Origin of the sequence: Echinicola vietnamensis DSM 17526 (genome assembly GCF_000325705.1) — a bacterium.
Lineage (GTDB): Bacteria > Bacteroidota > Bacteroidia > Cytophagales > Cyclobacteriaceae > Echinicola > Echinicola vietnamensis.
Genome location: NC_019904.1, coordinates 1,394,270 through 1,509,612, shown reverse-complemented (window position 1 = coordinate 1,509,612; position 115,343 = coordinate 1,394,270). Strand labels below are relative to the sequence as shown.

Annotated in this window: 91 protein-coding genes (2 of these 91 running past the window's edge); 57 read left to right on the top strand and 34 right to left on the bottom strand. The window is 46.1% G+C overall.

What is annotated here, in order from left to right:
• Both ECHVI_RS06385 and ECHVI_RS06380 read left to right on the top strand, forming a co-directional pair.
• Positions 1 to 918, top strand: the 3' portion of a protein-coding gene (locus tag ECHVI_RS06385) for a S9 family peptidase (RefSeq protein ID WP_015265145.1). Its footprint begins 1,515 nt before the window's first position; 918 of the gene's 2,433 nt are visible here — the last part of the coding sequence; the start codon falls outside the window, past its left edge; its stop codon occupies positions 916 to 918.
• Between the two features lie 177 nt (positions 919 to 1,095).
• Positions 1,096 to 3,897 (top strand): YCF48-related protein, encoded by a 2,802-nt coding sequence (locus ECHVI_RS06380; protein ID WP_015265144.1) that lies wholly within the window; start codon positions 1,096 to 1,098, stop codon positions 3,895 to 3,897.
• 773 nt (positions 3,898 to 4,670) lie between these two features.
• Here ECHVI_RS06380 and pafA read toward each other — a convergent pair.
• On the bottom strand, positions 4,671 to 6,293 hold the full coding sequence (gene pafA / locus ECHVI_RS06370; protein WP_015265142.1) for an alkaline phosphatase PafA: 1,623 nt from the start codon (positions 6,291 to 6,293) through the stop codon (positions 4,671 to 4,673).
• A 215-nt stretch (positions 6,294 to 6,508) separates the two neighbouring features.
• Here pafA and ECHVI_RS06365 point away from each other — a divergent pair, with 215 nt between their 5' ends.
• Complete coding sequence (locus ECHVI_RS06365; RefSeq protein ID WP_015265141.1) at positions 6,509 to 8,113, top strand: aminopeptidase P N-terminal domain-containing protein; 1,605 nt, start codon at positions 6,509 to 6,511, stop codon at positions 8,111 to 8,113.
• A 254-nt stretch (positions 8,114 to 8,367) separates the two neighbouring features.
• Here the strand turns inward: ECHVI_RS06365 and ECHVI_RS06360 are convergent, their stop codons facing one another.
• The 3 genes from ECHVI_RS06360 to ECHVI_RS06345 all read right to left on the bottom strand — a co-directional run bounded on the left by ECHVI_RS06360 (position 8,368) and on the right by ECHVI_RS06345 (position 10,574).
• Positions 8,368 to 8,970, bottom strand: a complete 603-nt coding sequence (locus ECHVI_RS06360; protein ID WP_015265140.1) for a hypothetical protein — start codon at positions 8,968 to 8,970, stop codon at positions 8,368 to 8,370.
• 1 nt (position 8,971) lies between these two features.
• Positions 8,972 to 9,475, bottom strand: coding sequence for an RNA polymerase sigma factor (locus tag ECHVI_RS06355; RefSeq protein WP_041739547.1), 504 nt, complete (start codon positions 9,473 to 9,475; stop codon positions 8,972 to 8,974).
• A gap of 505 nt (positions 9,476 to 9,980) precedes the next feature.
• Positions 9,981 to 10,574: a carboxypeptidase-like regulatory domain-containing protein gene (locus ECHVI_RS06345; RefSeq protein ID WP_157501256.1), complete on the bottom strand. Its 594-nt coding sequence runs from the start codon at positions 10,572 to 10,574 to the stop codon at positions 9,981 to 9,983.
• A gap of 188 nt (positions 10,575 to 10,762) precedes the next feature.
• Here ECHVI_RS06345 and ECHVI_RS06340 point away from each other — a divergent pair, with 188 nt between their 5' ends.
• From ECHVI_RS06340 to ECHVI_RS06325, 4 genes are all read left to right on the top strand, one after another.
• Positions 10,763 to 11,143: an ArsR/SmtB family transcription factor gene (locus ECHVI_RS06340; protein ID WP_015265137.1), complete on the top strand. Its 381-nt coding sequence runs from the start codon at positions 10,763 to 10,765 to the stop codon at positions 11,141 to 11,143.
• Between the two features lie 13 nt (positions 11,144 to 11,156).
• Positions 11,157 to 11,852: a YjjG family noncanonical pyrimidine nucleotidase gene (locus ECHVI_RS06335; protein ID WP_015265136.1), complete on the top strand. Its 696-nt coding sequence runs from the start codon at positions 11,157 to 11,159 to the stop codon at positions 11,850 to 11,852.
• A gap of 85 nt (positions 11,853 to 11,937) precedes the next feature.
• Positions 11,938 to 13,569, top strand: a complete 1,632-nt coding sequence (gene pruA, locus ECHVI_RS06330) for an L-glutamate gamma-semialdehyde dehydrogenase (protein ID WP_015265135.1) — start codon at positions 11,938 to 11,940, stop codon at positions 13,567 to 13,569.
• 260 nt (positions 13,570 to 13,829) lie between these two features.
• Entirely contained in the window at positions 13,830 to 14,843 is a 1,014-nt protein-coding gene (locus tag ECHVI_RS06325) for a DUF4221 family protein (protein ID WP_041738365.1), read from the top strand.
• 299 nt (positions 14,844 to 15,142) lie between these two features.
• On the opposite strand, the gene ECHVI_RS06320 is transcribed toward ECHVI_RS06325, so the two are convergent.
• From ECHVI_RS06320 to ECHVI_RS06300, 5 genes are all read right to left on the bottom strand, one after another.
• Positions 15,143 to 15,826, bottom strand: coding sequence for a porin family protein (locus tag ECHVI_RS06320; protein ID WP_015265133.1), 684 nt, complete (start codon positions 15,824 to 15,826; stop codon positions 15,143 to 15,145).
• A 71-nt stretch (positions 15,827 to 15,897) separates the two neighbouring features.
• A complete protein-coding gene (locus ECHVI_RS06315; protein WP_015265132.1) occupies positions 15,898 to 16,101 on the bottom strand; it encodes a hypothetical protein in 204 nt (67 codons plus the stop codon).
• A 78-nt stretch (positions 16,102 to 16,179) separates the two neighbouring features.
• A complete protein-coding gene (gene gltX / locus ECHVI_RS06310) occupies positions 16,180 to 17,721 on the bottom strand; it encodes a glutamate--tRNA ligase (RefSeq protein WP_015265131.1) in 1,542 nt (513 codons plus the stop codon).
• A 652-nt stretch (positions 17,722 to 18,373) separates the two neighbouring features.
• The gene (lysA, locus tag ECHVI_RS06305) at positions 18,374 to 19,606 is read right to left on the bottom strand and encodes a diaminopimelate decarboxylase (RefSeq protein WP_015265130.1); all 1,233 of its coding nucleotides are present in this window, start codon (positions 19,604 to 19,606) and stop codon (positions 18,374 to 18,376) included.
• Positions 19,607 to 19,721: 115 nt separating this feature from the next.
• Positions 19,722 to 20,357: a hypothetical protein gene (locus ECHVI_RS06300; RefSeq protein WP_157501253.1), complete on the bottom strand. Its 636-nt coding sequence runs from the start codon at positions 20,355 to 20,357 to the stop codon at positions 19,722 to 19,724.
• Between the two features lie 207 nt (positions 20,358 to 20,564).
• On the opposite strand from ECHVI_RS06300, the gene ECHVI_RS06295 reads away from it, so the two are divergent.
• The gene (locus ECHVI_RS06295; protein WP_157501250.1) at positions 20,565 to 22,265 is read left to right on the top strand and encodes a sensor histidine kinase; all 1,701 of its coding nucleotides are present in this window, start codon (positions 20,565 to 20,567) and stop codon (positions 22,263 to 22,265) included.
• On the top strand, positions 22,262 to 22,963 hold the full coding sequence (locus ECHVI_RS06290; protein WP_015265127.1) for a response regulator transcription factor: 702 nt from the start codon (positions 22,262 to 22,264) through the stop codon (positions 22,961 to 22,963). The genes ECHVI_RS06295 and ECHVI_RS06290 overlap by 4 nt, the downstream gene beginning before the upstream one ends.
• A gap of 189 nt (positions 22,964 to 23,152) precedes the next feature.
• On the opposite strand, the gene ECHVI_RS06285 is transcribed toward ECHVI_RS06290, so the two are convergent.
• Positions 23,153 to 25,861, bottom strand: a complete 2,709-nt coding sequence (locus tag ECHVI_RS06285; RefSeq protein WP_015265126.1) for a non-ribosomal peptide synthetase — start codon at positions 25,859 to 25,861, stop codon at positions 23,153 to 23,155.
• Positions 25,862 to 26,269: 408 nt separating this feature from the next.
• Here ECHVI_RS06285 and ECHVI_RS06280 point away from each other — a divergent pair, with 408 nt between their 5' ends.
• The 11 genes from ECHVI_RS06280 (at position 26,270) to ECHVI_RS06230 (ending at position 42,155) form a co-directional block, all read left to right on the top strand.
• Positions 26,270 to 27,307, top strand: coding sequence for a FecR family protein (locus tag ECHVI_RS06280; RefSeq protein WP_015265125.1), 1,038 nt, complete (start codon positions 26,270 to 26,272; stop codon positions 27,305 to 27,307).
• Positions 27,308 to 27,359: 52 nt separating this feature from the next.
• Positions 27,360 to 30,734 carry a SusC/RagA family TonB-linked outer membrane protein gene (locus ECHVI_RS06275; protein ID WP_015265124.1) on the top strand — a complete coding sequence of 1,125 codons (3,375 nt, stop codon included), beginning with the start codon at positions 27,360 to 27,362 and terminating at the stop codon, positions 30,732 to 30,734.
• Between the two features lie 4 nt (positions 30,735 to 30,738).
• Complete coding sequence (locus tag ECHVI_RS06270; RefSeq protein ID WP_015265123.1) at positions 30,739 to 32,364, top strand: RagB/SusD family nutrient uptake outer membrane protein; 1,626 nt, start codon at positions 30,739 to 30,741, stop codon at positions 32,362 to 32,364.
• Between the two features lie 431 nt (positions 32,365 to 32,795).
• A complete protein-coding gene (locus ECHVI_RS06265) occupies positions 32,796 to 34,187 on the top strand; it encodes an L-fucose/L-arabinose isomerase family protein (RefSeq protein WP_245553437.1) in 1,392 nt (463 codons plus the stop codon).
• 102 nt (positions 34,188 to 34,289) lie between these two features.
• Positions 34,290 to 35,132 (top strand): transketolase, encoded by an 843-nt coding sequence (locus ECHVI_RS06260; RefSeq protein ID WP_015265121.1) that lies wholly within the window; start codon positions 34,290 to 34,292, stop codon positions 35,130 to 35,132.
• Positions 35,129 to 36,088 carry a transketolase family protein gene (locus ECHVI_RS06255; protein WP_015265120.1) on the top strand — a complete coding sequence of 320 codons (960 nt, stop codon included), beginning with the start codon at positions 35,129 to 35,131 and terminating at the stop codon, positions 36,086 to 36,088. The genes ECHVI_RS06260 and ECHVI_RS06255 overlap by 4 nt, the downstream gene beginning before the upstream one ends.
• A 61-nt stretch (positions 36,089 to 36,149) precedes the next feature.
• The gene (locus ECHVI_RS06250) at positions 36,150 to 37,100 is read left to right on the top strand and encodes a D-ribose ABC transporter substrate-binding protein (protein ID WP_015265119.1); all 951 of its coding nucleotides are present in this window, start codon (positions 36,150 to 36,152) and stop codon (positions 37,098 to 37,100) included.
• 154 nt (positions 37,101 to 37,254) lie between these two features.
• On the top strand, positions 37,255 to 37,920 hold the full coding sequence (locus ECHVI_RS06245) for a DUF2291 domain-containing protein (RefSeq protein WP_015265118.1): 666 nt from the start codon (positions 37,255 to 37,257) through the stop codon (positions 37,918 to 37,920).
• Positions 37,907 to 39,415, top strand: coding sequence for a sugar ABC transporter ATP-binding protein (locus ECHVI_RS06240; protein ID WP_015265117.1), 1,509 nt, complete (start codon positions 37,907 to 37,909; stop codon positions 39,413 to 39,415). Before ECHVI_RS06245 ends, ECHVI_RS06240 begins: the two co-directional genes overlap by 14 nt.
• A 174-nt stretch (positions 39,416 to 39,589) precedes the next feature.
• Complete coding sequence (locus tag ECHVI_RS06235) at positions 39,590 to 40,567, top strand: ABC transporter permease (RefSeq protein ID WP_041738361.1); 978 nt, start codon at positions 39,590 to 39,592, stop codon at positions 40,565 to 40,567.
• An 85-nt stretch (positions 40,568 to 40,652) separates the two neighbouring features.
• Positions 40,653 to 42,155 (top strand): FGGY family carbohydrate kinase, encoded by a 1,503-nt coding sequence (locus tag ECHVI_RS06230; protein ID WP_015265114.1) that lies wholly within the window; start codon positions 40,653 to 40,655, stop codon positions 42,153 to 42,155.
• A 7-nt stretch (positions 42,156 to 42,162) separates the two neighbouring features.
• On the opposite strand, the gene ECHVI_RS06225 is transcribed toward ECHVI_RS06230, so the two are convergent.
• Complete coding sequence (locus ECHVI_RS06225; RefSeq protein ID WP_015265113.1) at positions 42,163 to 43,335, bottom strand: S41 family peptidase; 1,173 nt, start codon at positions 43,333 to 43,335, stop codon at positions 42,163 to 42,165.
• A gap of 108 nt (positions 43,336 to 43,443) precedes the next feature.
• Here ECHVI_RS06225 and ECHVI_RS06220 point away from each other — a divergent pair, with 108 nt between their 5' ends.
• The 5 genes from ECHVI_RS06220 (at position 43,444) to ECHVI_RS06200 (ending at position 50,070) form a co-directional block, all read left to right on the top strand.
• Positions 43,444 to 43,947 (top strand): GNAT family N-acetyltransferase, encoded by a 504-nt coding sequence (locus ECHVI_RS06220; RefSeq protein ID WP_015265112.1) that lies wholly within the window; start codon positions 43,444 to 43,446, stop codon positions 43,945 to 43,947.
• Positions 43,948 to 44,197: 250 nt separating this feature from the next.
• Positions 44,198 to 45,124, top strand: a complete 927-nt coding sequence (locus tag ECHVI_RS06215) for a dihydrodipicolinate synthase family protein (protein ID WP_015265111.1) — start codon at positions 44,198 to 44,200, stop codon at positions 45,122 to 45,124.
• A 38-nt stretch (positions 45,125 to 45,162) separates the two neighbouring features.
• Positions 45,163 to 46,656 (top strand): sodium:solute symporter family protein, encoded by a 1,494-nt coding sequence (locus ECHVI_RS06210; RefSeq protein ID WP_015265110.1) that lies wholly within the window; start codon positions 45,163 to 45,165, stop codon positions 46,654 to 46,656.
• A gap of 41 nt (positions 46,657 to 46,697) precedes the next feature.
• Positions 46,698 to 48,410 (top strand): L-fucose isomerase, encoded by a 1,713-nt coding sequence (locus ECHVI_RS06205; protein WP_015265109.1) that lies wholly within the window; start codon positions 46,698 to 46,700, stop codon positions 48,408 to 48,410.
• A gap of 274 nt (positions 48,411 to 48,684) precedes the next feature.
• Positions 48,685 to 50,070 carry a DUF4403 family protein gene (locus tag ECHVI_RS06200; RefSeq protein WP_015265108.1) on the top strand — a complete coding sequence of 462 codons (1,386 nt, stop codon included), beginning with the start codon at positions 48,685 to 48,687 and terminating at the stop codon, positions 50,068 to 50,070.
• A 3-nt stretch (positions 50,071 to 50,073) separates the two neighbouring features.
• Here ECHVI_RS06200 and ECHVI_RS06195 read toward each other — a convergent pair whose 3' ends face one another.
• The 7 genes from ECHVI_RS06195 to ECHVI_RS06165 form a co-directional block, all read right to left on the bottom strand.
• Complete coding sequence (locus ECHVI_RS06195; RefSeq protein ID WP_015265107.1) at positions 50,074 to 50,358, bottom strand: DUF2442 domain-containing protein; 285 nt, start codon at positions 50,356 to 50,358, stop codon at positions 50,074 to 50,076.
• On the bottom strand, positions 50,355 to 50,660 hold the full coding sequence (locus ECHVI_RS06190) for a DUF4160 domain-containing protein (protein ID WP_041738359.1): 306 nt from the start codon (positions 50,658 to 50,660) through the stop codon (positions 50,355 to 50,357). Before ECHVI_RS06190 ends, ECHVI_RS06195 begins: the two co-directional genes overlap by 4 nt.
• Before the next feature lie 46 nt (positions 50,661 to 50,706).
• Complete coding sequence (locus tag ECHVI_RS06185) at positions 50,707 to 51,348, bottom strand: 3'-5' exonuclease (protein ID WP_015265105.1); 642 nt, start codon at positions 51,346 to 51,348, stop codon at positions 50,707 to 50,709.
• A gap of 29 nt (positions 51,349 to 51,377) precedes the next feature.
• Positions 51,378 to 53,324 carry a DUF294 nucleotidyltransferase-like domain-containing protein gene (locus ECHVI_RS06180; RefSeq protein ID WP_015265104.1) on the bottom strand — a complete coding sequence of 649 codons (1,947 nt, stop codon included), beginning with the start codon at positions 53,322 to 53,324 and terminating at the stop codon, positions 51,378 to 51,380.
• Between the two features lie 302 nt (positions 53,325 to 53,626).
• Positions 53,627 to 55,525: an acetate--CoA ligase gene (gene acs, locus ECHVI_RS06175; RefSeq protein ID WP_015265103.1), complete on the bottom strand. Its 1,899-nt coding sequence runs from the start codon at positions 55,523 to 55,525 to the stop codon at positions 53,627 to 53,629.
• Positions 55,526 to 55,997: 472 nt separating this feature from the next.
• The gene (locus ECHVI_RS06170) at positions 55,998 to 57,701 is read right to left on the bottom strand and encodes a sodium:solute symporter family protein (protein ID WP_015265102.1); all 1,704 of its coding nucleotides are present in this window, start codon (positions 57,699 to 57,701) and stop codon (positions 55,998 to 56,000) included.
• Between the two features lie 36 nt (positions 57,702 to 57,737).
• Positions 57,738 to 57,995, bottom strand: coding sequence for a DUF4212 domain-containing protein (locus tag ECHVI_RS06165; RefSeq protein ID WP_015265101.1), 258 nt, complete (start codon positions 57,993 to 57,995; stop codon positions 57,738 to 57,740).
• A 248-nt stretch (positions 57,996 to 58,243) separates the two neighbouring features.
• Here ECHVI_RS06165 and ECHVI_RS24290 point away from each other — a divergent pair, with 248 nt between their 5' ends.
• The 7 genes from ECHVI_RS24290 to ECHVI_RS06130 all read left to right on the top strand — a co-directional run bounded on the left by ECHVI_RS24290 (position 58,244) and on the right by ECHVI_RS06130 (position 65,543).
• Positions 58,244 to 58,540 carry a BPTI/Kunitz domain-containing protein gene (locus ECHVI_RS24290; protein WP_083891957.1) on the top strand — a complete coding sequence of 99 codons (297 nt, stop codon included), beginning with the start codon at positions 58,244 to 58,246 and terminating at the stop codon, positions 58,538 to 58,540.
• 1,302 nt (positions 58,541 to 59,842) lie between these two features.
• Positions 59,843 to 60,526 (top strand): endonuclease III, encoded by a 684-nt coding sequence (nth, locus tag ECHVI_RS06155; protein ID WP_015265098.1) that lies wholly within the window; start codon positions 59,843 to 59,845, stop codon positions 60,524 to 60,526.
• A gap of 2 nt (positions 60,527 to 60,528) precedes the next feature.
• Positions 60,529 to 62,325, top strand: coding sequence for an asparagine synthase (glutamine-hydrolyzing) (gene asnB / locus ECHVI_RS06150; protein WP_015265097.1), 1,797 nt, complete (start codon positions 60,529 to 60,531; stop codon positions 62,323 to 62,325).
• Positions 62,322 to 63,509, top strand: coding sequence for a glycosyltransferase family 4 protein (locus tag ECHVI_RS06145; RefSeq protein WP_015265096.1), 1,188 nt, complete (start codon positions 62,322 to 62,324; stop codon positions 63,507 to 63,509). Before asnB ends, ECHVI_RS06145 begins: the two co-directional genes overlap by 4 nt.
• Positions 63,510 to 63,670: 161 nt before the next feature.
• Positions 63,671 to 64,471, top strand: coding sequence for a hypothetical protein (locus ECHVI_RS06140; RefSeq protein WP_015265095.1), 801 nt, complete (start codon positions 63,671 to 63,673; stop codon positions 64,469 to 64,471).
• A gap of 119 nt (positions 64,472 to 64,590) precedes the next feature.
• Complete coding sequence (gene msrB, locus ECHVI_RS06135; RefSeq protein ID WP_015265094.1) at positions 64,591 to 65,034, top strand: peptide-methionine (R)-S-oxide reductase MsrB; 444 nt, start codon at positions 64,591 to 64,593, stop codon at positions 65,032 to 65,034.
• 23 nt (positions 65,035 to 65,057) lie between these two features.
• Positions 65,058 to 65,543 carry a peptide-methionine (S)-S-oxide reductase gene (locus tag ECHVI_RS06130; RefSeq protein ID WP_015265093.1) on the top strand — a complete coding sequence of 162 codons (486 nt, stop codon included), beginning with the start codon at positions 65,058 to 65,060 and terminating at the stop codon, positions 65,541 to 65,543.
• 72 nt (positions 65,544 to 65,615) lie between these two features.
• Here ECHVI_RS06130 and ECHVI_RS06125 read toward each other — a convergent pair whose 3' ends face one another.
• The 3 genes from ECHVI_RS06125 to ECHVI_RS06115 form a co-directional block, all read right to left on the bottom strand.
• On the bottom strand, positions 65,616 to 66,266 hold the full coding sequence (locus ECHVI_RS06125) for a TetR/AcrR family transcriptional regulator (RefSeq protein ID WP_015265092.1): 651 nt from the start codon (positions 66,264 to 66,266) through the stop codon (positions 65,616 to 65,618).
• 473 nt (positions 66,267 to 66,739) lie between these two features.
• Positions 66,740 to 67,639, bottom strand: a complete 900-nt coding sequence (locus ECHVI_RS06120; RefSeq protein ID WP_015265091.1) for a MerR family transcriptional regulator — start codon at positions 67,637 to 67,639, stop codon at positions 66,740 to 66,742.
• Positions 67,636 to 68,082 carry a sterol desaturase family protein gene (locus ECHVI_RS06115; protein ID WP_015265090.1) on the bottom strand — a complete coding sequence of 149 codons (447 nt, stop codon included), beginning with the start codon at positions 68,080 to 68,082 and terminating at the stop codon, positions 67,636 to 67,638. The genes ECHVI_RS06120 and ECHVI_RS06115 overlap by 4 nt, the downstream gene beginning before the upstream one ends.
• A 182-nt stretch (positions 68,083 to 68,264) precedes the next feature.
• Between ECHVI_RS06115 and ECHVI_RS06110 the strand changes: the two genes are divergently transcribed.
• Positions 68,265 to 68,567 carry a DUF4286 family protein gene (locus ECHVI_RS06110; RefSeq protein WP_041739532.1) on the top strand — a complete coding sequence of 101 codons (303 nt, stop codon included), beginning with the start codon at positions 68,265 to 68,267 and terminating at the stop codon, positions 68,565 to 68,567.
• A 106-nt stretch (positions 68,568 to 68,673) separates the two neighbouring features.
• On the opposite strand, the gene ECHVI_RS06105 is transcribed toward ECHVI_RS06110, so the two are convergent.
• Positions 68,674 to 69,153 carry a GNAT family N-acetyltransferase gene (locus ECHVI_RS06105; RefSeq protein WP_015265088.1) on the bottom strand — a complete coding sequence of 160 codons (480 nt, stop codon included), beginning with the start codon at positions 69,151 to 69,153 and terminating at the stop codon, positions 68,674 to 68,676.
• A gap of 164 nt (positions 69,154 to 69,317) precedes the next feature.
• On the opposite strand from ECHVI_RS06105, the gene ECHVI_RS06100 reads away from it, so the two are divergent.
• Positions 69,318 to 70,088 (top strand): type III pantothenate kinase, encoded by a 771-nt coding sequence (locus ECHVI_RS06100; RefSeq protein WP_015265087.1) that lies wholly within the window; start codon positions 69,318 to 69,320, stop codon positions 70,086 to 70,088.
• A gap of 522 nt (positions 70,089 to 70,610) precedes the next feature.
• Here the strand turns inward: ECHVI_RS06100 and ECHVI_RS06095 are convergent.
• The 3 genes from ECHVI_RS06095 to ECHVI_RS06085 form a co-directional block, all read right to left on the bottom strand.
• Positions 70,611 to 72,182 carry an Rne/Rng family ribonuclease gene (locus tag ECHVI_RS06095; protein ID WP_015265086.1) on the bottom strand — a complete coding sequence of 524 codons (1,572 nt, stop codon included), beginning with the start codon at positions 72,180 to 72,182 and terminating at the stop codon, positions 70,611 to 70,613.
• A 182-nt stretch (positions 72,183 to 72,364) separates the two neighbouring features.
• Entirely contained in the window at positions 72,365 to 73,183 is an 819-nt protein-coding gene (locus ECHVI_RS06090) for a tetratricopeptide repeat protein (RefSeq protein WP_015265085.1), read from the bottom strand.
• 21 nt (positions 73,184 to 73,204) lie between these two features.
• Positions 73,205 to 73,513, bottom strand: coding sequence for an HU family DNA-binding protein (locus ECHVI_RS06085; protein WP_015265084.1), 309 nt, complete (start codon positions 73,511 to 73,513; stop codon positions 73,205 to 73,207).
• Between the two features lie 158 nt (positions 73,514 to 73,671).
• Between ECHVI_RS06085 and mutY the strand changes: the two genes are divergently transcribed.
• From mutY to ECHVI_RS06060, 5 genes are all read left to right on the top strand, one after another.
• Positions 73,672 to 74,745, top strand: a complete 1,074-nt coding sequence (gene mutY / locus ECHVI_RS06080) for an A/G-specific adenine glycosylase (RefSeq protein ID WP_015265083.1) — start codon at positions 73,672 to 73,674, stop codon at positions 74,743 to 74,745.
• A gap of 107 nt (positions 74,746 to 74,852) precedes the next feature.
• Positions 74,853 to 75,326 (top strand): single-stranded DNA-binding protein, encoded by a 474-nt coding sequence (locus ECHVI_RS06075; RefSeq protein ID WP_015265082.1) that lies wholly within the window; start codon positions 74,853 to 74,855, stop codon positions 75,324 to 75,326.
• A 66-nt stretch (positions 75,327 to 75,392) separates the two neighbouring features.
• Positions 75,393 to 76,742: a gliding motility-associated protein GldE gene (gldE, locus tag ECHVI_RS06070; RefSeq protein ID WP_015265081.1), complete on the top strand. Its 1,350-nt coding sequence runs from the start codon at positions 75,393 to 75,395 to the stop codon at positions 76,740 to 76,742.
• Positions 76,743 to 77,230: 488 nt separating this feature from the next.
• Entirely contained in the window at positions 77,231 to 81,730 is a 4,500-nt protein-coding gene (gene gltB, locus ECHVI_RS06065; RefSeq protein WP_015265079.1) for a glutamate synthase large subunit, read from the top strand.
• 1 nt (position 81,731) lies between these two features.
• The gene (locus tag ECHVI_RS06060) at positions 81,732 to 83,213 is read left to right on the top strand and encodes a glutamate synthase subunit beta (RefSeq protein ID WP_015265078.1); all 1,482 of its coding nucleotides are present in this window, start codon (positions 81,732 to 81,734) and stop codon (positions 83,211 to 83,213) included.
• A gap of 577 nt (positions 83,214 to 83,790) precedes the next feature.
• On the opposite strand, the gene ECHVI_RS06050 is transcribed toward ECHVI_RS06060, so the two are convergent.
• The gene (locus ECHVI_RS06050; RefSeq protein ID WP_015265077.1) at positions 83,791 to 84,396 is read right to left on the bottom strand and encodes a TIGR04282 family arsenosugar biosynthesis glycosyltransferase; all 606 of its coding nucleotides are present in this window, start codon (positions 84,394 to 84,396) and stop codon (positions 83,791 to 83,793) included.
• 662 nt (positions 84,397 to 85,058) lie between these two features.
• On the opposite strand from ECHVI_RS06050, the gene ECHVI_RS06045 reads away from it, so the two are divergent.
• Positions 85,059 to 85,505 carry a gamma-glutamylcyclotransferase family protein gene (locus ECHVI_RS06045; RefSeq protein ID WP_015265076.1) on the top strand — a complete coding sequence of 149 codons (447 nt, stop codon included), beginning with the start codon at positions 85,059 to 85,061 and terminating at the stop codon, positions 85,503 to 85,505.
• A 256-nt stretch (positions 85,506 to 85,761) separates the two neighbouring features.
• Here ECHVI_RS06045 and ECHVI_RS06040 read toward each other — a convergent pair whose 3' ends face one another.
• Entirely contained in the window at positions 85,762 to 87,102 is a 1,341-nt protein-coding gene (locus ECHVI_RS06040) for an NAD(P)/FAD-dependent oxidoreductase (RefSeq protein WP_015265075.1), read from the bottom strand.
• 497 nt (positions 87,103 to 87,599) lie between these two features.
• On the opposite strand from ECHVI_RS06040, the gene ECHVI_RS06035 reads away from it, so the two are divergent.
• The 4 genes from ECHVI_RS06035 (at position 87,600) to ECHVI_RS06020 (ending at position 89,601) form a co-directional block, all read left to right on the top strand.
• A complete protein-coding gene (locus ECHVI_RS06035; RefSeq protein ID WP_015265074.1) occupies positions 87,600 to 88,307 on the top strand; it encodes a YebC/PmpR family DNA-binding transcriptional regulator in 708 nt (235 codons plus the stop codon).
• 60 nt (positions 88,308 to 88,367) lie between these two features.
• Positions 88,368 to 88,952, top strand: coding sequence for an inosine/xanthosine triphosphatase (gene yjjX / locus ECHVI_RS06030; protein WP_015265073.1), 585 nt, complete (start codon positions 88,368 to 88,370; stop codon positions 88,950 to 88,952).
• Positions 88,953 to 89,048: 96 nt separating this feature from the next.
• On the top strand, positions 89,049 to 89,363 hold the full coding sequence (locus ECHVI_RS06025; protein WP_015265072.1) for a thioredoxin family protein: 315 nt from the start codon (positions 89,049 to 89,051) through the stop codon (positions 89,361 to 89,363).
• Entirely contained in the window at positions 89,344 to 89,601 is a 258-nt protein-coding gene (locus ECHVI_RS06020) for a DUF6952 family protein (protein ID WP_015265071.1), read from the top strand. The genes ECHVI_RS06025 and ECHVI_RS06020 overlap by 20 nt, the downstream gene beginning before the upstream one ends.
• A 48-nt stretch (positions 89,602 to 89,649) precedes the next feature.
• Here ECHVI_RS06020 and ECHVI_RS06015 read toward each other — a convergent pair whose 3' ends face one another.
• Positions 89,650 to 90,255: a nitroreductase family protein gene (locus ECHVI_RS06015; RefSeq protein WP_015265070.1), complete on the bottom strand. Its 606-nt coding sequence runs from the start codon at positions 90,253 to 90,255 to the stop codon at positions 89,650 to 89,652.
• Between the two features lie 245 nt (positions 90,256 to 90,500).
• Between ECHVI_RS06015 and ECHVI_RS06010 the strand changes: the two genes are divergently transcribed.
• The 6 genes from ECHVI_RS06010 to ECHVI_RS05985 all read left to right on the top strand — a co-directional run bounded on the left by ECHVI_RS06010 (position 90,501) and on the right by ECHVI_RS05985 (position 99,529).
• The gene (locus ECHVI_RS06010; protein WP_041739530.1) at positions 90,501 to 90,938 is read left to right on the top strand and encodes a VOC family protein; all 438 of its coding nucleotides are present in this window, start codon (positions 90,501 to 90,503) and stop codon (positions 90,936 to 90,938) included.
• A gap of 130 nt (positions 90,939 to 91,068) precedes the next feature.
• The gene (locus tag ECHVI_RS22910) at positions 91,069 to 92,394 is read left to right on the top strand and encodes a MutS-related protein (protein WP_015265068.1); all 1,326 of its coding nucleotides are present in this window, start codon (positions 91,069 to 91,071) and stop codon (positions 92,392 to 92,394) included.
• A 55-nt stretch (positions 92,395 to 92,449) separates the two neighbouring features.
• Positions 92,450 to 92,836: a TfoX/Sxy family protein gene (locus ECHVI_RS06000; RefSeq protein WP_015265067.1), complete on the top strand. Its 387-nt coding sequence runs from the start codon at positions 92,450 to 92,452 to the stop codon at positions 92,834 to 92,836.
• A 22-nt stretch (positions 92,837 to 92,858) separates the two neighbouring features.
• Positions 92,859 to 94,025: an MFS transporter gene (locus ECHVI_RS05995; protein ID WP_015265066.1), complete on the top strand. Its 1,167-nt coding sequence runs from the start codon at positions 92,859 to 92,861 to the stop codon at positions 94,023 to 94,025.
• A gap of 600 nt (positions 94,026 to 94,625) precedes the next feature.
• A complete protein-coding gene (locus ECHVI_RS05990; RefSeq protein WP_015265065.1) occupies positions 94,626 to 97,802 on the top strand; it encodes a SusC/RagA family TonB-linked outer membrane protein in 3,177 nt (1,058 codons plus the stop codon).
• A gap of 20 nt (positions 97,803 to 97,822) precedes the next feature.
• Complete coding sequence (locus ECHVI_RS05985; RefSeq protein WP_015265064.1) at positions 97,823 to 99,529, top strand: SusD/RagB family nutrient-binding outer membrane lipoprotein; 1,707 nt, start codon at positions 97,823 to 97,825, stop codon at positions 99,527 to 99,529.
• A gap of 482 nt (positions 99,530 to 100,011) precedes the next feature.
• Here the strand turns inward: ECHVI_RS05985 and ECHVI_RS05980 are convergent, their stop codons facing one another.
• Positions 100,012 to 101,103, bottom strand: coding sequence for a phosphotransferase enzyme family protein (locus ECHVI_RS05980; protein ID WP_015265063.1), 1,092 nt, complete (start codon positions 101,101 to 101,103; stop codon positions 100,012 to 100,014).
• A 358-nt stretch (positions 101,104 to 101,461) separates the two neighbouring features.
• Here ECHVI_RS05980 and ECHVI_RS05975 point away from each other — a divergent pair, with 358 nt between their 5' ends.
• Entirely contained in the window at positions 101,462 to 103,243 is a 1,782-nt protein-coding gene (locus ECHVI_RS05975) for a sodium:solute symporter family protein (RefSeq protein ID WP_015265061.1), read from the top strand.
• Between the two features lie 251 nt (positions 103,244 to 103,494).
• Here ECHVI_RS05975 and ECHVI_RS05970 read toward each other — a convergent pair whose 3' ends face one another.
• Positions 103,495 to 105,117: a glycoside hydrolase family 10-like protein gene (locus ECHVI_RS05970; protein ID WP_015265060.1), complete on the bottom strand. Its 1,623-nt coding sequence runs from the start codon at positions 105,115 to 105,117 to the stop codon at positions 103,495 to 103,497.
• Positions 105,118 to 105,171: 54 nt separating this feature from the next.
• Complete coding sequence (gene gldD, locus ECHVI_RS05965; RefSeq protein ID WP_015265059.1) at positions 105,172 to 105,750, bottom strand: gliding motility lipoprotein GldD; 579 nt, start codon at positions 105,748 to 105,750, stop codon at positions 105,172 to 105,174.
• 171 nt (positions 105,751 to 105,921) lie between these two features.
• Here gldD and ECHVI_RS05960 point away from each other — a divergent pair, with 171 nt between their 5' ends.
• The 6 genes from ECHVI_RS05960 (at position 105,922) to ECHVI_RS05935 (ending at position 112,298) form a co-directional block, all read left to right on the top strand.
• Positions 105,922 to 106,446, top strand: a complete 525-nt coding sequence (locus ECHVI_RS05960; protein WP_041739521.1) for a DinB family protein — start codon at positions 105,922 to 105,924, stop codon at positions 106,444 to 106,446.
• A 247-nt stretch (positions 106,447 to 106,693) separates the two neighbouring features.
• Positions 106,694 to 107,698, top strand: coding sequence for a glycoside hydrolase family 43 protein (locus tag ECHVI_RS05955; protein WP_015265057.1), 1,005 nt, complete (start codon positions 106,694 to 106,696; stop codon positions 107,696 to 107,698).
• Between the two features lie 333 nt (positions 107,699 to 108,031).
• Positions 108,032 to 109,054 carry a pyruvate dehydrogenase (acetyl-transferring) E1 component subunit alpha gene (gene pdhA, locus ECHVI_RS05950; RefSeq protein ID WP_015265056.1) on the top strand — a complete coding sequence of 341 codons (1,023 nt, stop codon included), beginning with the start codon at positions 108,032 to 108,034 and terminating at the stop codon, positions 109,052 to 109,054.
• Positions 109,055 to 109,642: 588 nt separating this feature from the next.
• A complete protein-coding gene (locus tag ECHVI_RS05945) occupies positions 109,643 to 110,362 on the top strand; it encodes a tetratricopeptide repeat protein (RefSeq protein WP_015265055.1) in 720 nt (239 codons plus the stop codon).
• A gap of 98 nt (positions 110,363 to 110,460) precedes the next feature.
• Positions 110,461 to 110,937: a 6,7-dimethyl-8-ribityllumazine synthase gene (ribH, locus tag ECHVI_RS05940; protein ID WP_015265054.1), complete on the top strand. Its 477-nt coding sequence runs from the start codon at positions 110,461 to 110,463 to the stop codon at positions 110,935 to 110,937.
• Positions 110,938 to 110,978: 41 nt separating this feature from the next.
• Entirely contained in the window at positions 110,979 to 112,298 is a 1,320-nt protein-coding gene (locus ECHVI_RS05935; protein ID WP_015265053.1) for an aspartate kinase, read from the top strand.
• Positions 112,299 to 113,188: 890 nt separating this feature from the next.
• On the opposite strand, the gene ECHVI_RS05930 is transcribed toward ECHVI_RS05935, so the two are convergent.
• The 3 genes in view from ECHVI_RS05930 to uvrB are tightly spaced (at most 12 nt apart) and all read right to left on the bottom strand, a layout consistent with a single transcriptional unit that may run on beyond the window.
• Positions 113,189 to 113,827: an AlbA family DNA-binding domain-containing protein gene (locus tag ECHVI_RS05930; protein WP_015265052.1), complete on the bottom strand. Its 639-nt coding sequence runs from the start codon at positions 113,825 to 113,827 to the stop codon at positions 113,189 to 113,191.
• A 12-nt stretch (positions 113,828 to 113,839) separates the two neighbouring features.
• Positions 113,840 to 114,277 carry a hypothetical protein gene (locus ECHVI_RS05925; protein WP_015265051.1) on the bottom strand — a complete coding sequence of 146 codons (438 nt, stop codon included), beginning with the start codon at positions 114,275 to 114,277 and terminating at the stop codon, positions 113,840 to 113,842.
• On the bottom strand, positions 114,277 to 115,343 hold the 3' portion of the coding sequence (gene uvrB / locus ECHVI_RS05920; protein WP_015265050.1) for an excinuclease ABC subunit UvrB. Its footprint extends 970 nt past the window's final position; the window shows 1,067 of its 2,037 coding nt (coding positions 971-2,037); its start codon lies off the right edge, out of view; it ends in the stop codon at positions 114,277 to 114,279. Before uvrB ends, ECHVI_RS05925 begins: the two co-directional genes overlap by 1 nt.

The window sequence follows — 115,343 nt, the reverse complement described above, 5'->3', positions numbered from 1 at the left end:
ATTACCCGCAAGCAAAGCACTGACATCCAACCAAACTATTGGCTCGTCAACACCAAAAAGCGCATCGCACCGATCCAACTGACCCATTTTGAGGATCCTTATCCTTCCCTAAGAGGAATACAAAAGGAATTGGTAACCTACACCAGAAACGACGGACTTAACTTATCGGCCACGATTTATACTCCTGCCGGATACGATCCAGCAGCAGATGGTCCTTTGCCCGTACTGATGTGGGCCTATCCCCGGGAATACAAATCCAAGGAAGTGGCTGCTCAGGTGCGCGGATCCAAATATGAATTTACCAGGCTGTACTGGGGCACACCGCTCTACTGGATCACCCAGGGCTATGCCATCATGGACAGAACAGAAATGCCCATCGTAGGAGAAGGCAACCAAGAACCCAATGATTTCTTTATTGAACAGTTAGTGGCCAACGCAGAAGCAGCCATCGATTATATCGTGGACAGAGGCATCGGTGACCGGGACCGAATAGCGGTAGGTGGCCACTCTTATGGTGCCTTTATGACGGCCAACCTCCTTTCGCACAGTGATCTTTTCGCGGCTGGAATTGCCCGAAGTGGTGCATACAACCGTACGTTGACACCATTTGGCTTCCAATATGAGCAGCGCACCTATTGGGAGGCTCCAGACGTTTATTTCAACATGTCCCCCTTTATGCATGCGAATAAAGTAAAGACACCTATCCTGCTGATCCACGGTGAAGCAGACAACAATTCCGGCACTTTCCCCATCCAATCAGAACGGTATTACAATGCCCTGAAAGGACACGGTGCCACAGCCCGACTGGTGTTTTTGCCCAATGAAAGCCATGGCTATGCAGCAGAAGAATCCATCATGCACACCTTGTACGAAATGAACGAGTGGCTGGAAAAATGGGTGAAGAATAAAGGAAAGTAACCCCTTACAAAATATTTTGCAGGACTAGCAAAGCATCATCAAAAATCCCACATATCGGTATATGTGGGATTTTTTTGTAATTTATGGGTAGAGAATACCGAATTAACACCAAACCTTCTCTTGTAAAACCTAATTTACCGCTATTTTTGTAAGTACCAACATGGCTTTCCACACGATATGAAGAACCCTTTACTCCTCGTCATTTTCTGCTTATCATTGGTCCAGACCGCTTTTTCCCAAAGTTGGCAAAGGATCACGGACCGTGGCAATGCACTTACGGACATCCACTGGGTCAATGACGACCTGGCCTTCGCTTCAGGGAACCAAATCATGCTCAAAACCACTGATGGTGGTGAGGGCTGGACGGAATTGGCCATGCCCATCGCAGCCGATCTACTTGCTGTGGATTTCCATGACCACCAAATTGGGGCGATGGCCGGCAAAAACGGCACCCTCTTGCAGACCAAAGATGGTGGCCAATCTTGGAACATAATCAACCTCAACACCACCTCGGACATCCTAACGGTAAACTACCGCTCCAGTGAGGAAATCTGGATTTCCGGAACCTCTGGAACGCTAAAATACTCTTCCAATGGAGGAGAAACATGGACTTCTGTAGAGCTGGGAACCACTGCGGCGATCAACACACTCGTATTTACCAGCGGAGACCAAGGCTTTCTCGCCACCTCCTCAGGAGCCATCTACAAAACGACTAATAATGGCCAAAGCTGGCAGCAGCTTACCTCTTCGGTCAGTACCGCGCTAAACGATCTCTACTTTACCAACGACACCACGGGCTATGCGGTAGGGGATGAAGGGACCATCCTGAAGACCGTTGACTCGGGCAATCACTGGGCTTTCATCCAGAGTGGTACCAATTACGACTATAAAAGGGTAGCGTTTCATAGAGACCGCCCTGACATTGGGATCATCGTCGGAGAAGAAGGCACGGTGCTATACACCAATAATGCCGGGCTGACCTTCCTCGTCCGAAATAGCCGCACCACGGAGGACATTCACGGCATCGACTACAAACAAAGCACCAATACCGTAGTAGCTGTTGCCGATGGAGGGACCATCTTACGATCTACCAACGCTGGCAGCTCTTGGATTTCCTTGCTTTCCGGTCATCCCTCGGATTTTTTGGCCACGGATTTTGTAAACGACAGCCGCGGTTACATCGCTGGCAAAGAAGCCGTCATCTTTCGCACCACCAACGGCGGCGATTCCTTTAACGACTATTCCCGGCCATTGAACATTGATTTTCACGCAATTGCTTTTCAATCCCCGGCTTTCGGATACGTAGTAGGTGATGACGGTACCATGCTGAACACCACCAATTCCGGAGGATCATGGACAGCGCTGAATCCTAAAACCGAGCTCGACCTTTATGGTCTTTATTTTGCTGATGCGGACACCGGATACATTGTCGGAGAAAGCGGATACCTCGCCAGTACCGTAAACCGCGGTGTAAACTGGTCCACTATCCATGCAGGCGACAAAGGATACGATTATCATGATATTGATTTCTTTGAAAGTGGCCCCGGGATCATCATCGGGGAAGGTGGCCATGTGCTGAAAAGCAATAGTAACGGAGATTGGCAGGAAATCTCCATTGGAACTTCCGATGACCTGCATGGCATGTTTATGATCGATGAATCCGCGGCGATCATCGTGGGTGATAACGGCCAGGCATTCTTTACCCAAAACCAATTCGAAAGCTGGGAACCCCTGAACACCAACACTGCCCAGAACCTTCGTGATGTAGCCTTTTTGGATAGCTTGACAGGCTTCATTGTGGGAGACAAAGGCCTGATCCTCCAAACTACCGACCGGGGAAAAAACTGGACTGAGGTGGACACTGAAACCTACCAGGACTTCAAAGCCATAAGCTTTGGCGATGTCAATACAGGCTATGCCGTTGGTGAATTTGGAATGATCTATCAATACAGCTGTGAAGTCCCTACCGCCACGGGCACCATCATTGGCCAAGACAATATTTGCTTAAGCCAACAAATATATCGGTTGGAATATGAAAGTACTGATGACCTGACCTTCGAATGGAGGGTGGATGGCGGTACCATCATTGAAGGCCAGGGATCAGACAGGATTGTGGTGCAGTGGGAAACACCTGGCAGGAATGCCGTTTTGGTAAAGAGCCAAAATATCTGCGGGGATGGCCCCACCGAGGGCCTTGAAGTCACCGTCTCCACCATTCCTGAAAAGGTGCCGCAAATCATCGGAAATGGCGTGGCCTGTCTGGAAACGGTCAGCCAATATGAAGTGGATTCCATTCCGGGAATGGAATACATCTGGACGGCCAGTGGAGGCATCATCCAGTCGGGACAAGGCACAGCACACGCGGCCATCACTTGGGAAGCTGAAGGACAGCAGCAGCTAAAGGTAATGCCTCGAAATGCCTGTGGGGAAAGCACGGCTACCACCAAAGCCATCACCATCACACGTGCCCCGTCCCAACCCGATCCCATCATAGGCCTGGCCGAAGTAGGGCTGGAAGTACAATCATATGAAGTTTCTGAAGTGGAAGGGGTCAATTACCAATGGTCCACAGAAGGAGGAACCATCCTTTCTGGCCAAGGCACGCATGCCGTGACTGTCAGCTGGGAAAAAGAAGGCGATTTCCTGCTGGAAGTCACCCCAAGCAACCACTGCCATGAGGGCATTCCCCAAGCACTAAATGTCAACGTAAACCTCATCACAGACCTCGAAAAAGAAGCGGAAAAAGCACAGGTAAAAATCTATCCAAATCCATCCAGTGGAGATATCCACATCAACATAAAAGGGGTAGGTTCAATCAGGGAAATCAGAATAGTGGACCCAATGGGCAAATATTTACGAAAAATCACCCCTCATGGTGATATGTTTGATTTTGATATCGAAAATTTACCAGTAGGCCTATGGCTAATTGAAGTGGAAAGCACCGCCGGAAAGTCAGTGGATAAAGTGTGGATAAAGTAATTTATTTTTGGTTGTTTTTTTAATAGAATCAAAAAAACGGATCAAGCCGAAAAGTTGAGGGCATTTTACAACATAATGAAAATTGGCAGTTCCCCCAGGGCAAACACTTTTAAACTATTTGTAAAGAGATGTCAGCCTGAATTAAAGAACTTCAAGGGGCTAAAAGCGATTTTCCTGATGGTTATAAACATTTAGTACTAATTTCGTGTAAAGGAGCTATCATCCGTGCCGCTGGCACTCCTTCGGGAGGTTGAAGAGCGCTTAAGTTCCTGCAGATGAATCTGCAGGTTACAAAATTTATCGTGCCGCTGGCACTTTGCCCCGATTTGTACCTGGGAAACCGCGGTAGCCTATGGTGCCGAATGGCGGAATAGGCTGAAAGAATGATTTGTTGATTTGGATCGTACAAGCCGTCGCAGCTATCTGCTCATTTATAATGGTTGGCTTGGTTGAGGTTAAACCCTAAATATGCGCTAGCAACTGGCCTTCCTGCCTAATCCACCTTTGGCGGAGGGGCATATAGAAGGTGCAGGTTGTCACCTGCACCAAAAATGATTACACACAAAAGGGTAAGTTCCGTAGGAACGGCAGATATAAATGCAAATAGGAACATTTGTTTTAAGGCGTTTGCCCTGTGGAGGAAGTCCATCGTTTTAACGCTGTGAAATTCTATTTCATAAGACCATGTCAAAATTAGTCCCCCCAGAAATATTGCTTGATCCAAAAAAAAACCCAGCTGATCAGCTTGGGGTTTTGAGTTTTCCGAGAATCGCTCACTCGGTAATTTCTTGGATAGGCTGGCCGGTAGCGCCATTGGGTATGCGTATATCCAGTAACATGGAAACCGTCGGGGCAATATCCGTAATGGTGCAATAGCGGGTACTGAATCCGGGCTTGACATTCCATCCATAAAACAGGACCGGCACATGGGTATCATAAATATAACCTGTCCCATGCGTGGTACCCCTAGAGGAATTGGTCAGCCAAGATGGCTCTAGAATCAATAAGACATCTCCAGAAGCTTTATGGTTAAAGCCCATCTGTAGGAGATGCTTGCGTCCCTGGGTATATTCCAGTCGCTTCATATCCGAAGCAGTATAGGCTTCTTTGACGCCATCAAACCGAAGCATAAATTCTGCTATTTCCTCCTGAACATCGTCCAAATTCATTTCCTTCTCAGCAATAAGATCTCTGTTAAGGAAAATCTGGTCATTGGAGGTGTTAAGAATCCAATCGCCCTCGCCATAGTGCTGTCTTGTAAATCCTTTCAATTGCGTAAGCGCAAACCGGGAATTAAAACTGCCTGTAGGCACATTAATGCTTTCCATATAATTAACCACCTCGGCCACGGCATGATCAGCGGTCAAGAACACCAAGTACTCTCCTTTACCATACTCTTTATCCAAATATTCAAAAAACTTCTCCAACCCTTGGTCGAGTCTCAGGTAAGTATCCTCAAGCTCCATGGAAGAGGGGCCAAATCGGTGTCCTACATAATCAGTAGAAGAAAAGCTCACAGCCAAAAAATCAGTCTCATCACCTTTGCCCAACTCTTCTCCTTCCAAGGTAGCATAGGCCATATCCAAGGTCAGGTCATTACCATATGGTGTACTGGCGATCAGGCCAATTCCTCCATTTTTCTCCATCAGTGCTTCAAGATCATAAGGAAATTCAGGCGTTTCCATTCCCGTAAAAGGAACCTCAAAGTCGTTGTTATCCGCTACACTTTGGATATAGGAATTGCTTTTATAAAGGGGCTTCCATGTATTGGAGAGGTATTTCTTTGCTAAATTTTTCCTGTTGAATTTCCGTAGCCAATCGGGTACTTCGTCTTTGTAATAGGTGGAGGTCATAAACTCCCCTGTCTCCTTATCAAACCAATAGGCATCACCCAAATGTCCCGCGGGTAATGCTGCGCCGCGATCTTTGATCGCGATGCCTACCACCCTGGAACGCTGATTGGTCGAAAGCCTCAATTCATCTGTAATGGTCGTCGTCAGCAAATTTCGGGGTGAAATCCCTCCGCTCCCTGGGCTTCCTCCTATATTGGTGACGGTGCTGTCTTCTGCGCAGTAAATCATTTTCCCCAAATCCCTCACATACCAGTTGTTGCTGATGATGCCATGGGTCGCCGGGGTAGTTCCGGTATATACCGAGGAGTGGCCAGGGCCAGTGTACGTTGGGATATAATTATAATGAGCATTTTTCATCATAAACCCATCGTTCATCAGGCGCTTAAAACCGCCATCTGTAAATCGATCATTGAATTTATGCAAATATTCGTAACGCATCTGGTCCACCACAATCCCCACCACCAACTTTGGTTTTTTGGATTCCTGTGCAAAACCAGCCAGTGCAGTTAAGACGGCCAAGCCGGTAAGAAAAATCTTTTTCATAGATAACACTTCTTTTGATGATAAGTAACGAACAAATTTAACGATTATACCCTTATTTCACGTAAACTTTTAGTGAAGTCTCTTGGCCACTTCTGAAGATAGACAAAAGGTTTATTTAGTACAGGAATGGTACTTTCAAAAACGAAACATGGGCTTCGTGTAAAATCAATGGTGAATTACAAGGTGCTTTTTTATATTGGAGAAATTTTACTATTATGAAAACACCAATATTCCTACTGACATTCTTGTTTGCCGTGATGGCATTTTCCCCTTCCTTTTCCCAATCTTATTTTGACGATGGACTGGATCAAGAATTTCACCGAGAAAGAAGGGCTGCCCTGAGGGAGCTATTGCCTGCAAACTCCGTAGCAATCATCTTCACCAACCCCGTTAAAAACCGATCAAATGACGTTGATTTTATTTACCATCCCAATACCGACTTCTTTTACCTGACAGGATACCGGGAACCCAACGCTGCCCTGGTGATTTTTAGCGAAGCGCAAGAAATAGCAGGTGAAATGACCGACGAGATCATCTATGTGCAGCCCCGCGATGAAAATGCAGAGATGTGGAACGGTAAGCGACTGGGAATAGCCGGCGTACAGGACAAACTCGGCTTCGAAGCGGTTTACCTAAACGAGGATTTCGGAACCAATCCAACCGTAAAATTTGACCAATTTGATAAAATCCTCACCTTCAGCCTTTCTGAGGACATCGAAGAAAGCAGTGCAAACAAAGCCATGCTTGAAATGCGCGAGCAGTTCAAAACAGCGACGGCCTACCCCGAAGAAATGTCTGCCGTTACCAGTAAGATATATGAACTTATCCGTGCCACGGATCAAGAGAATTCAGCGAATGTCGCACAGGTCATTGGCAGGTATCGTAAATATTACCCTGAAGTGGAAAACGACGAAGTCCTCATGGAATTTGCCAATGCTGATACGCCTGAAAAAAGGATGGCCGTGGCCCAAAAGATTCCTTTCCAAAAGCTGAACATCGCTGCATTGCCGGAGATGATGACCAAGCTCCGTGGGGTCAAGACCACCGAGGAAATTGGCATGCTCAAAAAAGCCATTCGCATTTCGGCCATTGGGCAAATCGAAGTTATGAAAGCATTGAAACCTGGCATGTCCGAGCGCGAAGTGCAGGGCATCCATGAATTTGTATACAAACGATACGGAGCAGAAAATATCGGCTACCCTTCTATCGTCGGAGCGGGGAAAAACGGCTGCATCCTGCACTATATTTCCAATGACCTCCGGGATCCCGACAAACGCCTAATGCTGATGGACCTGGGAGCTGAATGGAGAGGCTATACCGCTGACGTGACCAGGACGATTCCTATTTCAGGAACTTTTACCCCTGAAGAAAAAGCCATCTACGACTTGGTCTACAAGGCCCAAGAAGCTGCCATGCAGGCCTGTAAACCTGGAGTGGAATTTGGTGAAATCAGCCAAATTGCCAAAAGGGTCATCAACGAAGGATTAGAAGAACTGGGCATCATCATTCGCGGACAACGGCACCGCTATTTCCCTCACGGGACAAGCCACCACCTTGGACTTGATGTGCATGACCGAGGAGCATACGGCCCACTGGAAAAGGGAATGGTCCTCACCGTAGAGCCGGGCATCTATATCCCTGAAGGAAGTGACTGTGATCCAAAATGGTGGAACATCGCTGTCCGCATTGAAGATGATGTGGTCATTACTGAAAATGGATTCGAAAACTTATCCGCCGATGCCCCCAGAACCAGCAAGGAGGTAGAAGCCATGATGGCACAACCCAGTGTCCTTGAAAACTGGGTCCTCCCTGAGCTGTAAGCGCTAAACCTATTCATCTACAAATGGAAAGGCTGTATTCTAAACTAGTTATTTAGAATACAGCCTTTTATTTTACGGCTTGTAAACGGAATGGCCATTGTCAGCCATTGTGGCAGGCAAATCCAATATAAATATTGATTATAGCATCCATTTGGTAACTTTTGGACGTGTGGTATTTCTCGTTATTCGTGGTTTTGCATTAAGCAAATGGCCATTCCCCGGAAAAAGAACTCCAATTGGATAAAGCAGAAAGATTAAACCATATTTTCCAGCTCATCCAAAAAATCTCTAGCCTCTTTCAATTTTTTGGAGGGATTGCGCCTGAGGATAACCACCATTATTGCAGCCACCACTATACTTCCCGCGGAAATTTGCCAAAGGAAACCACTCCACTGATACAAATCCAAATCCAAAAAGCCTTTGGCCAACACAATCAAAAAAGGAACCGTATACAATGGAATCATAATCCATAATAATTTGATTTCTAGCTCTTCCAAGTATTGCAAACGAGCTACTTTCAGTTGGGCATCCCTAATGGCATCTTCATGATGCGCGCTATAAAACAACCATAACCGATAACTTACCAAGCCAAGGCTAAATACTGTCCCTAGTAAAAGGATGATGGCAGGTACCATGAATTGGGTCATTTCCAAGTGTTCTCCTAAAAACCGTCCCAAAAATCCCAACCAAATAATATCCAACCCAAGCTCAATAAAAGTGGAAAGCTTTCCTTCTACCAATCCGGATCGTATCTTTTGGCTGGTTACTTCTTCCAGCAATAGCCTATTCACTACTTCCAAAGATCCTGGCCGATCAGGAGCATTTTTCCACAAATCACTTATTTCTTTAAATTCCATATCAATTACTCTCTATTGATTCAAAATACACTTTTAATTGCGCCTTAATCCTATAAATTTTGGTTGACACCACGCCGGGCGTCACTCCCATGATCTTGGCGATTTCTTTGTTCTTACATCCTTCTAAAAACAACAACATGAGCGCTTTATCGGTAGCATTCAGGGTATGGATAAAGCGATAAAGGATTTTCAGCCGATCATCTATGGGGTCACAATTATCGGTTTGACGCGACTGATTTTGAGAATATTCTTCTTCTCTCCTTCGTCTCGAGCTTTCTTTCCGCAAGTAGGAAATGGATACATTGAGTGCTATCCGATAGGTCCAAGTGCTCACCCCACGATCTGCCGAATATTTGGGAAAAGCCCTCCAAAGCTGTAGGACAATCTCTTGGATCAGGTCCTTTTGGTTTTCCGCACCATGGCTGTAAACTCGAGCCACCTTGATGATCAAAGCCTCGTATTTTTTAAGGTAACGCTCAAATTCCTTTTCTTGTGTTTTAGGCATTTCTTCAGGTTCTGATTTCCCTTTCCTGTATTCTATTATTCGCAGCAGATCAAAAAATGTCACAGAAATTAAAAAAATAATATTTCTGAGGGCTGATTCCCAAAAAAGAAGGCGTCTCCTCTATGGGCCGGATGGGTGCATAAACCGGGGTAAAGTAGTCATTTAAGCCATGGATAAAAGGATGAACACGGATTTGCAATACCTTAAACATCCCATCTGTGTTTATCGGCATTCATTCGTGGCCAAACAGAGCCCACCGGTAGCAAGGAGTTAGGTTGGCCATCGAAATAGGCTGGCCAACTTTTCCGATTGATCCGTTATTTATCCGCCGTTGGTGCAGGGGTAAGTAGGAGGTGCAGGTAAAACCTGTGCCCTAATGGGTATCACACGTAAAGTTAAGTTCCGTTGGAATGACCAATGGTGGCCATGTTTTTAAAATGCGCGAAGCCTATGATCGTGGATGGCTTTCACGGGTTAAGCTGTCTCGATGACAACTGACCTGACTTTAATCGTCATTTCTCAAGTCGCCGCGCTTAATGGATTTGATAAATTCTGCCCACGCAAAAGGATTAAGCAATGGGAATGATCTTGGGCCATAGCGATCCTGAAGCTGTTGCATTTGACCACTTTGGAAGGTTCGGAAATTTTCATTGGCAGAAGCAGGCATCTGCTCAGCCCATCGAAGGAGCATTTGAGGACTTAGGTTACCCCTGTCCAGCGGAATTTCCTCCACATTCATCGCCAATACCGCCTGTTTAAACTCTTCTTCCGTCGGGTATGGCATCACCTCGACTTCTCCAAGGGCGATCTCATCCTGGGCCATGGTAAGGATCAGGCTGAGTTTATCTTCCTCTACCTTCATGGGAACGTTAAAGGTTTGGTTTTTCAACCCCACAAAGCTGAACACCACACTGTCTCCTTCAGCTACCGGCATAGAAAAATAACCGAATTGGTTGGAGCTGGTTCCCCGGCCTTTCCGGGGCACATACACATTCACGCCAGATACAGCACTTGTACTGTCTGCATTTAGGATAATGCCCGACAGCTGTACCACCTTTCTTTCCTGGGTGTCTTGTGCTTGGGAATTCGTCGTAAACAAAACCACCAGTACTAAAGATAAAAAGCAACCTAAATATGTAAATGAAATTTTCAAAACCCCTCTTTTTTAAAAGAAACGACGAGAGGTTAAAATAGTTTGCCTTACCTCTCTTAATTCAACTGCTATAATACGTTATTTTCACTGCTTTTTCTTAATTTCATGGAGGTTTCTTCGTTAAAAGTTTTTAAATGCGACTCAAAAACATCAGCTTAAATTACGGAATGCGGGTTTTTAAGGCACTTTCTGAAGAGCCGCGGGTCAGGATTATCCATCTTCTGATCCAAAACAAAGAAATGTGCATTTCTGATTTGGAACATATCCTAGATTTCACCCAAACCAAAACTAGCCGGCATCTCGCCTACCTGAAAAATGCAGGGTTGGTGAGCAGCAAGCGTATCGACCAGTGGACTTTTTATTACATCCTGGATGAAGCGATCGATATCATCAACCAGATTTTTAAGTTTATCGAAAAAGATGTAAACCTTTTACGGGATCAGGAGATTTATGAAATACTCCGTTCCAATCGAGAACTTGCCATAAATAAAATTGAAAATCACCCTTACCGGTAAATAATTCATCGTTTTGAAAAAATACAAACATCTCTTTTTTGACCTGGATCATACGTTATGGGATTATGACCGAAACGTACAAGAATCCCTTTCCGAGTTATACGAAATCTACGCCTTGGCGGATTTTGGGGTCACTTCCAATCAGGACTTTTATAAGACCTTTCTCCAAGTCAACAATGGCCTGTGGGACCACTACAACATGGGTACCATGGATAAGATCACGCTGAGGAAAGAACGGTTTAGGCGAATTTTCGATCAGTTTGGCGCGCGTGACGTGCCCGTTCCTGAAGCCATGGAAGAAGATTTCATGAAACGTACCTCCTCGAAACCGCACTTGTTTCGGTATTCCAAAGAAATCCTGGACTACCTTCACCCAAAATACGAGCTCCACATCATTACGAATGGCTTTAACGAAAGTCAAGCGTTAAAAATGACTTCTTCCGGTATAAAACCGTATTTTAAATTGGTGGTCACCTCAGAAACCACCGGTCATAAAAAGCCCGACAAACGGATATTTGAATATACCATGAACCAACTGGGCACATCACCTGAAGAATGCCTAATGATCGGGGATAACCCGGTCTCTGATATAGAAGGTGCCAGAAACGCATCCATTGACCAAGTCTTTTTTGATCCCTTTCAGCTAAACCATACACCCATAGCCACGTATACCATTAGTGATTTAGAGGAATTGAAAAAGATACTATAATCCCGCCAAAGGACTACTTTGGCATGGAATTTTAGGGTATATTCCTATATTTGTTTCACACAGAATATATAAAACTCAAATTATTATGCTAAAAGGTTTTTTTAATGTTCCGGAACCAAAGAACGAACCGGTTTTTGATTATGCACCAGGAACTCCAGCACGAGCCAAGCTGCAAGCAGCCCTTCAAGAGGCCCGCTCCAAGGAAGTGGATGTTCCGATGTATATTGGAAGTGAAGAAGTAAGAACAGGGAATAAAATTCCACTGTCGCCTCCTCATGACCATCAGCATCTTCTTGGGCATTTTCATGAAGGCGACAAATCCCATGTAGAACAGGCTATCAATGCCGCTTTAGGCGCCAAAGAAGCTTGGGAAACCATGGAGTGGGAACAACGTGCCGCAATTTTTCTAAAAGCTGCTGACTTGATCGCTGGTCCTTATCGCTATAAGATGAATGCAGCGACCATGTTGGGACAGTCTAAAAATGCCTTTCAAGCGGAAATTGACTCGGCGTGTGAAATTGTGGATTTTCTGCGGTTCAACGTGAAGTATATGACCGAAATTTACAAACAACAGCCTCCTATTTCTGGAGATGGTGTTTGGAACAGGCTGGAGCAACGGCCATTGGAAGGTTTTGTCTTCGCCCTGACCCCATTTAACTTTACGGCCATTGCGGGCAACTTGCCTACAGCACCGGCCATGATGGGCAATACCGTGGTCTGGAAGCCGGCATACACCCAGATCTATACCGCAAATTTGCTGATGCAGGTATTCCGGGAAGCGGGTGTTCCTGATGGCGTCATTAACTTGGTCTATGTGGATGGACCAGCTGCAGGGGAAGTGATTTTTGAGCATCCTGAGTTTGCGGGCATCCACTTCACAGGATCGACAGCAGTCTTCCAAACCATTTGGAAAACCATTGGCAACAACATCGAAAAATATAAATCCTACCCGCGCATCGTAGGCGAAACGGGTGGTAAGGACTTTGTCATCGCACACAAGTCTGCTGACGCCAAGCAATTGGCCACTGGCCTGGTTCGTGGTGCATTCGAATTCCAAGGCCAAAAATGCTCAGCCGCATCAAGGGCCTACATTCCTTCCAATCTTTGGGAAGACGTCAAAAAATACATGCAGGAAGATTTGGCTTCCATTAAAATGGGCGGCCCTGAGGATTTCAGCAACTTCATCAACGCCGTGATTGATGAGAAGTCCTTTGATAAAATCGCCAAATACATCGACACGGCTAAATCAGATGGATTGGAAGTGGTGGCCGGTGGTCATTACGACAAGTCAAAGGGCTATTTCGTAGAGCCCACCGTACTGCTGACCAAAGACCCGATGTACACGACCATGTGTGAAGAAATCTTTGGCCCAGTGTTGACCATTTATGTCTACCAAGAAGATCACTTTGAGGAAGCACTTGAGCTGGTAGACCAAACTTCTCCGTATGGATTGACCGGTGCCATCTTCTCACACGATCGCTACGCAGCACAACTGGCTACTCAGAAGCTCAGAAATGCCGCCGGCAACTTCTATATCAACGACAAACCTACCGGAGCGGTGGTTGGTCAGCAGCCGTTTGGTGGTGCGAGAAAATCGGGCACCAACGACAAGGCTGGAGCCATGATCAACATGCTGCGCTGGGTATCTCCAAGGACCATCAAGGAAACCTTCGTCACCCCGACGGATTATCGTTACCCATTTCTTGGAGAAGATTAAGAAAACTGGAAAAAAGTAAGTCTTGAATATAACGACAGCCATCCGCCGCGGCGGATGGCTTTTTTTGTGCTGTGGAAGAAGGTAAATGCTTCCAGATATTGTCACGCGACTATATTTTTAGTAGATTTTAGAACATTTAGAAAAATTTCACCATGCGCAGTTTCTATCCTAGATGTATTATCCTCCATTGCTTGCTTGCCGGGCTTCTTTTCAGCTGCAATCATAGCTCAGACCATCAAAGTGCATTTACCGCCAAACCGATGGCCACATTGGTACAGGATACTTTATGGCTCGAAAAGGATATCCATACACAGTGGTTAGGAACTGATTTTACTTATCTGGAAGAAGCTGGAAAGCCTATGCTTTGTCAGTTTAATGGGCGTAGGCTTTTGACATATGACCTTGGCACGGGGAACTTGGTGTCTACCCAACGCTACGAAGAGGAAGGTCCGAACGGCATTGGCAGCTTTATTTCGGGCAGTTTGATCAGCAAAGACAGCATGGTGTTCATATCCGGTGGCAAACAACTGATCATCGCCGACCATAAAGGGACGGTACACAGCAGACACGACCTGCCCGCCCATGAAAATACCGTCAGGGGCAGTTCCCATTATGCTACCTTTGTGCATAATCCGATCTACTTAAATGCAAACAAGGTCCTGCTTACAGATGTCCCTTTTGTGCTGAAATCACCCATGCTGGAATATTCAAACTGGCTGATGGAGTATGATTTGGAGACGGGATCCGATCGCTACGTGAATTTTACGTTTCCAGAAAAATACAAAGCCTTTTTAGATGATTCCGAATTTTGTCACTATTCCCATGCATATGCCGAAAGCAAAGGGGAACATTACATCTCATTTGCAGCAGATGAAAAGCTGCTCCGCATAAAAGATGGAAAAAGGACTTGGATAGATGCCGGAAGCAAGGAGCCGATGGAATTTTTACGGGGTACCACGGAGAAAAGCGGTGAATACATCGTGTTCAATCCTAACCCCGCATCCAGCCAATATGGTACGCTGCAGTACAGCCCATGGCACCAACTACTGGTAAGAACGGCTAAACTAAATGTAGATCAGGAGCGGGAAATCGAAAACTACAGTTTCATTGTCTTGGATGAAAACCTCACCAAAACCGCTGAGCTGACATTTTCCACAAATGAATTTTCAACCTTGGGATTTTTTACGCCAAATGGATTTTACGTAAAACTGGCACAGCAGGAAAGTGATGACCGCATTGCTTATGCTAAGGTAAAACTACCAGGAATGGATTAGGGATGATTTGGGATCAAGAGGGAAGTTGGTGGCTAGCAGTTTGCTTCACGGTAGCAACACGGATAATTAAAAAGGCCACAAAGGCACCAAGTAAATGCTGTAACCTAGGTTTGACTTCATGCTGGAACCGAAGGCTGAAAGTCTTTATCACCCTAGCGCAGCACTTCGGTAAACTCCGTCTTGATAATCCATGATTTGACCTGAAACAGGCCTTTAAACGACATCAAAGCCATGCAGGTCATTGCAGAGAAACCTCCGCATACCACGTGTATCTATCATGTTGCGGGATACCTCAGCCTTTACTTTCGCTCCATTACCTGAAACAGGTAGGAAACGGTAAATTCCAAATTGGTGACTTCCATGTCAAAAATACGGTCTTGGCTTTCAGGCCGTCCCAATTCATAAGAAGCCCTTACTTCAGCGACAATGGTGCTTTTACCGAAGACCTTCGAAATACCTGCTCCAGCGGTAAGCCCATACATAAATTTCTTGGGGTCGTCACCCGGCTGCCCGTAAGTAGGCAAGATGGGGACTTCTGTATTTGTTGTTTCAAACTCTCTTCGGACATCCGTAGCATTAAGCAAATAACCAAAATGCGGTCCCATTTTAATGTGAAACCTCCCTGAACGGCCAAAGTAGAAATTGGAGAGAAATGGAATTTTCAGGTAATCCAATTCTGTCTCATTGGACATGGTCTCGTCCTCGTTGTACTCGACATAGCCTGTGGTCAGGTATTGGATATCAAGCTCCACGCCAGCATGATCCTTAAAGTAGTGCTCAATGGCAATACCATACACCGGTTTGCTTTTGACCCCATGTACTTTCTGCTTTGGAATGGCCACTGTGGGGCGATAAGACATGCCAGAGTAAGAAAGCCCTCCACGAAAACCCACACTCAGCTGGGCCTGGGCCATGGTAGTGGTGCCAGCCAGCAGTAGGCAGAGAAGGATAAATTTATGCAAAGAGGTGACGGTGGATTTCAACAGGATATAATTAAACGGCTTATTTGGCGAATTAAATTAAAAAAAGGAAAAAAATAGTCCACCGAAGCGGACTATTTTTTTTTGTCATTTTTGATCTCGTCCAGGTCATCCCTGTCCTTAAGCTTCTTGTCCTCTACATTTTTGTTCAGAAACTCATTGATTTTATCAATGGGAAAAGAGCTTGATATTTCCCCGAATGAATCAATATTCATTTTGAAGCCATCCAGCTCGGGATTGACTTTGGGGTTTTCTTCTTTTTTATTTTTTTTAGCCATGACGCATCCTTTCTGTTTGTACAGCCATTTTTAGGTATCTATCACGATCAAAAGCTACGCAAATGGCGCTAACGTAAATTACTTTGCTTTGACCTCTAAAGTATTTAACGCAAAATCGATCCTTTTGATTAGTTCATCCTTACCAATTATGGTAAAAATCTCCATCAAGTCCGGGCCGGCACCGACGCCGGTAACGGCCAAGCGCACCGCCTGCATCACCTTACCAAGTTTGATTTCTTGACTTTCTGCAGCAGATTCCAGCATGGCTTTGGCACTTTGAGGGGTGAACTCGCCTTCAAATTTATCCAGAGCATCCCTGTAGGCAGTAAGTACGGCCACGACATCTTCATTCCATTTTTTGGCGGCTACTTTCTCATCAAATTCCGTAGGAGCGATCAACATGAAGCGGCCTTCTTTCCATAGATCAGAAGGGAAAGTTGCCCTTTCCTTCATAATGGCCACGATTTGCTCAGCTTTGGCTTGAAGGATTTCGATCCCTTCCTGCTTCAGGTCTTCAATCAGGTACTGGGCCAGATCGTGATTTGACTTGGCCTTCAGGTACTGTTCGTTAAACCATTTTGCCTTGTTTATATCAAATTTCGTTCCCGATTTACCTATTCGCTCCACCGAAAACGCATTGATCAGCTCTTCCATGCTAAAAATTTCCTGGTTGTCCCCCGGGTTCCAGCCCAAGAACGCAAGGAAGTTTACAAAGGCATCAGGGAAGTAACCTGCTTGCCTGAATCCTTGGGAGAAATCCCCTGTGCGAGGATCCGTCCAGTCCATCGGGAAAATTGGAAAACCATTCTTGTCCGCATCCCTTTTGCTGAGCTTACCGTTACCGTCAGGTTTTAACAGTAAAGGCAGGTGGGCAAACTGCGGCATCGTATCTTCCCAACCCAAATACCGGTACAATAGCACGTGAATAGGGGCTGATGGCAACCATTCCTCTCCACGAATCACATGGGTGATGCCCATCAAGTGATCATCCACGATATTAGCAAGGTGGTAAGTGGGCATTCCATCAGATTTCATCAGCACTTTATCATCCAAGGTGTTGGAATGCACCATGACCCAGCCACGGATCATGTCATTGAGGCGAATTTCCTCTTTTCTGGGAACTTTCAGGCGGATCACATAGGGATCACCAGATTCCAAACGGGCCTTCACCTCATCTTCCGGCAACGTGAGGGAGTTTTTCATCTGGGTCCTGGTGATGGAGTTATACTGAGGTGAAACGACTCTTGCGGCAGTCAATCTCTCCCGCATTGCATCGAGTTCTTCTGAGGTATCAAAAGCATAATAGGCATGGCCTTTTTCCACCAAGTCCATGGCATATTGCATATAAAGTGGCTTTCGCTCAGATTGGCGGTAAGGACCATGGGGGCCTTCCTTCCAAGGACTTTCGTCCGGCGTAATACCGATCCATTCCAATGCCTCCTTGATATACTCCTCTGCACCCTTTACAAACCGCGTCTGGTCGGTATCCTCTATTCGCAGCAAAAACTTTCCTTGGTTCTTTTTGGCAAAAAGGTAATTGTATAGGGCCGTGCGGACACCGCCAATATGTAGGGCTCCTGTAGGAGATGGGGCAAAACGAACGCGTACTTCTTTATTCATTGCTTTGATTTTTCCTTTTTTGATAAGGTTATAATACCGGGAATTTCCGTTTCCAATTCAATCAGCAAAGATACAAAAAGATGCCAAAGGAAGGGTAATTCCAGTGCAGTTTTAAGAGATCAAGCGGAAAAGTTGGGGGTAGCCTATTATCGATGGGTAAATATGTTCTTTGTTACTTTTGGTTTCTATTTGGCCACGGATGAACACTGATAAAGACAGATAGGATGCTTAGGCATTGTAAATCCTTGTTCATCTCCCCAGAAATATGACTTGATCCAAAATAACAGGAATTAAGCCTATATCGATGGCAAAACCCAGGCCAAATAAAAATGTACCCAAGAGACGAAGTAGATGCTGTAATCTACACGGAAAGTCATAAATAATTGCTTTGTGCCTTTGAGCCTTCGTGGCGAATCATTATTCCCCTAAATAACAAAATCTCTCCACCCAGGAATATTGATTGATCCTTGATCTCCCTTTGGTCTTTCTTAAAAAAATAAAGTCCGGAGAGTTGGCTCCGGACTTTGGTGAATTTAAATTATTACTACCAGGGCTTGTGCTTGGTTTTACTACTTGCTAATTTAAGTATATACTGCTAATGCTCAAAGTTTTATCTGTGATAAAATTGGGGATTAAAACCTAAAACCCTTAATTATAGCCCTATATCAATTTGATGACGTAAAATATCTTCAAAGCTCTCACGCGCTCGAATCAAGTGTGCTTTACCATCTAGCACCAATACCTCAGCTGGACGAAGCCTTGAGTTATAATTGGATGCCATGCTGAATCCATATGCGCCCGCATTCTTGATCGCCAATACGTCTCCCTCTTTGACCTCCTTGAGTTTTCGGTCCGCAGCGATGGTATCCGTTTCACATATATACCCCACAATGGTATATACACGATCCGGTCCGGTAACACGCGAAATGTTTTCCACACCATGGTAAGCATCATACATCATGGGACGAATCAAGTGATTAAGGCCAGAGTCCACCCCAATAAAGGTTGAAGCCGGTGTAGACTTAACCACATTGGCATTGACAAGGAGGTATCCGCACTCGCTGACCAAAAACTTCCCTGGCTCAAACCAGATCTCGAGTTCCCGGCCATAGTTTTTACAAAACTCCTTGAAGGCAGCCGAAACTTTTCGTCCCACCTCGACCATATCTGTGGTGATATCACCTTCTTTATAGCCCACTTTAAAGCCGCCTCCAAAATCAAGGAACTGCAGATCTTTGAATTCTTTAGCTGCATCAAAGAGGATTTCTGCTCCTTTTAAGAAAACCTCAGCATCCAAGATATCCGAACCGGTGTGGACATGAAGCCCCGCTACCTTTAGGTTATGGACTTCCACGATTTTAAGCACGTGCTTTAGCTGAAGGATCGAAATCCCAAACTTACTATCGATATGTCCCACGGAAATTTTAGCATTTCCCCCGGCAAGGATATGGGGATTTAGCCGGATACAAAGGGGCACGCTATTGCCATAATACGTCCCAAAATGCTCCAGCATGGGGATATTGTCAATATTGATCATAACGCCCAAGTCCACCGCCTCTTGAATTTCTTCAAAAGCCACGCAGTTTGGCGTAAACATGATTTCGGACGGCTCATAACCCACGTGAAGACACAGCTTCACCTCCTCTATGGACACTGCATCCACTCCAGTACCTGCCTTTTTCATCAGTTTAAGGATGTTGATATTGGAAAGGGCCTTCGTGGCGTATTTTATCTTCAGGTTTACAGAAGAAAAAGCATTTTGCAATGTGGCCACTTGATCCAGAATTTTCTGTCCATCATAGACATAAACTGGCGTGCCATACTCGCTGGCGATATCCAATAGCGGAACCCCCTGAACCTGGTACTGTTGGTTGTCAATTGTCATGATACATCCTTAATAAATATAAGAGGGCAAAGATAGAAAAGGCCAGCCAACAAAAAAAGGAAGACCTTGCCTTCCTCTTCCTTAAATTACGTTTTGGTATCCCTGTTGGTCAGGCTCAATCCTTGTCATCTTGGGAAGCTTTTAGCGCTTCTATAAGTTTTTCGAGCCGCTCAATGGTCTCCTGAGCTTCCTCTTGATCCATTTGGATGTGGCCGTCTTCATCTTTTTCAAATGCAAAAACTTCAACTTGGCGATCACCTTTATACATGGTAGCGCCACTGCCGGTATCGAAATCAACATCTCTCTGATAAGCCGGCACGCCAAGGAGAACTTTCTTCCCGGATCTAGGGGCGGTACTTCTGATGGTCTTTATGGATTTACCATTTTTGATAATGGCTACTTCCACATCATCATCCTGATGCATCCAGGAAACGTTTCTTTCCCTATGAGTAGGATACATCATGGTAGAAAGGCTGATCTTTTTATCGTCCTTGGTTGTCTCCAGCACCAGCTTTTGGTGTTCACCTTTTGGCAGTTCGATGCCCAAGTCCTCAAAAAACGGATCCTCCTCCATCACCTGGCGACTGTCATACGTCTTGGAAACTTCCTCTTTTACGCCATCCTTCTCAGACGATACGTTTAGGTAGTACTTGGTTTGTGATTTGTCTTCTATTTCTTGACCATCCGACATCCCTGTGATCATAAAGCAGCAGCAAGCCACGAACATCCATCTTAATTTAGCATTCATCATGATATGGGTTTTGTGGAAAAACAGGTTTACGGGTAGAATTCAATAAAACCGCTCCGCTGTAAAGCAAAACAGCACAATCGAACATTATAAATGTAGCCATTATCAAAATAAAATTCTACACACAAGGTGTTAAGCCTTGTTAAAAATTGTTAACCTTCAAGCTTACTTGGCAAGAACCTATAAATTTGTAACATGTCTAAGACGAAAATGAAAATAATCATTCTGTTGATGTCGCTGGCCTGCTTGGGTTTGGTGGGCTTCCAGTATTACTGGGTGGCCAATGCCATCAAGATCAATCAGGAGCGATTCGAGCAGAATGTATACCAGTCTTTGGCGGCCAGCATTACCAAATTGGAAAAGGGCGAAACGAGTGATATTATCCTGAGCACCATGGCAAAGGACAGTACCTTTAAGCAAATGCTCTTTCAGAAAATCGAGCCAATAGAAGTAAATATCCGCCGTAGACTGTCCTTCGAAGGAAGGCCTTCGGTGATGGATTCTGTTTTTAAGGAGCCTTTGCCAAAAGTTTCCTCCACATTTGAGCGTATCATTGCCTCCCGCGGTGGTAAGCCCGAAGATAAGTTTGAATTGCAAAAGTACTTTGAATTACCGGCATCCGTGGCCAGGCAGCTGTTTACGCCGGATGAAATGGCGATTTACCTAAAGGAAAAAGAAAAATACCTGGAGTTTGTCAGTCGAAGGGACAGTTTTGTCCAAGCGCAGGACTACTTGATGAACCGCAAAGCCATCATCACCGAAGAATATGACATTTCGGAAGATGTCGCCGAAAACATCATCAAGGCAAATAAAAAAATCGAACTCATGCAAGTGGTGTTCACCCAGCTTCTGGCAGACACGCAGGAGAACATCCTTTATCGGGTGGATACGACAGAGCTCCATCGCGATATTTCCAGCCAATTGAAAAAAAGGGGCATCTCCGGTGAATTTGAATTGGCAATTCTCAACAATAAAGGTCGCCTCATCCCCATCAATAGGATTTCTGACCCCATGGAATTTAGAAAAAACAGCATCAGGGCAGAACTATTTCCAGGGGATCTGGTCGGACAGGATAACTTCATGGTCATCCATTTTCCCAAGAAGCAACTTTATCTGCTCAAGCAGATCTGGCTTCCGCTGTCCAGTTCGCTTTTGTTTTTGCTGATCATCATTTTATGCTTTGTCTATGCGATCAAGGTCATCATCCGTCAGAAAAAACTTTCGGAAACCAAAAATGACTTTATCAACAACATGACCCATGAATTCAAAACGCCCATCGCGACGGTTAGCTTGGCGGTAGAAGCGCTCCAGGACCCCGAATTGATCAATCAGGACACTTTCCGAAACCGCTATTTGGGCATCATTAAAGATGAAAATAAACGCTTGGGCTCTCAGGTAGAGAAAGTCCTTCAGGCCGCAGCACTGGACAAAAAGGATTTCAAGCTGAAATTTGAACAGGTCAATATCGTAGACTTGATCAAGGATGCGAAGAAACACTTTGACCTCCAAGTAGAAAAAAAAGGTGGGCGAATATTGTTGGATATTGATGTAAAAGACCCCTATCTCGAAGCAGATGCCTTTCATCTTTCCAATATCATCAATAACTTGTTGGACAATGCCAATAAATATTCGGCTGACAAGCCCCATATAGCCCTCAAAGTAAAGGAAATGGCTACAGGATTTTCCATTACCATCAAAGACAACGGAATGGGAATGTCCAAGGATTCTGTGAAAAAGATTTTTGAGAAGTTTTATCGCGTCCCTACGGGCAATGTCCACGATGTGAAAGGATTCGGACTGGGCTTGGCCTATGTCAAAACCATGGTGGAAGAGCATAATGGAAGCATCTCAGTAGAAAGTGAAATCAATAAAGGAAGTACATTTACCATCACATTACCCCGAAAAAAATGAGCAAAGCAAGACTTTTAGTAGTGGAAGACGATCCCAATTTGGGAGATATTTTACAAGAATACTTGACCATGAAAGGGTATGAAACCACCCTCTGCCGGGACGGTGAAGAGGGCTGGAACAATTTCAAAAAAGGAAAGTATGACCTGGCCATTCTGGATATCATGATGCCCAAAAAAGATGGTTTTACCTTGGGAAAGGACATGAAAAAAATAGAGGATGACCTTCCGATCATTTACCTTACTGCCAAAAACATGAAGGACGATGTCATCGAAGGGCTCAAGATCGGAGCCGATGATTATATCACAAAGCCCTTTAGCATGGAAGAACTGCTGCTGCGAATCGGGGCGATTCTCAGACGCACCCAAAAGGAAGACGACACCGCAACGGCCCTTAAAAACTATGCCTTTGGAGATTTGATCTTACACTATGACGAACAAATGCTGGAGAGCAATGAGGGGAAACACAAACTAACTTCCAAAGAAAATGAGTTGCTTCGGCTGCTGGCTGCAGAGCTTAATAAGCCTGTGAACAGAAGCTATGCGCTCAAACAAATCTGGGGTGATGACAGCTATTTTAACGCCCGCAGCATGGATGTTTACTTGAGCAAGATCCGTAAACTCATCAAAGTCGACCCAAAAGTGCAGATCATCACACTGCATGGCGAAGGCTTCAAGATGGTGGTCAGTGAAGAGCAATAATCGAACGCTTGGATTTGATGTGAATAGCGCGTAGGACTTTAGCTCAAGATTGTCCTGCACACTGCTCAGTAGGCCGCCAGAAATCACGGAATGAATTTTTCATTCCGTGATTTCTGTAGACAGCCATTTATATTATCTGCTGATCAAGTGGCTTTGGCCAATACCCTATTTTTCAATCGAATCGAATGATCAATACCCTGCCAAATGATGACGCAATCTTTTTCCCAGATCATCCACAAAAGGTTCTTCAAACAAGGTAAAGTGATCTCCCTCTACGGGAATGACCGTCACATCTTTACAGTAATCGGTCCATCCGTTTGCCCAGTGATTGGAAGACTTGGAGGGAATGATCTTTGCCTTGAAAACGATCACGGGTACATCGAGTGGTTTAGGGTCGTATTTGACCATCGCTTGATGATTGATCGCCCTAACCCTTTTGATTACGGCACCCCGTCCATCCTTTGAGGGAGCCGGCGCCAGGCCGAGCTTTTGAAGTATTTTCTCCTTTTTGTGCTTCGCAGCCCTCTTCTTAAACTTTTGATAGGTCTTTGGAGCCTTTAACATCACTTGGATCCAAACTTTTCTTCTGGCCAGCCTGGCTTTTAACGCCGCAAAAGAACCCGTATGCTGATGATGGTACATCGGCATATTAACCGCCTGGGTGTCAAACATGAGGACTTGGGAAACTTCTTTGCCCATTTCCTTGAGCATTCTTGCCATTTCAAAGGCGACATAGCCGCCAAAAGAATACCCACCTAAAATGTACGGACCGTCCGGATTTTGTTCCAAAACCTCTCGGAGGTAATGTGCTGCCATTTCCTGAACGGTTTCGAGGGGCGCATCCGTCCCGTCCAAGCCCTTTGACTGCAAGCCATAAATGGGCTGTTGATCATCCAAGCGATGGAGGAGTTTAAAAAAGGTTCCGGCATTGGCAGCCATTCCGTGGACGAGATAAAGCGGTGTAAGATGTCCATTGGTACGAATGGGCACCAGCGAAGCCCATGAAGCATCACCACTGTGCTGATCCAAAAATGCAGCAAATTTCCGGATAGTCGCATGGCTGAATAGCGTGGTCAAGGGCACATTTTTCCCCGTCTGACGATCTATGGCTGTCATGACCTCCACCGCCAATAACGAATGTCCACCCAAATCAAAAAAGTCAGCATCCACCGAAACAGAGGACATCCGAAGGCTTCTGCACCAGATATCATGGACGAGCCGTTCTGTTTCGGTAGTGGGCTGCTGGGTGGGATCAATGAAGCCTGGCAGAACAGGTCGTGGTGAAGGCAGTGCTTTCCGGTCAATTTTCTGGTTTGTCGTCAGCGGCAGCTTGTCGAGCGGCATCCAATCCCCTGGAACCATGTATTCAGGTAATCGCTTCATCATCCTATCTTTCCATGCCGTGATCAACTTAGAGAACAAGCCTTGGTCTGCCTTGGAGGCATCTTCCAAGACGACATAGGCCACCAATCGCTTGTTGCCGGGAAGGTCTTCCCATGTATGTACGGCCACCTCTTTAATGGCCGGTTCTTGCAGCAATTGCTGTTCGATTTCTCCCAGCTCAATCCTGAACCCGCGAATTTTCACTTGGTGGTCGATACGTCCCTTGCAGACAATTTCTCCCGATGGCAGGAAACAACCCAGGTCTCCTGTCTTATAAATGATCGGAAAGGCTTCCTCCAGGACATTGGGAAGAAAGCGATCTGCCGTCAACTCCGGGCGTCCATGGTAACCTGCCGCGACCCCTTCTCCACTAATATAAATTTCGCCCACTGCTCCCTCTTCGACAGGATTCATTTCGGTATCCAAAATGTAAACACCGGTGTTGTCGATGGGCTTACCAATGGTAATTTGGTCATCAGTAGGTGCCAGCTGCTTCATGGTGGAATAGATGGTGGTTTCTGTGGGGCCATAGCCGTTCCAAACTTCATCGCATAAGCCCATCAGCTGCATGGCCAGGTCTTTAGGGAAAGCCTCTCCACCACTCAGGATTCGCAGCGGTAACGGCTTATCCCAACCCGCCATGGTCAGCATCCGCCAAGTAGCCGGGGTAGCCTGCATAAACGAAATCTGCTTTTCCTGTAGCAGCTTGTAAAGTAACCTCCCATCCTTGATGGCATCGGAATTGGCCAAAACCACCGTAGCTCCTGTGATCAAAGGCAAAAAAAGCTCTATCCCCGCAATGTCAAAAGAAATGGTGGTGATCGCCAATAACCGATCATCCATATGCATTCCAGGTGCTTGCTGGACACTGAGCAGTAAGTTGGTAAGGTTTTTATGAGTGATTTTGACCCCTTTGGGGTTTCCGGTAGATCCGGAGGTATAAAGTAAATACGCCAATGAAGAGGTATCTTCTACTCGCTCCACATAAACATCACTGTACTCCTCCAGTATGGGAAAAATGGTGTCGATATCTAATTTTTCGGCCGTGCAGCTTACCTCTTGAAGCACGGACTTGGAAGTAATGATCGCCTTTGCCTGAGCATCTTCCAACATGTATTGGATGCGCTCATGGGGAAGCTTGGGATCCACCGGTAAATAAGCACAGCCTGCCTTGACAATCCCGAGCATCGCCACTACCATTTCTATCGACCTGTCCAAAGCGACCGCAAGGATACTTCCCTCTGTAACTTTGGCAGCTGTCAGGAAAGCTGCAAACTGGTTGGACTTAATTTCCAAGTCAAGATAAGAAATGGCTTTATCATAGCACTCTATGGCTATCTTATCGGGAACTTTACCAGCCATACGGTGAAAGATGGCTGTAAAAGGTTGGTGGATGCCAGAGCCTTGAACACTGAATTCAAAGTCCTTAAAAATGTCATCCAAATTTGGAGACGAGGCTTCCTTAGAGGCTAGGAAATGCCCAGCATCATAGTTGTGCGCTTTTGAAGTGCTCATAATTGAGGAGTAGTTTGGTACTTAAAAATTTTACTAGTATTCGTGTTGAAACATCCACTTCCTTTCAGAAAGATGTCCTGTGTAGTAGAGGTGGCCAGTCAAATTGAGCATCAGGGGGAGTAACCCTGGCCCACTTTTATAAAGTATAGTCAGCTATATATTTGTAAATATAAAAACGAAATTCAATAATAAAAAAATGTATTTTGTAAAATATTATCAAACATTAGATTAGTAATTATTTTCCTACGAAAAAGAATATTTACATAAATAACCTACTGACATATACTTCATTACAACATCATCAATAGCGCATTCTCTTTAAATTTGGATCATCTCATGAATTTTTTTCCAAAACCCGGTATCATTTTCATACCTGCGCCCTTGTATAAGTAAAAGGGCAGTCAAAACGTGGATCAACACAAAGAAAACATATTCTACGAGCTTATCACAAGAAAAGATTTTGTCGATTGGGTAAAGTATCCAGCTGGCGATCGGAATCAATTCTGGCAAAAATGGATGCAGGAACACCCCCATCACCAAGAGGAGTTTCTGAAGGCAAAGGAGTTTGTACAGCGTCTCCAAATCCAGCAATACCAACTGGACGAGGCTACCCTTGACGGCATCTTGGACAAAGTGGTGGCGGCAGATGAAAAACATGTCAAGGGTCACTTACCGACACATCGAAAGGCATTTTTCGGCCAATGGCTGAAGGTCGCCGCCATTCTGGTCTTTTGCTTACTGATCGCCCTCATTGGTGGCAAAGTAATCATCGATCCACCTATAGGGCCCAAGCAAGAAATCACTTGGAAGACAACCGAGAACCCAAGAGGCCGAAAATCCACCATTCACTTGCAGGACGGAACGGTCGTCCACCTAAACTACGAAAGTAACCTGACATTTCCAGCCCACTTTGAACCGCATCAAAGGAGGGTGATACTAAACGGTGAGGCGTTTTTTGAAGTCTCACACGATCCCTCAAGACCGTTCATTGTACAAACGACCGGTATGGAAACCCAAGTACTGGGGACTTCTTTCAACATCAAAGCTCCCAAATATAGCCATAACACGGAAGTGTCCTTGGTCAGTGGAAAGGTTAAAGTCAAGGGGGACCACCTCACGGAGCACTTCCTCACCCCTGGCCAGCAACTTTCCTATAATGACCAAAGTGGGCTGCTTAAGAAAAGGCCTTTCGAGGTATCGCTGGTCACTGCATGGAAAGAAGGTGTGATGATCTTCACTGACACCGGGTTTGAGGAATTTATTGATCAGCTGAGCAAATGGTACGGCGTCGATTTCCAAGTCTATGGCGATACGCCAAAAGACTGGAAAGTAAATGGCCGGTATGAAAACGAAAAGCTAGAAGACATCCTAACAGGGATGCAATTTATGTACGATCTAAAATTTAGGATCGATGGGCAAAATGTAACCTTAAAATTCTCTCCATAAAACCTAGAGAACAGCTATTTAAAATTGAAACATCAATTAACAACCCAAAATTATGAACAAAACAATACATCAATTCCGCTGCCTTTGTGGGATTTGGCTCCTCGGGCTACTCCTTCATAGCAGCGCAGCAAATGCGGCCAATATCCAGGACCATTCCTTTCCTGACATGCTCGCCATGCATAGCCAAGGAAAAGATTTGAACATGACCCTTTCAGTCAATTATGACCAAGCAACGGCCAAGGAAGTATTTGAACATATCGAAACCCAAACAGGCTTCCGATTTGTATATGATCGCCAAGCGGTGGATCTAGCTGACCATTTTACCATTCAGGAACAGGACATCAGACTCTATGACCTACTGATCAAAATCTCCCAATCATCCCCACTACGCTTTAAGCAAGTCGATAACCAAATCAACGTCCGCATCGAAGAAAACCCTTCTTCCCAGGATGAAAAAATGGTTGACATCACCCTCACTGGAAAAGTCACCGATAGCGAAGGAGAGCCGCTACCCGGTGCCTCCATCATGGTGGATGGCACCCAAAATGGCACCGTCACAGATCTCAATGGACAATATTCCATCGAGGTTCCCGAAGGAGCCACTTTAACGGTTTCGTATATTGGCTTCCAGACCAAGCGCGTGGATGTGGGCAATCAGACCACACTGAACATTGTCCTCGAAAGTGACCTTGCGGGGCTGGATGAAGTGGTGGTGGTCGGTTATGGTGAAATCAAGAAAAAAGACCTCACCGGCGCCGTTTCTTCCATTGGCAGTCGTGAAATCAACAGTGTTGGAGCCACCAACCCCATGAAAGCCCTCCAAGCTAATGCTGCCGGCGTGAATATCACCCAGCGAACTGGCTCTGTGGGCAGTGGCTTTGATATCCAGATCCGAGGAGCCAATTCCCTCACCGGCGGGAATCCGCTTTATGTGGTGGACGGTGTAATGACCGACAATATCGACTTTCTAAACCCCAACGACATCGAACGGATCGACATCCTAAAGGACGCTTCTTCCACTGCCATCTACGGATCCAGGGGATCCAATGGTGTGGTGATCGTCACCACCCGTTCGGGCGAAGGACTGACCAACCAAAAACCTACCTTTTCTTATGCTGGCTTCGTAGGGGTGCGGACTTTCACCAATATGCCTGACTTCCTGAATACCTATGATGAGAGCATCCAATGGAACATTGACCGTCAAGCCACCCGAGATTTGGTGCAGGGCGTGCCCATCGTAAATTCCCCGACGTATAGTTTTCCCGAGGTAATTACCGAAGATGGTACCAATTACTGGGAAGAAGCCTTGGCTAATGGGCGCGGTACCGACTGGTTAGGGGAGTTTCTAAAGCCCAGTATTCAGCAAAACCACTTCATTTCAGCGGCAGGAGCTTCGGATAAGGTCAGCTATGTTGTAGGCTTTGGCTATCAAGGGGATGATGGTAATGTAGAAGGCCAATGGTACAAGAAATACAACTTCAAAGCCAGTGTCGATGCCCGGCCAAATGACATGTTTGCCATCGGGGCCAATATCAACCTGGCCTTTTCCAATAGGGAGCTGATTTCACGGCAAGGTTATACACGCCAGCTCTTTCGAATGCCCACCTATGCTCCAGCCTTTGATGCTGATGGCAATGTGATCCAGTCCCCCATGATCGGCATTTCCGGAAATGTCAATCCATATGCCTATCTGGAAAGTGGATCTAAGTATAACGAAGAACAATTTTATGCCATCACCAATTTCTATTTGAGATTTAGCCCCACCAAGAACCTTAGTTTCAAATCCACCTTCTCTCCCAATGTGAAATTTGGACGCACGGGAGAGTATTTTGACCGCTTTGCCACACGCTCCATTTCCGTGGCCAGGATGTGGAACGATAACAATATTTCCTACATCTGGGACAATCAAGTGAATTACCATAAAACCTTTGGCGACCATCGTATTTCCTATGATTTTATTCAGTCTGCCCAGATGAACCGTATCGAAAATGCCTTTGCTTACGGTCGCGATGTTCCCTTTAATTCACTTTGGTACAATGTACAGAGCGCTCCGCAACGGGATGCCACCACCGCGTACAATAAGTTTACACTACTTTCATTCACCAACAGGCTCAATTATTCCTTTAAGGACAAATTCCTCGTGACCGGCACCATCCGCTGGGACGGCTCATCCAAACTTTCCGAAGGCAACAAATGGGCTTCCTTCCCTTCGGCCGCTGTAGCCTGGAGGATGACCGAGGAACCGTTTTTGAAAGGTTCTTCCGTGGTGGACAATTTAAAACTACGCGTGAGCTATGGTTATACCGGAAACAATAACATCCCCGCCTACTCTACCCAATCCTCGCTTAACCGTCAAAAATATTACGACTGGGACGGCACCACCGCCGATGGATTTGTTCCTAGTGCCATTGCCAATTCCAACCTCACTTGGGAGCGTACCCGGGAATGGAACTTCGGTGCGGATTTTGGCTTCCTGAAAAACCGCATCAGTGGTGAAGTAAACGTCTATGACCGGATGTCTCTAAACCTTCTGATGGAACGGAAGCTGGCCATGCCCACGGGCTGGGAAGTGATGATGGATAATGTCGGTTCGGTCAGCAATAAAGGAGTAGAACTCCAAGTGAAAACGGTAAATGTGGAAACAGGCGATTTTACTTGGGAAACCAATTTTATCTTCTCCAAAAACACCAACAAGATCGTAGAGCTTTATGGTAAAAAAGAGGACGATGTGCCCAACAGGTGGTTTATCGGCCAGCCGGTCGATGTGGTCTATGCCATGGTCTTTGATGGAGTATGGCAACGGGACGAACTGCCTACCGAAGACCAACAAGCAATGGAAGGTACTGCGAAAGTTAAAGACCTCAATGGCGATGGAAATATAGACATCGATCATGACATGGCCGTACTGGGTTCTCCTGCACCCAGCTGGATCGGAACGTTTACCACCAGCTTCAGGTATCGAAACTGGGACCTTGCTGCGTCGGTTTACACCAAACAAGGCGTCTATACCTACAGCCCTTTCCATGGTGAATTTACCGATTTTAACAGTAAAGTAATCTTGGATGTCCCCTACTACCTTCGGGAAAGTGAGGTGACCACGCCGCGTTATTCTAACGAATATCCACAGCCCAGTTACATGGGGCAGTATTATGGCGAAGATTCCGAAGACTATGGCTATCCAGGCTTTAACAAAGACGCGTCTTTTGTTCGGATTCAAAACATCACCTTGGGATATAACTTTGCTCCTGGAGCTTTGGAACGATGGGGCGTGACCTCCATGAGGATTTATGCCAATGCGCTGAATCCATTTCTATTCACCAATTATGAGGGATTCGACCCAGAATGGGCCGGTGCCGACATGTCAGGAGTGGATGCCACCAATACCTCATATGCCATTTATCAGCTAGGTGCAAACATTAAATTCTAATATCATGAAAAGCATAAAAACAATTATATACACTGCAGTGCTGGGATGGGCTGTTTCGGGCTGTTCTGGTTTTTTGGACGAGGAAAACCTGGGAAACACCACTGCCGAAAATTATTACGGGGATCAAGCTGGATACGAAGGGTTGGTAAATGCTACTTATGCCACCCTTAGGGATGTTTACCAACCGACTCCCTATATCTTTTGTGCGGGCACTGACTTATTCTTTGCCGCGCATGCGGAAGTACCACTGGGCTTGGCCTCCTACCAAACCCTGACTCCCGGCAATGGCCAAGTGGAGGAGCTGTTCAAAACACTTTACCAAAGCATCCAAATTGCCAATATGGCCTTGGACTACGCTGATGAAACGACTCCATATACAGCTTTGGAAACGCGCATTGCGGAAATACGGACCATTCGGGCACATTATTATTTTCTGTTGGTCCAGCATTTTGGAGATGTGACACTGATAACCGATTTGGTCAAAGAGCCCATTGTCAGCTTTGAGCGGAATCCAGCCAGTGAAGTTTATGATTTTATAATCAGTGAGCTGGAGGCTGCTGTCGATGCGCTGCCAACAGCGCAACCTGATTTTGGCCGGGTAACCAAGCGAGTGGCTCAGCATATTCTGGCAAAAGTCCATCTCACCAGAGGTTACGACACTGCCAATGGTGGCTCAGCAGCAGATTTTACCCAAGCAGCGCAATTGGCAGATGCAGCCATTGACGGCCAAGGCTTGAATTTGGCCTTCGCAGAGCTCTTTGAATACCAAAATGACAACAACGAAGAAATCCTTTGGTCCATACAATATGCGGAGGCCTCTACGCTAAATTCTCCAGCCCACAATTGGGATTACCCTTGGGGACCACTAGTGCAGGGCGCCGATGATGGTGTCAACAAGAAAAATGCCCTCCATCCGACCGAATACCTCTTCACTTTGTTTGAGGATGCAGATGCCCGTTTTGAAGGAACTTTTCTAAACATCAAAACCAGTCCGTACACTGGCTATATCCTTCAACCGGAAAGTACTCCTGTGGACTATTACTATCCAAGAACTGCCGACCAGTTGGCTGATACGGTCGCTTGGCGGGCTGCTGCACCCAATCGCAGTGAAACGGTCATTACCCAAATTGGCCCCTATTGGTGGGACGGACTTAACCAAACTGATTTTCCAGCATTGAAAAAATTTGATCGCTTGCAGTTGCCTGATATTCGGTACACGCACGACCTGTACTTGGCGCGGTTGGCCGAGACGTATTTGATTGCGGCAGAGGCTTACCTTCAGGCGGGAGATGCAGGTACTGCCCTGGCCAGGGTAAATGAGGTCAGGCGAAGGGCCGCTGCACCGGGGAAGGAGGCTGCCATGCAAGTTTCTTCGGTGGACCTGGACTTCATCCTTGACGAACGAGCTCGCGAGCTGGCCGGAGAAGGACACCGATGGCAGGACCTGAAGCGAACCGGAAAACTCATGGAATATACTGCCGAGCGAAACCCGGATATCAAAACGATCTATGACAGTGGCACGGATCCGTTTTTAGGTGCTAATGGAGCTTTCAAAATCCTTCGCCCCATTCCATTATCGGCCATTTCATTGGACGCAGGTAATTACCCCCAAAATCCTGCTTACGAATAAGGCTTTCATTGGGATTTTTTGATACACTTGATGCTCTCCCTTTTCCGCTCCATATCGGAAAAGCGGAGAGATTTTTTTGCCCTAAATTTCTCAACGGCAGGAATGTGCAGGATGGACTTACTTTTCTTATTTGGGATATTAGGCTATGCTAAAATGCGAAAAACCGCACGCCATGAAGCTGTGCAGTGTCCAATAAAAAATAAGACACTCCCAAACGCCTACACCAAATAAACCCCTTTTCCCCAAAGAATGCATGTTCTAATGCCTCCTTGGAGAAACTGCAGTAGTTTGCTAATGCCATACACTACTGCTAATGTCAATTAAACAAGTCAAATCAAGTGACGGGTCCTCTATAAAAGGTAGTTGGCCCTAACCCATAACCGAGAAATAATAAGATGCTATTTAAAGGTAAAGCGTTAGCGCCCGTAACCATGGGCGTAATCATAGGAAACCGTGATTTTTTTCCTGACAAATTGGTTTCAGAAGCCCGTGCGGACATCTTGGAACTGTTGGAAAAGCTCCATATCCATCCCTTTATCTTGGACGACCAAGAGACCAAGCTAGGGGGAGTGGAAACCTTCCAAGAGGCCACCAAATGTGCCGAACTGTTCAAAAAACATCGCGACGACATTATGGGCGTACTGGTGGTTCTGCCCAATTTCGGTGATGAGCGAGGAGTCGCTGAAACACTGAAATTGGCCAACCTGAATGTGCCGGTCCTCGTTCAAGGTTACCCCGATGACCTGGGCAAATTGGACGTGGCTCGGCGAAGGGATGCATGGTGCGGAAAGATCTCCGTATGTAATAACCTTTACCAGTTTGGAATTCCGTACACCATCACCACTGATCATGTGGTGCATCCATCAGCTCCCAAATTTACCGAAGACCTTCAGCAATTTACGGCCGTCTGTCGCATTGTAAAAGGCTTGCGCAATGCCCGCATCGGAGCCATTGGTGCCCGTCCGGGAGGATTTAACACGGTGCGCTACAGCGAAAAATTACTACAGCGCAGCGGCATCTCCGTGACCACCATTGACCTGTCCGAAATCTTGGGCAGGACCGAGAAATTGGATGCGGAAGCATCCGAGGTGAAAGCGCGTTTGGAAAAAATCCATGCCTATGCCGCTGTGGGCAAAACCCCACAACATGCCCTGCATCAAATTGCCAAAATGGACGTGGTGCTCAACCAATTTATGGAAGAAAATGTCCTCGATGCCACGGCCATCCAATGCTGGACATCGGTACAGGAAAATTACGGCTGTAATGTCTGCACAAGTATGAGCATGATGAGTGAAAACATGATGCCCAGCGCCTGTGAAGTGGACGTTACGGGCACTTTGACCATGTATGCCATGCAGCTGGCTTCTGGGTCTCCCAGTGCCTTGGTGGACTGGAACAACAATTATGCAGACGACCCGGAAAAGTGCGTGCTCTTCCACTGCGGCAATTGGGCCAAGTCGTTTCTGCCCGACATCGAAATCAGCACCGCTCCGATCTTGGGGACGACCGTGGGCGAGGAAAACACCTACGGGGCACTTTCCGGCAGAACACCTGCTTCCCCCCTGACCTATGGCAGGATCAGTACCGATGATCCTCAAGGTAAAATCAAAGCCTACATCGGGGAAGGGCACCTGACAGACGATGAGCTCAATACCTTTGGCAACAGGGCCGTTTCTAAAATCCCTGACCTGCAAGGCCTAATGCAGTATATCTGCAAAAATGGTTTTGAACACCACGTGGTCATGAACGCCTCCCATACGGCAGATATTCTTCAAGAAGCGCTCGGAAACTATATGGGCTGGGACGTGTACAGGCACGGTTGAGTAGCACGATGGAAACATCAAGTAGCCAGAATCAAGAAAAAAATCTTGGGTCCCATCCAAGTTTTCCTTTCGGAGGGGTAAACCACCAAAAACGAAACAAGCATGACAACCAAAGAACTTGAAATAAAATCGCTGAACTACCGAAAAAAGGTACTTCAGTACATCAAAAAGGCCAATGCCGGCCATACGGGGGGAAGCCTGTCCTGCACGGACATTCTCAACGTCCTCTACAACGAGGTGATGAATGTCTCGCCGGAAAATTTCTCGGATCCCAACCGTGACCGCTACATCCAAAGTAAAGGTCACTCCGTGGAAGCCCTGTTTGTCGTCTTGGCAGACCAAGGGTTTTATCCGGAAAGCGAAATCGAGACGCTTTGCCAGTACCGGTCCCACTTTATCGGGCATCCTACCCGCAAGGTCCCCGGCGTGGAGCAGAACACGGGTGCCTTGGGGCATGGATTGCCCATCAGCGTAGGAACGGCATTGGCCGGCAAAATGGACGGTTTGGATTATCGGGTATTCACCATGATGGGAGACGGGGAGCTGCTGGAGGGATCCAATTGGGAAGCCGCCATGGCAGCTGCTCACTATAAACTGGACAACCTCGTGGCCATACTGGATTACAATAAACTGCAGATTACCGGAGCCGTAAAGGACGTCTGTAATTCTGAGCCGATAGACCAGAAATTTGAGGCCTTTGGCTGGAGTGTAAAACACGTGGATGGAAACGACGTGGAAGCCCTGAGCCAAACCTTGAAATCAGCTCCTTTCGAAGCCGGAAAGCCCAGCTTTGTGATTGCCCATACCATAAAGGGCAAGGGCATCAGTTTTATGGAAAATAACATCAAATGGCACCACGGCGTGCCCAGCGACGAACAATATGCCGCCGCCCAAAAAGAACTGGACGGCCAATTGGAAGAACTCTCAAAAGCACTCACTTCATGACCGTAAAAACCACCCAAACCTTAAAGCAGGGCCAAGCCAACTTAGAAATCTTTTCGGCCACCCTGCAGGCCTTGGCCGAACAGGACAAGGACATTATCGCTGTGACCAGTGATTCCCGAGGGTCGGGGAAACTGGTACCCTTTGCCGCCAAATATCCCAAGCAGATCGTAGAAGTGGGCATTGCGGAGCAAAATTTAGTGGGCGTAGCTGCCGGACTGGCCTCCACGGGAAAAAAGGTATTTGCCGTTTCCCCTGCCTGCTTTCTGACCGCACGATCCCTTGAGCAGATCAAAAACGACATTGCCTATTCCGATAACCCCGTAAATGTGATCGGCATCAGTGCCGGGGTAAGTTACGGTGCCCTTGGCTCCACACACCACAGTCTTCATGATTTTGCGGTACTCCGTGCAGTAAACAACATCATGGTGGTGGCTCCTGCCGATAACTATGAAACCGAGATGGCCATCAGACAGGCCGCTGCATTGGAAGAACCTGTTTACCTGCGTTTTGGCAAGAAGCCCATGCCTTTCCTTAGCGAAAGCCAGAATTTTGAGCTGGGCAAAGGACGCGTCATCCGCGAAGGAAAGGATTTGGCCATAGTGGCCACTGGAGAGACCGTCTGGCCGGCCATGCAGGCGGCATTGACCTTAGAGGAGGAAAAAGGCATCCAGGTCGGGGTGGTCAGCATGCACACCATAAAACCACTCGACACGGCGCTTCTAGCGCATATCGCCGACCAATACCCAGCGATCATCACCGTGGAAGAACACAGCATCTATGGCGGAATGGGCGAAGCATGCGCTTCCTTCCTGTTGCAGTCAGGCTACCAGAAGAAGTTCAGGATCATGGGTATCCCCGATGAATATACCATAACAGGTTCGCAATTGGATATCCTAAACCACTATGGCATTTCTGAAAAAGGAATTGCGGAAGAGGTGCTGAAATTGCTGAGATAATTATTGACCCAAAAGAGAGACCTCCGGGTGTGGAACACTTGGACTCTTCCTAACCGAACAGATGAAAGACATAACCCAAAATATCCTGATCTGGTGCCTCCCACTGCTCCTGCTGGTGGGGGCCTGTGAAAGCAATTCGGCTACCGAAACCAAAGGAAAAGTAGCCGTAATTGTATCTACGTTAAACAATCCTTGGTTTGTGGTCTTGGCCGAAACAGCCGCCAAGGAAGCGGAATCCTTAGGCTACGAGGTCAGCATCTTTGACTCGCAGAACAATACAGCCTTGGAGAACAACCATTTTGAGAATGCGATCACTGCAGGTTATCAAGCGATCCTTTTTAACCCTACCGATGCAGAAGGTTCCGTGAGCAACGTGACCAAAGCCTCTGAGGCGGGCATTGCCGTTTTTTGTATGGATCGCGAAGTAAACTCCAGTTTGCCTACCTCCCAGATCCTCTCTGATAATTATGCAGGCTGTGTGTCCCTTGGAAAATACTTTGTCGACCAACTGGACAAATCCGGCAACTACGTCGAAATCCTCGGTCTCGTCGGCGATAACAATACCTGGAACCGCTCGAAAGGCTTTCACAGTGTCGTGGGCCACTATCCTGACCTCAAGATGGTGGCCCAGCAGAGTGCGGACTTTGACCGGAACAAGGCCATGGAGGTGATGGAGTCCATCCTGCAGGTCCACCGGGACATTGATGCCGTGTTCTGCGGAAACGACGCCATGGCCATGGGTGCCTATCAGGCCCTCAAAGCCGCGGGATTGGAAAACCAGGTGATGGTATTTGGCTTTGACGGTGCCGCAGATGTGGTGGATGCTGTCAAAGACGGCAGGATTGCCGCCACGGCCATGCAGTTCCCAAAAGTGATGGCCAAAACGGCCGCGCAATTGGCGGATAAATATATCCAAGGGGAAAGGGATTTTGTCAAGAAACTTCCGGTGGACGTGGAATTGGTCACCCTTGCCAATGTAGAGCATTATGCCGCTTATGGCAAGAAAGAATAATGTCTTGGCTGTTTGCAAGGCTGATCTTCAAACCGTGCCTGGAAAAACAGGGTGTCCCGCCACATCAGCTTGGTAAGCGATTGATCCGGGGCTCCGCCCTATCAAAATATACGCTGAGTCTTTGACTCAACACGAACGACTCAAAATAGACAAAATGAAACGAAAGTGGATTAAAAACAGCATCATTTGCGGCCTGCTATTAGTGGGCTTGGGCAGCTCGATCAGCATCAAAAAACTGGATGAGGTACGGGCCAATGCCGCCGAAGTGACGTTTGATGCCACGGCTTATGCCAAGGATTTTTGGGAAGAAGAACTGATTCCCGATCTGGAGGAAGCCGTAGAGGTAGGTCGCCTGGCCCATCTCCTCAAAAACAGGCCCCAAGAAGCTTTTGATCAACATTCCGAGGCCTTGGGAATCGGGAATATTCGATTTTTCATGATCAAGGGAAAAGGGGAAATCCGGCAAGTCGGGGAAGATGACCTCACGGTATTGGTCACCACCGACACCAGTAGCCAAGTGGTAAAGATCGAGACCGAATACATTTTTGGCAATGCTGTCCGGGATGCCAGTGGCAAGGTGGACCTGACCAAGTTTGAGCAGACCATGGACTTCAATAATGTTTCGGCAGCCATCAATCAATTGGTGCGGGAAAAAGTCCTCCCGCCCTTAAAGGCAAATGCCAAGGAAGGTAACATGATCACCTTTGTCGGTGCCGTGGAGATGAACCGTGAGCAGGTGAACTTGAATGAAATTTCCGTGATTCCGGTGAATGTGACGTTTTTGAAACAATCAGATCAGACCGCCCATGTTGACCGTTAAAAACATTACCAAGGAGTTTGTAGGGGTAAAGGCACTGGATGATGTCAGCCTGGAACTTCAAGCAGGACGCGTAACAGCCATCCTGGGAGAAAACGGGGCCGGAAAATCCACCCTTATGAAGATCCTCTCCGGTGTTTATCCGGACTATAAAGGCACCATTTACTATAATGGAGATCCGGTCAAATTCCAAAACACCAGGGATGCCCAAGAGAAAGGCATCAATATCATCCACCAAGAGCTCAACCTGATCCCCTACCTCAGCATTCGTGAAAACATCTTTCTGGGAAGGGAGCCCGAGACGCCCATGGGGCTACTGGACGTGGCAAAGATGCACAAAGAAGCGGCACAACTGCTCCACAGGCTCAAGCTGAACGTGGATCCAGAGACGCCCGTAAGCCAGTTGAAAGTAGGCCAACAGCAGCTTGTGGAAATTGCAAAAGCCTTGTCTTTGGAAAGTCAGGTGATCATCATGGACGAGCCCACTTCCGCCATTTCTGACCAAGAGGTAGAAATCCTTTTTGGGATCATCCGCGCGTTAAGGGCTGAGGGAAAGGCCATCGCCTATATCTCCCATAAGCTGGACGAACTATTTGCCATCGCCGATCGCTATGTGGTGCTTCGCGATGGCAAAATGATCGAATCCGGAGAAATGGAAGGCATGACCGAAGAAGCCCTCATACAGAAAATGGTGGGCCGCGAGATCGTCATTGAAAGAAGTTGCTCCGGCAGACAATTTGACGAAACGGTCCTTTCGGTAAAACACCTGACCGTAAAGCACCCTAAAATAGCCGATAAATTCCTGCTCCAGGACATCAATTTCGAACTCGGCAAGGGCGAGGTGCTGGGCATCTTCGGGCTGATGGGCGCAGGACGTACCGAGCTGATGGAAGCACTGTTCGGGGTACTTCCCCATCAGGGTGCAGAGATCACCCTTGCTGGCAAGGTCCACGAATTCCAAAAGCCCCAAGAAGCCATGGACGCCGGATTGGCCCTGGTGCCGGAAGACCGGAAGCAGGACGGCCTGGTCCTGTGCATGGACCTGTGCACCAATTCCAGTCTCACGGTGGTAGATAGCATCCTGAGTGGGGGCTTGCTAGATGACAAAAAAGAAAAAGGACTCGCCCAAAAGTATATGGGAGAGCTAAAGATAAAGGCCTCCTCCCACCGCCAGTTAGTGGAAAAACTCAGCGGGGGAAACCAGCAAAAAGTGGTGCTGGCCAAATGGCTGGCCACCAGACCGAAAGTCCTTATGCTGGACGAGCCTACCCGGGGAATCGACATCAATGCCAAAAACGAAATCTATAAATTGATCCGTCAGCTGGCCAATGAGGGGCTCGGACTGATCGTAGTTTCCTCTGAGCTCCCGGAAATCCTGGCCGTCTCGGACCGGGTACTGGTCATGGCCGAGGGCAGGCTGACCGCCAACATTCCCATTGACGCGCAGACTTCTGAAGATGAAATCCTCCAAGCGGCCATTCCAAAGAAAAAAGATTAAAGTAGCAAGATCAGATGGAAGGGCCAAGATCAAAGGGTAAAGACACTAGCGAGCCTAGAGTCTCTGACCTTCATCTAAAATGGTATCCTATAAACACCAATTTTCGTCAAGTATCCACCTTCAATCCTTTCAACTTTACAGCATTAAAACATTACAACCTATACAAAAGACCCCATGATTACCTTAAAAAAACCAATGCCATCCATTGCTAAATTCCAATCATTGATTGCACTGATTATCCTGTGTTTGGTTCTTAGCTTGTTATCAGACCGCTTTTTGACCTTGGCCAATGGATGGAATGTCATGCGCCAGGTGTCGGTAAACATCTGCATCTCGGTGGGCATGACCTTGGTAATCCTGACGGCAGGGATCGACCTGTCCGTAGGCTCCATCTTGGCGTTATGTGGTGCCGTCACGGCCTCGCTGATAAAAAACGGCATTGCTGTAGAAGGGCTGAACCTGCATATTGGCTTTGCACCCTTAGGCGCGGTGATCCTGGGCGTAGGGTTAGGATTTGGGCTGGGCTGGTTCAATGGCTGGACCATCACGCGGTTTAAGGTTCCTCCTTTCGTGGCGACCTTGGCGATGCTGACCATTGCCCGTGGCCTGACCATGCTGTGGACAGGAGGATTTCCCATCAACGGCCTAGGAGAAGATTTTGCCTTTTTGGGTACGGGTTGGTTTTTGGGCATTCCCATGCCCGTATGGATCACTGCAGTGATTGTTGCTCTGGCCGTCTTGCTGACCAAGAAAACCAAGTTTGGCCGCTATGTCTATGCCATCGGGGGCAATGAACGGGCCGCGCGGCTATCAGGCATCAATATCAGCCGGGTAAAAATGACCGTTTATGCCATCGCGGGAGGCTTGGCTGCCGTGGGCGGGATGATCGTCACCTCCCGCTTGGATTCAGCACAGCCCAACGCAGGAATCAGCTATGAACTGGATGCCATTGCCGCCGTGGTCATCGGCGGGACTTCCCTCTCCGGAGGCAAAGGGACGATCATGGGAGCTGTCCTCGGGGGCATCATCATCGGCGTCCTGAACAATGGCCTCGTACTGCTGAATGTATCCCCCTTCTGGCAGCAAGTGGTCAAAGGTGCCGTGATCTTGCTGGCAGTGGTAATCGACAAAGCCAACAGCAAGGAAGATTGAAGGAAGTAAAGAGTTGATAAGCTTAAATAGCCGATTGGCTTTTGACCGCATCTGATACGAAAAAAACATTAATTGACAGACATCCATGGACAGCAATAAGCAATTTATCCTTTCGATCGACCAAGGTACCAGTGGTACCAAAGCACTGGTGTTTGATGCGCAGGGAAAACAAGTGGCCAAAGCCACCGTACCGCTCAAAACCCATTACCTCGACGGTGGTTTGGTGGAGCAGGATCCGGAAGACATTTACCAAAACGTGCTGAAAGCTGTAGGCATTTGTTTGGCTGACTTTCAGTTTCAGGGCCACCCCTTGGATGCTATCACCAGCTGTGGAATCTCCAACCAGCGGGAGACCTTTTTACTTTGGGACAAAAATGGGGCCCCGTTGTACCAAGCGGTGGTCTGGCAGTGCAAGCGTTCCATAGGGGTTTGTGACCGGCTGAAAGCAGCAGGGCTGGAACCCCTCATCAAGGATAAAACCGGCTTGATCATTGACCCATATTTTTCAGGTACCAAACTGATTTGGCTATATGAAAATGACCCGGCCATCGCTACGGCCATCGATGCGGGAGAAGCCTACTTCGGCACCGTGGATACTTGGCTACTGTACCGACTGACCGAGGGCAACCATTACCTGACTGATTTCACCAATGCTTCCCGTACCTTGTTCTTTAACCTGGACACCTTGGATTGGGACAGGGAGCTATTGGATAATATGGGGCTTTCTGGGCTCCAACTCCCAGCGGTGAGGCCCTCATCTGCTGAATTTGGCGTGACTGATTTTGAAGGACTGCTGGATGCTCCCCTGCCCATCTTTGCGATGATTGGCGATTCGCATGCCGCCGCCTTTGGGGAAGCATGCTTCGAACCGGGCACGGCCAAGGCCACCATGGGCACCGGCTGCTCCGTCCTGATGAACGTCGGCGACGAACGTAAATCCTCCGGTCACGGCATGGTAAGTACGATCTGTTGGAGCACGGAGGCACAAGTGAGCTATGCCTTGGAAGGAGTGATCGTCACCTGTGGCGCGACCATCGAATGGCTAAAAAATGAACTGGGACTGATTCAGGACAGCCGGGAGACCGAGGCCATGGCCAAGGCCGTAACATCCAATCAAGGTGTCTATTTGGTGCCCGCATTCAGCGGTTTGGGGGCTCCGCACTGGGACATGAAGCGAAAAGCCTCGCTGGTGGGCATGACCTTTGACAGTGGCAAAAACCACATTGTCCGCGCGGCGTTGGAGTCCATTCCCTATCAGATCAAAGACGTCATCAGCGCCATGGAAGAAGATGCCCAGCTGGATCTGGAAGCGCTAAACGTGGACGGCGGCATCACTGCCAATGGTTTTGTCATCGACTTTTTGGCCGATTTATTGGAAAAGCCTGTGGCAAGGGTTGGGATTGCCGATGTTTCTGCATTGGGGGCAGCCTATTTGGCCGGATTGAAGGCGGGGGTTTTTAAAGACCTGGCTCATCTTCAGCAGCTTCAGCAAAAACAACAAACCGTCCCAAATGGGCCTGCAGATTCCATAAAAGCTGCCTATGCAGGTTGGCAACGGGCCGTTAAAGGAAACACAGACAACAGCTAACGACGCTTTAGCGTAACGAAGTGAGCTGATCCACCCAATCGGAAACATTACCCAGCAAGCGTGTAGGCGTCAACCCCACAAATTCATAAGTGCTCTGCCCACTTTTGGACTTTTTCGTGGAAAAACTCACTTTGATATTTCGGCAATCGATCATATCGGTAAAAGCATGGTTTCCGTATCCAAAAGCCAGCATACCACTGGTATTTTCCCCAGCGAGCTTGACCCTTTGGTCCTCAAGTAATTTGATCGCCACCAACTCCGCAGCACTAGCTGTTTTAAAATTTACAAGCACATAAATATGCTCTATTTGCTTATTCTGCCGAAGGTGCTGCAGCAAGGGCTTGGCCTGCAAAACCGATCCACCACCATTGCTACGCAGGTCCACGATCAAATTCATATGCGTCAGACGGGGCAAGGCTTTAGCATAGAAATCTGCCGCTTCATCCATGAGTTTGCGCGTGCGCGTAAACGTTTTGAGGCCGATATAATCGGTATCATTGGACACCTGTTCGAAATGAAATTTCTCCTCATGTCTATTTAAAAAATGATATTTATTGGACTTGTTCCAGTAGGTTCCGTGGATCCGTCCGTCACGAATGGAGATGGAGGGCTGGTAATAAAGCAAACCAGTCTTAAAGAATTCAAAAATCTCCAGTGTCCCATCAGCTTTCATATTGATTTTAAGCCGAATCGTTCCGTGCGTCCATTTGTCATCATCTGAGGCCAACATGATGCCGAGCCATTGCCCGGGGGCCGAGTTTTTCAGCAGGAGTTTTTCTGTTCCCGCATAATACACCCCCTCATACTCGTCACGGAAAGAGGTCGTATCCAGCGCCCATTTGCCTTGATAGCTGGGATAGGAAGAAGGATAGTCTTTTTGGGAGGCATAGTAAAGTTGGTTGTGCTTATCCTTAACAAAGGAGGTGAACTTCTGCAGGTATCCCAAGCAGAAATCCTCCACCATCGGATCGGATGCCATTTCCTGTTTGATCTTCTCCTTCCATTCCTGCAGTGCTGCTTCACGTTCGCCCTTAACGAGCACCTTATAGCTCTTTGCCTTTTGGAGCAAACCATGGGCCTCATCCAAAGCCGTTTGACAGGTACATTCCACCTTTTCCATGCCAAAAAGTGGCGAAATTAACCCGCAAAAAGCCAGTACCAAAAGCATACGTGATTTCATAGCCACAAAATGGTTAGTCCTGAAAGCAAAAATATAATTTCAAACCGTATCCGCCCCATTACATGGATGAATTTCCATAAATGTATATGATTGTCTTATTTTTGGGCCATGAATATCACCTATCGTCACATCCAGAAAGAAGACAACCAGGCTGTAAAGGAATTGATCCAAGCTGTATTTGTGGAATTTGAAGCACCACAAGAGGGTACGGTGTTTGCCGATCCTGAAATGGACGACCTCCATAAACTGTTTTTGCAGGAAAAGAAGGCTGTTTTTTGGGTAGCGGCAGCAAAAGATCAGATCTTAGGCTGCTGTGGGATTTACCCTACTGCGGGACTGCCTGATGGCTGTACGGAGCTGGTGAAATTTTACCTGTCGCCCAAGGCCAGAGGCAAGGGCATCGGCAAAACACTGATGGAAAAATGTACGGAAAGTGCGCTAGCGTTGGGATACGACGCCCTTTACATCGAAAGTATTCCAGCATTTAGCAATGCGGTACGCGTATACGAAAAACAAGGCTTTCAAAAACTGGATCGTCCCTTGGGGAATTCGGGGCATTTCAGCTGCTCCATTTGGATGCTAAAGAAACTGGTAACGGATCATCCTGCTTGAGAAGGACATTGGCAAAAATACCGGCCAATAGCCATTCCACCAGTCTTTTTGGCTAGGCAATGCCGACTGGGATTATATACGTACGCCACTTTCAATGCTCCACACCCTCTGCTGGTAGCCATCCCGTAAGTGCAGGATAGTGTTTTGTGGCGAAAGGCTAAGTTTGTACTATATTCTTAAATATAGACTAACCGAAGTGCTTAGAAGGGCCTTCAATAGCCTTATTCGCACAAAACCAGTACTTTAACAGATGAAGACCATACAACCTTTGCCCCTTCCATTCAGGGGAATCGTACCGCCAATGATCACGCCATTGGCCGATGAAAACCAACTTGATATTCCTGGCTTGGAGCGATTGATCAATCACATCATCGCTGGTGGGGTGCACGGATTGTTCATTTTGGGCACCACGGGAGAGTCCACAAGCCTTTCGTATGACATTCGCCATGAATTGGTGAAGCGCACCTGCGCCATCGTCAATGGACGTGTTCCAGTGCTGGTGGGGATCACCGATACCGCTGCTACAGAAAGCCTTAGGCTGGCCGATACCGCCGCCAAAGAAGGTGCTGCAGCCGTGGTCGCTGCGCCTCCATATTACTTTAGCCTGGGCCAACCGGAATTGATCGAATACTACGAATACCTTGTGGAACGGTTGTCGCTGCCCCTGTTCTTGTACAATATGCCTTCCCATACCAAAATTGTCATTGAGCCAGACACCGTAAAAACGCTCAGCCAATACGACAACATCGTCGGACTCAAAGACAGCTCTGCCAACAACGCTTACTTCAACAAGGTAATGGCCAAAATGAAAGACCGGCAAGACTTTTCGCTTTTCGTCGGTCCAGAGGAAATTATGGCCGAAACAGTCCTGTTGGGCGCTCATGGTGGAGTCAATGGTGGGGCCAATATGTTTCCCGAGCTGTATGTGAAGCTATACGCGGCAGCTGAATCAGGAGACCTGGAAACCGTCAAAAGGCTACATGCCATCGTCATGCAGATCTCGACCAAAATGTATTCATTGGGACAATTTGGATCCAGTTATTTAAAAGGCATCAAAGGAGCCCTTAGCCTCTTAGGCATCTGCAGTGATTATATGGCTTCGCCCCTCCACCGGTTTAGGGAAAAAGAACGTGAAATCCTCGCTGAGCAATTGAAGGAAATCCAACAGCAGCTGTAGTCCATCCTCAAAAAAGCAACACCTAACCCAAAAAAACCATGCAATTACCCGTCATTGACCTCATCATATTTCTGATTTATATGTTAGGCATCCTGCTTTTTGGAGCGTCTTTTTTCTTCAAAAAAAACAGGACCACGGATGATTATATGGTCGGTGGCAGACGTCTTCCTTCGTGGGCCATTGGCATGTCGATCTTTGCCACCTTTGTGAGCAGCATCAGCTTTTTGGCCTTGCCCGGCAATGCCTACCTCACCAATTGGAACAGCTTTGTCTTCAGCCTTTCCATTCCGATAGCCGCTTGGATAGCAGTCAAGTTTTTTGTCCCGCTATACCGCGGAGTGCAAAGTGAATCTGCATACTATTACCTGGAAACCCGATTCGGCCCTTGGGCCAGGACTTATGCTTCCATCTGCTACCTGCTGACCCAGCTGGCAAGGATGGGGACGATTTTGTATTTGCTGGCCCTGCCGATGAATGCCTTGCTGGGCTGGGATATTGCGACGATTATCATCGTCACGGGAATCTCCGTAATCATTTATGCTTCCATGGGAGGTATCGAAGCGGTGATATGGACAGATGCCATCCAGGGGATTGTCCTAATCCTCGGAGCCTTGACCTGCTTGGGAATCATTCTCTTTTCCATGCCTGAAGGGCCAATGCAGGTCATTGAAATCGGTCAGGAGCATGATAAATTCAGCCTTGGAAGTTTTGGCCTCAGCATGACGGATGCCACCTTTTGGGTCATATTGATCTATGGCCTGTTTATCAACCTCCAGAATTTCGGTGTGGACCAAAATTATGTGCAGCGCTACATGAGTGCCAAAACCGAAAAGGGAGCCATCAAATCCACTTGGTTTGGCAGCAGTCTTTATGTCCCTGTGTCCCTGCTCTTTTTCTTTATCGGAACAGCCTTGTTTGCGTACTATCAGGTCTTTCCGGACTTACTTCCCCAAACCCTTCAGTCCAAAGATGCAGCGGATAAAATCTTTCCTTTTTTTATTGTGAACGGTTTGCCGAAAGGCCTCACAGGCTTGTTGATCGCTTCGATCTTTGCAGCTGGGATGAGTACCATTTCCACCAGCCTTAACAGTTCTGCAACGGTGATTTTAACAGACCATTACAAGAAATACATCAACACCCCCCCCTCCGGGAAGGACAATTTCAGGGTCCTGACCATCGCGGCGGTAGTGATGGGCTCGCTCAGCATTGTGGTTTCACTGGCCATGACAGAAGTAAAAAGTGCCTTGGATGCTTGGTGGGCTTTGAGTTCGGTGTTTAGCGGCGGTGTATTGGGATTGTTCTTACTGGGCTATTTCTCTAAAAATGTCCAGCAGACTGAAGCGGCGATTGGCGTGGTCATCGGTATTTTGGTCATTGCTTGGATGAGCCTTACCCCTGTCTTTATCACCGAAGGGCCTTGGCTATCCTTCCGAAACCCCATGCATGCCAACCTGACCATCGTGATCGGGACCTTGGTCATCTTTTTGACAGGGTTCCTCTTATCAAAAGTATTCAACAGATCATCACACTGACCCGGCAATGGTCGGTGTGATGCGCCACAAAAATAGATATCATGAAAGCAACCTTATTATCCAGAACCGTCAAACCTGCTACCGGAAAACCGGTCATCGGCGTTTTTGCCCCTTGTGATCCGCGCATCGATGCGGCCAGCAGGGAACGGAGTACCAACATCATCAAACACACCGCCGAATCCCTCGCCGGAAAAATCAAGCTGCCAGATGGAACGGCCGCCGAAGTCGTCTATTCGGATGTACTGATCGATGCCGAAAGTCAAGCAGACCAAGTGGCCAGCCAATTTAAAGAGGCCGGCGTCAGTGTCCTAGTCTGTGTGCCCGACACTTGGTCATTTCCGCAGCTGACCACCATTTCCTTGTTTTCCCATTTCCCCAAGGACACCCCGATCAATTTCACCACAGGCAACAGTGCCACCCGTCCAGGCGTCGTGTACACCCATGCCACGTCAGGAGCCATTGCCCAATACGGGAAATTGACCCATATCAACGTGGGCAAGTGGCCGGATGCTGGCCAAAACCCGGAAATGAGCCCTGCCACCCTCAAAGCCTTGGTGGATTGGTGCTATGCAGCGGTCACCTTCCAAGGGCTCAAAGGAAAACGGGTAGTGGTTTTTGGGCACGATTCCATGGGCATGGAAACAGCCCTTCCGCATGTGCTCGAAACACGAAACCAGTTTGGCATTGAGGTGACGCGGCTGGACATGAAGCTCCTCGCCGACATGCTCCAAAAGGAATCCTATGACAAGGAAGAATTGAAAAAACTCAGAACTTGGCTGGAAGGTCATGCCGGAGATCGGCTGGAGCTCCCCGATGGGGAAAAAGACAGTAAGCTGCTGGACCAGAGCCTGGCCCTTTACCTGATCGTCCGTGACTTGATGAAGGATATTGATGCGATTGGTGGAGGATTTATGAGCCAACTGGAATGGGGCTCTGATGATCGCGGCATACAGCTTCCCGTGGCCGATATCATGGAGTCACTGTTTAACAGTACTTTTGACCATAACGGCCCAAAAGCCGTGCAGCCTTTTGCCACGGAAGCTGATGTGCAGGCCTTGCTGACGCAGCTGTTTATGACTTGGCTATCCGGAGGGCATCCTCCCCTTTTCATGGACTTCAGAAAAGCTTGGGACAGGGAAGACCTTGCCGAACTGGCCGCCCAAAATGGCTATCAGCCAAACGGTGATGAACCTTGGATGAAAAAAGGATTTGTGGATGGTGTAAATTCTGGGTCTGCTTCTTTTAACTGGGCCGCTACGCCGGGTACTGAGGAAAAAGAAATCATGAAAAACATCACCTTCCCGAAAGCCGTGGACTACTTTTATTACTTGGGCAATTCGGTGCATTTCATCTCCCCTGGCAAGATCAAAGGCCTTGCTGCCAGGCTTGCGTACAGCTCTCTTTCCGGTATGTTTTCGATGATCTGGGATGAAGCCGAAACAGTGGCGCTTCCCGATGAACTGGCCCAAAAAATCTGTGACGGCGCCAACCCCACCTGGCCCCATACCTTCGTGGTTCCCAAATATGCCTCCATGATGGAGTACAAGCAATATGCCCCGGCAAACCACTTTCACATGACCTGGGACTTGGAACCCGCCAGGCTACAGTTTTGGATGGACTTCTGCAATGTGCTTTCCGTAGCTCCTTGGCAGGCGCGTCCCACCTTTATCGAAGAAATAGATCGGCCAGTGCCACTGCTGTACCTGCTCAATGGCGGGGAAGATGCCACCAAAAAGCTCAAAGCCGGGAAATAGTAACGGTATGGGACAAACTTTATCATTTCGGCCTTGGAAAAAATTCCAAGGCCTTTTTTGGGTTGTGATCCTAGGTAATGTCAACCCGTAAACCAACCCTACAGACCCTGAGCCAAGCCCCGACCCCTGAGCGAAACCCCGGCCCCTGAGCGAAGCCGAAGGGGTCGGAGAGCTATCTATTAATAAAATTTAACACCTGAATTTTGTAATTCCTTGGCAAGGACACCTTGATTTTCAGCATGATTCGTTATTCTTGTAAGCCCAAAAGTTAATTATGAAAAACCGTCTCCTCATCTTCTGTTTTGCACTGCTGATACTTTCATGTAAAAGCATCAATCCCGAAAAGCCCAAATTTTCAGGAGAGCCTCCAGTCTTGCCTGAAGCCATTTCCCGTGTCAATGTGCCCTTGGAAATTCCACTGGACTATATTGAGCGCAACCTAAACCAGGAACTCAGCGAGTTGCTTTACACGGAAAAGGGGTTAAACATGGGCAATGGCATCATAGCAGATTTGGATGTGAACAGAACCGGAGACATCTCCCTTTCCTCCTTGGGTCAAAACAAGCTGGAGATCAACCTTCCCTTGCAGCTAAAAGGTAAGCTCAACATCCAGAAAAAGATTTTTGGTCAGTCCATTTCTACGGCCGTGCCGTTCGATGAAGGCCTGGCTCCGCGGGTGAGCTTTGAGCCCGTTATCGGCCGCAATTGGGACATCGGCATATCCAATGTCCACATCGAAAGCTGGGGCAGGTCACTGAAGTACAACCTACTGGGCTATGAAATTGACTTTGGGCCAATGCTAAAAAAACATGTCGAAAGGATGCTGGATGAGCAGCTGACCGGCGACAACCTGAGCAGAATCAGCTTCAAAAGCATGATGGAAGAAACGTGGAAGGCCTATGGCAAGCCGGTCAAGTTTGAGCAAGACGGCATCGATGCTTATGTCTATACCATTCCCCATAAAATCAAAGTTCGTGAACAGTTCACTACTGACCAAAAGCTAAAACTTACGATTGGCATCGAAGGAGAGGTATTTACCCAGCTGGGCAGTGCTCCTGACGTGGCTCCCAGCCCGCTGCCCAATCTGTACTATAATGAAGATAGCCGCAATTACTTGGACATTACCTTGCCCCTATCCATTCCTTACAGAGACTTGGACAGCTACCTCAATGACATGCTGGCCAATCAGACTTTTAAAGTCGATAGCAAAACAACCATGACCCCAAAGGCATTTGAGAGCCAATCCTTCGGTGACAAGGCCTTGGTAAAAGTGGACTTTACCGTCACCCGAAACGACAAGAAAAACATCAATGGAAATGTCTACCTGGTCGGCCGGCCGACGTATGACCCTTTGCGGGAGGCCATTGTTTTTGAGGACATTGATTTTGATCTGAACACCAAGAATATCCTGGCCAGCAGTGCCAGCTGGGTAAAACAGGGAGCGGTATTGGAGGAAATGAAAAAGTATGCTGTCTATCCCATTGGGGATTATATCCATACCGCCCGTTTGGAGCTCCAAAAGCAAGGCTATATCGAAACAGATTATGCTTCTTTCAGGGTAAAAAGGCCCGCCTTGGACGTAAAGGGCATCTACACCACCGACCAAGACATTCGACTCTATCTCCGCTCCACAGGAGAAATGGAAGTGAAGCTGAAGTGAGTTTTAAAACGATATTTTGCCCTTATATAATTCCGAAATTGGAAAAATCATTTCGTAGTCACCCCATTGAAGGTTATCATCCTTTACCTTAAAATTTCTAAAATGAACTTCATCTAAGTACTTTTGGATTTCCGGATGCGTAGATTGCCTTAGAAAAGGCCTAAAATCTACTGTCTTTTCCGTTTTGTCCTTAAACAATACCCTGATACGAAATTGTCCAATATATTCCGCTGCTTCTATCCCTATTAAAGTAGTCCTATAAGCTACAAACTCTTCTCGAACTTTCATTTTAGTTTTGTTGTGATTTTTTCAAACCCTACCTTTCTTTGATAAACGAAATAATCGACCCATTTTGTTACAATCTCATCACCATATTTTACTACAAACTTTTTTAAATTTTGTAAATCCTGGCCTTTAATCGGGCTTCTTCCTTGTACATTTGAAATAATAATTTCTTCAATTAATCCGTTTTTCATGATAAATGAAACCTTAGTTTCCTTTCCTGATTTTGTAGCGTGGACATGAACTGGTTCGTGCTCATTTGAATAGAAGTATAAAACAATACCTAAATATTCGAAAATCTTGGGCAATTTAGAATAAAAGAAGTTTTCAACCGCATTCAAAATTCATATACTATTACCACCGCATCAAGTCCCCATAGGTGACGACTCCTCTTTTTTCGGCTTCTTTGAGCAATTTTAATAGAAGCTGGGCTGTCAAAAACGCGTCGCCAGCGGCGGTATGTCGATCTTGGATGGGAATGTTATAGCGTTCACACAGCTTGTCCAGGCTATAGTCGCGTAAATTGATGCGCGAAGGATCATAGTGGATACCATGTTCCAGTCGCATCGCCAAGTCTCCGGTGTCCACCACAGGATTTGCCAGCTTTCGGAGCCCAAAGGGATAGCATATTTTTTCGATCATTGCCAGGTCAAAGCCTGCATGATGGGCGACCAAGATATCACTGCCAAGGTAGGGCAGAAAGCCCCGTACAAATTCCCTGGGAGAAATGGCATTGCTGGGCTGAACGATTTCGTGTATTTTGATGCTGGAGGCATTCTTTTTCTTGGAATGGACAAATTGCTCCCGTGAACTCTGCACCAGTATGCGGTTATTGGAAACCTTGATCCCTCCAAAGGCCAAAATATGGTCCTTTTTCACGTCCAATCCAGTCGTTTCTGTATCCACGACCAAAAAGGACAGCTCCGAAATGGGTAGCTTCTTGGAAATTTGCTTGGAGAAATTTTCCTCATATTGGGCTACCATCGCGGATTTCATCGGCCGCTTTTTAAATATTCGCCACCAACTCATTTCGGAATATAATCGGTTTGAAATCTGACGGTCAGCACTTCCTGAATCTGCTGGATGGGTGCAAAGGCATTTTTGAGCAGTTGACGCTGCAGCTTGCCCAAGGACCGGGGTGTAATGTACCGCCCGGAGGTACCTGTGGCAATCCCCTCCAAAGCCCTCAACCGTAAAAATATCTCATAAGCGCTTGCCGCTTCTTCGTATAAGCTGGCATTCTGTGGCTCCAGTGCCGCCAGCTTCTCAAAACGCTCAAACGTGTTGTTAATGCCCAGAACTTTATGGCTAAGGATAAGCAATCGTGCCGCATCGGCCAAGGGCATCATGGCCCGTAGCTTGATATCAAATTGGTCCTTGTGCTCTCCTGATTTTTCCACGATAAAATTTTTGAAAAACCCAAGAGGTGGGGGATTGAGCAGGGCATTCTTGGCCAAAAATCCCAAAAAAGCCTTTCGTTCATCGATGACTTGGTAAATATGGCGAGTCATTTCTTCCGGCAATGACTTGAATCCATAAACAGGTCTAAAATCAAAGAAGATGGTCGCCTTCATCAAAGCCACCTCATCAGGCAAATTCACCCATTGACTGAAGTAATCCTTCCAAACAGCAAGCGGCTGACACCATTCCGGGTTATTGGCCATGACCTCACTGGGACAAGGATGAAAGCCACAGGCGATCAAGGTCTGGATAACCTCTTGTGACAAGGCCTCGAAGTAGGCTTTGGTAAGCGGCAGCTTATCTTCATCCACATCCTCAAAAACCAAGGCATTGTCCAAGTCTGTTCTCAGCAATTGCTCTTGCCTTCCCTCACTACCGAGGGACAAAAAGCAAAAGGGAACCTTGCTCTCTTCTACAAAGTCTTGGTCTAGCTTCTTCTTGGCCAAAAGGACCGCTCTTTTAATGATTACGTCATTGATCTCCGACAAAATGTTCGCCACAAAGTCGATGGCTACTTCATTCTCCAAAAAATATCCCAACAAGGCCTCCGCACGATCACGGATTCCTTTCATTTCTTGGACATCCCACGTGTTCATCAAGCCATGAATCAGCACCGCCGGGCTGTTTCCATGCGAGAGGAATACATCATGATCAGAGACAATTCCCGTAATTTTACTTTGATCTGTCCCATCTTCCGTTAAGATCAAATGGTGTAAATGATTCTTGATCATGGTCAGGTAAATGGTGGGGAAATCCGACTGATGGTGCACAGTCCGAACTGGATGGGTCATCATTTCCTCTACTGGAACGTCATAGGGAATACCTGCCGCCACCACGCGGTTACGAATGTCCTTATCGGTAATGATGCCGCTAGGGTGGCCCGTGCCATCCACCACCACAATGGAGCCGACGTCCTTTTCCTGCATCAGGCGAGCGGCTTCCCGAAGGGGTGTCCCAAGAGGGCAGCTGAGCACATCAGTAGGAAAGTTGAGTTTTCCCTTTTCCATGAAGAGGGAAAGACCATGATCCGAAGTAGCGTCTTTTAGCAGCTTTCTGGCTTTTTGGGATTGGGAAAGGTCTGTGCGTACGACCACTTGGCCGGCAGCAAACCCAGCAGCAAAGTACAAGCTCACCTCACTGTTTTCCTTCAGCACCTTATCAAATACATCCACCGGCACAGCATAAATCAAACTGTCCTCCGCCACGTAGCCATTCAGCACATAAGGACGCTGGCCAAGCAGTGCCATCACCCCAAAAACCTCTCCTTCATCACAATAATCTTTGACCACCATCTTGCCCGCATCCTCTTCGGTCAGGTAAACAGAACCTTCCTTGAGCACAAAAAAGTGGGGGCTTGCAGGATTGCCTTTTTTAAAAATGTACTCCCCTTTTGTATAGTACATCAATTCCACCTCGCGCGCGACATCGGTTAACAATTCATCCGAAAGAAAACTGAATGGCGGAAAGCGGTGGAGAAATTCCTTTACCCTATTGACAATGACATTGGACATGGTTATCTGGAAAAGGGCTGAATGATTGGTGTTAAGCCCCGTTAGGCAGGCAATCTACTCAAAAAGTGGCGAAAGGAAAAATAGTGTAGAGATATGAGATTTGAGACGTGAGATCGTGGAAAAGTACAGTGGTGTGCAGGGGTTCGGCCCCAGCGCTGACGGGCATGGAGCCTCTGCCTCCTTTATAAAATGGGCTCAAGGATTTTAGCTTTGGGCTGTTCCAGTAATTTTTCATCCTTTAAATGAAAAAAGCCGCTCCCAGAAAGGAGCAGCTTTACCTATTTTCTACTGGTAGAAAAGTGTTACTCCACCCTTCCTTCGATAATTTCTTCCACCACGGCTGGATCCAGCAAGGTCGATGTATCGCCCATGTTGTCGAAACTTCCCTCTGCTACTTTTCGGAGAATACGACGCATGATCTTTCCAGAACGGGTCTTGGGCAATCCCGGTACGATCTGGATCTTATCCGGCTTTGCGATCGGCCCAATGCTCTTTGTAATCGTATCTTTGATCTCTCCGATGAGGTTTTCCTCCGTCCTATTTTTCAGGTCACAGATCACATAGGCATAGATGCCTTGTCCTTTGACCTCATGAGGATATCCCACAACTGCTGACTCGATCACTTTCGGGTGCTCGTTAATGGCATTTTCAATTTCGGCCGTGCCCATTCGGTGGCCGGAAACGTTGATCACATCATCCACACGACCAAGGATACGGTAATAGCCATCATGGTCCCGCTTCACCCCATCACCGGTAAAATACATCCCCGGATAGGCGGAGAAGTAGGTTTGTTTGCAGCGGTCATGGTCACCATATGTCGTCCGCAGCATTCCCGGCCAAGGGAACTTAATGCAGAGATTTCCTTCGACTGCTTTTCCCTTAAGCTCTTTCCCCTCTGGATCCACAATGGCCAGCTGCACACCCGGAAGGGGCATCGTCGCATAGGCCGGCTTATTTGGAGTGATGCCTGCAATGGGCGAAACCATGATGCCACCGGTTTCGGTCTGCCACCAAGTATCCACAATCGGGCAGCGGTTTTTACCGACATGCGTATGGTACCAGTGCCAAGCTTCTTCATTGATCGGCTCCCCTACGGATCCCAACACCTTTAAAGAGTCCAACTTATACGGCTCAATCGGCTTGGTCCCATGCGCTTCCAATGCACGTATGGCCGTCGGCGCAGTATAGAATTGATTGACTTGGTACTTGTCCACGATGGCCCAGAACCTCCCTGCATCAGGATAAGTAGGTACACCTTCAAACATGATAGAAGTAGCCCCTGCCAATAGCGGACCATAAACGATATAGGAGTGTCCCGTAATCCATCCAATATCTGCGGTACACCAATACACATCTCCCGGAGAATACTGGAACACATTTTCAAAAGTATACTTCGAATAGACCATATAGCCTCCTGTCGTATGAACGACTCCTTTTGGCTTACCGGTGGAACCAGAAGTATACAGGATAAACAACATGTCCTCGCTGTCCATGACTTCCGCTTCATTGGTGTCGGGCTGGCCGTCGATGGCATCATGCCACCAGATATCGCGCCCTTCGACCATCTTGACCTCTTGCTTGGTCCTTTGGTAAACGATCACTGTCTCTATCGTTTTGGTCTTTTCCAGTGCTTCGTCCACCAAGTCCTTCACGGCAATTTTTTTGGTGCCCCGGAAGTTTCCATCTGAAGTAAGCACAGCTTTGGCCTCACAGTCATTGATCCTGTCGGCCAAGGCTGAACTGGAAAAACCTGCAAACACTACCGAGTGAACAGCCCCTATCCGTGCACAGGCCAGCATGGCTATAGCGGCCTCCGGAACCATCGGCATATAAATGATGACCTTATCACCCTTGCCTATTCCTTTTGCCTTCAAGGCATTGGAAAATTTGCAGACCTCATGGTAAAGCTGGCGGTAGGTAAGCGTCCTGCCTTCCTCATTGGGATCATTGGGTTCCCAAATGATGGCTGGGCGATCTCCCATGATAAAAAGATGGCGCTCTAAAATATTTTCGGTGATATTGACTTTTCCATTGACAAACCATTTCACATCGGGACCTTCAAAATCCCATTCCAGGACTTTGTCCCATCTCTTTTTCCAGTGAAAGGAATCAGCGATCCGCGCCCAAAACTGCTCCGGCTCGGTAACGCTTTTTTGATACTCATGAAAGTAACCACTCAAGGTGTGAATTCTATCACTCATCGTCTAAATATGGTTTTAGGTTCTATTATTAATTCGATTTTACTGCATGATTTATAATTAGTATAACGAAATTTTTCCATCAACCTGTCAAGTGTTCGGGAAATATTTTCAGAAAGACCAATTTAATACCTAATAAATACGCATTGTTAAATCTAAGCAATTAATTGATGTTTTCTAGGCAAAAAAAGGAGGATTATGAACTTTATCATACATGCTCCACACTATTCTAACCATACCAAACTCTTAAAGATAACAAAATCCATTATCCCCCTATAGCCTTGATGCGCTGTTTATGATTGCGCTCTTCCTCGTTTCTGGATATCAAAAAATCCAACAGATCATCCGATTCAGCTTGGACGTAAGGAGAACGAACAATTTTTTTGATTTGGTATAGCGCTCTTTGTTAAACACCAACGATTTTATTCACTGTTGAGTTTACGTTTGCATTAGGATTATGTGGAGATCAGCTTTTTCAATGCCCCTGTGCCTGTCCTGCACCTCTTGGGATACGGATATCTTCCACCATCTCCTGCACCGCTTCAGGTGGGGCGGGCGTAACGCGTGACACGACAAAGCTCACCAAAAAGTTTAAGACCATCCCTATAGAACCAATTCCTTCGGGAGAAATCCCAAACCACCAATGCTCGGCCGTGAGGCTTTCCGCTGGAATACCAAAAAGATCTGTGCCAAACTTAAAGTAAATGATATAGGAAAGGGTAAACACCAAACCTACCAACATCCCCCAAATAGCCCCTTCCTTGTTCATGCGCTTGGAGAAAATCCCCATGATGATCACCGGAAAGAAAGATGCCGCAGCCAAACCAAAGGCAAAAGCTACCACTTCAGCCACAAACCCCGGAGGATTCACTCCAAAATATCCCGCTACGATCACCGCCACCGCAGCGGCCACCCGGGCAATGAGGAGTTCCTTCTTATCGGAGATTCCGGGGTTAAAATTCTTAGCCAAATCCCGGGAAACAGAAGTGGAAATCACCAATAACAATCCTGCAGCCGTGGAAAGTGCCGCTGCCATTCCACCGGCAGCCACCAACCCTACCACCCAGTTGGGCAGCTGGGCGATCTCTGGATTGGCGAGGACCATGATATCCTTGTCGATGGTAAACTCGTTCCGCTCCGGATCTGCCACGTATTGCACCACGCCATCCTGGTTTTTGTCATTGATCTTGATCAGCTGGGTCTGCTGCCAGTTCGTCACCCACTCGGGCAGGTCGTCAATGGGCTTTTCAGAAACGGAGTCTATGGCATTATAAATCCCAAAAGCAGAAACGGCCGGAGCCGTGGTATAAAGAATGGCAATGAACACCAGCGCGTAACCTGCAGAAAGCCGGGCATCTTTTACCCGCGGAACGGTAAAAAATCGCACAATGACATGCGGAAGCCCCGCTGTCCCGACCATCAGTGCCAAGGTAATGGCAAACATGTCTCCCATGGACTTCTTACCACTCGTATAGGCATGAAAACCCAAGTCTGTCAATACACCGTCCAGTTTGTCCAGTAAATAGGTCCCATCCGCCACGGTTCCTCCCAATCCTAATTGCGGGATCGGGTTACTGGTCAGCTGCATGGAAATGAAAATTGCCGGCACCATAAATGCAAAGATCAACACGCAATACTGGGCTACTTGGGTATAGGTAATCCCTTTCATCCCTCCCAAAACTGCATAAAAAAAGACAATACACATTCCGATGATCACGCCGGTGTTGATATCCACTTCCAGATACCTGGAAAAAACGATGCCTACGCCACGCATTTGGCCAGCCACGTAGGTAAATGAGATGAATATGGCGCAAAAAACGGCCACTACTCGTGCCTTGTTGGAGTAATAACGATCCCCCACAAAATCGGGAACGGTAAACTTCCCAAATTTCCGCAGGTAAGGAGCCAACAAAAGGGCCAGCAGCACGTAGCCACCTGTCCACCCCATCAGGTAAACGGATCCGTCATAGCCCATGAAAGAAATCAATCCGGCCATGGAAATGAAAGATGCGGCCGACATCCAGTCAGCCCCAGTGGCCATGCCGTTTGCAAGAGGGGACACCCCTCCACCGGCAACATAAAATTCTTTGGTAGAGCCCGCCCGGCTCCATATCGCAATGCCAATGTAAAGGGCAAAAGAAAGCCCTACCAGTATATAAGTCCAAGTTAAAATATCCATTATGGAGAAAGTTGTGGTGTGAGAAAGGGGTAAAAATTATTCGTGTACATCAAACTCGCGGTCCAGCTTGTTCAGCAAAAACACATACACAAAAATCAGGATTACAAAAACATAAATGGCACCTTGCTGTGCAAACCAAAAGCCCAGCTTAAAGCCGCCAATTTGAACCTTGTTTAAAACATCTACGAGCAGAATCCCGCATCCAAAAGAAACGGTAAACCAAACCGCAAGCAGGGAAAGAAGAATCTTCACATTGCGCCTCCAGTAGGCCTTCATTTTTTCTTGTTGACTCATGTCAGGTAATGATTATAATGGGTTGTATCGATAAATATGCTGTTACAAATCTGAAAAGTAAACGGACCATCAGCCCGCCAAACCGGCCCACTGTAGTTCGAACCAATTCTTTTCAGCTTATTAATTAACAACAAAAAGCTCGATAATCCAGTTGATTCCAATATATTTTTCCGCACAACCATCACACTACAGTACAATCCAACACCCCTATCAACAGATGGGTGTAGCACTTGCCTGCCTGGTAACGTATGGGGGATGAACCATCAAGCCAAATTTATATGAAGATATCCAAGCTAAAATCAATCGGCCTTTTCACTTTTATTTTGGTTATGATAAGCTGCTCCAAGGACTGTGAACCTCCCTTGGCGGTTTGCTACGAAACCCCTCCAACCACCGAATTATGCCAGTTATACTTTGAAAGGTGGTTTTTTAATAAGGATAAAAACAGATGCGAGCAAATTGGTTATTCCGGATGCTCTCAATCGGGATTTGAAACTAAAAAGGAGTGTGAAGCTTGTAAATGCAACTATCGCGTTAACATATAGAAACCAGTTGCGTCAGTATTTTCCGCTGTGAAGAATTGAAATTTAATGCTGTGAAACTCATTTTTATAACCAGTGATTTTTTCTCTCAACCCGGATTATGCAATAGGATTCGTAATGAGGGCTGAAACTGCAAGAAAATCAGGCTGTTTGGAGACTGAGGCATAACACCGCTACGGTGAAGTCGAAAACAGCAGCGAAGCAACTGATTTTAAAGTAGTTTCAGGCCGTAATACTCGTGCGCCGCGGCGTAGATTTTCTATTGCATATTTCGGGTTCATGGCTTGACTCTTCATTTCTTTTCCTTAAATGAAAAGAAACGAAGCAAAGAAAAATCAAGACCCAGCAATGCTTCCTCCCGCCAGCCTAACGCCTGCCTCGCTGCTGCGTCAGGCCTTCCCGCTTTGTACGCTTCTAAACTTGCTACAGCTAAGAATAAACAGATACGGGCAAATTGGCTATTCCGGATGTTCTCGATTGGGGTTTGAAACTAAAAAGGAGTGTGAATCTTGTAAATTCAACTATCGCGTTAACATATAGAAACCAGTTGTGCCAGTATTTTCCGCTGTGAAGCCTTGAAATTCGATACTGTGAAACTCATTTCTATAACCAGTGATTTTTTCTCTCATGGCTTGCCTCTTCATTTCTTTTCCTTAGATGAAAAGAAACGAAGCAAAGAAAAATCAAGACCCAGCAATGCTTCCTCCCGCCAGCCTAACGCCTGCCTCGCTGCTGCGTCAGGCCTTCCCGCTTTGTACGCTTCTAAACTTGCTACAGGCTAAGAATAAACAGATGTGAGCAAATTGGTTATTCTGGATGTTCTCGATTGGGGTTTGAAACTAAAAAGGAATGTGAAGCTTGTAAATGCAACTATCGCGTTAACATATAGAAACCAGTTGTGTCAGTATTTTCCGCTGTGAAGCATTGAAATTCGATACTGTGAAATTCATTTTTATAACCAGTGATTTTTTCTCTCATGCCTTGACTCTTCATTTCTTTTACTTAGATGAAAAGAAACGAAGCAAAGAAAAATCAAGACCCAGCAATGCTTCCTCCCGCTAGCCTAACGCCTGTCTCGCTGCTGTGTCAGGCCTTCCCGCTTTGTACGCTTCTAAACTTGCTACAGGCTAAGAATAAACTGATGCGGGCAAATTGGCTATTCTGGATGTTCTCGATTGGGGTTTGAAACTAAAAAGGAATGTGAAACTTGTAAATCCAACTATCGCTTTAACGTACTGAAACCAGTGGGGACTTTCCATTTCGGTTTGAATTCCCTTATCTTTGGGCAGAATCAGGAAAAGAGACATGTTAAAAAAAGAGCGTTACCAAGCATTTATTGACCATTTTTCCACGCATATGCCCGCTGCGGAAACGGAGCTGCACTATGAAAATCCCTTTCAGCTGCTCATTGCGGTCATCCTAAGTGCCCAGTGTACGGACAAGCGGATCAATATGGTCACGCCCGCCCTTTTTAGGGATTTTCCGACGGCAGCGCATTTGGCAGCATCTAACTTTGACGAGCTCTTCCCCTATATCAAATCCGTTTCCTACCCCAATAACAAAACCAAGCACCTGCTCGGCATGGCCAAGATGCTGGTGGAAGATTTTGACAGTGAAATCCCCGATACCGTCAAAGAGCTGATCAAACTTCCAGGCGTGGGCAGGAAAACGGCCAATGTCATCACTTCTGTGGTCTGGAACCAACCTAATATGGCCGTGGACACCCATGTCTTCCGTGTCTCAAAACGTCTCGGACTCGTTCCCCAAAATGCCAAAACCCCTCTGGAAGTAGAAAAACAGCTGATCAAACACATTCCCAAGGAACACATCCATGTGGCCCATCACTGGTTGATCCTGCACGGCCGCTATGTATGCCTGGCCAGAAGCCCAAAATGCACCGCCTGCGAGATTACCCATTTTTGCCGCTATTATGAAAAAAACCAAAGCAAGATAGCTGCGGAAAGAGACTTGCTTCCCAAAAGAAAATAATCATGTGCGGGATCAATTTGGCCATGAATCTTCCCGGTAGTGGAGAGGATGCCATCCAGCAAATGATGGCAGCTACGGCCCATCGCGGCCCAGACCATTCGGATTGGTGCAAGATTACCGGGCAATTGTTCCTCGCTGGCAACCGACTGAAAACCGTCGATTTAAGCGATTGGTCCAACCAACCCCTGCAAATCAACCAAGGTGCCCATACCCTTGTTTGGAATGGGGCACTTTATAATGCCGATGAGCTACGAAATGAACTGCTGGAAGATGGAGAAAGCTTCGAAAGCCGGTCGGACAGTGAAGTACTACTCAGGTGGCTAAAGCGCCATGGAATTTCAGGAATAAACCGTCTTCAAGGAATGTACGCCCTCGTCTTTGTGGAGCGAGAGGAAAAATCAATCATCATTGCCCGGGACCCCCATGGCAAAAAACCCCTGTACTACTTCCACCAAAACCACCTTTGGCTCTTTTCATCAGAAGCCCGGGGAATCATTGCAGCGGGGCAAATCAAGCGCCAGCTGGACAAGACCCAACTCACACCCTACCTTTATACGAGGCATAGCTTTCCCGATAAAAGCTTCTTTCAGCAAGTCCAGCAAATAGTGCCCGGCAAGGCCCTTCAACTGGATTTTGGCGGAAATATTAGGGCAGAACATCGTACTGTAATTCCCCAAGCCACCCTAGAACTTCCTAGGAAAGAACATTTTCGTTCCTTGCTTACCGATGCTACACTGAAGCATTTTCGGGCGGATATCCCCGTGGGCGTGCTCTTAAGTGGTGGTGCAGATAGCAGTTTACTGCTGGACACTTGGATGCGGGAAACCGATCTTCCCCTGCATACGTTTACTGCACGTTTCGAACAGAAGTACCTCAAAAAATATCAAGACCCGATCCATGCACGCCAAGTGGCTGAAAAGTATCGCTGTGTCCATCATGAAGTGCTCATTACCCCGGCCCTCTTGCGCGCGCAATTGCCCGAGTATATTGCCTCGCTGGATCAGCCAGTGGGAGATAGCGCCAGTTTCCTGAGTTGGATGATTGCCAGGGAGGCCAAAGAGCACGTCAAGATCCTCATCAGCGGTGCAGGGGCAGATGAACTTTTCGGTGGCTATAACCGTCACGAGGCATTCAAGCAATACTTGCAGCACAAAGCGATTGCCCTTAAAGCCTCCAAGGTCATGGGGAAGCTGTCCTTTTTAGGGAGACATTTCCAAAAGATAGCCAAGGGCATAAGGAAAGACGAAGCCACCACTTTCCTGAATTTCAGTGCCCTCCGCAACATCCCCGCAGATCAGCGGGAGGCATTCCTGGCTTATTATCCAAAAGGAGTTCCCCCCTACAAGGCTGCTTTGGAGTGGGACCGCAGTTACTATTTAGTGAATGACATCCTTAAAATCCACGACAATGCCCTCATGGCCCATGGGGTAGAAGGTCGGGCACCGTACCTGGACAAGAACTTGGTAAGCTTGAGCATGTCGCTTACAGAAGAACAACACCTTTCCCTTAAGCCCAAGCAGTGGATCAGGGAATTGCTCCGTGAAACCGGGCTGGAAAAAGTGGCTGTCCGGAAGAAATTTGGCTTTGGGCTCCCCCTGAAAGAATGGCTGGAGGAAGATCAAGCCCTCCGAAGCTTGGTAGTCGAAACGATCAGCGGCTTTGTACAGCAGCATCACCACAGCATTCCCGAAGAATTTCATATCTTGGCCAAGGAACCTGACAAAAAAATAAAGCTGCATTTTCTAGAAATCTGGAACTTGTATATCCTGGCCGCTTGGTGTACGTACCATCAACTATGAGAATCATTTACATCCACCAATATTTTGTCACCCCTGAAGAAGGCGGGGCCGTTCGTTCCTATCACTTGGCAAAAGGAATGGTGGACGCGGGCATGGATGTAGAGCTCATCACCACGCACCCTAATTCCCAATACCTGCAAAAAGAAATCGAAGGCATAAAGGTTCATTACTTGCCTATTCCATATGATAATAATTTTGGCTTTTTGCGAAGGTTACGGGCTTTTTATGCCTTTGTGCACCAGGCCAAAAGGCTGATAAAAAAACTGGCCCTTCCTGATCTCCTGTACATCACTTCCACACCGCTGACCACTGGTCTTATCGGCTTGTGGGCCAAACGCAAGTTACAATTACCGTTTATTTTTGAAGTGCGGGACCTTTGGCCGGAAGCCCCTGTTCAGGTGGGCGTCATCCGTAATTCTCTCCTGAAACGACGCCTCTACACACTGGAAAAAAGCATCTATCAAGAGGCCTCGCAAATCGTCGGGCTTTCTCCTGGAATTTGTGAGTATATTCAGGCCATCCTTCCGAAAAAAAGGGTTCACCTGATACCAAACTTTTCAGATTTGGATTTTTTTTCACCCCAGGCTGAATGTAACAACCATTTTCTTAAACGTCTGGGCTGGGAGCCAAACCGCCTGACCATCGTTTACACGGGTGCCATAGGAGATGTCAATGCGGTCCATGAGCTGCTCCAGCTGGCTGATTTGGCCCAGCAAAAGGGGAAAAATTGGCAATTTGCCATCATGGGCAAGGGTAAGCAACTGGCAAATTTAAAAGCGGAAAGCAAACGCTTGCGCCTTGGGAATCTTCAGTTTATCCCTTTCGGAAACAAGGGTGCCGTGCGTATGTTGCTTGACCATGCCGACTTTTCCTTTATTTCCTTTGAACACCTTCCTGTCCTGCGAACCAATAGTCCCAATAAGTTTTTTGATGCCATCGCCATGGGCAATGCTATTCTGATCAACCATAAAGGATGGGGTTGGGACCTGGTCCATCAGCACGGGCTCGGGCTGTATTTCGATCATAGGAACCCACAACAAGCCTTGGAGGAATTGGAAAAAATCGAGCAAAATCCCGACCGCTTAAGGCAAATGAAACAGCATTCCCGGCATTTGGCCGAAAGCCGCTTCTCCACTTCAATTGCCATCGAAAAACTGCTAAAAGTCCTCCGGGAAAATTCATAAACTCTCATGGCCTTTCGCTCAGGCATCGGATAGGGAAATCAGGCGCCATGGCTCCATAAATTATCAAATAACATAATCGTTTTTTAGCGACAAAATCCGTATATTATGCTATAAAACTGCTGATTTTTAATAGCTTACAAATCCCTCAAGCCTCCTTTGCCATGAAAAACAAGCTATATATATGGTTTTTCTTGTTACTGCTTTTGGCTAGCTGTACATCCCGTCAGCTGGAAAAAGAAACCTTTTCCGCAGAGTTGGGGGCAGAGAAAATGCAGGCATTGTCCATGCTCATTGATTCTTACAGACGATTTCTGTCCGTTCACTATGGGGAGTTTACCAACCAAAAAGAAAAGACCAAGCATTTTTTGGAAGATATCTTTCGTCAACGCCCCATCGCGGCCATCAGGGACATGCCAGGGATAAACGAAACCCTTGAGGCCTTGGAGCTTTCTGGCCTCCGAAAGGACATTTATATTTACGAACATGAGATGGACAATTATCCCGATTACCCTGTAAAAAGGCTGATGCCGGTTAACTTTCCTGATTTTTCCTTGGCCAGTCATCACGGCAAGACCAAGGGGCCATTGGCTCTCCTAACCAATTCTTTAAGCTCCTCCTCCAGTAAAAAAACGGCCCTTTCATTTAACAAGGATGGACTGTTTATGTTTGCGCTGGCTACTGCCAAACAAAACGATGATGCCTTTATGAATTATATAAAGCTTCGATATAAATCCTCAGAAATGCATCCGTTTTTTTCGGCAGAGAGCTTTCTGGACAAGCAACAGAGCAATGCGCCATTGTGGTTTGAACAGCTTCCAATCATCATCGATATTTATTATAAAATGTTACTGATGGATGAAAGAACGATTGATGGCGGCCTCATGAGCACCTCCAATGACAGTAATTTTCTTGGATTTGATCAACTGGTGACTGAACTAGCACCGGAAAAGTCCAATCGGTAAAAGACAAGCACGGTAAAAAATTAGTATCCATGGAGCTAATCATGAAAAAGTTTTGTTCATCTAGATGAAATTATTGAAAACCGTTTTATATTCAATTTGATAAGTAAATTCAATCCTCCATGCTAAATTGGTCAAACGTCATCCATTTTGCCACCAACGGAAATCCCACGCCTCCCCAGCGAGTAGAAAAGACTCCAGAGGAATGGCAGGAATTACTAAGCCCTGAGCAATTTAAAATCACCCGCCAAAAAGGCACAGAAAGGGCCCACAGTTCTGATATGTGCAGCCTCTTCGAACCGGGAAAATATGCCTGCGTCTGTTGTGACACTTTGCTTTTTGATGCGGGGGAAAAGTTTGAAAGTGGCACCGGCTGGCCCTCTTTCACCCAACCAGTAGAAGAAAGTGCCATCGCGTACCACAAGGATGTCACCTTTGGCATGGTGCGGGTGGAAATCACCTGCAACACCTGTGATGCCCACTTGGGCCACGTCTTTCCGGATGGCCCAGAACCTAGCGGACTTCGCTATTGCGTCAATGCCGTTTCACTCAAAAAAGTATCATAACCCCTCTTCATCTCAATAGCATCATGCAAACTATCGGCTTTGGAGGAGGATGTCATTGGTGTACTGAAGCGGTCTTTCAGCATTTTGAGGGCGTCCAAAAAGTAGATCAAGGCTGGATTGCGAGTAGTGATGAGCCTTCCCGCTTCTCCGAGGCTGTATTGGTTCATTATCTCCCCGCTCTCCTGCCGTTACAGGTCTTGGTCGAAGCCCATTTACTTACGCACAGCAGTACCTCTCTTCATAAAATGCGGGACAAATATCGGTCTGCGGTGTATGTGATGGATATTGATCAAAAAAGTGCCGTTCAAGCCCTGCTCAAAGCGCTACAATCTAAATTTGAACGTCCCATCATCGCCCAAACGCTGAAGTTCGGAAAATTTAGGGCCAACGATGCACACTTTAGGAATTATTACCTAAAAAGGCCTGAAGCCCCCTTTTGCACACGTCATATTCAGCCCAAATTAGCTGTTTTAAAAGAAAGATTCAGCAACTATTTTAAGCATCCTTAAGCCCAAAACCTCTGGATGTATTCCTAAAATTGTTTTAAGGAAAAATCAATCTATCATTCCCTAATCAAGGGCTCAGCCGTCATAACGATACCCATATTGATCCACCACAGCTTTAAACACGGTTTTTCCTTCTGATGTCATATGTGGCGTAATCAGTTCCCAAATATGGTGGGCCATTTCTCCTTCTAGATTATCCGCTGGATTACCCAATACCTCTCGCTGGGCCAACCAAAAGGTAATGATGATACGTATAGTTTTCTTAAGCCGCTCGGCATAAGTGTCTATTTCATTATCCACGAGTCCTTCTTTCTTAAACCGTTCAAAGAAATCCGCCATTTGCTTGTTTCTCAATCCAATCGTTTCCTTCAGCAATTGGCTTACTTCGGGATAGGACCGTGAAATTTCCAAGACATCCTGATTAAAGAACCTGTACTTAAATTGAAAAGCTTCCAAATGAAGCAGAAGCTTATGGAAATCTGCAAAAGAAGAGGTGGACCCTGTTGCTATCTCATAAGAAGCTCCCATTTCCTTCCTCATCTGCTTATAGATGGCTAGGAGAATGGCTTCGCGATTTTTATAATGATAATCCAGGTTGCCATGACTCATTCCTAATTCCGCCGCAATATGCCTACTCGTGATATTATGAGCTCCCTGTTCATTGTAAAGCCTAATGGCCTCGTTGATAATCCGTTGTTTGGTGGAGATTTTTTTCTTTCTTTCCATAACTCTTAAACTAACGCATGGTGCATTTGTTGTCCTCCTGGCTAAATATTACAATTTATGATTCATTTAGCCAATTTTAGACAAATAGTACCTATTAATTAAACTGCAATTTGGTGTGGGTTTTGCTTTTAGTTAAACAAACATTTATTTAATCCTTAGATCAGAAAATGCTTATCGCATCAAGGAATTGGGTTTACGATGCAGCAAAAGGCAACCAAATAAGGTGATTTCTTTATTAGGGGTGTTGATTTACTAATCAGCCCCTAAAATAAAGCCAATTTTAAAAATAAAAAACCGATGCATAATTTAAATATTTAGCACAAAAGACCTAATTGTACTATTAGATATAAGATTTTATCCAAATTTTCTAAAATTGAGCATAAAATGATGGCCAGAAGACCTCCTAAAAAATGATCTGATTGCATTCATCTTTTTGCATTTCAGAAAACTGCTCATCTTCCATTTTCACCCATTCAACCTGGCACTTTTTCTTCGCCCAATAACATTTCTACAAACCCTTTGATATCCTCGATTTTCTCCAGTAACCTCACATTTTTAGGAAGCTGTACAGGTGTTCTCAACACTTGATAGCCCGAAATAATCCATTCACTTTTTCTAAAAACGCTGGCCAATTCGTCCACATAATTCTGTAGACTATCGGCATCGGGTGATGTAGTAATCACCGTGATCAAAAAGTCCGGCTGATGGAAATTATACACTTCGATCAAATCATCTTTGGGGGTACTTTGGCCCAAATAGATCACCTTATGCCCTTCACGTTTGATCAGGTAGGAAGCAAAAAGCAATGAGATTTCATGCAGTTCTCCTTCAGGGAGAAAGAGCAGGAATTTCTTTCCACCACCTTGGTATACGTATTGGTCGATGGCCACAATGAGTTTTTGACGGATAAGATTACTGATAAAATGCTCTTGGGCTGGACTGATGCTTCCTATTTGCCATAGCAACCCTATCTTGGCCAGAAATGGATAAATCACCCGGAGCATGGTCTCGTCAAATCCTATACTGCGCTGATTGATCGATAAAACCCTATCAAAACGCTCCTCATCGATCTCAATCATCGAAACGGTCAAGGCATGTATTTGGTCCTCATAAGCCAATGTACCTTCAGTGAGTGCAATCACTTTATCCCGAATGTCAACTGGTGACATCTTGGCAATTTTGGAGATTTTAAAGCCATTGTTGTTGAGTAAAGCCACATTTAAAATGAGCTTTAAATCCGCATCGTCGTAATACCGGATGTTGGTCTCTGTCCGCTTTGGCTGCACCAAATTGTACCGCTGCTCCCAAATGCGTAGTGTATGGGCCTTAATACCTGAAAGGTGCTCCAGATCTTTTATGGAATAGTTACTCATTTCTTCCCTTCTTTGAAATACTTAAACGGTACAAAGAACAACCCATAAGCCTCCGTACCTTTCTTCTGATTATTGGCATGATGGGCTTGGTGAGCCCGTACAAAGCCCCTCCAAAATCCCCCATCAGGTCGCTTTAACCATTTTACCCGCCGATGAATAATGACATCATGAAAGAAAAAATAACTCATTCCATAGATGCTGATCCCCATTCCAAGCCAGAACCTGTAATCCAATGCCGCATATCCCATCACCATTAATATGATGGCAATCCCTCCAAAAATGGCCGAAAAAGCATCATTCTTTTCAAAAGCACCCTTTCTGGGATGATGATGGGTTTTATGGATCTGCCAAAAGACTCCGTGCATCAGGTATTTATGGATCGCCCAACCGGAAACCTCCATCGCCACAAAGCCAATGATGATGAATAATATCGCCTCTATCATGTGTAATCAACTTCTTTCCTGAACCAATTGTTTAGTGGCCGATTAAAAAACAGGCTATCGCGCTGTTTTATAACTTTTTCCCTGTTCAAACCAACTGAATTAGCTACTTTTGCAACTCATTCAATACAACAAAGTTACAAGTTTTGTTTAACAAAAACACTGATAAAGATAAACAAAAAACAATGATTTTATACAACGTTACTGTCAATATCGACCAAAAAGTTGAAAAAGAATGGATCAAATGGATGAAGGATGAGCATATTCCAGCCGTAATGGCAACAGGGATATTCAGCGAAAACAAATTCTTTCGTCTCATGCATGACAATGAAGACGGCGGGGTGAACTATTCGGTGCAATACTTTACAGATTCGATGGAAAAAATCAAAGAGTATCAGGACAAGCACGCAAAGGACCTTCAAGAAAAATTCAAGCAACGGTTCCAGGATCGTTATGCTATTTTCAGGTCCCTGCTAGAACAAGTATAACGGAGCATTTTCCATGCCCAATTCCCGCTTAGCCTTCTCTTGTTAAGTGAAGGCTAAGCGGGACCACCATCATCGTTTGGTGCAGATTGCAGCGCTCAAACGTTTTTTACTTTTTCAACCGCTCTTGGATCTCCTCAGCCTGTAAGTGGCAGTTGTACCAGCCTCCTTCTATTTCAGCATCATACTTATTATAGAAATTGATCGCAGGGGCATTCCAATCGAGCACCTGCCACATCATTCCCGTGCAACCTTCTTCGAGGGACTTCTTCATTACCCTTTCGAAGAGCAGCTTTCCGGCTCCTTTTCCCCGCTCTTTTTCGGTCACGATATAATCCTCCAGATACAGCCGCTTGCCTTTCCAGGTACTGTATCGGTAGTAATAGATGGCCGTGCCAATGATCTCTTGACTACTGTCCTTAATCAAAACAAAAAAACCATACACCGGATTAGGACCAAAACCATCCTCTTCCATCATCGCCAGGGTATTGGTCACTTCCTCTGGCGCCTTTTCATAAATGGCCAATTCCTCGATCAACTCAAAGATTCTTGGCAAATCTTCTTTTTTTCCTTCTCTGATAGTATACATGGTTCGAAATTAGAAAATTTTGGAAAAAGAACTAAGCCGGAGTTTCTTTTTGGGTGATTCAGATGCTAGATTTAACTAGAAAAACCATTGACCACGGGGGTTATACGCTATTTGGCCAATAATCTGAACGTGATTTTCCAAGTACTTATCTAAATGATGACCTTATGTTTTTGTCTATTGATGCAGGTAATTCCAATATCGTTTTCGGCTTCTTTTCCGATGAACAGCAGCGTTGGGAGCCAGTGCTCCGTGTAGATACACAGCGTTCCTTGGAATTTAGCTACTTGCAAAAAAACATGAACCTGTTCTTTTTGGAATCCCACATTTCTCCCTCGGATATATCCATAGTGGGCATCAGTTCTGTCGTCCCCGAAATCAATGAAAACCTCAAAAAAGTGGTAAGGACCTTTCTGCACCAAGAAGCTTATTTCATCACCGAACGAAGCTATTCTCCACTAAAGGTCAACACCAAAAAGCCTGCAGAAATGGGCGCAGACCTAATGGCCAATGCTGTCGCGGCATACGACCAGTACGGCGCAGACTGTATAGTAGTGGATTTCGGTACGGCACTGACCTTCACGGTAATAGACTCAAATGGGGAGATTCTGGGCGTAAACATCGTTCCTGGACTGAAAACTGCCATCAAATCCCTGTTTACCAACACATCTAAATTACCAGAAGTCCAACTGGAACTTCCTGTTTCGGCCATTGGAAAAGACACCATCCATTCCATTCAGGCAGGCATCTTGTATGGTTATGCTGGATTGGTCCGCGGGATGCTGGAAGCCATTAAAAATGAACTTGCCAGAGACTTCCACGTGATCGCCACAGGTGGACTATCCAAGATCCTGACCAATTTGGAGGGGGAGTTTGACAAAATAGACAAAAACCTTACCCTCAAAGGCATAAAACTCATCACTGAAAAAAATCTGTAGTACAGCGCATATTTTGAAGCAATCGGAAAAGTTGGTGGCTGCCAGTTTTACTAAATGGTAAAACCACGGATGAAAAAAAATGATTGTTCCGATAATCAGCTAGTCCGCATTTGAAATGTGGACTTCATATAAGCACTCCATTAATATCGCTTGATCACATTTTACTCCGTAGTGTAAAATGGGAAGAAGTGAAGAACAAGATATAATATATTTTACACCTAAAATTATAAATGCTATAGAATAGAAAGCTAACCCCAAAGGGGTGACACGTTCATAGCCATGGGTGAAGCCCATGGTAAATTTGCCCAATCAACGTTTTCCGTTTTAGCCGCATTTCCCTTCCTATTCCCCACAACTTCCCGCTAAAACCCATTCGTGCAGATGGAGAAAAATCATCGTTTTAACGGGGTAAAATTTTCTTTTATAAGACCATATCGAAAATCATCCTCCAGAAATATCGCTTGATCCAAAAGAAGCCTTTTGCCTTCACCGCTATATTTTTCACCATAAAAAAAACGGAGCTTATTCGGCTCCGTCTTTTACAGTAAGTTCTATTTCTTCTCCTGTTTCATCCAGGAATTTATACTCCGTCACTGGTAATGAAGAATCTTTGATCAGTTTTACCCATTTGAAATACTTAAAAAACCATTTCACCCTTTTCGAGATCATGCCTTGGGTAAAGTAAGCATGAAGATAAGGGTGCAAACCTATTTTTATATTTGGTAAGTTTTGGTGTACAGCAGTGTACTCAAGGTCTCTTTCCAGCTTATCAGCTACCAAGATTGAAGCTTGGATTTTTCCTGTACCGTTACATGAAGGACAGGTTTCTTTCGTTACGATATTTACTTCGGGTCTTACACGCTGCCGTGTAATCTGCATTAGCCCAAACTTGGTAAGGGGCAGCACAGTATTTTTAGACCTATCTTCTTTCATTGCAGTCTTCATCGCATCGTAAACAGCTCTTTTATTGTCTGCTTTTTTCATGTCGATGAAGTCAATGACGATAATCCCTCCCATATCACGGAGGCGAAGCTGTCTGGCAATTTCTTTGACAGCCACCAGGTTGGTTTTTAAAGCTGTAGTTTCCTGGTCGCTTTCTTGATTGGACTTGTTTCCGCTGTTCACATCAATTACGTGAAGCGCTTCGGTATGTTCAATGATAAGGTAGCCACCGTGCGGTAGGCTTACCGATTGTCCAAAGAGACTCTTTATCTGCTTTTCAATTCCAAAACTTTCAAAGAGCTTAGCTTTTCCGTTGTAAAGCTTAACAATTTTTTCCTTTTCAGGGGCGATCGACCTAATATAAGATCGAATCTGATCATAGATTAATTCATCCTCTACCGTGATTGCATCGAATGATTCATTTAGCAAGTCCCTAACAATGGAACTCGCCATGCTCATTTCTCCTATCACCTTGTCTTTACTTTTGGCTTTCATCAGCTTCTTCATGCCATCCTCCCAGGTATTTACCAAATTTCGCAAGTCCTTGTCCAGTTCTGTGACGGACTGGCTTTCTGCTACTGTTCGGATAATGACCCCGAAGTTTTCGGGCTTGATAGACGTGATGAGCCTGGCCAACCTTCTTCGCTCTTCAGCCTTACGGATCTTCTTGGATACGTTGACTGCATTCGAAAAGGGTACCAGCACCAAATAGCGACCGGCTAGGGAGAGCTCACAGGATAGTCGTGGGCCTTTCGTAGAGATCGGCTCTTTTACAACCTGAACTAATATTTGATTATTTTTAGAAAGGACTTGGGAAATCTTTCCCAGCTTTTCTATTTCAGGTTCAAGCTTAAACCCTTTAAGAGTAGGGTGCTCCGAATGATTGTTCCTGATCTGCTTGGTATATTTGATCAGGCTCTTCACTTTCGGCCCCAAGTCCTGGTAATGCAAAAATGCATCTTTTTCGTATCCGACATCAATAAAGCCTGCATTTAGGCCATTGACTATTTTACGGACCGTTCCCAGGTACATGTCCCCTACCTTAAACTGGTTGTTTTCTTCATCAGAATGAAGCTCAACCAGTCCTTTGTTTTTTAAAAGGGCTATTCGACTACCGTTTTGAGCAGAATCAATTACTAATTCCGTACTCAAATCGTGTCTCCTTTCTTATGTTAATGAACGTTTTCGTGTAAAAACTCAAAAAGAAGAAGTGTATTACTTCTTCTTATGTCTGTTTTTTCTCAGTCTTTTCTTACGCTTGTGCGTAGAGATCTTATGTCTTTTTCTTTTTTTACCGCAAGGCATAATCTTATGGATTTAAGTTTAACAATTTTTTATAGTTGTCCCAGATAATTATCCACACTCGATAAGATCATCGGATCTTCTGTCATGTCTTTAACCTTCTGAAACTGGTTTTTTGCTTTTTTCTTTTGCTTCGATTCAAAGTAGCTCACACCCAGGTAAAACTGCCCTTGAATGTTTTCAGGATAATAACCCACCAAGGTCTCAAAACGTTCCACGGCCCGCTTGTATTGCCCTGACTGCATGGAAAGTACGCCCATATTGTAAAGGGCCTCTTCGTTTTCGGGATCCTCCTCCAGCACTTCGCGAATCATCATGATTCCCTGCATGGGATTGGAAGAAGAAACATACGTCATGGCCACCTTGGTCTTCAAGTCGAGGCGGTCGGGATGCGCTTCCAGTACTTGGTTCAGGTAACTTCTGGTCTTTTCGGCCAGCATGTTCATCTTTTCCTGATTCATTGCGAAGCCATATGCTTCGTAATAGGCATTACCTGCTTTTTCTTTCAGCACCAAATCCGAAAACTTGTCAGCTCCTTTGCCCAAATAATAGGCGGCACTGTCGTACATTCCGGCTTTTTGGTAAAAAGCAGCTAATGAATCTGCAAAGATAGTAAAATTTTCTTTACTTTCTGCGTTTTCCAAATTGGCTATCAGACCACTAACGGTCCCACGTTCCGTTTCTGGAATCTGGACATCGTGTGCCTGCACCACCGAATCGGATGCCGCAACATCCTCCTGACCGATGTTTTCATTGTTTTCTTCGTTGTCGACCACCACTCGTGGCAGGGAATACAATATCCCTACAACAACAACGACCACAACGACCAGGATGATTTGCGTCTTTTTCATACAGTCTCGTTCAGCTCAGGATTATTCCTGAAAAGCTACCTCTTTAACTTTTTTACTGTTTTTGATTTTGTCAATAAACACTTTGGAAGGCTTGAAGGCCGGCACATAATGCTCATCGATTACGATAGCAGTGTTTTTGCTGATGTTTCTGGCGATCTTTTTAGCTCGCTTCTTGTTGATGAAGCTACCGAATCCCCTCACATAAATATTCTCTCCCTCAGACATGGAATCTTTTACTACTTTGAAGAATGCCTCAATGGTTTGAGTTACATCGTCCTTCTGAATTCCTGTCTTGTCCGAAATCTTGGTAATTACCTCTGCTTTAGTCACTGTATTTAAATTTTAATTTGATTAAATTGCTTAACAATCTATTAACCAACTAATTTTGGGACTGCAAATTTAAATGATGGTTTTCAATATAAAAACAAAATGACGAAAATTAGCGTCTTTTGTTCAACGAAAACTTAATCCATAAAATTCCAAAAGTTTTGACTTTCAGCCATTTTCCCAAAAAGCTACTGCATTGGTACCCCCAAAACAAAAGGGATCTGCCATGGAGAAACACCCAAAATCCATACATCATTTGGCTATCAGAAATTATTCTACAACAGACCAGGGTCGCCCAAGGTCTCCCCTACTTTGAAGAATTTGTTAAGCATTATCCCACAGTACATGACCTCGCCAATGCTCCAGTAGAAGATGTGCTTAGGCGCTGGCAAGGGCTGGGCTATTACAGCCGGGCCAGAAACCTGCACCATTGCGCACAGCAGGTGGTCGAAGAGTTTGGCGGAAACTTTCCAGACAATTACCGCAGCCTCCTGAAGCTTAAGGGCGTCGGCCAGTATACCGCTGCAGCAATTGCTTCCTTTGCCTTCAAAGAAAAAGTCGCCGTACTGGACGGCAATGTCTTCAGGGTTCTTAGCCGCTATTTTGGCCTGGACACGGATATCAGCAGCCCTAAAGGGAAAAGACAGTTCCAAGAACTCGCCGATGAACTCATCCCAGCCCAGCAACCGGACGAATACAACCAGGCCATCATGGAATTTGGCGCCCTCCAATGTACCCCCAAAAAGGCCAATTGCGACCAATGCCCGCTACAGGACAGCTGCTATGCCTATGCACATGGCCAAGTGGAAGCCCTTCCGGTCAAAATCAAAAAGACAAAAGTAACTACCCGCGCCTTTTTGTACCATGAAATCAACTGTGGCCCGCATAAAATCGTCAAAACGCGTGGCCCAAAGGACATTTGGCAAGGCCTCACGGATTTCCCCTTAGTGGAATTTTCTGCCCCTGAGAAGATTGAGCTGGAACATTCAACATTGTTTCAAGAGCTTCAGGCATTTAAACCGATTGTGGATTATAAAAATGAAAAGACCTACAAACATATACTGTCCCATCAAAAAATTTTTTCAAACTTTGTCTCGTTAACCATAGCAGCCGAGAAGCTCGATGAAGTGAAAAAATGGGCGGACAGCAAAGGTTACCATTGCTGCGATGCAGCTCAACTGGAGGCTTTGGGAAAACCACAACTGATCGTGCGCTATTTGAACGATCAAAAATAATCCTTAATTTAGATAAACATGTTTGCTCCTTGGATCCTTATGTAACCATGTGCATCCCCGGAGTGATCAGGAAACTAACATTTTAAACGGAATACAAACAGTAAATTATGGCCGGTGTAAACAAAGTAATTTTAGTTGGCAACCTCGGAAGAGACCCTGAAGTGAGGCATTTGGAAAGTGGCAGTGTGGTGGCCAATGTGACACTAGCAACAACAGAAGCCTATAAAGACCGAAACGGAAATCGCGTAGAAAATACCGAATGGCATGACCTTGAAATGTGGGACGGCCAAGCCAAAGTAGCGGAACAGTACCTGAGAAAAGGCAGCCAGATTTTCGTAGAAGGAAAAATCAAATCAGACACTTGGCAAGACGAACAAGGGAATAACCGTAAAAAAGTCAGGATCCGGGTGCTGAGCTTTACCATGCTGGGCTCTAGAAATATGGACGGAGGGGCTCCTGGTGGCAATTCCAGCAATGCTGGACAGGCTGACCAATCCACGCCCAATAAGGCCCAACCTGCTGCCTCCATGCCATCATCTGGAGGTAATATCGATGACGGAGAGGATGATTTGCCATTCTAATACCGTCAGTATGAGATTTGTAATGGATAAATCATTATTTTTGCCAATCAACATTTGAATCATTTAATGGACGATCCATACCCGAGTATTTTATTGCTGGCTGAAATCAACCAGGTTTCGGCCGGCTATATCATTACCAACAGCCTTATTTTTCTTTTTCTGTTATTGGGATCAGCCTTGGTCTCCGGTTCAGAAGTGGCCTATTTTTCGCTTTCACACGACGATCTCAATTTGCTCAATACAGAATCGGATGAAAAATCGGCCTTGGTCATCCGCCTGATAGAGGCTCCTCAGCGGCTGCTCAGCACCATATTGATCCTCAATAATATGATCAATATAGGCATCGTGACCTTGACGACTTTCTTTACCTTGACCCTCTTTGGCTCCAATGCCACAGGGATTGTCGTGGTCCTGATCCAGACCGTGGGCATTACCTTTGCCATCGTTTTTTTCGGGGAAATTGTGCCCAAAGTGTACGCCAATAACGCCCGTGTTACCTTCAGTAAGTTGATGGCCAAGACCCTGAATTTCTTCTCGATCATTTTGGCGCCACTTTCTTCATTCTTAATGGCTATCAGCAATATCATCGAAAGAAGGATCGAGCGAAAAGGATATACCCTTTCTGTCAACGAACTTCACCAAGCCTTGGAAATCACTTCCGAAAACACCACGGAAGGAGAAAAAGACATCTTTAAGGGGATTGTTAATTTCGGTACCCTTTCAGTAAAACAGGTGATGTGCTCCCGAATGGACATTACCGCCGTGGATGTAGAGATGGATTTCCATGAACTTATGGACAAGATCAACAAAAGCGGCTATTCCAGGATTCCGGTTTACCGTGAGACCATTGACAATATCGAAGGCATCCTCTACATCAAGGACCTCCTCACGCATATCGAAAAGGACGAGGATTTCCAATGGCAGACCTTGACCAGAAAAGGTTTCTTTGTGCCGGAAAACAAAAAAGTAGATGCACTGCTCAAGGACTTCCAAAACAAACGTGTCCACATGGCCATTGTAGTAGACGAATATGGTGGCACCTCAGGGCTGGTAACCTTGGAAGACCTGATCGAAGAAATCATCGGGGAAATCAATGACGAATTTGACGACGATGACGATATTTTTTACAAGCAAATCGACGACAGCACCTTTGTTTTTGAAGGAAAGGTATCCCTGAACGATTTTTGTAAAAAACTGGAACTGGACTCGCAGATATTTGACGAAGTCAAGGGGGACAGTGAATCGCTGGGAGGTCTGCTGCTGGAGCTAAACGCCAAATTCCCCAATACCGGCACCAAGATCCAGTTCGAATACTTCACATTCACCATCATGGCGGTGGATGCCAGAAGGATCAAGAAAGTAAAGGTGCACCTGGAACGCGAAGAAGCCAAAGGTGCTGCTCATAATGAGGATTAGGTAAACCCATCGGGTGTTCCTTTCAACCATTTTGCAATCCAATTTGACCATTCCCAAATCGTGCCCAAACCTACAAAAGTCGGTGACTTTTCTCCGGCATTCTGACACATTTCAATACAATTAGGTTTTTTTTACATTTTTGACAATAATTTCTTTGTCGAGACTTAACGGTGGATTTTTTTGCAAAAAAATCAATTTTGAACAAAAAAACTGGAAATTCGATTTTTTAAACCTGATTTCAATTGTTTTGCATTTTTTTTAATAAAAACACTTAAAAATAAAACCTATTTCAATGATTTTTACATAAAATTATCATTACTCACCTCCCACCACTCTCAAATTTTCATTTTAATAATTTTAAAAATCAAGGGGCAATTTGGTTATTAATGCATTTTTTTCGTTCTTTTGTTGCCGAGATTTTAAAAAAAGAAAAATTCTTTGTAATTTATTCAATCGAATTTACAAACCTATATTAAATAACACTAACTATGAATGAAGGATTATACCGTTCACAGTTTGAGCATGACGCCTGTGGGATTGGCGCCGTGATCAATGTGAAGGGCGTGAAAAGCCATGAGACGATCAGCGACGCGCTATTTATGCTGAGCAATATGGAGCACAGAGGAGGAAGAGGCAGTGATCCTAAGACCGGTGATGGAGCGGGCATTTTGATTCAAGTACCCCACGATTTTCTAAAGATAGTAACCCATCGTGCCGGCTTTGAGCTGCCTGAAGAAGGAAGCTATGGCGTAGGCATGACATTTTTCCCTAAGAACAAACAGCTACATAAAAAATCAAAAGCTTTGCTCAACAAAATCCTGGAAGAAATGGATTTTGAGCTTATCGGTTACCGAACGGTTCCTGTGGATGAAACCGTTCCGGGATCTGGTGCATTAGAAGTAATGCCTAATATCGAGCAGCTTTTTGTAAGACATAAGGATGGACTTGTAGGTGCCGCCCTAGAGCGTAAAATCTACGTCCTGAGAAACTATGCTACCAAGGAAATCAACTCCACAATCCCAGGAGTGAACATGTCCTTTTACTTTGCCAGTTTCAGTTCCAGAACGATTATTTACAAAGGCCAGTTGAGAACTGACCAAGTATTACCGTTCTATAAGGATCTCCAAAACAATAAAATCACCTCTGCCTTGGCATTGGTGCACTCCAGGTTCTCGACCAATACCTTCCCTAACTGGAGGTTGGCGCAACCGTTCAGGTACCTCTCCCATAACGGAGAGATCAATACCATCCGTGGTAACCTGAACAAAATGCGCTCCAAGGAGTACTTGATGAAATCTTCCTTGTTCACGGATGCGGAACTGGACAAACTGATGCCCGTAACCAACTCCACCTATTCGGATTCAGCCAACTTGGATGCGATGGTAGAGCTGTTGACCCTTAGTGGACGATCATTACCGCATGTGATGATGATGTTGGTGCCAGAATCTTGGCAGGACAACAAAACCATGAACAAGGCCAAAAAGGCATTCTATAAGTTCCACGCTGCACTAATGGAGCCGTGGGATGGTCCTGCAGCCTTGCTGTTTACAGATGGGAAGTCTCTCGGTGCTACCCTTGACCGAAACGGACTGCGACCATTGCGATACTTCACCACCAGTGATGACCGATTGATCCTTTCTTCCGAAGCAGGAGCCTTGCCCATCCGCGAAGCTACTGTCACCGAAAAAGGACGTATCAGCCCCGGCAGAATGATCCTTGCAGACCTTGAAAAAGGCAAGGTGATGTTTGACGAAGAGGTGAAGGCGGAAGTTTGCGAAAACAAGCCTTATGATGCTTGGGTAAGAAAAGAACGCCTGAAGCTGAGGTTAATGCCTACTCCCAAGAAGCTATCTCAGCCTTATAATACACAAAACATCAAACAACGGCAGTCTGTATTTGGATTTACCACAGAGGATGTAAACACCATCTTGGCCCCAATGGGGGACACCGCATACGAGCCATTGGGCTCTATGGGTGCTGATACACCTCCTGCAGTGCTTTCCAAACAGAGTCAGCACATTTCCAATTACTTTAAGCAACTCTTCGCACAGGTAAGTAACCCCCCGATCGACCCTATTCGGGAGCGTTTGGTGATGTCACTCTTTACCCGACTGGGCGAGAGTTATAATATCCTTGAAGAAAGTTCTCTTCATACCCGCCAGATCCACATTTCACAGCCCCTTTTGCTGAATGAGGATTTGGAAAAAATCAAACACTTGGAAAGCAAAGGCTACAGGGCCAAGACCCTCTATGCGCACTTTGTGGCAGATCATAAGCCAGGAAGAATGCTGGAAGCCTTGGACAAGCTATGCCAAGATGCTGTCGATGCGATCAACGATGACTATAACATCTTGATCATCTCTGACCGAAATACGTATGAGGGCATCGCTCCCATTCCTTCGCTATTGGCCATTGGTGCCGTGCACCATCACTTGGTAAACACCAAGATGAGGACCAAAGCAGGTTTGGTAGTGGAAGCGGGAGACATCAAGGAAACCCATCACTTTGCCACGGTAATCGGATATGGTGCGAGTGCCATCAACCCTTACTTGGCATTGGAAACATTGGTTCACCTGAACGAGACCGAACAACTTTCCAAAGTATACGAACAAGAGCAGCTTTTCGAAAATTACCAAACTGCCATTGGCAAAGGCCTGCTGAAAGTACTCTCCAAAATGGGAATCAGTACCCTTCAGTCCTACCAGAGTGCGCAGATTTTCGAAGCGGTCGGATTAGGCCCAGAAGTGATTGAAAGATGCTTTAAAGGCACCATCAGCCGTATCAGTGGTGTTTCTTTCGACGAATTGGCCGAAGAAGTGCTGACGCGTCATAATGCCGCTTATGGCTATGAAGGACCACGGCTGGAAACAGGTGGGATTTACCAATGGAAACGAAGAGGCGAAAAGCACCTTTTCAATCCAGAAACCATCCACTTGCTGCAAAAATCCACTGCCAATAACGACTATGGGCTGTATAAGAAATTTGCCGAAAAGGTAAATAACCAAACCAAAGATGCCCTGACCATCAGGGGATTGTTTGAGTTTAAAAAGCGGATCTCCATCCCAATTGAAGAGGTAGAACCTGCAGAAAGCATCATGAAGCGTTTTGCGACAGGTGCCATGTCCTTTGGATCGATTTCGCATGAGGCCCATTCCACTTTGGCCATTGCCATGAACAGGATCGGTGCGAAGTCCAATAGCGGAGAAGGTGGAGAAGATGAAGTACGTTTTGAAGTAAAAGAAAATGGCGATTGGGAACGCTCTGCGATCAAGCAGGTGGCTTCTGGTAGATTTGGGGTAACCAGTAACTACCTGACCAATGCCGAGGAACTACAGATCAAAATGGCCCAAGGCGCCAAACCTGGTGAAGGTGGGCAGCTACCAGGCCATAAAGTGGACGACTGGATCGGCCGTGTAAGGCACTCCACTCCAGGAGTGGGCCTTATCTCGCCACCACCGCACCACGATATTTATTCCATTGAGGATTTGGCGCAGCTAATCTATGACCTGAAAAATGCCAATAGAAAAGCCCGCATCAATGTGAAACTGGTATCCCAAGCAGGCGTGGGTACGGTGGCCGCCGGTGTGGCCAAAGCCCAATCAGACGTCATCCTGATCTCAGGTGCTGACGGGGGTACTGGAGCATCTCCATTGAGCTCCATCAGGCATGCTGGTCTTCCTTGGGAACTGGGACTTGCTGAAGCCCATCAGACGTTGGTCAAAAACAACCTTAGAAGCCGCGTAACGCTGCAAACAGATGGTCAGGTAAGAACTGGACGTGACCTTGCCATTGCAGCCATGCTGGGTGCTGAAGAGTGGGGTATTTCCACGGCAGCACTTGTGGTAGAAGGTTGTATCATGATGAGAAAATGCCACCTGAACACTTGTCCAGTAGGCATTGCCACCCAGAATCCAGAACTGAGAAAACTCTTTACCGGTAATCCTGACCATGTGGTGAACTTCTTCAGGTTCCTTGCAGAAGACCTGCGGGAAATCATGGCATCACTAGGCTTCAGAACGGTAAACGAAATGGTAGGCCAGTCCAATGTGCTGAAATCTACCGGTCACCTGAACCACTGGAAGTGGGATAAACTTGACCTTAGCCCGATTTTCCACATGGTGGAAGTCCCTGAACATGTGGGTATCTACAAGCAGATCGACCAGGATTTCAAACTGAAGAAGGTACTGGACAGAAAGCTGATCAAAGCAGCGTTACCGGCCCTAGAGCAAGCCAATTCGGTAAAAGAGAAATTCCAGATCAAAAATATCGACCGTTCTGTAGGCGCCATGCTATCCAATGAAATCTCTAAGATTTACGGTAGCCCAGGCTTGCCGGATGATACCATCCACTTCAAGTTTAGCGGTTCTGCCGGACAGAGTTTTGGTTTGTTCCTCGCCCAAGGCGTAACGTTTGAGCTGGAAGGAGAAGCCAATGACTACTTTGGAAAGGGACTTTCCGGTGGGCAGCTGGTGATCTATCCAAGTCGCAATGCCAACTTCAAGGCAGAAGATAACATCATCATCGGTAATGTGGCGTTCTATGGTGCCACTTCCGGAAACGCCTACATCAACGGTAAAGGCGGTGAGCGCTTCTGTGTGCGAAACTCTGGTGTGAAAACCGTGGTGGAAGGAATCGGCGACCATGGTTGTGAATACATGACCGGTGGCCAAGTGATCATCCTGGGTGAAATCGGCAAAAACTTCGCAGCAGGCATGAGCGGCGGTGTCGCTTACCTGTTCAAGGAAAACGTGAAACTGATCAACCAAGAGATGGTAGACCTGGATCCGCTTACTGAAGAGGATTTTGCGATCATCAAGAAGGAACTTGAACTTCACCACAAGTTTACCAACAGTAGTGCAGCGATCAAATTCCTTGAAAATTGGGACACTGAGAAAGAAAAATTCATCAAGGTATTCCCGAGGGATTACAAAGCCGTGCTACAAAAGAGAGCTGAAAAACAAGAAGAACAATCAAAAACGTTAGTGTAAGATGGGTGCGAAAGACGGATTTCTAAAATATAAAAGAGAACTAGAATCAGATAGAGACCGAAACGAAAGGGTCAAAGACTATAACGATATACACATTCCAATCAAGCCTGAAACCCTGAACAACCAGGCAGCCAGGTGCATGGATTGCGGCATTCCTTTTTGTCACCAAGGATGCCCACTGGGCAATATCATCCCGGAATTTAACGATGCCGTCTACCGCAAAGAATGGGGTGAGGCATGGGACATTCTCAGAAGTACCAACAACTTCCCGGAATTTACCGGAAGGATCTGCCCTGCACCATGTGAGGCCAGCTGTGTATTGGGGATCAACAAAGATCCCGTGGCGATCGAATTGATCGAAAAGAACATTGCCGAAAAGGCCTATGAAAATGATTTGGCCAAGCCAAACATCCCCGAAACCCGAACAGGCAAAACCGTGGCTGTCATCGGCGCGGGACCTGCTGGAATGGCTGCTGCAGATCAGCTAAACCAAGCGGGCCACGAAGTGACCTTATTCGAAAAAGACCAAAAGGTCGGTGGTTTGCTGCGATACGGTATCCCGGATTTCAAAATGGAAAAATGGGTGATCGACCGCCGGGTGAAGCTGATGGAAGAAGAAGGGGTAAACTTTGCCACAGGAACTGAAATCGGCAAAACCATTACCGCAGATGAAATCCTGGGCAAATTTGACGCCGTGGTACTCTCCACGGGTGCACAAGAGCCAAGGGATCTGAAAATCAAAGGCCGTGAATTCAACGGTGTACACTTCGCCATGGAATTCTTGGGCGAGCAAAATCGTGTAGTCAGTGGCGAAAGAGAAGGTGACAACCCGATCAGTGCCAAAGGTAAGCATGTGATCGTCATTGGTGGTGGTGACACCGGTAGTGACTGTATCGGCACTTCCAACCGCCACGGTGCCGCTTCCGTGACACAGCTGGAGCTATTGCCAAAGCCACCAAAGCAACGTGCGCAGCTTAACCCATGGCCGGAATGGCCCATGACCCTAAAAACCACTACTTCTCATGAAGAGGGTGCCGAAAGGGTTTGGTCCGTATTGACCAAGGAGTTTACCAAAGACGACAAGGGCAATGTAAAAGGCCTGGTTTTGGTAGACATCGAATGGAAAGAAGAAAACGGCAGAATGCAGTTTGTAGAAGTGGAAGGCACCGAAAGGACTGTTCCTTGTGACCTTGCCCTTCTGGCCATCGGCTATACCGGGCCGAAGCAAAATGGCCTATTGGAAGCTTTTGGCGTAGAAGCTATGGAAAACAGCCTTCCAAAATCTAAGGAATATCAAAGCACCAACAACAAGGTGTTCTTGGCCGGAGATATGAGAAGAGGCCAATCCCTAGTGGTTTGGGCCATTTCTGAAGGTCGTGAAGCAGCTGTAAAAGTGGATGAATTCCTTATGGGCAAATCCAACCTGCCACGTAAAGATAAATCGTTCTTTGAGAACGTAGAAGACGCTGAATTCTGTGAATAACAGTAGTTTAGTTTATTTAACATAAGTTTGTTAATTCGATGAAAAGCTTCCCACGTAAGTGGGAGGCTTTTTTCTTTTATGGGCATTGGGATATGAAAAAGGAAATAAAAGATTTACCCATGGTAAATTCCCCTTCAACATGGCCGGTTTTAGCCGCATTGCCCTCCCTATTCCCCATGAATTCTCACTAAAACCCATTCAATGCCCATGGTGGAAACCATCCTTTAACGGGGAGAAATATTCCTTCATAAGAACGTGTCAACATTCATCCCCTGGAAAAGTGGCTTGATCCCAGTGATTATCAAGACGGGATTTACCGAGGTGCTGAGCAAGGCTTTCAGCCTGAAAGGGAGAGATTATGGCGGATGCATCCTGAGCGCTTGCCTATCCAACAAGCGGGGAGTCAAAGGATGCGTAAAGGGATGCCTCATGGAATGCTAATGTTATCTAGGCATTACAACCTTCTATCAGCTTGGTCAATGGGAAGATCATTGATGCTGGCGAAGCGTCAAAAAAACTGGACAAATAAAAAAGGTGCGGTTGATGGCCGCACCTTGATTGCAATATTCCGCAATGTCTATTGAATGTTCAAAAGTCCCTTAAGGCTTTTGAGGTCCTCATATTGTTCTACTTCATAGAGTACCGGAAGTTTGTGCATTTCCAGTTCCATTTCCTTTGCTTCTTGGCTGAGCTCATGGATCAGACTATCTGACTTCCAATCATTGTGATCGAACACCTTATCACATACCTTGTTCATTCCTAAGAGGTAAATGGTACCGTCATGGGCAGGTCCCACTACCAAATCCTGATAGCTTAAGGCCTCAAATGCCTCGTCCAGGATATCATTGGAGAGCTCCATGGTGCCCGCTACGCGAAGAAAAAGCGCCTTTTCATATCCTTTGCCAAGGACATCTGCAAAAGCCCGCTGCATCCGCTCTCCCAACAGCCCCTTTCCTTGCAGTCCAAGGTGGTACTGATCATTCAAGAGATAATCGTCATCTACTTTGTCAAGGAAGTACACAAACACATCCGCTGGGTAATCCTTCACCAATTCGTGGGTATGATGAAGCAAATATTCATACACTTCCACCGCCTTTTCACTACCAATAACCTCGCCCAACCTGGTCTTTACCTTGCCGGGCACAGGGTTTTCCTGAAAAATAATTATCGCATGTTCTTTCATAGTAATAACTGTTATATTCGGGTAATCAATATTAAACAGATTTTTTGACATTTAGGTTATCAAAATGGCTGCCAAATCAAAAAAAACTAGACCAAATCAGTTCTTCTTTGCAAGAATTAACAGATACTATCATTGTTTGACAGAAATGGGCAAAAATCATGGTCTCTCTTTTGGCCTCCTCTGATCCTTTCCCCTACGGTCACGCATGCGCTCCATGGATGTTTTACGGTAATCCTTCTATTTTTTCCATTTGTTCGGGGCTAAGAATTATGGCCAGCGCTTTATCATGAGCCTCCTGATCATGCTTCATGAAAAATCTCCGCCCAACCTGAAGATGGTCTATGCTGTACCATGGTGTATTTAATGCTGTGCTCATTATCCCGATGTGATTTATGGAAGTTTAGTGGCATTACAAATGCCTCTCCCGGAAAGTCCGCATTGCAAATACGGTTACGATGCTGGATGTAGTCTTAGGTATGCTTGGAACTTAACGCGTGGAAACTTTGAGACTCGTCATATTTGGGAGATAAGTTTACTTATCTACTTCATTCCCATTTCTAGAATAACTGTTTAGATCTTTAGTCCACCCAAAATGATATCACCTGCCTCACCATGGACATCTCCATTTTTTTCACTAGCTTCATTGAAAACAGCTCTCTGATATGTCCACACGTCTGTACTTTGGCTATGCCAGCAATCTTGATCAGTCCACCCTTGTCGGCAAGCTGCAACACCCTCCTAAGCTTATCGGAATCGGAGTGCTTCCCCATTACGGATTTCGCTTTAATCACCCTAACCCCGATGGCTCAGCACGTGCCAATATCGTCCCCAGCCCAAATGAAAATGTGTATGGTGCCATCTATGAAATTGAAGAGGCGGATGTCACGCATTTTTTGAATTCAGAAAAAACCTATGATCTTACAGCAGTAAGTGTCCAAACAAAAAATGGAGAAGTCGGAGCTTTTACCTTTATTTCATCCCAAAACGTATCCAATATCTTTCCCGATCAGGCCTATTATGACACCATCATCCGTGGTGGAAAAGCCCTGAAACTACCCAACACTTACCTTACCAGCATAATGAACAGATTACCAAACGAATTGTTTTAAAAAAACGATGAACTGTGTTTATAACAACTTGAAATAACGATTTTCTGAATTGTTTTATTGTATGAACAGTATGTTTTTTACTTTAATCCATGTGTGCATTGCGTCAGATGCTCAACGCTTTTTTGTGCAGCGACAGATACCCAGCACCACACTCAGCCTCATGGTTTTTGATTAGGTGGATTACAAATCCGCAATACCTGAAATCCAGATTGCAAATCGGATGAGCAAGGCTATTCTTGCTACTTGATACTTCTCTCTAATCATGCTTTTCTTCCACAAGCTCTTCCTGCTCTTTAGGCTTGACATATCGGGGGCGGATAAGCAGTCGCAAGGCCGGATCAAACGACAGGTAATTCCATGCCCAATCCATAAAGATCAAAATCCTGTTCTTCACACCCACGATGGCCATCAGGTGGACAAACAGCCATGTAATCCACGCCGTAAAGCCCTGAAACTTGATAAATGGCAAATCCACCACGGCCAATTTCCTACCTACGGTAGCCATCGAACCAAGGTCCTTGTACTTGAATTTCTTCATGGAGCGGTTATCGGCCACAGCCTTTAGGTTGTGGGCCAGGTTATCGGCTTGCTGGATGGCTACTTGGGCCACTTGCGGATGGCCTTTGGGATAGTCATCATCCGTGAGCACGCACAGGTCACCGATGACGTAAATGCCTTCAGTGTCTTTCAACTTATTATACTGATCCACGATCAACCGACCATTTCGGATCATTTGATCTTCTCTAAGGCCTTTGATATGGTTCGGCTTCACCCCTGCTGCCCATAGAAGCGTTTTGGTCTCCAAGCTTTCATGGTCTTTGATTTTGATGGTCAATCCATCATAATCCTCCACAGCGGCATTGACCATGATCTCCACCCCAAGTTTGTCAAGATAAACGACCGCCTTTTCACTGGACTGCTGCGACATGCCTGCCAAAAGCTTAGGACCTGCCTCAGCCAGCACCACGCGCATATTTTTAAAGTTAAGCTCGGGATAATCTTTTGGAAACACGTTGTTCCGTAACTCGGCGATGGCACCGGCCAATTCCACTCCTGTGGGCCCTCCACCTACAATCACCACGTTCATCAGGGCTTTGCGCTGCTCCACGTCTTCGATATTGATCGCTTTTTCGTAGTTGGAAATGATTCGGTTTCTGACATAAAGTGCTTCGGAAACGGTCTTCATCGGTGTCCCGTATTCCATGATATTCTGCATCCCAAAATAATTGGTATCTGCTCCCATGGCCAGCACCAGCTGATCAAAATCCACATAACCCACATTCGTATACAGCCGCTTTCCTTCTTGGTCTATTTCAAGCGCCTCTGCCATCCGGAAGGAGACATTGGGCGTGTGGTGAAAAACCCGCCGCAATGGAAAGGAAATCGCACTGGGCTCTAGCGATGCTGTGGCCACCTGATAGAATAAAGGCTGAAACTGATGGTAATTGTTCTTATCCAATAAAATCACTTGGTACTCGGATTTTATCATCTTACGGGCCAGTTTAAGTCCTGCAAAACCTCCCCCAAGAATCACCAACTTTGGACGGTTGGAAACCGGTAGGTTGGGAATAGGCTTATTTACGATATCATGTTCCATAGCTTTTATCTTTTATCGGCCCAAAATCAGATTAGAAAAGGTCATTTATATGGGGTTATTCATCTGTAAAAACAACAGGCTGTTAAGGCTTTTCGTATACTACAAATATATAATTTTTGACGTTATTTTTTTATCAAAATACAACAACCTAACTTATTTATTGAAATTTCATCAACGAACAACACAAACCATTAACATATACCACTTTACAGAACCATCCCATCAGCTGAGAAACGCTTTCCGCTCAAAAGGTAAATTAATTTCTTAAAGGCCTCTACAAACTGTACGATTTTCACCACAAATAGTTAAAAATAGACTTTCACCATCCAGCAGATCTGGATCCTGCAGGAGCATGGCCCCTATTATGAACCCTTTGGACACCCCAATGCCTGTTCTATTCTCCCTAGTTTAATACTCAAATTACCATTTGGCATTCGTGTAATGCTGGGGCAATTCAAAAGATTTATTATTTTTACGCACCTGAAAAGTATAAATATATGGGAAGAGCATTCGAATTTAGAAAAGAGAGGAAATTCAAGCGTTGGAGCAAAATGTCCAAGGTCTTTACCAGACTGGGCAAAGAGATCGTTACAGCAGTAAAATTGGGAGGGCCAGACCCGGACAGTAACCCCAAACTCAGGACGGTCATGCAGAACGCCAAGGGTGCCGCCATGCCCAAAGACCGCATCGAAGCCGCCATCAAGCGCGCCAGCAACAAAGACCAAAGCAACTACGAAGAAGTGGTTTATGAAGGCTACGCCCCTCATGGCGTTGCGATACTGGTCGAAGCTTCGACGGATAACATCAACCGGACGGTGGCCAATGTAAGGCACTATTTCACCAAAGGAGGAGGCTCTTTGGGAACTTCCGGTTCGGTGAGCTTTATGTTTGACCACAAAGCCGTTTTCCGCTTTCCAAAAGGCGAGCACGACATGGAGGAATTGGAGCTGGAGCTGATCGACTTTGGGCTGGAAGACATCGATGAAAATGAAGGCGAAATCTTCATTTACACTGAATTTGAGGATTTTGGCAATATGCAAAAGGCCTTGGAGGACAAAAACATCGAAGTTACCAGTGCGGACTTCCAGCGATTTCCCACCACTACCGTGGAGCTTACAGAAGAGCAAGAAGAAGAAGTCAACAAGATGATTGAACGCATGGAAGAGGATGATGACGTCAACAACGTCTATCATAACATCGCTTAATTTTACCAATCCAAGCCTTTGGAACTTATCCAAAGGCTTTTTTATTTTTATATAATCAACATGGCATTTCCAAAAAGAAAAAACATCCGGCCTGAAAGACAACGGGAAAGAGAGCTCCTTGTGGTCGTCGGCAGTAAAAACCCTGTCAAGGTCCAATGCACGGAAAATGGTTTTCAACGGGCATTTAGTGCACATCACTTCATAGTGGAAGGATTAAACATCAACTCAGAAGTCAGCGACCAACCTTTTGGGGATGCAGAAACCTCCCTCGGCGCTTTCAACAGGGCAAAAAATGCCAAGAACACTTTTCCCGAAGCGGACTATTGGGTGGGCATAGAAGGCGGAGTGGAAGATCTGGACGATGAAATGACCGCATTTGCTTGGGTAACCATTATGGACAGAAACGGAGTAGTGGGCAAATCCAAAACGGCTACTTTTATCCTCCCAGAGGCCATTGGCAAGCTGATTCGAGGCGGCATGGAGTTAGGGGAAGCTGATGACAAAGTCTTTGACCGGGAAAACTCCAAACAAGGAAATGGGGCTGTCGGCATGCTGACCAAAGGCACCATTGACCGAAAAGAATATTACGAACAGGCAGTAGTATTGGCTTTGATACCCTTTATCAGCGACAACCTCTATACATAAAACCAATCGATGATAGATATTTTCAATTGGTTTTGAAAAACTATAGCCATTACCTTCGTGTTAGCAATTAAGAAATCAGCTAAATCAAAAAACGATATGTTACAAGAATTAGAACAAGACAACTTAAAAGAGATCATTGCTGAAAACGATAAAGTGATCGTTCAGTATGGTGCTACCTGGTGTGGAAACTGCCGCATAATGAAACCTAAAATGAAGCGGTTGTCAGGTGATTACGAAGGGATTACGTTTTTATACGTGGATGCAGAAAAGCTTCCAGAATCACGTAAACTGGCCCAAGTAAACAACCTACCGACCTTTGCGTCTTTCAAAGGCGGTGAATTGGTCAATCAAACACAAACAAATAAAGAAGACAACCTTAAAGCGCTAATAGATGAGATTGCCGATAATTAAACACGTCTTGACGTTCATCGAGGAAAACGACGAGGATTGGGTAAACGAAACCATTGAGCTTTTGGAAAACATGACGGAGATTTCCTCTTTAAAAGACCAAGAAATAGAGGTCATGGGCGAACTCCTCTCCAACCTTTACGGAACCCTTGAAGTCCATAAAATGATCAAGGACGGAATGGACAAAAAAGAAGCCATGAACACCTTTATGAAACGGGTCATGGGCTCCATTGATAATTAACAAAGAGAGGCTGCCAGTTTAAACTGACAGCCTCTTTTAGCTTTTAACCTACTCCCTTACCCAGGTGACTTTTTCCTCGATAGGCTTCCTTCTACCGACAGGCCAAGTTTCCATTGTTGGCTTGGCGACGAAGAAAAATCCCATAAACAAATCATCCTCGCCAAGGTCAAAATAAGCTTTGGTTTCAGGGTAAAAAGTAACCCCTCCCGTACCCCAATATGCTGCCAGGCCATGTGCACTGGCAGTGAGGTACATATTTTGGACGGCCATGGATACCGCTGCAATTTCTTCCATATCCGGAATACCTACAGTCTGATGCCGCTTCATACCGATAGCAATAACATGACTGCACTTCAAGGGATTTTGCTGAAGCTTTTCGTACACGGCGTCCTTGAAAGTCCCGTTCTTTTCGGCTGTTTCTTTATAAAGCGCTGACTGGAACCTGGCCAACTCTTTTAGTCCTTCGCCACTGAAAACGGTAAACCTCCACGGCTCCGTTAATTTGTGCGTCGGTGCCCAATTGGCGTTTTCCAGCATTTCTTCAATGATGCTGTCGTCTACAGGATCATTCTCCTTGAACTGCGCTACGAACATTGAGCGTCGGTTTCGGATAATACTGTTCACTTCTTCGATATCAAACAACTGTTTCTCCATAAATGAAATTGCTAATGCGGCTTTTTGTTTTTTATGTAATTTTATTTTTTGGAACAACAAAATTACGGGGCGATAAGTTTTTGTGGGCACCGCACATGTAAAATCAAGTGTTAAAAATTACCAGATTTACTGACAAACAAGACATTACAACCTATTTTACTTGAAAAATAACTAGCTATTAGCCGACAGAAAACTTAACTTCCGTATTCCTATTCATGATCGCTAATCAAAACCAAATTGTCATCATGCCTGCAATCAATCCTTATCTCACATTTTTAGGCAACTGTGAAGAAGCCTTTACCTTTTACAAGTCCGTTTTTGGTGGTGAATTCACCTATATGGGCAAATTTGCCGACATGCCTCCCCAAGAAGGCGTTACCCTTTCGGAAGAAGAAAAAAACAAAATCATGCACGTATCCTTGCCCATCGGTCTAGAAACCATTTTGATGGGAAGCGATACCGGTGGAGACTGGGCGCCGGCCACCGTTGTCGGCAATAACATCTCCATCTCCATCACAGCAGACACCAAAGAGGATGCTGACCGCTATTTTAGCGAACTCTCTAAAGACGGAAAAGTCACCATGCCCATGGAAGACACGTTTTGGGGCGACTACTTTGGCATGCTCACAGACAAGTTTGACATCAATTGGATGATAAGTTTTAACGAAACGTACAGTAAATAAACCTATTACCATTCAGGGCATCGTATTTGGTGCCCTGCTATGCCTACAGTGTTTCAAAAATTTTTCATATACCAAAAAACGAAACATTTGATACGGGATCTCACGTAAATCAACTAAAACCTTCTTGCTCATGGCTTTTGCGATCGATTCCCAAACGGCCAAGGACTTAGAACTTTTTAGTGACAAGCCTGGCGTTCAAAGTATTTTTTCTTTTTTTAACCAAACCCAGACTTTTGGAGGCAAACTGCAACTCAAAGGACTGATGCAGTCCCCCTTGGACAACCTGGAGGAGCTTGAGGCAAGAAAACGGATCATTGCTTTTTTTATGGAAAATGAACAGCCACTGACCATCAATGCCAGCCAAATGGACTTCATCGACCACTATTTTCGACTTAACAAAACCGTACTGAAGCCCAACGCCATAGATGGTTATTTTCAAAAAAAATTTGTAAGTCAAAAAAACAAAAATGATCAATACCTAATCGAAACGGGCATTGAAAAACTAATTTTTTTATTGGTGGCCTTACAGGAAACACTGGCACAAACACCAACCGTAAAAGTTCCCCTAGGCCTTCGCCCATACTTCACCCTTTTCCGCAATTATTTAGAGAACCCTCCGATCCAAGCCATGCTTACATCCCTAGGCCCAAGCCCTCGAAATATCAAGCATTACCGTTATGATCATCTTTTTAGGGAAAAATACCGACAGGAAACCCAAGAGCTGATCCACACGGTATACCTTTTGGATGCGTTTAAGGCGGTAGCCAAAACGGCCAACCGACATCAGTTTTCCTTGCCAAACTACTCCGAAACTACACACTCAAGCTTACATGTCACCCAATTATTTCATCCTTTGCTGGAAAAGCCTATAAAAAATTCCATCAGCATAGAAGCGCATCAAAACATTTGTTTTCTAACCGGCCCCAATATGGCAGGCAAGTCCACTTTTTTAAAATCCCTTGGCTTGGCCGTCTACTTGGCTCACTTGGGCTTTCCCGTTCCTGCTTCATCCATGAAGACCCCCATCTACAAAGGGCTCACCACCACGATCAATTTACCGGATGACATGGGACTGGGACATAGCCACTTTTATTCAGAAGTAAACAGAATTAAAGACGTGGCCCTAAAAATCCAGCAGAAGCAGCAGGTCTTCGTCATTTTCGATGAACTCTTCCGCGGCACCAATGTCAGAGATGCATATGAAGGATCATTGTCCATTGTTAAGGCCTTTTCGACCATATCGGGAAGCACCTTTTTCATCTCCTCTCACATCTTGGAAGTAGCTGAACACCTCCAAAAGAGCAAAAACATCGCTTTCAGGTACTTTGAAGCCAGCTTAAAAGACCAGCAGCTCCATTACACTTATCGCCTTCGTGAGGGCATCTCTCAAGAACGGCTGGGCATGCATATTCTTAAAAGAGAAAAGGTCTTGGATATCCTGAAAAGCTTAACCTAACCCCAAAGCCCCGAAAATACTTGACCTGCAATGGAGTTCACCATTGAAAAAGCAAATGATTTTGGTTAAATTACATTTCACCAGATCCATAAAAATGGCCTATAACTCCCTTTTAGCTAAGCGTATTGAGAACTTGCTGTCACGATCAGCGCCACCTTTTGAAGCCAAAAAGATGATGGGAGGCATATGCTTTATGGTCAATGACAAAATGTGTATGGGTGTCCATGAAAACAGGATCATGGCCCGTGTTGGCACAGATCAGTATGAAGAAGCCCTGCAACAGGCCGGATCTATGGAAATGAATTTCACCGGCAAAAGCATGAAAGGTTACGTTTTTGTAGATGGAAAAGTGGTGGATACCGAACCGCAACTTGCCTATTGGGTAGACAAATGCCTCCACTTTAATCCACTCGCCAAATCAAGCAAAAGAAAAAAGAAGTGAATTTTTTGGCTACTTTTAAGCCATGAACCTGCGAACATCCATCCTTCCTACGATAGTTGTCGCCCAGTTTTGCTGCACCTCCTTGTGGTTTGCCAGCAATGCTGTGATGGCTGATTTACTGAAAAATTTCAGCTTGGAAAGCAGCGCATTGGGCCACCTTACGGCTGCGGTACAACTTGGCTTTATTGGGGGTACATTTTTATTTGCCCTTTTGGCCCTCGCAGACTGCTTCTCCCCCTCCAAGGTCTTTTGCGTATGTGCTTTGCTCGGAAGCCTCGCCAATTTAGGAACCCTATTCGATCATAACACCCTCACCAGTCTCATTATCCTTAGAGGCCTGACCGGCTTCTTTTTGGCTGGAATATATCCTGTAGGAATGAAAATAGCAGCGGACTACTTCGATAAAGGATTGGGGAAGTCATTAGGATTTCTGGTGGGAGCACTTGTATTGGGGACTGCATTCCCCCATTTCCTACAGGCATTTACGGGGACATTATCATGGCAGGCCGTCATCATCATCACTTCCAGCTTGGCCGTTGTGGGAGGGGGATCGCTCTGGCTGCTGGTTCCTGATGGTCCCTACCACAAACGCGCCCCTCGCCTGAATCCCACTGCTGCATTTACCGTTTTCCATAAGCCGGCCTTTCGAGCGGCAGCCTTTGGTTATTTTGGCCATATGTGGGAACTCTATGCTTTTTGGGCATTCGTTCCAGTAATGCTACAAGCGTATAAAGCCCTTCACCCGGACCAGATAATCCATATTTCCCTTTGGTCATTTTTGATCATTGGCATTGGAAGTCTGGGGTGCATTATGGCTGGATTGGTGGCCGAGCGATGGGGGACAAAACGAATTGCCTCGCTTGCACTCTTTTTCTCGGGAATCTGTTGTTTGATAGCGCCGTTAATGTTTTTAGTAGACAGCTCCTCCTTATTTTTGGTATTTCTGCTCGTATGGGGCTTGACTGTGGTGGCTGATTCTCCTTTATTTTCGACCCTGGTGGCCAAAAATGCTCCTGACCACAACAAGGGCACTGCCTTGACCATCGTCAACTGCCTAGGGTATAGCCTTACCATCGTCAGCATTCAACTGGTCAACAGCCTTCGAGAATCCTTCGCCCTATCGGCCATTATGTGCTGCCTGGCCATTGGCCCGTTGTTTGGCTTACTCAGCTTATGGCGAAACAAGTGATTTTTTACCAGTTCAATTTTAGCCTCAAAAATATCCAACAACGTAGATTTAATTAACATTATCACTTTTTCCAGCCACCTAAACTGGACGTTCTTTCCAATCCCTCTTTACAATCGATGATGTGGCTAGGCAGCAATTACCTAATACATACATTTAAATGCTGCACCAATGATTTAATTTACACATTTTCAGTAAATCCACACGAGCCGAAAAATCCAAGAACATATTTTCCTTAAAAAGTCAATATCACTATTACAACTCAAATTTATATTTTGAAATGTCAATAGGCTAAGTATTGTTATTCGCTAAGACAATACTAACTGTTTTCAGTTTTTAAAGTTAACAAAAACAAAACATGTTAATAAAATTTATATAAAATGTATTTCTATATAATTTAAAAAATCCATACATTACGAATAGTTAAAAGAAAACTTAGATTAATTTTTTCTTAATCAGGTAAGAACGACTATTATTATTTGGCAATATTTGATAGTTTCAATGGTAAATATCAAACATTGTCATCTTAGCCTAACGGTTCATCAAGCAAGCTTGGTGATACATTAAAAGACATGTTTAATTATATACCCTTAACAAAACTTTATGAACTTCGAATCTTTACCATTATTCAAACCAGTAGCGATGCTGGCTTTGGTCGGTAGTTTCCTGCAACCGATTGCGGCTGAGCACACTTATGCTGGAGAGATGACGGGGAAGTTACCCCCAAGCGCAGTTAACATGGCTGAAGTAACAGTCACTGGTACCGTTACCAGCAGTGAGGACGGTGCTCCTATTCCGGGAGTAAGTGTTACTATCGTAGGAACCTCAAAAGGCACCATCACAGATTTTGATGGCAACTATTCCATCAACACAGAAGAAGGGCAGACCTTGAAGTATTCATACTTAGGTTACACGCCTCAAACCATAACTGTGGGAAGCCAGACGACGATAGATGTAGTTCTGGAGCAGGACACCGAAGAACTCAGCGAAGTAGTGGTAACGGCCTTTGGTATCGAGAAAGATAAAAAGTCCCTTGGTTACGCGGTACAAAAAGTAGACGGTGAAGATATCACAACCGTAAAAGCGTCTCCAAGCGCAGTGTCCAACCTTAAAGGTCGCGTGGCCGGGGTGAACATTACAGAATCAGGCTCAGGTCCAGGTTCCGGCGTACGGGTAATCATCCGTGGTAACAACTCCCTAACCCAAAGTAACCAACCGCTTTATGTAGTGGACGGTATCCCCATGGATAACTCCAGTACTAGCGAAGGTGGCGACATGTACACCAGTACCAATACAGGATCAGGTATCTCTGATCTTAACCCCGACGATATCGAATCCATGACCGTCCTAAAAGGACCAAATGCTGCGGCATTGTACGGTTCACGGGCAGCCAATGGGGTCATCATGATTACGACCAAAAAAGGTAAAAACAGAAAAGGAATCGGCGTGGACTTCTCCAGCAGTTCGGTATTTTCCAACCCAATGCTCCTTCCGGAATTCCAAAACGAATACGGTCAAGGTACCCAAGGCAGAACGCCAGCGACAATGGAAGAATTGCGTACCAATGGTGGCTCTTGGGGTGGACCATTGGATGGAAGCGAGCAGCTTTACTGGGACGGCACCACCAAACCTTATTCCGCCCAACCGAATAACGTGGAAAACTTCTTCAACACAGGAGGTAACTTCGTCAATACAGTGGCCCTAACCGGTGGTAATGAAAAAGTTTCTGCCCGTTTCTCTTATACCAACACGTATAACGAGGCCATGGTAGAAAACTCGTTCCTTAAAAGAAACAACTTTAACTTGCGGGCCACGGCCAAACTTTCCAGCAAATTATCCCTGGATGCAAAGGCCACCTATACCAGCCAATTTACACGAAACCGGGTAAACCAAGGCTCTGAAGGTCTTTTGGCCGGGGTATACAGCATCCCAAGAAATGCCATTATGGATGACTTCAGAGACTATCGTGATGAAGAGACCGGCTTGGTGAGAAACTATGCCGAAAGTGCCAGCAACCCTTATTGGACACTTAACTATGATAAGGCAGAAGACACCCGGAACAGGTTCATCGGCTTTGCCAAAGTACAGTACCAGTTTACAGATTGGTTATCTGCCCATGCAAGGATCGGTACAGACTGGACCGATATTCGTTTTGAAAGTGCCACCCAGCCAGGTCACTGGTTTTACCCTGACGGCCGAGTAGGATTTTCTAACAACCGCTACCAAGAAACCAATGCGGATTTCTTGTTCATGATCGATAAAAACATCACCGAGAAGCTAAGGGTAACGGCCAATATCGGTGGAAACCACTTACAGCAGCTTTCCCAAGGTATGAGCCTAAACGGCCAAAACCTGAGGATCCCTACCAAAACCACCATCGGTAGTGCTGACCAAGTAAATTACAGTGCTGGTGTCCCTACAGAGCGGGTGACCAACTCCTTGTATGCTTCAGCATCATTTGATTATGCCGGCATTGTATTCTTGGATGTAACGGGAAGAAACGATTGGACTTCTACCCTTCCCTCTAATAGCTGGTCATATTTCTATCCATCGGTAAACTTGGCCTTGATGGTAAGTGAATTTATCGATCCAGACCAAACCCTGATGGATTACTTGAAATTGAGAGGTAGCTGGGCGAGTGTAGGAAAGGATGCTTCTGCTTGGAGACTGCAAAACAGCTACAACCTTAAGAACAAAAACAACAGCTACTTGGGCATTACGACTTTGACCATTCCATCGGTATGGTATGATCAAAACCTCAGCCCTGAGTTTACCAAAACCTATGAGATAGGCTTGGACGGTAGCTTCTTGCGTAACCGTTTGTACTTTGACTTTGCTTACTATGACATCAGCTCTACTGATCTGATCGACATCGTGGAAACAGACAATTTAGCCGTCAATCCACTAGGTCGTGCAGAAGTGCATACCAATGTAGGTGAAATCACTAACAAAGGGGTGGAAGTAATGCTGGGAGGCACGCCTATCAAGAATGAGCGCTTCACGTGGAATACCAATGTTAACTTCTCCCACAACCGGAACGAACTGAAGGAATTCTTGCCGGATGCATTTAACCGTCAGTGGAACGTAAACAACTCCGGTTCTGCCGAAACCCGCGCCACAGTAGGTGCTGGATACGGTGAAATTTGGGCCACGGACATCATGACAGATCCGGAAACCGGTGAGTGGATCCTAACCGCTAACGGCATGCCTCAGGCAACGGCCCAACGTGTGAAGGTCGGCGACTTCCAGCCAGATTACCTGCTAGGATTTAACAACTCCTTCAGCTATAAGGATTTCACGCTGAAGTTCCTGATTGATGGACGTTTTGGCGGAGAAATGTATGCCGCCACACAAGCAGCCATGGACGGTGCTGGTATATCCAAAAAAACCTTGGAATATAGGGAAGAAGGGATCATCGTGGACGGAATAATCGAAAACGAAGACGGTACTTTCTCTGACAATAGCCAATCCATTACTGCCCAGCAGTATTGGGGAGCCATGAGCGGCATCGGATCCAACTACATCATGGACCAGACCAATGTTCGCTTGAGAGAACTTTCCCTCACTTACCGCATCCCTACTTCATTCTTGGGCAATAGCGTGGTAAGATCAGCTTCCATCAGCTTTATCGGAAGAAACCTATTCTTCTTCTACAAAGCTTTTGACGGTGGATTTGATCCGGAATCTACCCTGGGCACCAGCAATGCTGGGCAAGGCTACCTTTACTATGCCATGCCAACGGCCAGATCCCTTGGATTTAACCTGAACGTGAAATTTTAATTTCCCTTAACGAGCCAATTATGAATATTTTACATAAAACTACATTAGTGGGACTGATGACCTCATTGACCTTGGGAGCTTGTACCTCCAACTTCGAGGAAATGAACACCAATCCTAACTTGATCGGCGAGGACGATGCCAGTGCAAAGTACTTCCTCACCGAATTGATGATCAGGCCGTATATTCCGGCCCGATACGCCTACTGGAGAGCAAACATTATCCATACGGACCGCTATGCCGGTCACTTTACCTTCGGTCAAAACGGCAACTGGTGGAGCGATGAATTAGGGTACTCATATAATGTCGCCTATACCGATGCTGCCTGGGACCATTATAACGGCCTCTTGGGCACGGTAAAGCAGCTCTTGGATTTCACCCAACCGGGTGGCGCTTTTGAAAATGAACTGACGCATGCCGTTGTGTTGATCCTAAAGAGCCATTACTTCCAGCTTTACACGGATACCTTTGGTATGATCCCTTACAGCGATGTGTTTTCTGACGAAGATATTTCCTTGCCGAAGTTTGACACCCAGAAGGAAATATATATGGGTATTATTGCTGACCTTGACGCAGCCATGGCGGCCATAGGCGATAACACCACCACAGGTGATGCCTTGGAAAACCTCGGCGACAATGACGTCATCTATGGCGGTGACCTGCAGAAATGGAAGCGATTTGCCAATACCTTGAAACTAAAAATGGCCATGAGGGCCCAAGGTGCCGAAGGAGATGACTTTAGCCAAGCAGCCATCAATGAAGCACTGGCAGCTCCCCTTCTGGAGGAAGGCGAAAGTGCCTTGATTCCTAAGGACCTGGAAATTTCCCAGTGGGATTACTCCACTTATGGAGATATCTGGCACAACTTCGGTGCGGGCTCTGACTGGACCGTGGGTGAAGAATTGGTATCCTTCCTTCGAGACAACAACGATCCGAGGCTTGATCAATACGTAAAGCCTTCAGAAGGTGGTGAATTCACCCTTACCCGTCCGGACCAAGCGGAAGATGAAGAAGGATACACCCTGTTCCCTAAAAGGACCAACTTCCTTAAAGAAGTTTTTGATGAAGCTGGAGCAACCTACACTTGGGACGATCAAGGCGATGCCATTGTGATCAACATGCCAGAAAACACCAACTATATTGGTCAGCCCGTAAGGCTAAGTGGCGAAATGTCCCAATTGCTGCCTTTTGGCTTCTTCTGTAAGCCAAGTGACATGGTCATCCAACAGAAGAATCAAGGTGGATCAGCGACGCCAGAAACCGTATTACTTTCGGCTGAATCCTATTTCCTACAAGCTGAAGCAGCACTTAGGGGCATAGGTTCAGGTGATGCGCAAGAGCTCTACCAAATGGGCATCAAAGAAGCCATGCGGGTATGGAGCGTAGATGATGCGGCCATCGATACCTACTTGGCAGAAGAACCAATGGCCCAATTAAACGGGACAATGGAAGAAAACTTGGAAAAACTGGCCATCCAACGATGGATTGCCCACTATACCGATGGCTATGAAGCATGGGCCATTGTCAGGGACACCGGTTACCCCGCTTCTTTGGCAGCTGGAGTGAGTGATTATGAGCTCTACGGACCAGGTACCATTACCGCTGGTGGCTATCCTCAGCGACTACGCTATGGTAGTAGCCTTCAGGCATCTAACCCTGAAAATTACGGTGATGCCAACAGCATCCAAGGGCCTGATATGCAAGGAACCAAACTGTGGTGGGCTAAATAAAGGATTATAACCCACATCAGACTTTGTCTTCAGCATATGGACAAGTCTAAAATCAAAAAAGGCTACTCCGGGGTACGGGGTAGCCTTTTTTAGTACTTTATAACGGACTTTGATCCAATTGATTTAGGATCAAGCAATATTTCTGGGGGCCAGAGATTTTGTTATTTAGGAGGATAATGATTCGCCACGAAGGCTCAAAGGCACAAAGCAATTATTAATGACTTTACGTGTAGATTACAGCATCTACTTCGTGTCTTGGGTACATTTTTATTTAGCCTGGGTTTTGCCATCGATATAGGCTTAATTCCTGTTAATTTGGATCAAGTCATATTTCTGGGGAGATGAACACGGATTTAAAATGCCTAAGCATCCTATCTGCCTGTATCAGTGTTCTTCCGTGGCCAAATAGAAACCAAAAGTGACAATGAACATATTTACTCATCGATAATAGGCTACGCCCTATCTTTTCTGCTTGATCCCTTTTATCCACCCAGCTCCTTGGTGGCCAATACTTGTATTTCTTCCCGCTTGGCTTGCAGTGCTTGCAGCAAAAGGCCTTGGTTCTTGGCGCGGTGAAGGTTTTGTTCTGGATAGCTGATCGGGTAATAAATATTGCCATTGAGGTAATCGGTAAGAAACCGAAGCCCCATTATGCAAGCCATCATTTCCCCTCCAAAAGGAAGCGATGCCTTCTCCGCTGTGGTCAATTCTTCTCCCAAAGCCGCCACAAAGCCTTGAAGCAGGGCTTCATATTTGCTCAGGTCCACATCGATCTTGTCCCAGTCAGTGGAACCTTCTTCTTCGGTACAGGCCACTGTACGGACCAGGTCCCCAAAATCATAAAACACATAGCCTGCCATAACCGTATCCAAGTCGATCACGGCGTTGATTTTACTAAAGTCATGCGCGTAAATGACATTGTTGATTTTGGTATCGTTATGGGTGACTCGTAGCGGAAGCACCTCCACAAAACGCCTAAATTTCCGAACCAATAGCACTTGCTTCTTATAAAAATCCACCCACTCCTTCACCTCTCCGGCCAAGGTCACTTGGGTATCTTTTAAGGCATTTTCAAACTGACGATAGCGAAGTGACAGGTCGTGGAAGCCTTCGATCACTTCTTGCATCCCTGCTGCTTTGATAGCGGCACAAGCCTTGATAAATCCCCCAAAAGCACGGGCTGCCATATAGGCCTGCTGGGGATTTTCCACTTTGTCAATGCATGCGCCCGGTACAAAGGGAAACAAGCGGTAAAAACCTTCCTTATCCCCCGAAAAAAGCTCCCCAGAAACATCCTTCATGGGCAGCGGCAATTGAAAATCCAGCATTTCTTCCTTCAGATGATCTTTTACCAACTGCAGGTTTCCAGAGATACGGTCGGGATAGGGAAACACTTTTTGGTTAAAGCTCTGAAGGATAAATTGCTCCTTTTGGCTGTCCACTAAAAACGTTTTGTGAATATGACCCGAGCCATAACGGCTCACCTGAACATTCGGCATGTCATGGCCATACTGCTCCATAAGCTGACCGATTCTCTCGTGCATATCCTTCTCTATCGCATTATTGGAAATCATAATTGTCTTTATCTCATCAGGCCAGCTATGTTAAAGCTGTTTTATTTAAAATAGTTCCTACATCTTAAATTCATAAGATTTTGAAACATTTTATATATTAAAACGAATGTAAAAATAAAAAATATATGTTGTAATGTATGTTTTCGTGAATATTTCTTTTCTTTGGGCAAAAGAAAACTGGGAACACCGAAATACTTTTTTTGTATTTCGTGAATAAATGAATACATTAGTAAAATTTCTTTGTTAAGTAGGTTTTGTTAAGTATAAAATTTTATAAAACTGATTTCTACAAAGAAAATGGTCATCACTAACTGGTAAGCAAGTACCGTTTAAAATTATCAAAAGACATTTATAGACTATGAACATCTCTCCTATCGACTGGGGCATCATTGCTGCCTTCTTTATCATCTCACTGCTGATAGGCCTATTTACCTCCAAATCTGCCGGTAAAAGTTCAAAGGATTTCTTTCTCTCCGGAAGAAACATGCCTTGGTGGTTACTGGGGGTATCCATGGTCGCTACGACATTTTCGGCGGACACCCCCAACCTGGTGACGGACATCGTCCGGGTAAATGGTGTATCTGGGAACTGGGGATGGTGGTGCTTCCTCCTTACCGGTATGCTGACGGTTTTTGTCTACGCCAAGCTCTGGAGAAGATCTGAGATCACCACAGACTTGGAATTTTACGAACTTCGCTATGGCGGTAAACCTGCAGCTTTCCTGCGCGGGTTTAGAGCGATTTATTTGGGTGTGTTTTTCAATATCATGATCATGGCCACTGTTTCGCTGGCAGCCATTAAAATCGGCGGCGTTATGCTTGGATTGACTCCTGTGCAAACCTTATTGATCGCTTCCATCGTAACGGTGATCTACAGTTCATTGGGTGGACTGAAAGGGGTGTTGCTCACGGATTTCTTCCAGTTCTTTATCGCCATGGCCGGTGCGATCGGAGCAGCGATCTATATCTTGGACCTGCCACAGATCGGTTCTTTGGAAAACTTGCTCACCCACCCGAATGTTTCCGATAAACTTTCGTTCTTCCCTGATTTCAGCAATATGAACGAGGTAATCCCCATGCTGTTGGTGCCCATTGCGATCCAGTGGTGGGCCACTTGGTATCCTGGAGCAGAGCCAGGAGGGGGAGGATACATCGCCCAGAGGATGCTTTCTGCCAAGAATGAAAAAAATGCGATCGGCGCGACCCTGTTCTTCAATGTCGCCCATTATGCCCTCCGTCCTTGGCCGTGGATTATCATTGCCTTGTCTTCGTTGATCATCTTCCCGGAAATAGGGGACTTGCAAAAAGCATTTCCGCATATGCCTGCTGACAAGCTCGGCAATGACCTGGCCTATTCTGCGATGTTGACTTACCTGCCTACAGGGCTGATCGGGATTGTATTGGCCTCCTTGATCGCTGCAGTGATGTCTACCCTCTCTACCCATCTGAACTGGGGATCATCCTATGTCGTGAACGATTTCTATTTACGCTTTGTAAAACCTGATGCCTCCGATAAAGAATTGGTAAATGTCGGAAGGATTTCCACGGTAGTGCTTATGGGACTTGCTGCGCTATTGGCGCTAGCCCTTTCCAATGCCTTGGAAGCCTTTAACATCCTCCTCCAAATCGGTGCCGGTACCGGCCTGATCTTTATCCTGAGATGGTTCTGGTGGAGAATCAATTCCTATACGGAAATCTCTGCGATGATCATTTCCTTTATCGTCGCCCTTTTCTTTGAGACTATTAACCCTAAATTTAATATTATCAATATTCCAGAAGGTATGGAATACCTCAAGTTGCTGTATGGCGTAAGCATCACCACGGCCACTTGGCTGACGGTAACCTTGGTGACCAAACCGGAAAAAGACGAAGTGCTGCTCTCTTTTTACAAAAAAGTGAAGCCTGCTGCCTATGGGTGGAAAAAAGTCCTGAACAAATACCCAGAGGTAGAGGCCGAACAAGGGCAGCTTCCATTTGAGATTGGACTGATGGTTACCGGTTCGGTGGCCATTTATTCTGCCTTATTTGCCATCGGATTTTGGCTGTATGACAATGTCCTTTCCGCAAGCATTGCGACGGTCATCAGTGCCATCGGTTTCTTCATACTCTTCAAGAGTTGGAATAAAATAAAACTGTTCTAGTTAATCCTAAATTATGCAATCGAAAAGCTGCCTATCGACATGGGCAGCTTTTTCTATTTTAATCCTATAAACTTCAGTTCAATTATAAAGCCGTCAATGCGAGGCTTAGGAGGAGGTTAAGGGGTGGAAGCCCTGGCAGCTGGCCACCTGTATGGCTAATGGCATCACGTGTTTGGCTAAGCTCAATGTAGGCTTTGCCTGGAAGACTACAGGCTTTCTCCATCCCTTAACGTCAACCAAGCCAAAGGCACTTACGGCTTCCAGATTTTCATTTGGGAAAGCTCTCCATAATTCCCCTTAAAGCCCACAGCTAGGTATTGGAAATTGGGGATCATGAAGCTATCAAAAACGAAGGTTTCCCCATCAATGGAAGCACTTGTACGCTGGCTTTCTATGAGTTGCCATTTCCCGTTTGGAGAGAACCCAAACAGCACTACTGCTTCAGACAGGTAAGCATTGGCAATTTTCAATTGCAGCCCTCTGTCGGACAGGTGAGTGCTGTCAACCGCTGGCACCAAGTTTTGCATGACGCCAGAACTCACTTGCAGTGCCGGAGTCAGTACTGGAGCGGCATAATTATTCTGGAGCAGGAGGTTGGCCACATCACGGTTATTGCCCATCATGGACTTGGCCCTGAAAAAGACATTGCCAGCTATCCCAGGGACATTCCTGCCCATGGCGACCTGATTGGGAATCTCAAAGCTACTGTTCCAGCTTTCGTCTGCATCGCTGCGGATTTTGTAGGAAGCATTGCCCACATACACTTTCGTCCCATGCGCATTCTCAGACCACCAATTGATAAGGGTTTTATAAGAAGCTGCCGGAAAGTCCATGCTCCAATAAATCTGCGGGGCAATATAATCCACCCAACCGTTTTTCATCCATACCAACGGGTCGGCATAAAGATCGTCATAATTGGTATGGCCAGCTTTGGTATCAGAGCCGCGGGGATCTTGGGAAGCGTTTCGCCAAACGCCAAAAGGACTGACGCCAAACTGCACCCAAGGCTTTGCGGCTTTAATCGTCTTGCTAACGGCTTGGATGAGCTTGTCCACATTGGCCCGTCTCCAATCGGCCAAAGATTGGTTTTGACCGTACTGGCGATAAGCGGCTTTATCGTCAAAATCCACTCCTTTGATTTTGTACGGATAAAAATAATCGTCAAAATGAATCCCATCGACATCGTAATGCCGGGTCACTTCTTCGACCACCTTCACTAAGTGTTCTCGTACGGCTGGTAGCCCCGGGTTGTAGTAAAGTTTGGTACCGTATTTCACCATCCATTCCGGATGTCGATGATAATCATGAGCCGGGCTGAGCTCATCCACATTGAGGTTAAAGGAGGCCCGATAGGGATTGAGCCAAGCATGAAATTCCATGCCGCGTTCATGGGCTACCTGAACCATCCACTTAAGCGGATCCATCAGGGTAGCTGGGGCCTTACCTTCCTTTCCGGTCAAGTACCGGGACCAAGGCGCCAGCTTACTGGGATAAAAGGCATCTCCTGCTGCCCTCACTTGGACAAAAACAGCATTGAAATTCCGCTGCTTATAAAAATCCAATATCTGTATAAAATCGCGCTGCTGCTGTTCGAAACTGTCCGTCCCGGAGGATGGCCAGTCGATATTGGCCACTGTGGCGATCCAGACACCCCTCATTTCCCGCTCAGGAGCAGCAAACATGGGCAGGACCTCAGGCTGGGAAGCGCCTTTAGGTCGCTCATCAGGAACCACTGGCTTTTCGGGCCTGGCTTCAGGTGGCGCTGATGGTACAGGAGAGGGAGAAGGGGCTTGGCTTACTTTTTTGGAACCTGCACAAGAGGCCATTATCAGTACCAAGCTGATGATACCGTAAAACCGGATCGTTCTTTTCATGAATATTTATGTCAAACTTTGTAATGGGCACTAAAACGCATCAAAAACCAGACCTTAATTTTTAAACTCCAAGGTATTCATCAAATGGGCCATGTCTTCTTTGATGTATTCGATCACCGGAGCCAGGCTATCGTTCTTTACGGCCGTATTGAAATACAATGCTCCACGTAAAAAATGTTCGGTAGAATCGGTTACAAAAAACTGAAACTGTGTAGGCACCTCACCACTTAGTTCGGCCACCACGCCGACATAGCCTTTCGGGGTCTTCGTCACCGCCTCGTCAATGCTGTAGGCTTTGATTTGGTGCTTGGCGGTCAGTTTAAACGCATCATCCAAAATGTCCCTGAGCCGCGCCTCATTTCGATTGATAGCCTTATAGGTCAAGTGAACTTTTGCTCCCATGGAATGGTAGGCCAAGTTGATCCAGTTTTCCTCGGCACGGTTAAATGTATCCGCTTCCACCGCGCTGTAAACCGATCGCTCAAACTGATAAGGATACCCCTCATCAAGGGAGACAAATTCGCGCTCAGGCAGATCAATGCGGTTATAGCCTTTTGGCTTTGGCAAATACTCGCTCTCTCCACAGGCCACCATGCCCATGAGTCCCAAACCGAAAATCACGCGTTTCATCATGCTACCAAAGTTAGGAAAATGATCCCAATCTTACATTTTACTGGATGGTTATTGTCCATTCTCTTATGAATAATGATTAAATTAGGCTTACCAGTGGATGTATACGATCCCCTGCACCACCAATGGTCCATTGATGGTGACTGGTACCATGCTAACCAAAACCTAAATATTATGAACAACATTTTCAAACCCATCGCCCTAACACTTTGCTTTATGCTTTGTGGCATTTATGCCCAGGCCCAGACCAACCAACAGGAATTTTCCTCCAAATGGAACACGATGAAAACCTATACCATGGAAATTCTAGAAGCCATGCCCGAAGATAAGCTGGATTTCAAGCCTGTGGACGATGTCATGACCTTCCGTGAAATGATCCTGCACATTGCCGGTGCCAATATCATGATGACCAACAATTTCCTTAAAGAAGGCGACGCTGGCGTCGATATGGAAAAGAAAGATATGACCAAGGCCGAACTAAAAGAGGCTGTAGAAAAATCGTTTGACTTTGTGGCAGAAACCTGTGCCTCACTGACTGAAAGTGAGCTGGCCGAAGAGGTGGAAGTGTTTGGCGGCAATATGATCACCAGAAGACAAGTGGAAAACCTCATTGACACCCATGGCGTCCACCATAGGGGAAACCTTATCGTTTACCTGCGGCTAAACGGCATCGACCCCCCTGCCTTCAGAGCCTGGTAATGTCGTCCTAGAGCTGATTTCTCATGGAATCCAACTGTGCCAAGGACATCCCTCACCTAAGCGATCACATTCTCTAATGATTCAGGTAAGAGCCGGATGGGTGTATGAATGGATTCCATGGGATATTTTTTATTAACCGTTCCTTATACAAAGCTACAATTATTTTTCGTGTATTTTTGACACTTTATGTTTTTGAAATGGATCAATATTGATATCTTTACCCAAATTGATCAACAAAACACACAAAATGAACCTTTATAAAATAGCCCTATCAGTGGCCTTGGCCATTGGTTTACACAGCCACCTTTTGGCTCAAGACCTGAAATTTGACAATCCCATTGCTGAACAACGTGCCGATCCTTGGGTATACAAAACAGACGACGGCACGTATTACCTCATTGCCACAGTACCGGACTATGATCGAATAGTGCTCCGCAAGGCCAATACCATCAACGGCCTCAAGACCGCCGAGGAAAAGACCTTATGGACCAAACATGAAAAAGGCGTCATGGGGCACCATATCTGGGCACCAGAGCTCCATAAAGTGGACGGCAAATGGTACATCTACTTTGCGGCTGGTGAGGCAGAAAACATCTGGAACATCCGAATGTGGGCCCTTTCCACTGATGCCGAAGATCCCATGGAAGGGACATGGAAAGAAGAAGGCCAGATCAAAACGGATATTGAGTCCTTTTCACTGGACGCCACGACCTTCGAGCATAAAGGTAAGCGATACATGATCTGGGCCCAAAATGTCCGGGGAGGCGAACACGGAACAGCTTTGGTCATGTCAGAAATGAAAGATGCCACCACCCTTACCGGTCCTGAAATTGTCCTGACCGAACCCGAATTCAATTGGGAAAGGATAAAATACAATGTCAATGAAGGCCCTGCGGTGATCAAGCATGATGGAAAAATCTTCGTCACTTACTCCGCCAGTGCCACCAATGATAATTACTGCGTCGGTTTATTATGGATCGATGAAGCAGCAGACCTCCTCGAAAAGGCAAATTGGAACAAGTCACCAGGTCCAGTCTTTTACAGTAATGCTGATGTAAAGCGTTTCGGTCCCGGCCACAATTCCTTTACAGTAGCTGAAGACGGCAAAACGCCCATTATGATCTACCATGCCCGCGATTACCGGGAGATCGAAGGCCCTGAGCTATCCGACCCAAACCGTGCCACACGTGCAAGGGTGATAAAGTGGACCCCAAGTGGCTTTCCTGATTTTAGGCAGAAAGAAGGAGACTGAAAAAGCCAATACCAAGGCTCAACGCTCAAAAAAATACTAGGGCTATCTGAGGCAAAATCCGGCTATTCCGCAACAAGTCTGATCATAACATTAGGTCATTCCCTTCCATTAGTATAGCGGAACGCCCCTTATCCTTGCTTTTAGGGAAAAGGGGCTGAACCACCTTCGTTCGCTGGTGGAGCCGTTTTTCTTCCTTTTCAGACAGCCTGATCCTCACCGATGCAAAGGCAGATATTTGTGGATTCCTTTTCCAGATTCGTAAAAGGCTTTGCTAATCAGTGAATACTTATTTATATTTGAGCCCCAAAAAATGCGTATTTTATAACTATCGATATGGCGAAAAAGAGTTCGACAACCACTAAATCCAAAGTAAAATACTCCAAAGAAACCTATACCTTTTGGTATGAGAGCATGCTGCTCATGAGGAGGTTTGAAGAAAAGGCAGGCCAACTTTACGGTCAACAAAAAATCAGAGGTTTTTGTCACTTGTATATAGGTCAAGAAGCTTGTGCCGCCGGTGCGATCACAGCACTGGAAAAAGACGACAAATGGATCACTGCCTATAGGGATCACGCCCACCCACTAGGGTTGGGAACAGACCCAGGTGCTGTCATGGCCGAGCTATTCGGCAAAGCTACCGGCACCACCAAAGGTAAAGGTGGATCCATGCACATCTTTGACAAAGAGCGTAACTTCATGGGAGGCCACGGCATCGTAGGTGCTCAGGTACCCATGGGCCTAGGAATCGGTTTTGCCGAAAAATATAAAGGCACCAAGAACCTTTGTATCTGCCATATGGGTGACGGTGCTGTCAGACAAGGTGCTGTCCACGAATCCTTCAACTTGGCCATGCTCTACAAAGTGCCTGTCATCTTTGTCATCGAAAACAACGGCTATGCCATGGGTACTTCCGTGAAGCGTTCTTCTAACGTGGACGATCTTTCTACCCTTGGAGAATCATATGACATGCCTTCTTTTGCAGTGGATGGAATGAACGTGGAGGAAGTTCACGAAGCCGTCGCTGAAGCTGCCGAGAGAGCAAGAAAAGGCGATGGACCGACCTTGCTGGAAGTAAGAACTTACCGCTACAAAGGACACTCCATGTCCGATCCTCAGAAATACAGAACCCGTGAAGAGGTAGAGGAATACAAGGCAAAAGATCCTATCGAGCAGGTAAAGAAAACCATTCTGGACAATAAAATCCTGAGCGAAGACGATATCAAAGAAATCGACGCCAAAGTGAAAAAGCAAGTGGCCGATGCCGTTAAATTTGCTGAGGAATCTCCTTGGCCTGACGGTCAAAAAGCATTTGAAGATGTCTACATGCAAGAAGATTATCCTTTTGTAATGGAGTAAAATCCTTCAAAACAATCACATAAAGCCAGCTGGTCACGGGACAAACCCAATATCAGCTGGCTTTTTTTTGTGCCCCCTTACCAAGGCTTCGTAAAGGAGAAAAAAACAAGGATCAAGCGATATTAGTGGGCGATAGGTTACTTTGTTTAGCGGGACACTCAAACGCCACTAAGGTACAAAGCCATTATATATTTCTTTAAGCCTACGGTCAAGCATCCACTTAGTGCTTTTGGGCCTTTGTGGCACTTTTAGTTAACCAACAACCCCTCGTTTGCAACGAGGGGTTAACCGAGCAAGGCATTTTAAGCCACGGATAAAAGGATGAACACAGATGTGCCAAGGCCTAAACATTCCATCTGTGTATATCGGTGTTGATCTGTGGCCAAATAGCAACCAAAGGTGGCAAGAATAAGTATAGCCATTGAAACAGGCTAGCCTTCTTCTTTACGCGGTGTGAACTTCATTTTCCAAAAAAACCGTCCGCTATTGAAAAAAATGCTGCCTTATGAAATTGTAGCCGCATAAAAAACAGTAGGTTTTGGGATTATATGAAACATAATCTATATTTGCGACTGAAATTTTAAAAGAATGGCTAAGAAAGAAATAAAAAAAGGGCAGCATCAGGAAGAGCATGATCACGATTTGCTCGAAAACCCAGAGGCTATTGCCGATTCGTTGGGAAAAGGTGAAGCTTTCTTGAAGAAAAACTCACGCGTCGTTGGTGGAATTATCATCGTAGGGATCCTGGTCATCGCAGGCATTCTTTACTTCCAGTTTGACAAAGCCAATAAAGACAAGCAAGCTCAGGCAGATATGTTCCAAGCCGTATATTATTACGAGCAGGACAGTTTGGGCCTCGCGCTAAACGGAGACGGTGTCAATGACGGCTTCTTGACCATATTGGACGATTACAGCGGAACCAATTCTGCTAATCTTGCCCATTTCTATACCGGTTCGATTTACCTGACCCAAGGTGAATTCCAAAAAGCGGTGGATCATCTGGAGGAATTTTCTGCGGATGACTTCTTCGTTCAGGCAAAAGCCTATAGCCTTCTTGGCGATGCCCACATGGAGCTTGGCCAAACAAGTGATGCCATTAGCGCGTACGAAAAAGCAGCCAATTTCAAGGAAAATAAGTTCTTTACGCCCATGTACCTAAACAAGCTTGCCATTGCTTACGAAGCAGCAGGACAGGTGGACAAGGCAATCAGTACTTATGGTAAGATCGAAAAGAACTATCCAGAGTCTTACGAATTTACTTTAGCACGAAAGCATAAAGCACGCTTGGAGGGCCTTGCTTCTAAGTAATGCTTTAGTAAAATAACAGCATTTGAAGAGTAAGGCCAAACGGTCTTACTCTTTTTGTATTTATACCCATTTAGCAAATACCATATAACACATAGAAAATGGCCACATCATTGAAAAACCTTAGCCAGCACTCTGACACAAACATCACCGATATCAGCCATAAAAAGTTTGGCATCGTGGTTTCAGAGTGGAACGAAGAGATCACCGAATCCCTATACGAAGGAGCCGTGGAAACCTTAAGAACCCATGGAGCCAAAAAAGAAAACATCTACCGTAAAAATGTCCCCGGCTCTTTTGAGCTTTCACTGGGAGCGCAATGGGTGGCCGAGGTCAAAGAAATCGATGCCGTCATTTGTCTCGGATGTGTCATACAAGGGGAAACCAAGCATTTTGACTTTATCTGTGACGCTGTAGCACACGGCATCACCAACGTAGGCTTGAAGTACAATAAACCGGTGATTTTCGGCGTGCTAACCCCGGACAACCAACAGCAGGCATTGGACCGTGCCGGTGGCAAACACGGCAACAAAGGCGATGAAGCCGCCATCACGGCCATCAAAATGCTGGGATTCTAATCCGCAACAAAACAAACCATTAACATACATTCCACTTACCCATGAAAATCATGAAATTTGGGGGAACCTCTGTAGGTAAACCCGAAAGAATGCATCAGGTAAAAGACCTGATCACGAGAGATAACGAGCGCAAAATCATCGTTCTTTCTGCCCTATCCGGTACCACGAATGCACTTGTCGGGATTGGAGAAGCTTTGGCCGAAGGCAAAAAAGACCTTGCCAAAGAGCGTATAGACACCTTGCACGCCCATTATCAAGAATTCTATAAAGCACTGCTCGAATCTGAAGCAGGCCGTAAAAAGGCAGAAAAAATCATCAAGGAGCATTTTGAGTTTCTGAACATTATCCTGAAGATCTCTTTCAATGAAGCCATCAACAGGGACATATTGGCCCAAGGTGAGCTGCTTTCTACCAAGCTTTTCTACACGCTGCTGCAAGAAAAAGATATTCCCGCCATTTTCTTACCAGCACTGGAGTACATGAGCATCGATGAAAACTCCGAACCAGAGGTAGCTAAAATCAGCGACCGTCTGAAAGCCATCCTGAAGAATTATGATAAAGATGCCCTCTTTATTACCCAAGGCTATATTTGCAAAAACCATCGCAATGAGGTGGACAATTTGAAGCGTGGTGGCAGTGATTACACCGCTTCGCTAATCGGTGCAGCCATCAAAGCCAGCGTGGTGGAGATCTGGACTGACATTGATGGCATGCACAATAATGACCCCAGGGTCGTGGACAAAACCCGTCCCATCGCCCAGCTATCATTTGATGAGGCGGCCGAATTGGCCTATTTTGGGGCAAAAATCCTCCACCCTGCTTCCATCTGGCCAGCTCAAACCTACAATATCCCAGTAAAACTGCTGAACACCATGCAACCTGAAGCACCTGGAACCACCATCACGGCCGAGGAAACAGGTAAAGGTGTCAAGGCCATTGCGGCCAAAGACGGGATCATCGCAGTGAAGATCAAGTCCAGCAGGATGCTTTTGGCTTATGGTTTCTTGAGAAAGGTTTTTGAAATCTTTGAGAAATACAAAACACCGATCGACATGATCACCACTTCAGAGGTAGCGGTATCGGTGACCATTGATGATGACACCCATCTAAAGGAAATCATCATGGAGCTGGAGAAATTTGGCAATACAGAAATCGATTATAAACAGACCATCGTCTGTGTAGCCGGTAACATGATCGCCGAAAATACCGGCATGATCAAAGAGGTAGTCGTCGCCCTGCAGGACTTCCCGGTCAGGATGGTTTCATATGGTGGTAGCCGAAACAATGTTTCCATCCTCGTGGATACCAAATATAAAAATGAAGCCCTCCAGCGACTTAACGATGAGTTGTTTCAGTGGTAACCTATTGATTTAGCTTATGCTAAACGCAATTCATCAAACCGTCATGACGAAGAGCGAAGACTAAGAATCCCAAGTACCTCTCTGGTATCTTGTTTCTTAGTCTGGAAGGAACGACACGATAGTCCCACTTTTGGAAAACGAGACTGTTTCATTCCCCCACCGCTACATTCGTCATGACGGTTTTTTTGTCCTTGCCTGGAAGCATCATGAAGCCATCTCGGCTTTACTTCCAGGATTGCTGTCCTCCCCTTTTGGAATCAAGTAATTTTTCTATGGGACTACGATTTATCTTCATGGCTCCCCTGCTCGGGAAACTTCAATGAACACAAGGGTTATGATATGTAACACACCCGATGCCTCGCCCCGAAGGGGCAACACATCCATAGCCATGGGTTTCACCCATGGTAGATCAACCCATTTAACATGGCCGGTTTTAGCCACATTGCCCTCCCTATTCCCCATAAATTTCCACTAAAAGCCGTTCAGCACCCATGGCGGAAACCTTCATTTAACCGTGTGAAGCATTCCTCCATAAGAACATGTCAACATTCATCCCTTGGAAAAGTGGCTTGATCCCTTTCATCATCGAGACGGTGTTTACCGAAGGACTGAGCTGGGCTTTCAGCCTTCGGTTCCAGCATGGGGTTTGGAGATAATTATCTGCTTGAAGCCCTCAATTCTATTATGTTTATTTAATTAATAGCTGTCAGGCCGAGCGCCCTCCTCCGGAGGTCAGGGAGGCGAGGCCCTTCGCCATCCTTCTACTCCCTGCCGGACTGGCAAGTGCCCTGGATATTAGTTTAAAAGTTACAGATGCTGCAGATGACCACTGATTAAGCCTTCAAAAATCAGTAGACAGCGGTGTGATCCGGGAGGCTTTCTTACTGCTTTTAATTTGCCTTTAGCTTAAAAAGATCTTCTTGCTCTTGAGGGATTACCTGTAGGACATTGGCCAAGACCAACCGTACAAGCGTCTTGGAAGCGATAAACCGGGGCAAACGGGCCACCTTTGAATATTCCTTGAGCGTAATGGTCTCTCGCTCGCTAAGGGCATGCATCAACTTGGTTTCCTTCTCGCCGTAATTGAAGATGATATCTTTCTCTTTTTTACCCCTTCTTAATATTTCCCACACTTCTTTACTCGCCTGTACTGTCCTATCCGCTACCCTGACAAAAGACCGCTTCCTTCCCTCTTCATACAGATAATGGGGCCTTTTTGGGCTCTTGTGGAAATGGTAAACGGCCACTCCTTTCTTTTCCGTAATGGGAATGACAAAATGTTCATAATCTATCATGGGGCGGATCATTTCCTTAATGGCCTTGTTCAGCACATAAACATCTTCCTCCACATATCGCTGGCCACTTACGCTTCCATCGTCATCCACACCTACCAGCAAATGTCCGCCATCGGTATTGGCCAAGGCGATCACTTCACGGACGATCTTTTCAGGGTGAGCAACCTTCTTCTTAAATTCGATATGTAGCCCTTCACCTTGGCGCGCCAGCCTGGTGACCTCCTGAAGTGTCATGTCTAACGTATTTTAATTGATCAATATCCCAATGGCAGCCCGTAAGCCCGCAACATTGGTCACGGCATAATAATCTACCATTCCCTCTAGCCGGACGCGGTAGGACAAGTTTAGGGTATATCCTGCACCCAGTGCCACATCGCTCTCTTTTCCGATAAGGCCCCTGACCCGCAGGAATGCCGGCTCCAGCGGATAATACCGCCCGCCCAGGGTTACCTGGTTTGGCCGGTCATAATTAAACTCATAACCACCGGAAAAAGAAATGTTATACCAGTGAAAATAGTTGGCCTCCAATCCCATTTGATAGCGCTTGATAACTCCCGGGGCGTCCGTACGGGCCAAATCCAAGGCTCCCGAAACTAAATAGCTTCCCTCCGCCTGCTGTGCCAAAACCGCTTGGCTACTCCACAAAATTAACGGGAATGCCAATAGCATTAAAATTTTCTTCATCAATCCATTCGTTTGAGCTCTTCCAATCGCTTTTTCTGTCCCTGCCACTCGTCCCGCAACCGGGCCGCCTCCATAAAGTTGAGTTCCTTGGCGGCTTTTTCCATTTGCTTTTGGGTCTGGGGAATCAGCTTTTCGAGCTTCTCTTTACTCAAATATTGTACCACGGGATCTGCCGCATAAGCATTTTCTTCCGTAAAATGATCATCGTAGAATTTGGCATTTTTCTTACTGTCTGCCACTTTGGTTTGCCCCATGATTTTATCCTTGGACTTGATGACGGTCTTCGGCGTAATGCCGTGCTCCTCGTTATAGGCCATTTGGATGCTTCTCCTCCTCTTGGTCTCGTCAATGGCCCGCTGCATGGAAGCCGTCACCCGATCGGCATACATGATGACCCGGCCGTTTTCATTCCGGGCTGCCCGGCCAATGGTCTGCACCAAACTCCGCTCATTCCGCAGAAAGCCTTCCTTGTCTGCATCCAGAATGGCCACCAAGGACACCTCTGGCAAATCAAGGCCTTCCCGCAACAAGTTAACACCCACCAACACATCAAAAATCCCAAGCCGCAATTCACGCAAGATTTCTACACGGTCCAGGGATTTTACTTCCGAGTGGATGTACCGGGACTTGATCCCAGCCCTCTCCAGGAACTTGTTGAGTTCCTCTGCCATTCGCTTGGTAAGGGTAGTCACCAGGACACGGTCGCCCTTCTTAATGGTCTGGTCGATTTCTTCCAGCAGGTCATCGATCTGGTCTCCACTGGGTCGCACCTCTATCAGGGGATCCAAAAGTCCTGTAGGACGGATAATCTGCTCTACCACCACCCCATCTGTCTGGTTCAGTTCATAATCCGCAGGCGTGGCACTCACATAAATGACCTGATTGGTCAGGGATTCAAATTCATCAAACTTTAACGGCCGGTTGTCCAAGGCAGACGGCAATCGAAAACCATACTCCACCAAGTTTACCTTTCTGGAACGGTCTCCACCCCACATCGCCCTGATTTGCGGCACCGTCACATGGCTTTCATCGATCACCAACATATAATCATCAGGAAAATAATCCA

Excerpts from the sequence above, each read along its gene's own strand:
- ECHVI_RS06380 (WP_015265144.1), top strand. The coding sequence starts at position 1,096 with ATGAAGAACCCTTTACTCCTCGTCATTTTCTGCTTATCATTGGTCCAG.
- pafA (WP_015265142.1), bottom strand. The coding sequence starts at position 6,293 with ATGAAAAAGATTTTTCTTACCGGCTTGGCCGTCTTAACTGCACTGGCT.
- ECHVI_RS06365 (WP_015265141.1), top strand. The coding sequence starts at position 6,509 with ATGAAAACACCAATATTCCTACTGACATTCTTGTTTGCCGTGATGGCA.
- ECHVI_RS06360 (WP_015265140.1), bottom strand. The coding sequence starts at position 8,970 with ATGGAATTTAAAGAAATAAGTGATTTGTGGAAAAATGCTCCTGATCGG.
- ECHVI_RS06355 (WP_041739547.1), bottom strand. The coding sequence starts at position 9,475 with ATGCCTAAAACACAAGAAAAGGAATTTGAGCGTTACCTTAAAAAATAC.
- ECHVI_RS06340 (WP_015265137.1), top strand. The coding sequence starts at position 10,763 with ATGCGACTCAAAAACATCAGCTTAAATTACGGAATGCGGGTTTTTAAG.
- pruA (WP_015265135.1), top strand. The coding sequence starts at position 11,938 with ATGCTAAAAGGTTTTTTTAATGTTCCGGAACCAAAGAACGAACCGGTT.
- ECHVI_RS06325 (WP_041738365.1), top strand. The coding sequence starts at position 13,830 with ATGGCCACATTGGTACAGGATACTTTATGGCTCGAAAAGGATATCCAT.
- ECHVI_RS06315 (WP_015265132.1), bottom strand. The coding sequence starts at position 16,101 with ATGGCTAAAAAAAATAAAAAAGAAGAAAACCCCAAAGTCAATCCCGAG.
- gltX (WP_015265131.1), bottom strand. The coding sequence starts at position 17,721 with ATGAATAAAGAAGTACGCGTTCGTTTTGCCCCATCTCCTACAGGAGCC.
- lysA (WP_015265130.1), bottom strand. The coding sequence starts at position 19,606 with ATGACAATTGACAACCAACAGTACCAGGTTCAGGGGGTTCCGCTATTG.
- ECHVI_RS06300 (WP_157501253.1), bottom strand. The coding sequence starts at position 20,357 with ATGATGAATGCTAAATTAAGATGGATGTTCGTGGCTTGCTGCTGCTTT.
- ECHVI_RS06295 (WP_157501250.1), top strand. The coding sequence starts at position 20,565 with ATGAAAATAATCATTCTGTTGATGTCGCTGGCCTGCTTGGGTTTGGTG.
- ECHVI_RS06290 (WP_015265127.1), top strand. The coding sequence starts at position 22,262 with ATGAGCAAAGCAAGACTTTTAGTAGTGGAAGACGATCCCAATTTGGGA.
- ECHVI_RS06285 (WP_015265126.1), bottom strand. The coding sequence starts at position 25,861 with ATGAGCACTTCAAAAGCGCACAACTATGATGCTGGGCATTTCCTAGCC.
- ECHVI_RS06275 (WP_015265124.1), top strand. The coding sequence starts at position 27,360 with ATGAACAAAACAATACATCAATTCCGCTGCCTTTGTGGGATTTGGCTC.
- ECHVI_RS06270 (WP_015265123.1), top strand. The coding sequence starts at position 30,739 with ATGAAAAGCATAAAAACAATTATATACACTGCAGTGCTGGGATGGGCT.
- ECHVI_RS06265 (WP_245553437.1), top strand. The coding sequence starts at position 32,796 with ATGGGCGTAATCATAGGAAACCGTGATTTTTTTCCTGACAAATTGGTT.
- ECHVI_RS06260 (WP_015265121.1), top strand. The coding sequence starts at position 34,290 with ATGACAACCAAAGAACTTGAAATAAAATCGCTGAACTACCGAAAAAAG.
- ECHVI_RS06255 (WP_015265120.1), top strand. The coding sequence starts at position 35,129 with ATGACCGTAAAAACCACCCAAACCTTAAAGCAGGGCCAAGCCAACTTA.
- ECHVI_RS06250 (WP_015265119.1), top strand. The coding sequence starts at position 36,150 with ATGAAAGACATAACCCAAAATATCCTGATCTGGTGCCTCCCACTGCTC.
- ECHVI_RS06245 (WP_015265118.1), top strand. The coding sequence starts at position 37,255 with ATGAAACGAAAGTGGATTAAAAACAGCATCATTTGCGGCCTGCTATTA.
- ECHVI_RS06240 (WP_015265117.1), top strand. The coding sequence starts at position 37,907 with ATGTTGACCGTTAAAAACATTACCAAGGAGTTTGTAGGGGTAAAGGCA.
- ECHVI_RS06235 (WP_041738361.1), top strand. The coding sequence starts at position 39,590 with ATGATTACCTTAAAAAAACCAATGCCATCCATTGCTAAATTCCAATCA.
- ECHVI_RS06230 (WP_015265114.1), top strand. The coding sequence starts at position 40,653 with ATGGACAGCAATAAGCAATTTATCCTTTCGATCGACCAAGGTACCAGT.
- ECHVI_RS06225 (WP_015265113.1), bottom strand. The coding sequence starts at position 43,335 with ATGAAATCACGTATGCTTTTGGTACTGGCTTTTTGCGGGTTAATTTCG.
- ECHVI_RS06220 (WP_015265112.1), top strand. The coding sequence starts at position 43,444 with ATGAATATCACCTATCGTCACATCCAGAAAGAAGACAACCAGGCTGTA.
- ECHVI_RS06215 (WP_015265111.1), top strand. The coding sequence starts at position 44,198 with ATGAAGACCATACAACCTTTGCCCCTTCCATTCAGGGGAATCGTACCG.
- ECHVI_RS06210 (WP_015265110.1), top strand. The coding sequence starts at position 45,163 with ATGCAATTACCCGTCATTGACCTCATCATATTTCTGATTTATATGTTA.
- ECHVI_RS06205 (WP_015265109.1), top strand. The coding sequence starts at position 46,698 with ATGAAAGCAACCTTATTATCCAGAACCGTCAAACCTGCTACCGGAAAA.
- ECHVI_RS06200 (WP_015265108.1), top strand. The coding sequence starts at position 48,685 with ATGAAAAACCGTCTCCTCATCTTCTGTTTTGCACTGCTGATACTTTCA.
- ECHVI_RS06195 (WP_015265107.1), bottom strand. The coding sequence starts at position 50,358 with ATGAAAGTTCGAGAAGAGTTTGTAGCTTATAGGACTACTTTAATAGGG.
- ECHVI_RS06185 (WP_015265105.1), bottom strand. The coding sequence starts at position 51,348 with ATGAAATCCGCGATGGTAGCCCAATATGAGGAAAATTTCTCCAAGCAA.
- ECHVI_RS06180 (WP_015265104.1), bottom strand. The coding sequence starts at position 53,324 with ATGTCCAATGTCATTGTCAATAGGGTAAAGGAATTTCTCCACCGCTTT.
- acs (WP_015265103.1), bottom strand. The coding sequence starts at position 55,525 with ATGAGTGATAGAATTCACACCTTGAGTGGTTACTTTCATGAGTATCAA.
- ECHVI_RS06170 (WP_015265102.1), bottom strand. The coding sequence starts at position 57,701 with ATGGATATTTTAACTTGGACTTATATACTGGTAGGGCTTTCTTTTGCC.
- ECHVI_RS06165 (WP_015265101.1), bottom strand. The coding sequence starts at position 57,995 with ATGAGTCAACAAGAAAAAATGAAGGCCTACTGGAGGCGCAATGTGAAG.
- ECHVI_RS24290 (WP_083891957.1), top strand. The coding sequence starts at position 58,244 with ATGGGGGATGAACCATCAAGCCAAATTTATATGAAGATATCCAAGCTA.
- nth (WP_015265098.1), top strand. The coding sequence starts at position 59,843 with ATGTTAAAAAAAGAGCGTTACCAAGCATTTATTGACCATTTTTCCACG.
- asnB (WP_015265097.1), top strand. The coding sequence starts at position 60,529 with ATGTGCGGGATCAATTTGGCCATGAATCTTCCCGGTAGTGGAGAGGAT.
- ECHVI_RS06145 (WP_015265096.1), top strand. The coding sequence starts at position 62,322 with ATGAGAATCATTTACATCCACCAATATTTTGTCACCCCTGAAGAAGGC.
- ECHVI_RS06140 (WP_015265095.1), top strand. The coding sequence starts at position 63,671 with ATGAAAAACAAGCTATATATATGGTTTTTCTTGTTACTGCTTTTGGCT.
- msrB (WP_015265094.1), top strand. The coding sequence starts at position 64,591 with ATGCTAAATTGGTCAAACGTCATCCATTTTGCCACCAACGGAAATCCC.
- ECHVI_RS06130 (WP_015265093.1), top strand. The coding sequence starts at position 65,058 with ATGCAAACTATCGGCTTTGGAGGAGGATGTCATTGGTGTACTGAAGCG.
- ECHVI_RS06125 (WP_015265092.1), bottom strand. The coding sequence starts at position 66,266 with ATGGAAAGAAAGAAAAAAATCTCCACCAAACAACGGATTATCAACGAG.
- ECHVI_RS06120 (WP_015265091.1), bottom strand. The coding sequence starts at position 67,639 with ATGAGTAACTATTCCATAAAAGATCTGGAGCACCTTTCAGGTATTAAG.
- ECHVI_RS06115 (WP_015265090.1), bottom strand. The coding sequence starts at position 68,082 with ATGATAGAGGCGATATTATTCATCATCATTGGCTTTGTGGCGATGGAG.
- ECHVI_RS06110 (WP_041739532.1), top strand. The coding sequence starts at position 68,265 with ATGATTTTATACAACGTTACTGTCAATATCGACCAAAAAGTTGAAAAA.
- ECHVI_RS06105 (WP_015265088.1), bottom strand. The coding sequence starts at position 69,153 with ATGTATACTATCAGAGAAGGAAAAAAAGAAGATTTGCCAAGAATCTTT.
- ECHVI_RS06100 (WP_015265087.1), top strand. The coding sequence starts at position 69,318 with ATGTTTTTGTCTATTGATGCAGGTAATTCCAATATCGTTTTCGGCTTC.
- ECHVI_RS06090 (WP_015265085.1), bottom strand. The coding sequence starts at position 73,183 with ATGAAAAAGACGCAAATCATCCTGGTCGTTGTGGTCGTTGTTGTTGTA.
- ECHVI_RS06075 (WP_015265082.1), top strand. The coding sequence starts at position 74,853 with ATGGCCGGTGTAAACAAAGTAATTTTAGTTGGCAACCTCGGAAGAGAC.
- gldE (WP_015265081.1), top strand. The coding sequence starts at position 75,393 with ATGGACGATCCATACCCGAGTATTTTATTGCTGGCTGAAATCAACCAG.
- gltB (WP_015265079.1), top strand. The coding sequence starts at position 77,231 with ATGAATGAAGGATTATACCGTTCACAGTTTGAGCATGACGCCTGTGGG.
- ECHVI_RS06060 (WP_015265078.1), top strand. The coding sequence starts at position 81,732 with ATGGGTGCGAAAGACGGATTTCTAAAATATAAAAGAGAACTAGAATCA.
- ECHVI_RS06050 (WP_015265077.1), bottom strand. The coding sequence starts at position 84,396 with ATGAAAGAACATGCGATAATTATTTTTCAGGAAAACCCTGTGCCCGGC.
- ECHVI_RS06045 (WP_015265076.1), top strand. The coding sequence starts at position 85,059 with ATGTCCACACGTCTGTACTTTGGCTATGCCAGCAATCTTGATCAGTCC.
- ECHVI_RS06040 (WP_015265075.1), bottom strand. The coding sequence starts at position 87,102 with ATGGAACATGATATCGTAAATAAGCCTATTCCCAACCTACCGGTTTCC.
- ECHVI_RS06035 (WP_015265074.1), top strand. The coding sequence starts at position 87,600 with ATGGGAAGAGCATTCGAATTTAGAAAAGAGAGGAAATTCAAGCGTTGG.
- yjjX (WP_015265073.1), top strand. The coding sequence starts at position 88,368 with ATGGCATTTCCAAAAAGAAAAAACATCCGGCCTGAAAGACAACGGGAA.
- ECHVI_RS06025 (WP_015265072.1), top strand. The coding sequence starts at position 89,049 with ATGTTACAAGAATTAGAACAAGACAACTTAAAAGAGATCATTGCTGAA.
- ECHVI_RS06020 (WP_015265071.1), top strand. The coding sequence starts at position 89,344 with ATGAGATTGCCGATAATTAAACACGTCTTGACGTTCATCGAGGAAAAC.
- ECHVI_RS06015 (WP_015265070.1), bottom strand. The coding sequence starts at position 90,255 with ATGGAGAAACAGTTGTTTGATATCGAAGAAGTGAACAGTATTATCCGA.
- ECHVI_RS06010 (WP_041739530.1), top strand. The coding sequence starts at position 90,501 with ATGCCTGCAATCAATCCTTATCTCACATTTTTAGGCAACTGTGAAGAA.
- ECHVI_RS22910 (WP_015265068.1), top strand. The coding sequence starts at position 91,069 with ATGGCTTTTGCGATCGATTCCCAAACGGCCAAGGACTTAGAACTTTTT.
- ECHVI_RS06000 (WP_015265067.1), top strand. The coding sequence starts at position 92,450 with ATGATTTTGGTTAAATTACATTTCACCAGATCCATAAAAATGGCCTAT.
- ECHVI_RS05995 (WP_015265066.1), top strand. The coding sequence starts at position 92,859 with ATGAACCTGCGAACATCCATCCTTCCTACGATAGTTGTCGCCCAGTTT.
- ECHVI_RS05990 (WP_015265065.1), top strand. The coding sequence starts at position 94,626 with ATGAACTTCGAATCTTTACCATTATTCAAACCAGTAGCGATGCTGGCT.
- ECHVI_RS05985 (WP_015265064.1), top strand. The coding sequence starts at position 97,823 with ATGAATATTTTACATAAAACTACATTAGTGGGACTGATGACCTCATTG.
- ECHVI_RS05980 (WP_015265063.1), bottom strand. The coding sequence starts at position 101,103 with ATGATTTCCAATAATGCGATAGAGAAGGATATGCACGAGAGAATCGGT.
- ECHVI_RS05975 (WP_015265061.1), top strand. The coding sequence starts at position 101,462 with ATGAACATCTCTCCTATCGACTGGGGCATCATTGCTGCCTTCTTTATC.
- ECHVI_RS05970 (WP_015265060.1), bottom strand. The coding sequence starts at position 105,117 with ATGAAAAGAACGATCCGGTTTTACGGTATCATCAGCTTGGTACTGATA.
- gldD (WP_015265059.1), bottom strand. The coding sequence starts at position 105,750 with ATGATGAAACGCGTGATTTTCGGTTTGGGACTCATGGGCATGGTGGCC.
- ECHVI_RS05960 (WP_041739521.1), top strand. The coding sequence starts at position 105,922 with ATGAACAACATTTTCAAACCCATCGCCCTAACACTTTGCTTTATGCTT.
- ECHVI_RS05955 (WP_015265057.1), top strand. The coding sequence starts at position 106,694 with ATGAACCTTTATAAAATAGCCCTATCAGTGGCCTTGGCCATTGGTTTA.
- pdhA (WP_015265056.1), top strand. The coding sequence starts at position 108,032 with ATGGCGAAAAAGAGTTCGACAACCACTAAATCCAAAGTAAAATACTCC.
- ECHVI_RS05945 (WP_015265055.1), top strand. The coding sequence starts at position 109,643 with ATGGCTAAGAAAGAAATAAAAAAAGGGCAGCATCAGGAAGAGCATGAT.
- ribH (WP_015265054.1), top strand. The coding sequence starts at position 110,461 with ATGGCCACATCATTGAAAAACCTTAGCCAGCACTCTGACACAAACATC.
- ECHVI_RS05935 (WP_015265053.1), top strand. The coding sequence starts at position 110,979 with ATGAAAATCATGAAATTTGGGGGAACCTCTGTAGGTAAACCCGAAAGA.
- ECHVI_RS05930 (WP_015265052.1), bottom strand. The coding sequence starts at position 113,827 with ATGACACTTCAGGAGGTCACCAGGCTGGCGCGCCAAGGTGAAGGGCTA.
- ECHVI_RS05925 (WP_015265051.1), bottom strand. The coding sequence starts at position 114,277 with ATGAAGAAAATTTTAATGCTATTGGCATTCCCGTTAATTTTGTGGAGT.